This is a genomic window from Burkholderia sp. Ed8, from assembly GCF_040761425.1.
In the GTDB taxonomy this organism is placed as follows: Bacteria; Pseudomonadota; Gammaproteobacteria; order Burkholderiales; family Burkholderiaceae; genus Burkholderia; species Burkholderia seminalis.
In genome coordinates, this window is sequence record NZ_CP142885.1 from 169,178 (window position 1) to 284,520 (window position 115,343).

The following is a 115,343-nucleotide window of genomic DNA, read 5'->3' on the forward strand; positions in this document are numbered from 1 at the left end:
AGCTGCCTCGGCCGGCTCGCGCAGGCGACCGGGCAGATGTTCGAGCCCGTCGGCGGCCATGCGATTCGGGTCAATGCCTCGGTGTCGTTCGCGCATGGATGGTTGCTGACGCAACTGGCCGCGTTCCAGGCCGCGCATCCCGATATCGACGTACAACTCGTCACGAACGCCGATGCCGAGCGCGACCAGATCGACGAAACGTGCGACATCGTGATCCGCCGGTACACGCCGGAGCTCCGCCGCAAGGGCTTCGTGTCGCGCCCGCTGCTCGCGAACGTCGCGCTCCCCGTGTGCGCGCCCGGCCATCCGGTGCTCGAACGGGCGCGCGTGCCGGCGGACCTGCGCAACGCGCCGCTGCTCCACTACGCCGGGCTGCCGCAAGCGTGGCAATACTGGTTCCACCAGGCCGGCACGGACGTCACCGAAACGCTGCGCGGGCCGTTCTATCGCGAGTTCTTCCTGTTGATCCAGGCGGCCGCGAGCGGGCTCGGCGTGTGCCTCGCGCCACGCGCCGTGGTGCGCGACGCGCTCGCGAGCGGCCGGCTGGTTGCCCTGTTTCCGGAAGTGCACCTGGAAGGGCCGCCGTTTCATTGCCTGTATCGCAACGACGGCGATCCGGCGCTGCGCACGTTCGTCGACTGGCTGTTCGCCCGAGCCGAGGAACTGGACGGCCCGCCGCCGCGGTAACGGACGGCGATGCCCGCGTCACCGCCGCTCGCGCAACGCCGCGTCGATCTTGCGGTCGGTCTTGTACTGGCTCAACGCATACACCGACCAGATCGCGGCCGGCAGCCAGCCGATGATCGTGATTTGCAGGACCAGGCAGATGATCCCGGCGATCGGGCGGCCGATCGTGAAAAACTGGAACCACGGCAGCAGCAGGGCAAGCAGAAGGCGCATGAACGATCCTCTCGGTGCGTCGTTGAACGGGTGATGCGCAGCCAATATGACGGGTGGCGCCCGTCATTTCAAGCCCGTGCCCGGCGCCCCATCGGCGCTACGCCGAATCCGCCAGCCACTGCGCGACGCGCGCGACGAGCGCGTCCGCTTCGTCGAAGCACTCGACGCCCGCTACCTGCGGCGCACCGCAGATCGTGAATACCGGCTTGCCCCACTGCAACCCGAGCGCGATTTCGGACAGCGTGCCGAGCCCGCCGCCGACTGCGATCAGGCACAGCGACGCACGCGCGACCAGCGCATTGCGCGTGATGCCGAGCCCGGTCGGCAGCGCGACGCTCAGGTAGGGATTCGCCAGCGTCGCATCGTCCTCGGGCAACAGCCCGATCGCGCAGCCGCCCGCCGCATGCGCGCCGCGCGCGGCGGCCTCCATCACGCCCTGCTTGCCGCCGCCGACGAGCGCCACGCCCGTCGACGCCACGGCGTGCGCGATCCGTTCCGCGACGCGCATCTGCTCGTCGGTCGCGTCGCGCGGGCCGATCAGGCCCGCCGGCATCCGGTGCCGGCTGGCGCCGCGTTGCCGCTGCGCCAGCCGCGCGAGCGCGTCGCGCGCCGGTTCGGACCACGCGCATTCAATGACGTCGTTGGCGAACAAGGCCTTCTCCCAGTGCCAGAACGCAGGTACAGATGGCCGTCAGCACGATCGACAGCACGGCTGCCTGCGAAAAATCGGTTTGCCCGTCCGACAGCTTCAGATACATCAGCAGCGGCAGGATGTTGATCTGCGTGCCGGCCAGCGCGATCGCCGTGCCGTAGGTGCCGAGCGCGATCGCGGTGACGAGGCACCAGGCGGACGCGACGGACGGCCACAGCTCGCGCCACGCGACGTCGAGCCACGCGCGCCACGGCCGCGCGCCGAGCGTCAGCGCGGCGTCGAGCGGCCGCCGGTCGAGATTCGCGAGCGCCGGGTAGATCATCAGCGCGACGCGCGGAATCAGGTAGTACGCGTAGGCGAACGCGAGCCCCGGCATCGTGTAGATCGCGCCGCCGACCACGGTCGGATCGGCGCCCAGCGCGGCCAGCAGCGTGGTCACGAAGCCCGCGCGGCCGAACGCGAGGATGAAGCCGTACGCGATCACCAGCCCGGAGAACGCGAGCGGCACGCCGAGCAGCGCGAGCGACCAATGGCGGCGGGCCGGCGACTGCCCGGCCAGCGCGAACGCGACCGGCACGCCGACGCCGACCGACAGCGTGCCGGCGCTCATCGCCAGCGCGAGCGAGCGAGCGATCGCGTCGGCGACGAGCGGATCGCGCCACACCGCCGCGAACGCACGGCCGCCGCCGTCGAACGCGGCGCCGACCAGCGCGGCCAGCGGCAGCACGAAGCACACCGCGAGCAAGGCCGCGGCGGGCAGCGCGCCGAAGCGGCGCAGCACGCCGCGCGCCGGTAAGGAGGCCTGCATTCCGTGCCCCTTACTGGCCGAGCGTGGCCTGCGACCAGAGCTGGTCGACCTCGGCCTTGCGCGCCGCCGCCTTCGCGACATCGAGCGGGCGCACCTGCGGCGCGTTCGGCAGCTTCGCCGCGACCTCCGGTGCGACCGGCGTGCCGGGCACCGCCGGGCGCACGTAGCCTTGCGCGAACAGCGCCTGCCCGACGTCGCTCATCACCAGGTTGAGCCAGAGCTGCGCGGCCGACGGATTCGGGCCGTTCTTCACGAGACTCATCGCATAGGGCGCCGACACGCTGCCGTCCTGCGGAATCACGATGTCGGCCGCGTCGCCCATGCCGTCCGCGTACTTCGCCTTGAGTCCGTCGTTCTCGTAGCCGATCAGGATCGGGATCTCGCCCTTCACGAACTTCGCGTACGGCGTCGTGCCCTCGACGCGCAGCACGTTGCCGGCCTGCTTCAGCTTGCCGAAGAAATCCGCACCCGGCTTCGGGTTCTCGACGCTGCCGCCGTTCGCATACGCGGCCGCGAACACCGCGACCTGGCCCTGCCCCGTGGAGCGCGGATCGAGATAGACCACCGCGTTGCGGTACTCGGGCTTCAGCAGGTCGGACCAGCGCTGCGGCACGTTCTTGACGAGCTTCCGGTTGACGAGGAACGCGATGTTCAGCGAATGCACGGCGAACCAGCGGCCGTCGGTCGCGCGGAACACGCCCGGCAGCTTGTCGAAATTGACCGGCCGGAACGGCGCGACGACATCCTTGCCGGCCGCATCGAGCGCCGACGCCGCGAAGTAGTACGCGGTGTCGGCCTGCGGGCGGCGGCGCGACTTGTCGAGCGCGACGACGGTCGCGGCCGAGCCGATGTCGTTGTACGTGATCTCGACCTTCGGATAGCGCTTGCGGAATTCGGCGAACAGCGCCTTCCAGTTCGCCCATTCGGGGCCGGTGTCGAACGACACGACGAGCCCTTCGTCGGCCGCCTTCGCGTACAGCGCGTCTTCGCCCGGGTACAGCGGCGCGGCCTGCGCCGCCGCGCAAGAGAGCGCCGCGAGCGCACACAGCGCCAGCACGCGGGCGCGCATGGCTTTCACAAGAGGGGAGCCTGCAAGCATCGTGAATCTCCGTTAAACGAAAGGAATCAGTGCGCGTCCGGCGCAGCCGGCAGCACGAGCAGATGGCGCGGGTCGAGCGCGATGCTGCGCACGGCCGGCTCGCGCCCTTCGCACAACAGCACGTCGGCCGAGCCGTCCGGAATGAAGTCGTAGCGCTGCGTCGCGCCGAAGTACCGCACGTCGCCGCGGCGGCCTTCGATGCGATTGGTGCTGTGCGCCGGCGGATCGGCCTGCACGTGCTCGGGCCGCACGAGCACCGCGATCGCGTCGCCCGGCCGATGCGCACCCGTTTCCGCACGCAGGGTCGCGAAACGCACGTCGATCTCGCCGTGCGCGCGCACCTGCCCGCGCAGCAGCGTCGAATGCCCGACGAAGCGCGCGACCTGCGCGGTGGCCGGGCGTTCGTACAGGTCGCGCGGCGTGCCGGCCTGGAGCACGCGGCCGCCGTCGACGATCGCGACGCGGTCGGCCATGCTCAGCGCTTCGTCCTGGTCGTGCGTGACGAAGAGCGTCGTCGCGCCGCATGCGCGCTGCAGCGCGCGGATCTCGTCGCGCAGTTGGTGGCGGATGCCGGCATCGAGCGCCGCCAGCGGCTCGTCGAGCAGCAACAGCTTCGGCTCGATCACGAGCGCCCGCGCGAGCGCGACGCGCTGCTGCTGGCCACCGGACAGCATCGCGACGCCGCGCGTCGCATGGGCCGCCAGCCCGACCCGCTCGAGCATGTCGAGCGCGCGCCGGCGCCGCAGGTCGGCCGCCACGCCGCGCATGCGCAGCCCGTACGCGACGTTGTCGACGACCGACAGGTTCGGGAACAGCGCGTAATGCTGGAACACCATCCCCACTTCGCGACGCCACACGGGCACGCCGGCCACGTCGGCGCGGCCGATCGCGATGCGGCCGCGCCAGCCGTCGAGCAGCCCGGCCGCGAGCCTCAGCAGCGTGGATTTGCCGGAGCCGCTGCGCCCCATCACCGCGAGCAGTTCGCCCTGCGCGGCGGACAACGTGACGTCGTCGACGCCATGGCGGGCGCCCGGATACTGGAAACTGACGTGTTCGAATTCGAGACTCATGGATGACTCACTTCAGACGTTGCACGGTGCCGACGGACACGAGCGTCGCGAGCACCGCGAGCACGAGCAGCACGACGGTGGCCGCGCATGCCATCCCGGTCGCGCCGTAGAACGCCTGCAGCAGCACGATCGGATAATTCCGGTAGCGAAAGCCGGCGATCAGGTTCGAGATCTGGAATTCGCCGATCGACAGCGCCGCCACCATCACGAGGCCGGAAAACAGGCTGTGCCGCAGGTTCGGCAGCACGATCGTGACGAACTGGCGCAACGGCGGCGCGCCGAGCGTCGCCGCGCAAGCCTCGAGCCGCGCGAGGCCGAGGTGGCGCAGGTCGCCGAGCAGCGTCTGCAGCAGATACGGCAACGTCAGCACCGCGTGCGCCGCGATCATCAGCGGCAGCGTGCCGAGCCACGGCAGCGTGTCGCCGCTGAAGATCGCGATGTAGCCGAAACCGAGCGTCAGCGCCGGCACGGCGACCGGCATCAGCATCACGACGCGCGTCGCGAACCCGCCGCCGGCCTGCGCGCGATGATGCAGCGCGTACGCGAGCGGCAGGCCGATCACCGCGTTGAGCGCGCAGCACGCCAGCGCCACCATGAAGCTCACGCCGAACGCGCGGGTGAAGCTCCGGTTCGCGGCCAGGTCGGCAAACCAGTGCCCGGTGACACCCGAGGGCAGCAACGTGTTCGTCCACGATGCGCCCACCGAGCCGATCAGCAGCAACGCGATCGGCAGCAGCAGGTAGAGCGCGAACACCGCGAGCAGCGCCTGCAGCAGCAGGCGGCCGACACGCGGATGCGCTGTTCTGTTACGACGAATCGGAACACCGTCGGCCAATGCCGGGGCGGTTGACGGATGCATGAGCACACTCGCTGACGATCGGGGAAAACTTCGTGCGACGCCCGCCGGGCGAGGCCCGCTTGCGTTGTCGAAGCCGGCGCAGTGTGCGGTTTCGACATGGCATCGTCATGAAAAAAACGTAAAAAGCGCGCATCGACTTGTGCAAGGACGGAACAGCCCGCCATGAAGCACCTGTATCCGAACGTGGCGGAGCTGCATGCATTCGCCGCGTCCGCGAAGTACCTGAACTTCTCCTACGCGGCCCGCGAACTGGGCCTGACGCCGAGCGCGGTCAGCCGGCAGATCGCGAACCTCGAAGCGCTGTTCGGCGTGAAGCTGTTCGTGCGCGAGGGGCGCGGCCTCGCGCTCACACGGGCGGGCCAGGTGTATCACGCACGCGTCGTCGGCCCGTTGCGCGAAATCGGCAACGCGTCGATCGAGCTGCTGAGCGCGCGCGAGAACAGCGACCTGTTGACGATCGCGAGCGTGCCGACGTTCACGACCAAGTGGCTGCTGCCGCGCCTCACGCGCTTTCTCGCCGCCGCGCCGGGCGTCACGCTGAGCTTTCGCCGCCATCTCGCGCCCGGCGACGTGTTCCCGTTCGGACTCGACGCGGCGATCCGCTATGGCGACGGCGGATGGGAAGGGGTGCGCAGCGACTATCTGGGTGGACGCACCTTCGTGCCCGTCTGCTCGCGCGAATTCGCCGCCCGGCATGCGCTGCATACGCCCGCCGATGCGGTCGCCGCACCGCGCCTCGTGCACGAACAGGCCGAAATCGCGTGGTCCGCGTGGGCGGAGCGTCATCGCGCGTCGCAGATGAACGCACTGGCCGGCCCGCGCTTCGAGCAGTATTCGGTGCTGATCCAGGCCGCGCAGGCCGGGCTCGGGATGGCCCTCGTGCCGCGTTTCCTGATTCTCGACAATCTCGCGGCGGGCACGCTGGTCGAGCCGTTCGACGCACCGGTCGACGTCGACGCACAGGGGCATTACCTCTGTTACGCGCCGGAGCGCCTCGACACGAGCGAGGCGTTGAGACGGTTCAGGGACTGGATGCTGGACGAAGCCGGGCGCGCGTAGGCGCCCCACGTCGCCCCGACAACGAGCGGCGCGCGCCGCCGCCCGGCCACGCGCGCTGCACCGGACGCCGCCCGGCGGCGGCATCCGGCCTGCCGCGTCAACGCCCGATACCGAGCCCCGGCAGCACGCGCGTGTTCTCGGCCACGACCGCATGCAGCAGGCGCGGGTCGGCGCCGAGCAGCGCGAGGATCGTCGGCGCGACCTGCTTCGTGCCCACGAGATCGTTCACGGTGCGCGCGCGATGGACGCCCGGATACGACACGAGCAGGCCGAGGTGGCTGTCGTCCGGCGCGTTGCCGCCGTGCTCCTCGTCCTTCTTCGTGCTCGACGTGTAGATCACGCCCGGATTCGGCTGGACGATGATGTCCGGCGTGCGGCCGTTGGCCGGATCGCCGAAGCGCTCGGCCAGGGCCGCGCCGTACAGGATGGACGCCTGCGCACCGTCCGCGCAGATCCCCGGCGCGTTGCAACCCAGGTTCGCCTTCAGCGTCTCGACCACGGCCGTGCGCTGGCTGCGGTCGCGCAGCCAGATCAGGCCGACGTCGTCGGTCTGCACGAAGCCCGTGCCGACCAGGCCGGAACCGTCGTTCAGGTTGCCCGTCGCCGTGCTGTTCTGGCCGAAGTTGCCGTTCGGGTCGAGGTAGTTGTTGGTTTCGAGCAGCTTCGTCAGCGTGTCGCCGTTCTTCACGAGCTTCGTGTGATCGGAAGGCGACTGGCCGTGCTTCGACGTGACGATCACGGCCGTCGACGCGTACAGGTTGGCCTGCTTCAGCGCCGCGACGATACGGCCGATCGCGTTGTCGACGTACGTGATCGCGTTCGCGACCTGCCCGTTCGGCGTGAAGTCGGCATCGAGATAGCCGCCGCCCTTCGCGACCGGCGACTTCTGCGCGACGCTGAGCGTCTGGAAGTTCGCGCCGAACAGCGTCGGCACCGGCGCGCTCTTCGTGCCGGTCGAGTCGCGGCCTTCGATCTGGTTGACCAGCGCCTGCACGTGCAGGTTGTCGAAGCGCGCGGTGTGCGAGTAGACATCCGTGTAGTCGGTGTTCGTCGCCGGGTCGATCGAGTTGATCTCGGTGCGCATCAGGTCGTCGACGCCGGTGCCCGACGGGCCGTTCAGCCAGTCGTAGCCCCACGCGTGCTTGTCGGCCCACGCGGTGCGCGCGTTCGGCACGCCGGCCTTCACGGCTTCGAACACGGTGTTGGTCTTCACGTAGTTGTGCGGATAAACGGGCACGCACCGGCCGTTCACGCGCGCGTGCGGAATCGCCTGCGGGTTGAACGCGCCGCCGCCGTCGAGGTGCACGAGCTTGCCGCCGTCGATCGCGTCGATGCCGGTCGTTTCGTCGAACACGACGTTCCAGCCCTGTTTACCCGAGCATGTCGTATCGCTCGGCGCATACAGGTTGCGGTCATACGACACGTCGTAGAACAGGCCGGCCGTCTTCGGCGAGCCGCCCGTCACGAGCGCCGCGAGGCCCGGGAACGAATCCGACAGGCCCGGCGTATAGGCGTTCGCGTACGTCACGCCGCTCTTCGCGAGCACCGCGATGTTCGGGCACGTATTCGCGCCGATGCAGCGCGCGAGATCCTGCTCGTGCAGACCGTCGACGCTCAGCAGCAGCACGTGCTTCACGACGCGGCCCGCATGGCCGTTGCCCTCGCCCTGGCTGTCGCCGTCCTGCTGCGCCGCATGCGCGCCCGCGCTTGCGAGCGTCAGCGCGCCCGCCACCATCACCGCCATGTTTCGTTGCTTGACGAACCTGGAAATCATCACCCCACCTCATCGATTGACGTTTGAACTGCACGACTTGCCATCCGGCGCGCAAAATATCGCCGGATCGTGCGGCGGTCGCATGAAGCGAGGCTTTCTGTTCTCTGTCAAACGTAACCAATCGCAAATGACGAGAATCGGTCGCAATACGCGGCCCTTGCGTGCGCCGACCCGTGCGGCCGGATTTTTTTTCGGCTTGGCCCGCGACTATTGGTGTGTGATAAAGGGTTTTCCCTGACCCGGAGCACGAGTATGTCGACCCTGGAAGCTCTCCGGTTCGTGCTGGACGATGCACGCACCCCCGAAATCATTCGCCACCACGTCGTCGACGCGCTGCAGTACGCGTTGCGCAACTACGGACAGGTGTTCACCGCGAAGGAAGTCGAATGGCTGACGCAGTGGGACGACGCGCGTCTGCCGCTGGCCGCGAGGAAGGAACTGGACAAGCGCGAACCGGCGATCGCCGCGCGCTGACAAAAAAAGCCGCCGCGCCCGACCGGTGCGGGCGCGGCGGCTGATCGCGGCAAGGCTTACTGCAGCCCGAAGTCGACGCGGGTCGTCGCGCCCTTGTCCGAGATGCCCTTCGCGTCGAGCTTCGGCGCGACGACGAACACGCGGCTCGAGTCGATCTTCCCGTCGAGGTACTGGCGCACGGCCTGCGCGCGCTGCTGCGCGAGCGCACGCAGCGCGTTGTCGTCGGCCGGCGCGTGATCGGCCAGCGCCTGCTTCATGTCCGCATCGGGCAGCGTCTTCTGCAGCCCGACCAGGTTGCGCGGCTTCTTGAAGTCGGCGGCCTTGTACGCGCGCGTCAGGTACTTCGAGTATTCGGCCTTGTCGACCTTCACCGACATCGGATCGATGCTCTCGCCCTGGCCGACCACGTCCTTCAGCTTCTGCTGGCGCACCAGACGCTCGACGTACGCGTCGCGCAGCCCCGGCGTGTCCTGCGCGGGATCGACGCGGCCGATCAGGTCGAGCCGGATCGACGCCTTCTCGGTCAGCATCTTCACGACGGTGTCGAGCTTCTTCTGCTGCGCGTCGGTCAGCTCGTACGAACCCGGCGCGAACTCGACGTAACCGAGATCCTCGCCGCCGCCGCCGAACGCGTTCGCGAGCAGCGTGAACGGCGACGTGACGGCCTTCGCGATCAGGTTCAGCACCGCGTGCCAGATCAGCCCGCCGACGCTGAATTCCGGATTCGACAGCGACCCCGACACCGGCAGGTTCACGTCGATCTGGCCGCGCGTGTTCTTCAGCAGCGAAATCGCGAGCTTCACCGGCAGCTTCGTCGCGGTGTCGTTCTCGACGCGGTCGCCGAACGTCAGCTGGTCGATGAAGATGTGGTTGTTCGCCGACAGCTGGTCGTTCGCGAGCTGGTAATGCAGGTCGACGTTGAGCTTGCCCTTCGTGATCGGATAACCGGCGTATTTCGCCGAGTACGGCGTCAGGTTGGTCAGCTCGATGTCGTGCGCGGTGGCCGTCAGGTCGAGCGCCGGCTTCTCGATCAGCGGGTTCACCGACCCCTTGATCGAGATCGGCCCGTTGCCCGCGAGGTTCGCGGCCACGTCGACCGGCGCGGACGTCGTCGAATCCGTGCCGAACGCGCCGACCGTGCCCTTGATCGCGACGAGGTTCGCCGTGTAGTTCGGCTTGATGAAGTTGTCCGTGTAGGTCACGCGGCCGTCCTGCAGCACGAGCTGGCCGAAGTGCATCCGCACCGGGTTCTGCGGCTGCGGTGCGGCCTTCACGACCACCGTCGCCGACGCGGCGGCCGGCGCGGACGCCTGCCGGGCGGCGGCAGCCGATGCGGCCTGCGCGGCGGCGGGCGGCGTCACGCCCGGCGACAGCGGCACCGGTTCGCCCTTGCTCGCGTCGCGCGTGAGCGACTGCGCCGGGCCCGTCTCCTTCGCGACCACGTCCTTCAGGTTCAGCCGCCCCTGCGCATCGAGCAGCACGCGGCCGTAGAAGTTCGAGAACGTCACGCGCGCGGCGTCGACATCGGTGCCCTTCTCGTCGTAGTTCGCCTTCAGGTTCGACAGCGCGAGCGAGCGCCAGCCCGCGAACGGGTCGGACGTCGCCTTGTCGAGCATCCGCACGTCGACCAGCGCGACGTCGCCGCGATAGGTCGCGCGCGGCGTGTCCTTCACCTGCGCGAACGTCAGGTTGCCCTGCGCGTTGAGCAGCGCGCTCGCGATCGTCGCGTTCAGCGCGCTGCCGAAGTACGGCTCGAACGCGGCCGCATCCAGCCGGTTGCCGTTGATCTTCAGGCCGAGCTTGAGCGGCTGCGCGGTCACGTCGCCCGTCACGTTCAGCGAACCCTTGCGGTTCAGCGTCGCCTTCAGCTGCACGGGCAGCGGTTTCGTCATGTCGTCGCTCAGCTTCTGCACCGACAGCTCCAGCGGCTTGATCGCCAGCTTCACCGGGCGCGGCGTCGACAGGTCGGTGAAGTTCGCGGACGCATCCTTCACGTTCAGCGCGTCGATCCGGTAGTGCCACGTCGGCGCGGCGGCCGCGGCCTTGCGCGCGACCGTGCGCTTCGGCACGGCCGCCTGCGCGGGTTCGGCCAGCGCCGCGAGGTCGATCTTGCCGTCCTTCAGGCGCTTCACGTCGAGTGCCAGCCCGCTCGCGTCGACGCTCGCGATCTCCACGGTGCGCGCGGCAACGTCGACCTTCGCGATCTTCGCGCTCGCGTCGGGCAGCACGATCGCGGCCGCCTTGTTGTCGGGTGCGGCAATCTTCAGCGTTTTCAGGCTGACCGAGCTGTCGGCGACTTCCGCCGCGAGCGGCGTCTTGCCCCAGTCGGTCTTCGCGTTGACGGTCGCGCCGAGCGTGCCGTCGAGCACGCGCGCGCGCGTCGCCTCGCCGAGGTACGGCTGCAGCGCCGGCAGCGCGAGCGCGGCGACCGTCAGCTTCGTGTCGGCCTGCTTCGCCGCGAGACTGAACGCGCCTTCGGCCGTCAGGTCGCCGCCGCGCGACAGCGACGTCGACACCGTGTATTTCGCGGGCGTCTTGCCCAGCAGCGAGAAGCCGTCGAGCGTCGCGGCGAGCTTCGTCAGCGAGATCGCGGTCGGCGTCGCCGGCACGCGGTCGTCGACGTTGACCGTGCCGCCGTCGATCGCGAAATGACGGATCGTCAGGTCGAGCGGCGGCGCTTCCTTCGCGGCGGCGGCGGTGTCGGCCTTCGCGCCGCTGGCCGCGGCGACCGCGGCACCGGAAGCGGCGGCAGCGCCCGACGCGGCCGGCTTGCCGGCTTCGGCCTTCGGCGCGGCGGCCGGCTGCGCGGCGAGCTTCTCGACGTTCAGCACACCCTGCTTGTCGCGCGACAGGTCGACCACCGGCTGGTCGATCCTGATCTCGTCGAAGTGCATCCCGTTGCGCAGCGGCTCGAGGCTGGCCGCCGCGACGTGGACGCCGCGCGCGGCGAACAGCGGCGCGGACGCGAGGTCCGTCACCTTCGCGTCGTTCAGGTCGACGGTGCCCGACACGCGCAGCGCGGGCGTCTCGCCGCTCATCACGAAATTGACCGTAAGGTTGCTGCTCAGCAGGCCGCTCGTCACGGCCACCGGCAGCTTCGCCGGCACGTACGAGATCAGCTTCGGCACGTCGAGGCGGTCGAACTTCAGCGCGACCTCCGATTCGCGCGACTGCGCGAACGGCTTGGTCTTGCCGTCGATCGAGATCGGGCTGCCGTCGAAGCGCGCGCGCAGCTTCGGCTCGACGAAGATGTCGGTCTTCGAGGCCAGCGTCGCGATGTACGGGATTCCGAGCGTCCAGTTGTCGACCACATGCTTCTCATTCAGCAGGCGGTCGTCGAAGTCGATCCGGCCGTCGTTGACCTGGATGTTCGACACCGAAAACTGCGTCGGCTTGCTGTCGGGCTTCGGCGACGGCCCGGAGGAGAACTTCTCGATCAGGTCGGTGAAGTTGAAGCGCTGCGCGTCGTAGCGGACGACGTGAAAGCGCGGCGAATCGAGCCGGATTTCGTTGACGATCGGCGCGCCGCGGAACAGCGACGACCACGACGGCCTCACGACGAGCTTGCCGATGTCGATGAAGTCGCCCTGGCCGCCGCGCTCGCCGAGGTGGATGCCGTCGGCCTCGAGGTTCAGCGTGTATGGGTTCAGTGCGATGCGCTGGATCGTGGCCGGCCGGTCGAGCTGCTTGCTCAGTTGCTGTTCGGCGACGTGGCGGATCAGCGGCGGCGCCGCGAAGAACCCGAGCAGTCCGAACAATACGAGGAAGATCAGCACGCCGATGCCGATACGCCGGGTCCGGCGCGAGCGTGCAATGCCACCGAGGGCATGGAGGGTCGAGGGTACGGTTTCTTTGTCTGCGCTTGCCATGCTTGAATGCCTCGGGAATGGATGCCGGGCCGCGCCGGACAACCGGGCGGCCGCGCACGCTATCCCGAAAGTATAGGCTCAGGTGGTGACGGTACGAGGGTCGGATGCGGCCGCCGCGCCCGCGGGTCGGACAACCGCGGCGGTCAACCGTTCATTTCCGGACGACGACGGGCGGCATCCACGTGCCGTCGCTTGCCTGCGGCTTCGGTGCGTACAGGCGCAACGCGAGCGCGAAATCGGTGCGCGGCGCCGGCAGCCAGTTGCCCGCATGCGCGGCGCCCGGCGACGCCGATACGACGATGTCGATCGAGCCGTCGTGGTTGCGGCGCAGCCGGTCGCGATCGCCGAGCGAGCGGCGCGCCGACCCGACGTCGGGCAGCGCGCCGCTCGTCGTATAGGGCGTGAGCGTCCAGAATGCGCGCACCGGCGGCAGCGCACCCGGCGCGAAATGCAGCACGTAGCGGTTCGCGCCGTTCAGCGCATGGCCGTCGCTGTCGACGCGGACGACCGCGAGCGTCTCGTCGTCGCGCGTCGCGGTGCCGAACTGCGTGTAGGCCGCATAGGCGCGCAGCGCGTAGTCCTGGCCGTACTTGCCGGCCGTATCGCCGATCCAGCTCCAGCCGTTCGCGTTCAGCAGGTTCGACGGCGGCGTCACGAGCCGCGCGCGCGCCTCGGCCACGCCGGCCGTCGCGGCCGTGAGGCGGTCGCCCGTCCACAGCACCGGATAGCCGGCCGTCACGCCGATGTCCCCGAGGAGTTCTTGCGCATGCGCGTCGTCGGCCGGCGCCGGGTTGTCCTGCAGCGCCTGCGCGAAGCGCGTGAAGAACGCCTTCGGGTCGAGCGCGGCCACTTGCTCGGCCGGCGTGCCGCCGCTCACCGCTTCGGCCGGCGCGCTGCCCGCATGGACCGCGACCGACGCGCCGCGCGCGGCGCCCGTGTAAACAGACAGCGGCACCACGCGGATCGCGCGCTGCAGCTTCTTCACGTTCGTCAGGTCGCGCCCGCCGCTCGTCTGCAGCCGCACTTCGAGCCACGCGTTGGCGGACGGCACGTCAATCCGCAGCGCGCCCTTCGGCAGCGTGCCCTGCCAGTCCTTCGCGGCGAAGGCAATCGTTTGCGCCCGCGCGCCGCCGCGGGCACCCCGCGCCGCGACGCTCGACGACGACCACAACACGTTCGTCCACATGTCCAGTGCGCGCGCGTCCCAGTAGCGGCCGCGGGTATCGGGCAGCGTGACGATCACGGGTTCGGCGGCGACGTCGAGCCAGCCGGTCGAATCGAGCGTGTCGACGCCCGGCAGCGGCGGATTGACCGCGCCGACGGGCGGCAGCGCCTGTGCGTGGCGCAGCGTGTTGAGCGGCGCCTGCCCCGGTTGCGCGCCGTCACCGCCCGTCGCCGCTTCCTTCGCGACGTCCATCAGCACGAGCGGATACGCATAGACATAGGAGTCGGCGACTTCGGCGCGCATCCAGCCGGTTTTCCGCTGGATCGCGTCCGGTTGCGACGCGCACCCCGCGAGCACCACCGCCATGGCCAGCGACGCGCACGCGCGCCGCAGCGAAACTGATTCCTGCAGGTTTTCAATCATCGATTACTGGCCGAATATCGTTCTTTTGAGTCAACGCCTTGTTCGTCTCGCGAACGGCGAATGCAAGGCACCCCAGCCTGCCCGGATGCCGTTTTGCAACGTTTCGCAACGGTGGGCGCTGATGTCAGGCCGGTATCATAGCGCCTAAGGGCATCCCCCAATATGCCGAATAACGGGTCGGGCGGTAGTTCGAGCGCGATCGGCACGGGCGGCGCTGGCTCGGAGTGATCCAACCCCCATTCAAATGATGGATGAGACCGTCGCAGACGCTTGACCTTGCCATCATGGGAATGTTGATACTGGAATCATTCGCGGCACGAACCGCGTTTCTGGGGAATCCGACATGACTGAACCACTTGCCTCCGCGGCACTGCAAACGATCGAACTGAGCGTCGACGGCATGCATTGCGGCGGCTGCACGGGCCGCGTGCAGCGCGCGCTGGCCGCCGTGCCGGGCGTCGTCGATGCGGTAGTCGATCTCGACACGCACACGGCGACGGTGACCGCGCAGGACACGGTCGAGCCCGGCCGGCTCGTCGACGCAATCGGCGAGGCCGGCTACCGTGCGGCGGTGCGCGACGCGGCGCTCGAAGCCGGCGCGACGACGCACGCGGCTCACGGGTTGCATGACGACACGCCGTCCGCGGCCGCGACGGCGCGTGCCTCGGCGGCCACGATCGAACTCGATATCGATGGGATGACCTGCGCGTCGTGCGTGTCGCGCGTCGAAAAGGCACTGGCCAACGTGCCGGGCGTCACGCGCGCGTCGGTCAACCTCGCGACCGAACGTGCCACCGTCGACGCAGCGGCGGGCGTCTCCGCGTCGCAACTGGCGGATGCCGTGAAGCAGGCCGGTTATGGCGCGACGCCGACGGCGCCCGATATCGCCATTCCGAGCGCCGCCCCCGCCACGCCTGTCAGCATCGAACTCGATATCGACGGGATGACCTGCGCGTCGTGCGTGTCGCGCGTCGAAAAGGCGCTGGCCAACGTGCCCAGCGTCACGCGCGCGTCGGTCAACCTCGCGACCGAACGTGCCACCGTCGACGCGGCGGCGGGCGTTTCGGCATCGCAACTGGCGGATGCCGTGAAGCAGGCCGGCTATGGCGCGACGCCGGTCGCCGTCGCCGCGCCGGCCGCAGCCCCGCCCGCCTCCGCCGACCTCGAACTCGAGATCGGCGGCATGACCTGCGCGTCCTGCGCCGGCCGCGTCGAAAAGGCGCTGGCCGCCGTCCCGGGCGTCGCGCGCGCGTCCGTCAATCTCGCGACCGAGCGCGCATCGGTGCACGGCGCCGGCGCTCTCGATGCCGCCACGCTGATCGCGGCGGTCACCACGGCCGGCTACCAGGCATCGCTCGTCGCCGCGCCGTCGGCCGGCGCACCGACCGGCGCAGACGCGCAACCGGCCCGCCCCGCGCAGGATGCCGATGCACGCAAGCGCCGCGAAGCCATCCGCGAACGCAACCTCGTGATCGGGTCCGCCGTGCTGAGCGCGCCGCTCATCGCGCCGATGCTCGTCGCGCCGTTCGGCATCGATCTGATGTTGCCGGGCTGGCTCCAGCTCGTGCTCGCATCGATCGTCCAGTTCGGCTTCGGCGCGCGCTTCTACCGCGCGGCCTGGCACGCGGTGAAGGCGCGCACCGGCAACATGGACCTGCTCGTCGCGCTCGGCACGTCGGCCGCCTATGGCTTGAGCCTGTGGATGCTGCTGCGCGATCCCGCGCATCCCGGCCATCTGTATTTCGAGGCATCGGCCGTGATCGTCACGCTCGTGCGCTTCGGCAAATGGCTCGAATCGCGCGCGAAGCGCCAGACCACCGAGGCGATCCGCGCGCTGAACGCGCTGCGGCCCGACCGTGCGCGCGTCGTCGAGCACGGCGTCGAACGCGACGTGCCGCTGGCGCAGGTGCGCGTCGGCACGCAGGTCAGCATCCGGCCGGGCGAGCGCGTGCCCGTCGACGGCCGGATCGTGTCGGGCCGCTCGCACATCGACGAATCGCTGATCACCGGCGAAAGCCTGCCCGTGCCGAAGGACGACGGCGACCCCGTCACGGCCGGCTCGATCAATGGCGAAGGCGCGCTCGTCGTCGCAACCACCGCGATCGGCGCGGAAACGACGCTTGCCCGCATCATCCGCCTCGTCGAATCCGCGCAGGCCGAGAAGGCGCCGATCCAGCGGCTCGTCGATCGCGTCAGCGAAGTGTTCGTGCCGGCGATCCTCGGCATCGCCGTGCTGACGCTGGTCGGCTGGCTGATCGCCGGCGCCGGGACGGAAACCGCGATCCTCAACGCGGTCGCGGTGCTCGTGATCGCCTGCCCGTGCGCGCTCGGCCTCGCGACGCCCGCCGCGATCATGGCCGGCACGGGCGTCGCGGCCCGGCACGGCGTGCTGATCAAGGACGCGCAGGCGCTCGAACTTGCGCAGCGCACGACCGTGATCGCCTTCGACAAGACCGGCACGCTGACCGAAGGCAAGCCGTCCGTGACGGCGTTCGACGCCGTCGGCGTGCCGCGCGACGAAGCGCTCGCGCTCGCGGCGGCGGTGCAGCGCCAGAGCGATCACCCGCTCGCGCGTGCCGTGGTCGCCGCACACGATGCGGGCGTTGCCGCGCGCGGCGACACGACGCCGCCGGCCGTCGCGACCGATGCCCGCGCGGTGGCCGGACGCGGCGTGGAAGCGCGCGTCGGCGGGCAGCGGCTCGCGCTCGGCAGCACGCGCTGGCGCGACGAACTCGGCATCGCGGTGCCGCCCGAGCTCGGCGCGCGCGCGGCCGAACTCGAACGCGCAGGCAACACGATCTCGTGGCTGATGCGTGCCGATGCGCCGCGCGCACTGCTCGCGCTGATCGCATTCGGCGACACCGTGAAGCCAGGCGCCCGCGACGCGATCGCGGCGCTGTCGGCGCGCGGCGTCGCGAGCGTGCTCGTGACCGGCGACAACCGCGGCAGCGCGGCGGCCGTCGCGGCGGCGCTCGGCATCGGCGAAGTGCATGCGCAGGTGCTGCCCGACGACAAGGCACGCGTCGTCGCCGAACTGAAGCGCACGCACGACGGCATCGTCGCGATGGTCGGCGACGGGATCAACGATGCGCCCGCGCTCGCCGCGGCCGATGTCGGCATTGCGATGGCGACCGGCACGGACGTCGCGATGCACACGGCCGGCATCACGCTGATGCGCGGCGATCCGGCGCTCGTCGCCGACGCGATCGACATCTCGAAACGCACGTACCGGAAGATCCAGCAGAACCTGTTCTGGGCGTTCGTCTACAACCTGGTCGGCGTGCCGCTCGCGGCGCTCGGCTGGCTGAATCCGGTGATCGCGGGCGCGGCGATGGCGTTTTCCAGCGTCAGCGTCGTGACCAACGCATTGCTGCTGCGGAGATGGAAAGGCCGCGCACGCTGATGCGTGCGGGGGGCGATGGCCGGACGGCAGAATGGCCGTTCGGCGATCGTCCAGCCGGAAGGGTCGGGAGGGTAGCCGGCATATGCCGGTTGCGGCGCCCCGGATCGGCAGGACGGGCCGGTCGGCGGATTCAGTCCGACACGACCGGCTTGATCAACGTCGTGGTGATCGGCGCGAAGCCGCACGCACGATACAGCGCGCGCGCCGCCGTGTTGTGATTGAACACCGACAACCCGATCTCGGTGACACCATACCGGCGCGCCTCGGCATCGAGCGCATCGAGCGCGCGCGTGGCCCAGCCCTGGCGGCGCCGGGACGGGACAATGTCGAGGTCGTAGATGAACAGCGTGCGGTTCGACCCTTCGGGGACGATCGCGTACCAGAGGTCGCCCACCGCGTCGCCGCTGGCGCCGTCGATGAGCATGACGAGGGTCTGGCCGGCGGTCAGCAGGCCGTCCGGCAGCAGCGTATCGAAGCAGGCGCGCGCACGCTCGGCCGCATCTTCGACAGCATTTTGTCCGGAGGACACGAGATCGCGCGCGTAGCCGTCGATGGCGCGCGTGCGGTACGCGTGGAATTCGCCGGCCGTCATCGGCCGCATCTGCAGCATGGCCCGGTCGCCGTGAACGGAATCGGACTTCCAGTGTAGCGGGACAGTCGCACCGGCGCGCGATGCGGCGGTGGAAAACGGGCGGACAGGTGCGGCGGACGCCGCGCCGAATCAGCGAATCAGCGAATCAGCGAATCAGCGAATCAGCGAATCAGCGAATCAGCGAATCAGCGAATCAGCGACGATACAGGACGATCGGTACGAGGTGCGCACGACGCACGCGCTCGGCTTCGGCGCGACGCGCGGCATACGAATATTCGGCGTCGAGCGGCAGGTGCGGGGACACGAACAGGTCGTCGATCTTTTGCAGCAGGGCGAAGATGAAGCTCATTTGAGACTCCTGACAGATGGCTAGGGTTTTCCCTTAGATTGACTCCATTCTAAGGGTTTTCCCTGAACTCTGCCAGCGGGCCGCATCAGTTTGCCGCACGCGCGCGACAGCGGATCGTCGGCGCGAAACGGTAATCCTTGCCCCGTAAGGGCCGCAGGATAGGGTCGGAGTAATTAACGCGTTCGACGGGTTCGCTTGGCAACCGCCGCCTCGCGGTTCGCCGTGCGCTGCAGCCGGTCGACTTGCGACAGGAGCGCTTCGTGGTGTTCCTCGAGCGTCATCAGCGTCGCCTGCTGCGTCGACAGGTCGGCCGCGAGTCGATCGATCCGCTGCTGCTTCGCGGCCGCGTCCTGCTTCAGGTGCGCGATCTGCCGCGTCTGCATCACCAGCGCGACGAGTCCCGCCAACACGACGACGGCCAGTGCCAGCAGCAGACGGTTGACGCGACGCATCTCGCGATCGGCCGCGCGGGTCACGCCGTCCACGTCGGACTGCAGCACGGCGAGCCGGTCGGTCAGCGGGCGCAGGTGCGTATCCGGATCGAAGGCCGGCGCGGCCGGGTGCGCGCGCTCCGACGACGGCTTCATGACAAAGGAGGCAACGGAGGCCACCGGCTGCGTGACGGGCGGCTGCGGAACGTCGGGCTGCGCGGCAGCCTCCTTGGCCGTCGCCGAATTCGTGATGCTTGCCGGCTCGGCAGCCTCTACCGGCATCGGTGACGCGACAGGCGCGGTGGCGATGTCCGGCGAGCGGTTCGCTTCAGCCGCTTCCGGCGCCGCGTCGACGCGCGTCGCAGCCGGCGCGGATTGTTTCGCCGCCGCTTCGCTCGCACCGGCAGCCGCCCGGCGCTTGCCGCCCGACGATGGGCGGCGCTCCTTCACGGCCTCGCCGGAAAATTTCCCCTCGCGGGATTTGACGGCCACAACCTCGGCCGCCGGCTTCGCAACTTCAGCCTCTGCCGCTGGCGATTCGGCTGCCTTCGCCGCGGCGCCATCGGCCGCTTGCAGCGTGGCCGCCGCCTTCCCGGCGCCGTCGGCCGCAAAGACCTCGGCCGTCGTCGTAACACCGTCGGCGGCAGGCAAATCGGCTGACTTCATGGCGCCGCCATCGGCGGATGGACCGTCGACGTTCGCAGCCAAACCGCCTTCAGGTGTCGACATACTCTCGGCCGCGCCCCCGCCTTCCGGCTGCGCCGCGCCTTCGGCTGCCGCGTGTCCGGCCGCAATCTCGGGCTCCGGCGCGATGAACCCGTCCAGCGTGGCCTGTCGCCCGTCGTCGGCACCGGCCGCATCGGCTTCCCCGATCGCGTCATCGCGCGCCGCAACCGGCATGCGCTCGCCCGGCTCGAGCACCGGATCGCCGAACAGGTCGAGCGTCCGTTCGTCCCGCGGCACGTCGCCGGCCGGCGCACTGCCGGATCGTGCCGTCGCCCGGGCGGACGTGCTGCCTGCGGCAGCGGCCGAGCGCTGGCGGGAACGGGCCGACGAACGGGTGGAACGGGAACGGGGGCGAGGCGTGGAAACGGATTCGGTCATGTCTGCCAAATTATTGTCCAGGAACATCCAATGAAATCCAAGTATCTTCCAACAAATCAATAGCTTGCATCATCAACTCGTCCAATTTACTCTAACACCATTCAGCTCCATCCAGCGACTCTCGATGGGCTATATGATGGGCCAAAAACAGATGCTAACCGACAAACAAGCCAAAGCGCTCAAGCCAACCGACAAACCAGTCTTCGACGGAAAGGTGACAGGACTGCTGCTGACCCCGACCAAGTCCGGCTGCAAATGGACCCTGCGCTTCACCAGTCCCATGACAGGTAAGCGACGTGACGCTGGTCTGGGCACCTATCCCGAAATCTCTATCGCTGAGGCACGTGCGAAAGCGCTCGCAATGCGCAAACTCATCGATAACGGCGAAGACCCGATCGACCAACGCCATCGGGATCGAGAAGCGGCCAGCATTGCCGCCGCCGCCCTGACGTTCGAGAAAGCCGCACGCCTGGTACACGAAGAACTGAAGCCAAGCTGGAAAAGCGAGAAGCATGCAACTCAATGGATCAGCAGCCTAGAAGCCTATGTCTTTCCCAAACTCGGCAGCCGCAAGCTCGATGCGATTAGCCCCGGCGACTGCGCTGACATCCTGCGCCCGATCTGGCTGACGAAGACTCCTACAGCCAGCCGCACTCGTCAACGCATGCATGCTGTTATGCAGTGGGCTTGGGCACACGGCCATATCGCAGCGAATCCCGTCGTGGCTGTCGACTATATCCTTCCCAAACAGTCGACCAAGACGACACATCAACCGGCAATGCCGTGGCGCGAGGTACCGCAATTCGTAGCCGCTCACCTCGCAAAGCACGCACCTACCGATAGTACGCGTGTCGCGTTGCTTTTCCTGATACTTACGGCAGCCCGCAGTGGCGAAGTACGAGGCGCGACGTGGGACGAACTCGATCTGGTTGGACGCGTTTGGAATATCCCGGCTGGTCGCATGAAAGCGAAGGAGCCGCATCGCATCCCGTTGTCCGAGAGGGCACTAGCACTTGTCAAAGTGCTAAAACAGCACCAACTGCACGAAACCCTAGTCTTTCCTTCGGCTCGCGAGAAAGTGCTGAACGACATGACCCTGACAGGATTTCTCCGTCGCACCAGAGCCGAGAGCGATACCCCCGGCCGCGTCGCAACCGCTCACGGTTTCCGTTCCAGTTTCCGGGATTGGGCTAGCGAACACGGATACGCGCGCGACTTGGCCGAACGCGCATTGGCTCACACCGTCAAGAATCAGGTCGAGGCGGCATACCACCGTACCGATCTACTGGAACAGCGACGGCCACTAATGGAAGCATGGGCGCAGCACGTCTGCCCCGACTAAAACGACTATGTGAACAACCAAGTATACGTAGAGAGCGACGGGCTGTTGGGTCCGTCGCTCTCTATGTCCGTCCTCACAACAGGCGTCACGAACGCATCACCCTAGCTTAGATATCGGTGTACGAACAGAAACCACTTTACGTCAACTAACTAGTTTCGATCCATTTCCAACGCGGCCTCTGCAGAAAGAACTTCAAGGAGCTCGAACATAGGTAAAATCGTTACTGATTCGTCGTTCGCCACCAAGTCTCGAGCACCCACGACTCCGGTCGATAATAGCGAGGCAATACGTCAGGGAACGCGAGCCCACTGCGATACACAACCCATTCGGAATCCTTGTAGCCAAACGGCACAATCAGCGTCTGATCCATCAAGAAGCGATCGAGCGAACGTGCCGATGAAACGAGCTCGCTACGCGTATCTGCTGTTACAACGCTGTCAATCAGCTTGTCAGCTGTTGACGAAGCTACACCACTGAGATTGTTCGATCCTCGCGTCTCAGCCGCACGACTGCCAAATCGATCGCGTAATTCCCGTCCTGGGTCATCTCCGGTTCGCATGGCCGTATTGATCATATCGAAATCAAACCGATCCAATTTGCTGTGATACACCTTACTATCAACGTCGTTCAACTGAACCGAGATACCGAGCTGAGCAAGATTGTGCGCGTACCATTTTATTCCCGGATTTCTTGTTGCAAATTCATCGATAAATTCAAAAGTAAAAGGCACGCCCGCAACGTTACGCAATAGACCATCTTGCATCGTCCAGCCAGCATCAGCCAGCAACTGGCGCGCCTCTTTCAAATGATCATCCCCACTGAAGCGAAGTCGCGTCGAACCCGCTCCATTGCTCTTACGAGCGGCAGGATCAGCCGCCAAATCGCTGTTTGCAAACCAGCTAGTTAATCTTCGAAACTTTCCCGCATACTCCCTCTGATTAAGAGACTCAAAATCGAATGCAACCGCGAGCGCTCGTCTAACCCGAACGTCCCGAAAAATTGGACGCCGAGTATTGAACATATACCCCTGCATGTAACCGTGGCTTCCATAAGGGAATTCACGCATGAACAATTTTTCGCTTTGCTGCGCATCCCCCTTGTAGGCGTTGAGCCAATTACCAACACTATACTCAACGTTGTAGTCCACCACTCCGACCTTTACTGCCTCAGCTAGCTGGTGGCGATCGGGATACAGGTGGTATTCGACCTGGTCAAAATTATACAGCCCGCGCAAAAATGGAATACCTCGCCCCCAGTAGTTTTTGTTTTTCTTGTAGGTGATATTCCTGCCGCCATCGCTTTGCTCAATCACATAAGGTCCACTTGCAATCGGTACCTTTAGCGTCCGCCTTCCATCGGGAGTGGCGCCCAACCATTTTGGCGAAAAGACTGGCATAGTGCCGACCCAAAGTGGCAGCTCTGAGTCCGATTTTCTGAATACAAATCGCACAGTTCGCGCGTCAATCGCCTCAACAGCCATGACATCTGCATAAACTTCTTGATAGGCTGGCGCAAACGCTCCACTCGCCAGCACTCGAAACGAATATTGAACATCGCTAGCCAGCACGGGATCCCCGTTCGAAAAGCGCGCATTGCGACGAATTCGAAACGTCGCAGATCGATGGTCCGGCGCAACTGACACATCATCGGCCAGTAGACCATATGCACTACTCTCCTCATCCAGGCTATACATCAGCAACGACTCAAACATCAACGCCAAAACTCCTGGAGCGGCGGCACCGTCCGTAGTGAACGGGTTGAATGTATCAAAGGTCGTCAATCTGTTTGGATTACCCAACCGAATCGTCCCGCCCTGCGGGGCGGCTGGATTGACATAGTCGAAATGCGAGAAATTTGGCGGATACTTTAAGAGGCCAGTTCAAAAACCCCTGCTCAGCTCGTCGGAAGATGTTCCAACAGATGAGCGAGCAGCCAAGTTTCAGGAATGCTTCGTGAATGTAGGCACGTCGCTCAAAGCGAGTGCGTAGGCGACGGAAATTGTGGAGCCAGGAATGCGTACGTTCGACCACCCAACGATACTTGCCCAGACCACTGCCATGCTCGGTCCGGCGCTTGGCGATCACCGGCTTGATACCGCGTTCGCGCAACGCGCGACGATGTCGGGTGCAATCGTAGCCGCGATCGGCGTAGACGACGCCGGGCTTCTGAAGCGGTCGGCCACGAACGCCGCGGATGGGTGGGATCGCATCAACAAGCGGCAGCAACTGCGTGACGTCGTTGGTGTTCGCGCCAGTCAGGATCGCAACGAGAGGAACGCCGTTGGCGTCTACGAGGATGTGGTGCTTGGAACCGGGTCGCGCGCGATCCGTGGGGTTCGGGCCAGTTTTTCGCCCGCCCCAACGGCGCGCACGGACGACGAATCGACCGCAGCGTATGACAGATCGATTTGGCCGGTCGCACGCAACTTGTCGAGCAGCAACTCGTGCAGTTGGTCCCATACACCAGCCTTTTGCCAGCCGCTCAATCGCCGCCAGCAAGTGGCGCCCGAGCCAAAGCCCAGACGAGTCGGCAAGTGGTTCCAACGAATTCCCGTTTTGAACACGAACAGGATACCGTTGAGCGCCGCACGATCGGACACGCGTGGACGACCAGGATCGCTCTTCGCGCGAAGCTTCGCAGGTGGCAGCAATGGTTCGATCAGTATCCACAGTTCGTCGTCAATGATTGGCGCTTCCATCCTTGGACTTCCCTTGTTCTGATGCCCAAGGTTAACAGCTTGCCGAGGAAGTAAACAACCCCTCTCCGGAGTTTTTGAACTGGCCTCTAAATCACCAAACCGCACGTAACCGTGAGCCGCATAGGCACATTGATGCGACACAGCACCGAGTCCGAATATCATCAGAAGAACCCGCGCTGCGCCCACAATTTTTGCTGCCCACCAAATGTTCTTCGCGCTAGAGCCACCCAATTCCATAGCGAAACCCGGTTACATTTCAGTTTTTGATTGAGAAATTGGCGAGCGGCCGCCACCCATCACAAAACGTTGCAGTTGATCCCAAGCCGCCAGATAGCGATGCTTGGGGATCGCTGCCAGTTGCTCGTCATGCACGACCAACACGCGCTCCACGTCAGCCAACTCATTCTCGTAAAGCGCCCACGCCTCACCGCATTCGGCACGCGCGATACAAGCGTCCAATACAGTCTCTGCTCGTCGATACAAGTCTGGCTCTGAGCCGGCAGTCGTCTCGCTCCGCAAGAAAAACGAAAGATAGACGACGCGCAGCAGGCAGATGACCTGGTCACAATCGCCACTTCCCGAGCGAGCCACGGCCAGCGCCATGTGATGCTCAAGCGACAACGATCGCACCTTCTCGGTCGACAACGGCAGCAACATCCCTTTGGTCAACGCCAGTCGACCACCACGTCGTGTCGCACTTCTTGCCATTCACGCTCCATCGCTTACCGAAATAACTCACCGTCAATCGCCAGGAGCAAACGGCGCATTGAGATTGAACTGCTTCGTTGCCATACTGCCGGGTTGTTCCGGCGAAACTACAACATCCTGATCAACTTGCCACCGGGCCGCAGCCGCGGCGCCACGTTCAATTTGATCGTGTGACAGCATGAACTTGATTCCGTCCAGATTCGATTTCGCACTCCCGTTTCCTTGCCTCGCCGCAACGCTCATCCAAGCATAACCGCGCACCGGATCTGCGGTCACTTTCCTGCCATTTACGTACGCGTCAGCCAGCCAGAACTGACCATCGGAATTTCCTGCACACGCGGCCATCGTGAGCCATCGCAGCCCCTGACTTTCATTTCGCTCAAAAGGTGGAGTACCCCACAAGTAAAAGCGCCCCAGCCAAGTCTGAGCGTCGGTATCGCCAGCCTCCGCGGCACGCAGCATCCAACCTTTCCCTGTCGCTCCATCCTTCGCAACACCACGCCCAGCGAGATAAAGGCGCCCCACCATGACCTGAGCCGGTGTGAAGCCAGCACGTGCCGCCTTTAGATACCATCCAAAAGCAGTCATCGCGTCCTTAGCGACGCCATTACCGTTGAGATACATCCAGCCAAGAGCATTCCAGCCTGAAGGAAGTCCAGCATCTGCAGCTTGTCGGTAAAAAGATGCGGCGCGTTCGCCATCTACTTTATGACCGCCTGTTCCGAGTGCATAGAGTGTTCCAAGATCTATCAATGCGCTCGAATCGCCAGTCTCCGCACCCTTGTGCAGCCAATCTTCGGCGAGCGCCGCATCAACAGGCACACCGAGGCCCTTAGAGGCCAGTTCAAAAACCCTGCTCAGCTCGTCGGAAGATGTTCCAACAGATGAGCGAGCAGCCAAGTTTCAGGAATGCTTCGTGAATGTAGGCACGTCGCTCAAAGCGAGTGCGTAGGCGACGGAAATTGTGGAGCCAGGAATGCGTACGTTCGACCACCCAACGATACTTGCCCAGACCACTGCCATGCTCGGTCCGGCGCTTGGCGATCACCGGCTTGATACCGCGTTCGCGCAACGCGCGACGATGTCGGGTGCAATCGTAGCCGCGATCGGCGTAGACGACGCCGGGCTTCTGAAGCGGTCGGCCACGAACGCCGCGGATGGGTGGGATCGCATCAACGAGCGGCAGCAACTGCGTGACGTCGTTGGTGTTCGCGCCAGTCAGGATCGCAACGAGAGGAACGCCGTTGGCGTCTACGAGGATGTGGTGCTTGGAACCGGGTCGCGCGCGATCCGGGGGGTTCGGGCCAGTTTTTCGCCCGCCCCAACGGCGCGTACGGACGACGAATCGACCGCAGCGTATGACAGATCGATTTGGCCGGTCGCACGCAACTTGTCGAGCAGCAACTCGTGCAGTTGGTCCCATACACCAGCCTTTTGCCAGCCGCTCAATCGCCGCCAGCAAGTGGCGCCCGAGCCAAAGCCCAGACGAGTCGGCAAGTGGTTCCAACGAATTCCCGTTTTGAACACGAACAGGATACCGTTGAGCGCCGCACGATCGGACACGCGCGGACGACCAGGATCGCTCTTCGCGCGAAGCTTCGCAGGTGGCAGCAATGGTTCGATCAGTATCCACAGTTCGTCGTCAATGATTGGCGCTTCCATCCTTGGACTTCCCTTGTTCTGATGCCCAAGGTTAACAGCTTGCCTAGGAAGTAAACAACCCCTCTCCGGAGTTTTTGAACTGGCCTCTTAGCATACAAACGACCTATCGCCGACAACGCCAACGCAAACTTCGAGTCCGCGGCCCGCTTGTACCATGCCATCGATCCGACGTAATCGATCGATACGCCGCGCCCCTTCTCGTAAGCGTTACCAATCGCAAACTCGGCAGCGGACAACTTCGTCTTCGCAGCTTCGCGATACAACGCCAGCGCACGCGATCCGTCCCGCGGAACGCCAATCCCGTTGTCATATAACGTACCTAACAAATAGACACCGAACTCGTTGTGCTGACCGGCAGACAATCTGATCCAGTGCACGGCCTGCTCAAGATCGCGGGGTACTCCAATTCCGGTAGTCAAAATCTGGCCAAGCTGCGCTTGCGCCTGGGCGTTACCCTGTTCAGCGTACTTGCGCAAAATTTGCGCTGCTTTGACATAGCTCTCGGGACGAGGATCGGTTGACAGTAACGTAGCAGCCAAGATCACCTGCGCGTCGCTATTTCCCGTCGCAGCGGCTTGCGCAACCAATTGCCGTCCTTTCGTCAAGTCGCGTGGCACACCAAGTCCGGCGATATACATCCATCCCAAGTCGGCCTTTGCGTGCGCATCTCCAGTCGCCGTGAGCCGTTGCAACTCAATGATGGCATCTTGATAACGGCCGGCTTTCACCGCCGATTCAGCATCCTTGACAAAAGCATGAACCGACATAGAACAACCGACGGTGCTGGCAAGCACCATCAGTTGCAAGGTTCGTAAGCGCCCGAGCAGTACCGTAGTGCAGGTTGTTGACTGCGGAGCTCTGCGACGCTATCGGATGGGGTCGACGCGAGCAGTAGGCGGCAGCGACGGCGCCACGTTCCACGGCAGCAGCTCGTCGACGCGGTTAGCCGGATAGTCGGCGATGCGCTCGAGCACGTAGGCGAGATACGCCTCGGGATCGAGGCCGTTTAAGCGCGCCGTGCCAATCAGGCTATACATCGCGGCGGCACGTTCGCCACCGGAGTCGGCGCCGGCGAACAGATAGTTCCGCCGTCCGAGAGCGACGGCTCGCAATGCTCGCTCGGCAATCAGGTTGTCGATCTCCGCACACCCATCGCTGCAGTAGTAGACGAGCGCTGGCCAGCGATTCAGCGCGTACCGAATCGCCTTGGTCGTGTCAGATTTTGCAGAGAGGTTGGCGAGCGTCGCTTCGAACCAACGCTTCATGTCGTCGAGCAGCGGCACCGCCCGCGCTTGGCGCACACTGCGCCGTTCGTCGGGCGGCTTGCCGCGGATCTGCTCTTCGATCTTGTAGAGCGCGCCGATCCGGCGCAGCGCCTCCTCCGTCACGGCGTTGGGGCGCACCGCATGCAGGTCGTGGATCTTCCGGCGCGCGTGAGCCATACATGCGGCTTCCTGGACGCGCCCGTCGAGATATAGCTCGGCATAGCCCGCGAACGCATCGGCCTGCAGCACACCAGTGAAGTCAGCGAGATGTCGCTGCGGATGCTCACCGCGGCGATCTGACGTGTAGGCGAACCAGGCCGCCGGCGGTTCGTCGGAGCCGCTCGGCCGATCATCGCGCACGTAGACCCAGAGACGTCCTGTCTTCGTTCGACCGTTGCCCGGCGCCAGCACCGGCAGCGGAGTGTCGTCCGCATGCACCTTACCGCAGGCCAGCGTGTAGCGGCGCACGGCGTCGACCAACGGTGCGAGCAGCGCCGTGATGCTGCCCATCCAGTAGCCCATCGCGCCGGGATCGATCTCGACGCCGTCACGCGCGTACATCACCGCCTGGCGGTGCAGCGGAAGGTGGTACGCGAACTTCGACACGGCGATGTGGGCGAGCAGCGCCGGACCCGGGATGCCCCGATCGATCGGGCGGCTCGGCGCCGCAGCCTGCACGATGCGATCGCAGCGCGCGCAGGCCAGCTTCGGGCGGCGATGACGGATCACACGGAAGTGCGCACGCACGTATTCGAGTTGCTCCGCGACGTCTTCGCCCAACGGCTTGAGCTGTCCACCGCAATCGGGGCAGTCATCATCGGCGGGCAGATGGACGCGCTCTTCGCGTTCAAGATGTTCGGGTAGCGGCTTGCGGCTCGGACCTTCGCGGCGCGGCCGCTTTGCCTCGGGAGCGGCTGCTACATCGGCGGCGCCTTCGTCGGCCTGCAGATCCTCCAGCCGCAATTCGAGCTGCTCGATCTGACGATCCAGCTTCTCCGATTTACGGCCGAACTGCATGCGGCGCAGTTTCGCGATCGTGAGCTTTAGGTGCTCGATCTCAAGTGAGCGCGACGAGAGTTGCTGCCGCAGCTCGGCGACCTGGGCGTCGCGCTCACGCAGCAACGCTTTCAAAGCGTCGATGTCGTCGGGCAGCGCGGTCGAGGTCGATTCCATGAGGACAGTTTACGACTGCCCATGATCACGCGAGCACCAGTTAACAATGGTTTACAGCGCGCTGCGTGGGCGCGCGGCTTCGACCGGCTGCCGCCAATCGAAACCCTCGAGCAAGAGCGACAGTTGGGCGGTTGTGAGCGCGACCACGCCGGCGTCAGCACGCGGCCACGCAAAACGCCCCTTCTCGAGCCGCTTCGCCAATAAACATAGCCCGCCGTCGCTCCAATACAAGCACTTCAGCAGGTCACCGCGCTTGCCCCGGAACACGAACACGTGTCCAGAGAACGGATCTTTCTCCAGCACCGTCTGTACCTTCGCGGCCAACGAATTGAAGCCGCATCGCATATCGGTGACGCCCGCCGCGATCCAGATCCGCGTGTTTTGAGGCAGACCGATCATCGTAAAATGCGATCGAGAACAGAACGCAGCACGTCCGGGTCTGGCGCGCCTTCGATGCGAATCGACGTCTTGCCATGCTGGATCTGGATCGAGCCGGACGGTATGTTGTCGGTCGCAGTCGGCACCTCGAGCGCCATCGACGGCTGAGACGGTTCGTTGACGACAACCGGCAGCATTGCGTCTGGAATCGCATCGTCCGTTAGCAGGCCTTGCGCATGGAGGCGACGCCATGCCCACACCTGATTGGCATTGATGCCGTTCTCGCGAGCAACACGGGCGACCGATGCGCCGGGCTCGAATGTCAGCGCGACGATGGTCCGCTTCCATTCCGTGGGATGTCGGCGAGTTTGCCGTTTCGGCGGGATCTCGACTGTCTGAGTCACTCTGTCCACAACTCCTATCGTGGACACGACTGGTCATTCGTGTCCTTCACAGGACATCATGGCACTCGTCACCGAGCGTTCACAGACGGTACTGGTCTCGTGCTTACCAAGGTTCTAATAATTGATCTATTCCGAATCATGATGTCAATCAATTGCCCAGCGATCTGAACGCGCGTTTCGTTTAACTGGTCGAAATATCGAAATCAATGTGTTACCCAAGAGCAGCAAGCACCCTACCCACATCGTTGCCCCGGCCCATGGCAACGAATACTCCGCGTAGCCGGGACCGAGTGTACCCACTAGTGCTCGACTATATGGAACGTAGCCTAGCAGCGCAAAAAATGCAGACAGTCCTGACACGACCATGAATAACCCGACACACCATTGCCGCGTGCCCTTGCGAGTCGCCAGAACGGCAATGAACAGAACAAGTGGCATCGCAAGAACGACCAACAAGCGTTGCGGGCCGTTCGTAATATCAGCCAACCACCCTTTGTTGGTAAGCTGCACAAAGAACACCGCGTAGAAATAAGCTGCCGCAAAGGCCCATAGTGCCGCAGCAATGGTGCCACGCTTCGTCGCGTCTCTATCGCGCGCCAGCGCCGCACCATCGTTTAGATACCTCTGGGTACTGCGACCGTATAGCAGCAACAACACTAACAACGGCAGAATGGCACCGCTAAACGCAAGCGGCAACGGCGCCAATACGAATATCGTGAGCTCCCAGACGATCGCTCCGCACATATACAAGCTGCGCCCTGCCCGATGCCCCATCGAGAGCAGAACAACTGAAATCAGGGATACCGTCGACCACACAATCGTTATCGACCACAGAGCGATACATGACGACGAATAAAACGTCGAGCCCCAATCACTGTAGCTATGCAATAACCACGTGATAAAGTGGATCATCGCAAAGCCTGACTGCAGCGAGACGAAGCAGACTACGATCCAGACTGCCGTATACTGCGCTCTTGCTTGCTGATGATCCTGAGGAAACTCAGCTTCCGTTCGTTGGTCCTTCATTCTTTTTCCTCGCGTAGTCGTAGCCCTGCCAAAAGCTACGTCGCACGCCACTCACAATCGAAGACTATTTTTTGCACCACGCGCGTCGGATCAATCACGCCGCTACTTGTCTTCTTCGCCAGAGTAAGCAAACTCATGCCAGCGTCGGGCCTTCTTTGACGTCGGTCCCAAGCGCCCTGGCGGGAATCGCATGTTCATGAATTTCGCTCGGCCTCGTTGATCGATCTCCGGGCTGCCGCTGCTTTGCTTCAGCACAACATCCTGAACTCGCCCCTCGTCATCAAGTAGCACCCGAAAAACCGCTTTCCGCGGTTCGCCGCTTGATACGTGTGCCTTATCGAGCAATCTGTCTAGAAGCCCCATTACGTCCCTCGGCTAATCCAATTTTCCCGGAAAACCACGGCGTCGAAATATCTCGCACACATCCTACCGGTCGGCCTACGACACGCCCCCACGATCGACTGGCGACAACCACGTTCGACTATGACGTGCACAACTGCCACATTTGAATTTGTACTGGTGCTCTCCATTCGCCGTCGGCGGTCGATTCGTCGGCCCCAGCAGTCGGATCGGCCCAGTATGCCCGCATTTTTCGCACGTCCGTGCAATCTGCTCCCGGCCAACGCCCAGCCTCACCCGCGCTTCCATGCCCCCACTCGGATCGAGCACCAGCAACCATTGACGCAAGCCATGCACCCACCGATTGACGACCGCTGAATCAACGCCGAGCTCAATGGCAGCAGCCTTACCGGTCTCCCGCCATCCCAGCATCCGCGCCAGTTGCAAAGAATGCTTGCGCATATGAGGACCATTCAACGGGGTGTTCGATATTCGCGTGAAATAAGACAAACATGCGCGACACCGGAAGCCGGGCAGTCCATTCGGCCGTCGCTGCGGATGATATTCCGTGTGTTCGCTGCCACACCACGGACATTGCGGTGACTCCGTACTCTGACTCAATACCGTCTCGATCCGCTCCAGCAAAAACGCTGACAGCACCGCATCCTCGACTCGCTCGACGGGTCCGGGAGCCAGCCAGCGTTCCGGCAATTCGCGTTCGCTCCACAGTATGCGATCCCGCACCTTCGCTTCGAGCGCCGCATCACTGACGCTCGCCACACGTGCCACGACCGGCACGAGCATCTTTGGATGCACCTTGCGACGCACTCGAATTGCCGTGTCGATCGCATCGTGCATCACTTCGCCTTCGACGCCTTCCCCCATCCTGCAACACATCCAGGAGCCGGCTACGCCCGCACTTCGGGCAGCGGATACGCCGCCGCCGCTGAGGATCGAATCCGCCCGACAGGAACCCGCCCTCGAATCCGCACTTCGTACAACGTGCGCGCGGTGCAACTCGCACGCCAAGTCGAACACGAGCCTCCCATCGCCCCGACGGATCGAGTTCCAATAGAAAGCGCCGAAACGCCAACAACCACGACAGTACAGCCTTTTGTGTGCGACCCAGCCGTTCACCCGCCTGCATCATCGACATCTGCCGCGACAGCAGCGGAATCATTTCTGTGCCCTTTCCCAGATTCTGGAGACCTGCAAACGGCGTACCGGTCAAACGATTGAAGCTCTTCTTGCACGTATGACAAAAATAGGTCGGCAGCTTGCTCTTGCCAGAAGGGCGCTCGGCCCGAATGCGTAGCCCGTCACAATGCGGGCATCGTGGTACGGGCGTCGGCGACCGATGAATCAGGTCGTACCACGCCCGCATCAGGTAATCCGTCAGATCTACGTCTTCGGTTTCGGCGTCATCGACGGGCTCTTTTGCCGTGATCGCGCCAACCGTGGCATCGAAGCGTCGGACCGCCGGGGTCTCACGATTTTCCCGGCCGACGCTAAGCCGAGCAGGTTCATCAATTCTGGGCATAGTTACGCTGCCTTCAATCTGCTACAACGACTCCATGTGCTGTTGCGCCGGCACGGATCAAAACAAGCTCAATCAGTTCCGAACTTCGACGATCTCGGACCATACAGCAATCCCTTCGGAGGCCCGGCCGACAGCAAGCGGTTGCTCGTCAGCGCAGCAACGTCATGGCCTTCGTCCGACAGCGAATGCGCAACCTGCTTGACCGCTGCCTGCACAAGCACGCCGACAATCCCGAATGCGCCCACGCTGACGTTATTGCCGATCTCCTTGCCAGTCGCCCGACCTTCGCCCTGCCAGAGCACATCGCCTGTCTTCAAATCGACGAGCTTCGCCGACGCCGCAACTATTGTTGTGCTGTCGATGATCTGATAAACCGATCCATAATGCGTCACTTTGGAATACAGGACAGCATCCGCACCAAAGATCTCGCGCAATTTCGTCGGCGACGTGCCTTGGATCTCGGCCGCATTCGTCAGGCCGTTCTGTTTGAAGGTCTCGTCCATCACTGCAACCGGCACGACGTAGTATCCGGCCTCGGCGAGCGGCTGCGTCATCTGCGACAACATTCCGTAGGTCGCAGTGACATCGTTGGTCTCGTTCACTGGCGGCAGCACGAGAATCGAGCGCGGCTGGCTCTTCTTGAAAGCCGTATAGTCGGGACGCGTGACCGACTGTGCACACGCACTCAACAGCACGGCGATCGACAGCACGGACAGCAGCTTGAATGAAAGTGTTTTGAACATGGCGGGTACGTTACTGTTTGGCAGTTTTTTGTTGCGCGGGCTTCTTCATCAGGAAGTCCATGTAGCCTGCTGATTCCGGGAACAAATCCTTTTCAGCCTGGAACTCCTGCACGGCCTGCTGCCCGTTACCAACGCTGGCGTATAGCATCCCGAGATGTGCGTGAAAACCCGGCGGCGGCTTGTTGCCCTTCGCGCGAATCTCCTGGAGTGCCTTCTCAAGTGCGTCGATCTGCTCTTGCGGCGACGTCTTGCCCTTGAAGTATTCATACACCTGCGGCTGATAACCGTTCCACTGATAAAGCGGCGGCGTGGTCGGCGCCGCGCAACCAGCAAGCAGCAAGGCGGTCGCAATCACCGACAGCCCAATACCGCGTTTCATAGTTCTTCCTTATTTTGACGTTTGAATCAATGAACTCCGCGGCGCTTACTGCGCCGTCTTGAGCGAGCCTGCGTCGACCTGTTCAACAAGGTGATTGACTGCTTCCTGAATCGCGAGGTCAAGCACCTTGCCGTTCAGTGTCGAGTCATAGCTCGCGGTGCCGCCGAAGCCAATGATCTCGCGGTTCGACAGACTGTATTCGCCCGCACCCTGGCTCGATGCGATAACCTCCGACGTCGTCGTATCGACGATGTTGAGGTTGACCTTCGCATAGGCGACCTGCGTCTTGCCGTGGCCGAGGATGCCGAACAACTGCTGATCGCCCACGTCCTTGCGGCCGAACTCCGTCACGTCGCCCGTCACCACATAGTTCGCGCCCTTCACAGCCTGCGCCTTCTTCATAAACCCGGCCTCCTGCTTGATCTCGTCGAGGTTCTCGCGATCAAGCACGTTGAAGCGCCGGCTCTGCTGAAGTCGCGTGACGAGAATCGTCTTCGCCTGGCCGCCGAGTCGGTCGATACCGTCGGAGAAGATGCCGCGCATATAGCTCGAACGGTTATCGAACTTGCCGACTGCAATCGCGACCGGCTTGCCGGCATATGGCTTCTGCGCGCTGCTGACGGGTGGCACGTCGAGCGTACGCGACGACTCGGTCGCGCAACCGCTCAACCCAAGAACAGCGGCAGCCGCCACTACCGAAGCAAAACATTTGGATCTTTGCATTTGAATCTCTCCCTTTTCAAGAACCTGCGAATGTGTTTTCAGTCGCGTGCGCATATGCCAAAACGAGTACCGTTACACCATTGACCGAGTAACTGCCTTCATTCGGCGGCCAGTGCCACTGTCCGCTTTCACTTTCCGACGAGCGACCTTAGCCTTATAAGGCGGGGGCGAAGTTGCTTGTGATTTCCTCGGCACGCTGGCTCCTCCGCCGTCGCGCGCAAAAGCAGCGATCGGATCTGACGAGAGTTGACCCGGTATGCGACCTTGTTTATCGCGACGAGGCGACGAAGCTACATTCGCCTTCTTTGGTGTTTTAGCGGGCGTCTTGCTGCTCGTGCTCTTCTGCGCTGCCGCCAGACTCTTCAGCTCGCCGGGACTCACCCACGCCTCGCGATACTCAGCAAACGCCGTCGTAGCCGACAGCACCAACAGACTTCCGATTACCGCCATTCGCGTACGCGTCATTTGGCAACGACCATGGTGTCTTGTTGGGTCAAGCGGCACCTTGGACACAGCATGCTCGCGGATTCGCCGTACAGCACATATGTTCCTTGTCGTTCGAAATAATGTCCACGAGCACAGACAAATTCACAATGGGCTGCATAGCCCGACCAAATACTCGCCGTGGTGGGCCAACCGAATGACTCCGCTGCGGCCTTCAACCGCGCCAATTGACGCGGTATTTGCACCTTGTCATTCTTCTCGGGATTTTCTACATCCTCTTCCACTGCCGCATTCCTCACTGCTGAATCTTCGCGTCTTTCATCAAACCGCCGACAAAGTCGGCCGTGGCCTTCTCCAGCGCGAGCACCTGCAATTGCTGCTGGATCGTTGCCTTCGCCGTGTCGAACGACGGCACCTGGGTGGGCCGCTTCGCATCAACCTTGACGATCGCACGCGGTCCGTTAACGTCATTACCCAACGGAATCGACTCCGGCGTCACACCGCCAACCGGCAATTGCGTGATCGCCTGCGCGACAGCGAGCGGCAAGCCCTGTGTCTTCCCTTCTGTCACGGGTGTCTTGAAACTTACCCACGGTAGTTCGCCACCGGCCGCGGCCGTCGGCGCCTGACTGTATTGACGTGCCAGCGCTTCGAATGACTGGCCGGACTTCAGTTGCGCCAGCACGGTCGCGGCCGTCGCCGCATCCTTCGTTACGATGATGCGCGGCTTGGTTTCATCCTTGCCGAGCGATGCGACGATTTCTTCATAACGCGCCTTGACCTGCGCATCGGTCACCGGCGCAGGCTTGATGTTGTCCTTAAGATACAGTTGGACTTCGGCGTTGGACTTTGCCACTTGCGCAGCAGCCTGCACCTCCGGCTTGCTTCCGTAGTTCGCCCTCTCGGCGGCCTGCTGGATCAGCACCCGTGCAATGAGCTGATTCTTGATCGCCTGCCGGAGTTGAGGCGTATCAGGCTGCTTCGAAGCCTGGAGCACTGCGTTGACTTCAGCATCGGTGATCGGCGTACCGTTGACGGTGGTGTCCGCGTGAGCCGGCACCGACAGTTGCCACGCGAGCGCCGTGGCGATCAGGATTCGAGTTGAGATACGTTGCATGTTCATCTTCGACAAAGAATAAAAAGTGCGCGGCAGTGGTATTCGCCGCGCAAAGCGCCCAGGCTATAACGGGACCTGGGCACGGCCAAATAAAAAGCGCGTGGCACCCACGAGCACCACGCTAATGCATCTCGACCGGGGGGACAGTCAAGACACGAGGAAACATATCGCGCGCTAATACCACCAATTGGCAGTTCCAAGAACCAGCGTCGCTTTAGAGCCAAGCGCCGCGGGCTGAGCCAATGCGCGGCCGACCAGCAACTCGCCGGACAACAGTTGTTTGCCCCACTGCCACTGGACCCGAACTCCCGCGCCTGCACCCGCTAGTGTCGGGAATCCTGGCACCGCGATCAGGTTTGCCTTGCCGGCATCGATGAACACGTACGGTTCGATACGGCCGTTCTTCCATGCCGGCGCATTCACCCACGCGAGCTCGTTGCGCGAGTACAAGCCCCGGTCACCGGCGATCTCGCCCGACCGAAAACCACGAATCGTGTCCATCCCGCCCAAATACAGTTGCTCAGAACCGTAAAGCGCCGCATTCGTGAATTGGCCGCTCAGCACACCTCGGTACGCGAGCATTGCACGACCGAGCTTCGGCAGAGGCAGAGTGAAGGCGGCAGTCGCATCGACTTTGGTGAACTGACTGTGAGCGTCTTCGCGGGTAATGCCATGCTGGTCATGGCTCGCACCCAGCCAAGGCAGGCCCTGCGATAACCCAGCATTGAGCGTGAAGTTTCCTTGCGAGTCGTTCATCACGAACTTGTGCAGCCAGTTTCCGCCGAGACGGAATACCGCAAGGCGCTGCGGATCGAGATCGATCCCGTTGACTTCCCGATCGGTGCGCCGCCATGACAACGTCGCATCAACACTCGTGATGTCGCTGACGCTTCGGCTCACGAGGTAATTCCAACCAAAGATGTGGGACAGCGTTCGGCCATATTCCAGCGCTGTCGTGCCGATCACCTGCTGGTACTCCGAATCGGAGATCGTGTAGCTGAACGTATTGCGACCAAACGGCACCGCGAACGATCCTACCAGTGCGTTACTGTCCTCACTGTCAAGGAAGTTCAGGCTCAGCGATTCCTGCAGGCCGAGCAGGTTGTCAGCTTCAACGCCGGCGCGATAGCGCGTCACGCCCGTAGCCGAACTGCCGTAGTTGTCCACGCCGAGGTTGTAGTACAGACGATCGCCCGACTTGTTGGTGACGTCGACAACCGACTCACCTGCATTCTGACCCGGCAGGATCTGTACGGTCGCCTGATTGCGGCGCATGCGGTTGATTTGCGCGACGCCTTGGTCGATGTCGGACAAGCGCAGCGGGTCACCTGACGAGGCTGGAAATACGTTCTCATAGCCTGCATCGGTGAACCAGCCTCCACCAGACGACGCCTCGTTCGTTTTGAGCCGGTGAATTGGCTTTCCGTTGATGGTGTACGCCTCGATCAAGCCCACCTGAATCGTGACTTTAAGCGTGCCCGTACTCAGGTTCTGCGGACCAAGCAATGCGCGCGTCGTGACGAATCCTCGTTCAACGAACACATCCGTCAATCGCTTCAACAGCACGTTGATGCGGTGCGAGCCCAGATCTTGCCCGGCGAACGGCGCTACGACAGCATCGAGCCGCTCGCTCGAGATTCCAGCGGGTACATCGAACGGCTGACCACCCGGCGTCAGCAGGACGACCTGCTTCACCGCGAAGGTCGGACCTGATTCGTTGATTGTACTGATCGGCGTATCGGACGGATAGTCGAGCGTCACATCCGACGCAGGTGGCGCAACCGTGATTGAGGCCGGCGGCTGTTCGAGCTGGCGTTGCCGAGCCTGCTCGCGCTGCTGCTCGATAATCAGCTGCGCCGGGTCTTGAACCGGCCGACCAGCCGGCGCAGGCGACGTCTGAGCGAAAACAGGCGTATGCATCACCGCGACAGCCGGGAGCGCACCCAGCCACCGCTTGAACGAAACTCGCATGGTCACTCCTGGCTGACGTGGTGATGCGCGCCAGCCGGCGCGACGGTTTGAATGGATGGTGGCGGTGCTGTCACCAGGACGATCACAAGCGTCGCCAGCAGCGCAGCAGACATCGAGAACAGCACGATCAGTGCAGCACGGTTCTTCATCGCCACCACCACGTCGTCAGGCCCAGGTGCTGGTCGATCTGCACCGGAGTACGCGAAGGCGCGCGCACAGTCGTGATACCACCAGCCGCCGTGACGCCCGTCCCGCCACTGAACGAACCGCCGTCGATCACGCCATCGCCCGTCAGCGTCACGCTGCCGTTTGCCGTAAAGCCGCCACCGACGTCCATTGCGATGATCTGGGCCCACGTACTCCCGAAGAACGCCTTGAAGCCACGGTGCTGGTTGATTGCCGAGTAGCCGGTAACGCCCTGCGCGTAGGTAATCGGCGAGTCGACCTTGATGTCACCCGTCGCGAATACGTTGCCGCCGATGTTGCGGGCAACACTGCCCGCCTTGATATTGATGTTGCCGCCCGCCTGGATCGTTCCGCCGTACGGCGTCACATTGCTCGACGCATCCGCGTGGCAGAAAATCCAGCAACTACGCGTGTAGCTCGCCTGCCCCGAGAACACGGCTGCGTTCGTGAACGCGTTCTGCGCCGTGATCTTTACGTCGGAATCATTCGACTGGACGATGCCGCCCGAGTTGCTGAAATTGCGTGCGTTGATCGTGACCGGGCCGTGTGTGGCCGCGATGAAGGCGAGTTGACCAGGTCGGCTGACAGTGCCGTAATCGACATTGAAGCCGCTCGTGGTGTGCGTGAAGAACAGAAAGCTGCCCCCACGATCCGAATAGGCGGTAGGCTGGCCGACATTGGTCCCGCCCGTGTGGTCGATCAGGTTTTGCACATCTCCGGCCGCATTCAGCTCGATCGCCCCGTTCGACAGAAAACGGGCGTTGTCGTTGATGATGTTGCCGCCGGCGGTCAGCTTGGTATTGCCCTTCGCAGCGAAGACAATGCCAAGGTTACTTGCGGTGGAACGGTTCGTGATGTCGCCAGCAGCGTTAAGCGTGATGTCGCCACCAGTCGCTGAACCATCGCTCGCGACCGTACCCGCCTGGATCATGCTGCCCGTATTGGCGATGGCACCCTTGCTGGTAACCGTAACCGCGTTACCCGCGCTCAGCGTTACCGGGCCTGATACGTCCTCGGACAAGGCTACGCTGCCCGCCTGAACGGTAGCATCGTGCCCAGCGCCCAACTGCGCACCTTGAATCGACAGCGCGCCAGGTGTCGTGATCGACATGTCGCCGCCGGACTTTATCGAGCCATCCGTGATCGCTACGTCGCTACCCGCAATCAGGGAAGTGGTACCGTTCGCTTGAACACGCGCATTGCCGTTCGTGATGCCGCCACCAGCATCCAGCGTGACATTGCCGTTATCTGCAACGACGACTGCGGTGTTGCTTGCGGTTGAGCGATTCTTGATGTCGCCACCTGCCTTCAGAACAACATTCCCGCCGCTCGTCGTACCATCGCTGTCCGTACCAGCCTGAATCTGGCTACCGGTGTTGGAAATCGCCCCGCTACTCGTCAGGCTGACCGTGTTGCCTGCACTCACGAACGAACGACCCAAGGCGTCGTCCGACAGCGTGATGCTGCCGGCTTGAACGGTCGTGTTGTTTGCGGCGCTCACTTGCGCCCCTTGCAGTGTGACCGCGCCCGGCGTCGTTATCGACACATCACGCTCAGCTTTGACCGAGCCATCTGCAACCGTCACATCGCCAGTCGACGTCAATACGACGTCGCCTGCGCTCGCATAAATCTTGCCGAGGCTACGCACGCCCGCACCCTGGTCCGTGACGATCAGTTGCACACGACCGGCCGTCAGGCCGCCTGCCGCCGTAATATCGACTGCGACCGCGTTGCTCTTCGTGCCCGGCGTCGTGGTATTGATCAGCCAGTCGTGTCCGTTATCAGACGGCGAAAAGCTCGTGTCGTAGGTGGTCGTGCTGTCGCCGACAATCGCACGGATACCGCTCGTCGAGCTTGTGAAACCGTTCGTGACTGAACCGTTGATGCTCAACTGCTTGGCGATCAGGTCGAGGTTGACCAGTGTGCCGGACAAGCCACCGGGGCCGATCGTGATTGCGCCCCGGTCGGTCGTCAACACCACGTTGCGTTGCACGACACCAGGCGCGATCGTAATGTCGTTGAAACTCACCTGCCCGGTCGACAGCACGACGTGGCCCGTGTTCGTGAAGCTACCGCCGTCGACCGTGACACCGTTTGGGTTCGCCAGGATCACGTTCGCGCGCGGGCCAAGGACGTTGACATTGCCCTGGATCAATGATGGATTCGTGCTCGTGACCTGGTTGACGATCGTGCGAGCATTGATGCCGACGTTGTTCAAATCGGCACCAGCTTTCGAGACGTTGAACGACGAGTAGGTGTTGTTCGAGACGCCGCCGACTGAAGGAGCAATATTGACGGTTTGGCGGCCACCCACGCCCACCGAAACAGACGTCGCTGTACCGCCATCAGGAACGATGGTCCCGGCAAATACGGCATTCTGCCAAGCCGGAGATGACATCATTAGGAGTATTGATAGATGCTTAGCGCGCACGAATCGCCCAATTTCGTTGACTTTCTTCATGTCATTGCAGCCTTTTCTTACTTCTTGCTTTCACTGGCCGATTGAGATATTCCTCGGCCGGTCAGTAGCGCAGTGCGGAACTGTGGCACGAAGCTCATGAGCGCCTCATCAATCCCCTTGATGGCACTGGGCAGGTCTTTCACCAGATCGGCATAGAAGGGATAGACATATGGACCATTCTCCTTGGCATCTGATGCGAAGTTAGAGCCCGTATTTTTATTAACGCCCCCACTTCCGGAGGTCGGACTTAGATGACTAGGAGTCGGAAAAAATATATTTTGCGAAAAAATTGGCTCAAACGTCTTTGTCGAAAAAATTCGAATTTGGCTATTAACGGATCGAACATATGGCCACCCCAATCCATTTGCGCCATAGCCCGTGTTAGCCGGCGCAATTAGAATTGCGTCCGCCCCCGTATAGGCCTCACCTTTCAACGTCGGATGGAGCCAATCCCCTGAAATTTTTGGCATGTCGGGCTGGCCAAGATCGATTTCCTTCACTTGGTAGCCTTGCGCTCGTAGCTCGACCTCCAGTGCCTCGATGTACTTACGGTTGAGTCCGGTATCGCCGAGCTCACTCTTGACGAGATCGTTGAAGTCCTTGTTGGTGCGAGTCGATACGGCCGCCGTCCCTCCGGCGATTGCCCCGCCGACAGCCGCAGCCAACAGATCCACGCCTGGAATCGGAACGATTATTGGACCGCCCGCCATAACAGCAAAATACACTGTTGGTCTAGACACATCGACCGCAATCGTCTTGATCGACGTCATTTTCTGCGCATCGAATTCGTATTGAGGTTTCGATGCGCATGCGCCCACCAAAGTCACAACACAAACAACCGCAATTCTATCAATTGCCCTCATATCCACCGCCGCGCAAAAAAGACTCCCAATTACGATAGATACCACTCCACATCAGACGGCAACGCTGCCGCTATTTCGTGACTCTCCCACACAGCGACCGGAAGGATGATCCTCATTTCTTAATCACTCCCCCGCATTCACCCAATCTGCTATGTCATCTACGATATGTTTAAGCCACGCCCAGAAATCAGGAAATTCTTGACATAGTTCGTAGCCGCTCCCCGTCCATCCGTGGATCAGCGCAATGCTCTGAACAGAGTCGTCTGCCGCAACTACGAAGCAAGCGAGATCATCGCAGTCCTGTCGCTTTGCAAATGCGAGCAATCGTTTATCTGTAACGCCGGGCCAACGATCCGACGCCCAAAAACATTGCTCCAACGGCAAGTAGTGCCACGGCTGCAACTGCGTAAACGGCTCATACCCGACCAGTGCCTTTTCAAGCAACCATTTGTAGCCAGAGGGCACTGCCAGTCCTGACAAAATATTCACAATTAACCTCCAATTTTGGGGGCTGGTAACTTTGGTGGCGTAGTTGTGCCGGTTGGAGGCAACGGAGGCCGTTGATTGGCTGCCCGATAAGCCGCAGCTTCTCCCCATGTCGTCGCACTACCGAATCGTCCAGCCATATCTGTCGGCAGTGGATCACTTGGGAGATGCACCGTGGCAGGAATACTAGAAATCCCCTGCTCCAGTGCGACGGCTGCCCGAGTGTGATCAACGGTCACAATGCCATCGGTCGTCTGAACAACGTCAATTGGCGCTCCAGAATACCCATTCTGAGCCATGCTTTGCCGAAGCGTGTCTGCGCGGCCATTGCCACCAGCACTCGTCTGCGTCCACCGGAGATCGGCTGGGTTTATGTTGATGATTGTGCCACCGTCCGCCAATTCCGCAGACGTAAGGGCAGATGGGTTGTTTGTGGTGCGAGAAGTAGATGCAACCGAACCACTAATCGGCGCCCCCGGCATCTTGAACCCTGTAGCACCAGCCGCAATTCCCTCTGTTGCCTGACCAATCACTGATGCGTAGTACGCATCGGTCGGCGAAGCGCCAGTCACATACATCAATCCACCGTAGATGCCTGCAAGCGGACTACCGAGCATATTGTCCAGGGTAGCTGCCGCCTGACTCGGTGCAGTCGTCACAGGTGACGGTGTTTCGACAGCGACGGTCGTACCACCCCAATTTTGGATGGTGTTGCCCGCCATATACGCCTGAAACTTCTGGGACAGGCAAGCTATCGAGCTTGGAGACTGGCACGCCTTTGCGAGAGCCTGATCACGAGCAGTCGATTTCTGCATCAACGCAGCCGCCGTAGCACAGTCAGCCGCATTCTTGCTGTCGCATCCGGCTTGCGCCTCTGCTGCCTGCTGTGCCTCCGACTTCTGTCCTGGCAAAATCGTGACGTGATTCAACCAATTGTTCTGGGTCTCATTCTGGGCAGCGGTCATCGCCGCCTGAATATTGAGGCCGGTTGCACCCGCCACACTGCCGCTTACGACTGTTTCAATTGCGGTGAGAATCGGTGCCGGAATACTTCCATTCGCGTCGATGATCGGATTCAAACCGGCAGATACTGCCCCGCCGATCGCACCACCAGCACACCCGGTTCCTTCGGCAGCCGATGCTGCGCAGCCCAACGCCGCATGCGCAGCAATATTTTCGAATGTGAGCGGATCGGTCCCATTACCGATCGCGTATGCACCGGCTGCGGCCGCATTGCTGACGGCGCTATTGCGCAGATTCGTCAGGAAGCTGCCACCCTGAATTGCAGTCTGAACGGTTGCCTGAAGCGTAGACTCCGCCGCGAGTGCAGTGAGTGCCGTCGGCAGGGAACCGCTTGCTGCACCAGCCTGCGGCACAAGCGTATTGCCCACAGATTGCACACCCGCAAGTGCCGCAAGGCTGTTTTGGGAGGCATTCCACGACCAGCCCAAGCTACCGTTATCGAACGTAATGCCATTCGTCAGGCCAGCCGTTAGCGCCGCCACACCGCCCGTCTCGAACACCTTCCCTACGCTGAACGAGCCTCCACTGTTCAACTGGCTCATCGTGCTGTTCATCATGCCGGCAAACGCGGCCGACAGCGCCACGTTCGCCGTGCCTGCGCCAACCGCCGCCGCCGTCGTCACAGTCACCTCGGTCGTGCCAACCGCTATCGTCGTCGTAGTCGCTGGCACGGCTGCTGCAAATGTCGTCCCAGTACCAACGGTTGCCGTCGCCGAAGCCCCAATCGCCCCCGACGCCGCCATGCCCCCCATAATCGAGAGCCCGACGATCACTCCAGTCATGAAGATCTGGTCGAACCACGAGTCGCTGTCGAGCGCTTGGGTATCGAGATGGTCGGTGACGGTCTGTTGCGTGAAGTTACCGCCGAGTTGACTCTTCAGATTCGCCAGCATCGCCTGCGTGCCAGCCGTGTCGACCGCGCCATCCGCGCCGACTTTCTGAAGTGCTCCGCCGATCTGGTTCAGGCTTTGCACCTGCAAATCGTAGTTGGCGGCCGACATGAAACCGCCTTGTTGCGCCACGGTGCCCCTGGTCTGCAACGCCACGCCTTCCGGCCCCTTCTGATAAATCGTGCCGATATCCGTCGAACGCTGTTGGTTAGTCAGCGAACCGGTATTGACCGTCAGGTTCTGCGCCGTGACCGTGCCGGTATTCAGAATGCTGTTCGCGAAATTGAGCGTGACATTCGTGCCCGTGATTTCGCCGTCAGCGTTCACTTCCGCGAAGTTCTTCGGCAGCAGCACCTCCGGCATCAGCGCCTGCACTGTCGGACAGGCCGCGCCACCGGTCGTGCTGCATCCCGGCTCCGGCACGGATTGCTCGACATACCAAAGCATCGGCGAGTTGATCTGGGCGAGCTGGGCTTCACTCAGCTTCGTGCCGAGCGCGACGTTGTTTTTCTCCGCATACTCGAGCGCCGCGCCGTACAACGCTGCCTTGTCCTGATTGTTGATCGACGCCTGGCTCGTACTGTCCGTCGCACTCGTCGTGCTGTAGAAGCTGCTCTTGCCAATCGCCTGCAACGCTGCCTGCTGGATCAGCTGGTTTTCGGTGTACGGGTCATAGTAGAAAGGCACGCTCCCCGGTTGCAGGTTCGCGGGCAAATTCGCGATCAGCGCGGCCGACGAGAGCGAATCGACCACCTGAGCGGCGGGATTGCTGGTCAGGTAGCTGACCGTGGTCGTCGCACCCGCGATCGTCTTGACGGTGACGCTTTGCGGCGTACCCGCGATAGGCGCAGACGCCGAGCCCGGCGACGCGCCTACCGGACGGGTCGTCACGGTAACCACCGGCGCGACCGGCTGGCCGACCGTCTGCGAGCCGATCGGCGTATTGGCGGGCAGACCGGTCATCCCGGTGACCGACGTCGGCCGGCCGTTCTGATCCGTGACCAACCCGGCCTTGTTCACCGAATCCGCGATCGAACTGGGCAGCGTTGGCGGAGCCAGCGAAATTACCTGTCCCGAGACGACCGGCGGCGGCGTAAAGACGTTCGGGTTCGTAATCCCGTTGACGAGCGTCGAGCCCGTCAGGGTGACCGTTTGGCCGATCACGTTGCCGGTATTGTTCAGCGTCGGCGAATGGACGCTCAGATTACCCGCCTGAATCGTGCCCGGCACGAAATCGGGCAATCCGACGTTCGACGGCAGGCCCGATACGGCTTGCGCATCGCCAGCATTGAACGCCCCGCCATACAGATTCTGGCAAGTCGACGCCATGCCCAGGCAGCCCCACGTTCGGGTACCAACCGGATTACCGGTCCAGTACGCGTGCAGGTACTGATTGTCGCTCGATGCGCTTTGAGTTGCGTTGATCGTCGCGGTATTCAGTGCCGTGACGAGACTGCCGGTGTTGCTGAACATCCCCGCTGCGATCGACAGGTCGTTGTTCGCCGTAATCGTGGACGGCGTAGCCGACTGCACCTCGACATACGCTTCGCAGTTCTGGCCACACCCGCTATAGGGCGACGCCGAACCATAGTTCTGATGGACCGCCACCGGCGCGGCAATCGTGTTCGTCACACTTGCCGCGTTGATTTGCACGTTATGACCTGCCTCGATTGCGGCCGACGTGTTCGTCACACTGGCTGCCTGCGTCGTGTTCGCCGCAGTCGTGCCAGCACCGCCGATGACGACATCGTTCTTCGCAACCAGATTGCCGTAGGTGTTGCTGACCTGGTTGGCGGCAATGACGATGTCATGACCGGCCGTCACGTTGCTGTTGGTCTGCTGGTAGCTGTACGCCTCCGAGTTCGGGTTGGTCGTTCTCAGATTCGAGCAGCCGGCATTCGACACCCCCGACGCACACCCGGCCGTCACGGCCTTCGACCCGACATTCGATCCTTGATTCGTGAAGCTTGCCGCCTGAATCGTGACGTCATTGCCAGCCGCAAGCGTGCCGGTATTGGTCAGATTGCCGCCCGACAGATTCAGATTGTTCCCTGCAAGAATCTGCCCGACGGCACCTTGTGTCGTGGCGGTCCTGCTCGTTGTCTCCAGCGGCACCGTCCCCGGCGCGCTGATCGTATAGGTTGCCGGCGGCGTTGGCGTACCGACCAGGCAATATCCTCCCTCGCACTGATAGGTGCCACTCGGGTTCGCCGTGCCGGCCACGCCGATCGATCCGGATTTCTGCAACGCCTGCAGCGACGTCAGGAACGCATTCAGCGATGCGCCATCGACCGTGTCGGTGACCGACGACGTGAAGCTTGAGCCTCCGTTCTGGAGCTGCTGCACGTTCACGTTGGCGTCGTGCCCTGCGCTTACAACACCGCTCTGGTTATTGAGCGTGTTGGCCGTCAGGTTAAGGTCGTGCCCGGCCGCGATGACAGACGACGTCACGGACGCGCCGGTCGTGGTGGTGGTCTCGGTAACGGTCGGCAGGGTGAGGGATTGAACCGTCGTTGCACCAGAAACCGGCGTAGAAGGCGGCACGACAACCCACATAGCACCTTTGGGTGCATTACTCGTGGGCACAAGTGCAAACTGGACTGTTCCCGAGGACGCAACCGGTGGCGAGGCGTCGCCCCAGCCTTGATAGATCAGCCGCGCGCTGGAAATCGACCAGACGGTTGAATTTGTCGGCTGCTCACCGCCGACCGACAGGAGCCCGCCGAGCGTCGCCGGCAAGTTTGCCTGCCCAAGGGTCAGCGTCCCACCGTCCTTGCCGACGTTATAGATCGCATAGACCAATTCCGAGCCGATCGGCGTGGCCATCAGCAACCCAGGATTGTCGACGGTCTTCGTGGTCGTGGTGGTTGTGACCGTTGCCGCCGCGGAATTGTTGACGTTGTTTGCCGTGATCTTCAGATCGTTCGTCGCCGTCAGCGTGCCGCCAGCGTTCCCGAGGTCGCCACTCAGGTTGATCGTTGCGTTGCCACTACCGGTCGGGCTCTTGCTATTGCCTGCACTGGTCACCCCGTTCGAATTGTCGTAGCTCGTCCCCGCAATCGTCAGCGTATTGTCTGCGTGAACGGTACCGCTATTCGTACCCGCACCGTTGAGCGTCAGCGCATCGAGCGCCGCAACCGTGCCACCGGTCTGATTGGCGAGCGAGCCATTGATCGTCAGGTCGTTGCCATTGATCGTGCCAGTATTTCCGACAGCACCATTCACCGTCAGTGCACCGATGCCTTGATTGATCGTGCCGGTGTTGTTGAAGCCCTGTGCGGTGGACACCGTGACGTTCGAACTCGGTAGCGTCCATGTTCCCGAATTATTGACCGATTGCGCCGACAGGTTGACGCCATTACGGCTGTCGACCGTACCGAAGGTCGCTGCGGACGGATCCAACGTCTGGTTCGGCAAATTCAACGTCGCGTTGTTCTGCCCATAAATCGTGCCGCCTGAGTTGTTGAACGAGCCGTTGCCCCCTGTCACCGTCACGGTCGTCTTGCCCGTTGCAGCGGTCGGATTCGCAACATCACCGGCGTACAACACACCCTTTTGGTTGCTGAGATTCGCCGTCGTGACGTTCAGCGCGTTCGTCGCCAGAAGGCTACCCGAGTTGGTGACGCTGCCGCTCGCCGTGACGTTCGTGGTGGGCCCATAGACGGAGCCACTGTTCACGAGGTCCGCGGCATTGATTGTCGCGGTCTGCAGTGAGGACAGTGCACCCGAATTCGTGACGGTCGTACCCGACACATTCAGGTTGCCGGCCGCCATTTGCGTACCGACGTTATTGACCGTACCGCCCGCCAGCGTCGCATCACCCTTGAATGCGGCCGTCCCGCCCGTCGTCAGGCTTTGCGTGCCGGTGATCTGCGTCGTGCCGCCGACCACCGAGTTCGCGGTCGTCACGTTCGCGCCAGTAAGCGTCGCGTTGCCGCCCACCGACAGCGCCGGCGCGGTTGCGTCGAACTGCGCGTTGAGCTGCCCTGCGGACGTATCGAGATTGTTCGTCGCGGTAGCCGACAGGTTGCCGCCGACCGACACACCCTGCGTAGTGATGTTCGTCGCTGTCAGCGCCGCATCCTTCGATGCAGTCGTCTGGCCGTTGAGCGTCAGGTTCTGGCCTGCATTCAGCGCCGCGTTACCTGCGGTCGAGACTGCGCCGGTCGCCGTCAGGTTGCCCGACTTCGCGTTGACGGACAGATCGCCCAGGCTCTTGACACTGCCTTGGGTATTGACGTCCGTGCCGGCCGTGATCGTCGTCGCCCCACCCGACAGCGCATCACCGGTCAGCGTCGCGCTGCCGTTCGTTGCCGTCAGCATGCTGGTGCCGACTGCCGTTGTCGCACCAACCGACAGGTTGTTGCCCGCTGTCGCGCTCAGGTTGTTGCCGGTCTGGATCGCACCGCTGATGCCGACGTTGTTCCCGGCGTTCAGCGTTGTGCCATTTGCGACGGTGAGCGCACCCGTGCCATTGATGTCACGCCCTGCCGTCACGCTGGCGTTGCCGGTGCCATTCACCGACAGGCCACCGTTCAGATTCACATCCCGCGCGGCCGTGACCGTCGTGCTTTGGCCACTCTGCACGGTGCCTGCTACGGTCGCGTCCTGCCCCGCATTGACGTTCAAAGTGCCTGGCGTCGATACCGCTCCGGCCACCGCCACGCTACCCGCCGTCGAGCCGATCTGCGCGTTGCCGCCGCTGTAGACGGTACCGCCCAAACTCACGCCTTGCTGGCCGGTCGCGTTCAGCGCGCCCATCGACACCACATTGCCCGTCGTCGACAGCGCGCCGCCATTCGCCGCGAGTGTCATGTCGCCAATCGACGCCGCCGTCCCCTGCACGCTGGTGTTACCACCCGACGTCACGCTCAGATTCGCGCCACTCGTCACGTTCCCAGCCAGCGTCGTGTCCTGCCCCGTCTGAATCGTTACCGCGCCCGGTGCCGCGACCGTGCCGCCGAAGCTCGCGTTGGTCCCCGCCGTCGCGTCGATCGTGCTGCCGCTCTGCACTGCACCGCCCAGCGCAATCGCCTGGCCCGCTTTCAGATTGACTGCGCCTTGTGACGACGTGACATTACCTTGGCCCGTCAACGAACCGGCCTGCGCGGTGATCGATACCGGTCCTTGCGCCTGCGCCGTGCCGCCAATCGAGGCGTTCTGGCTGGCATTGATGGTCAGCGCGCCGTTCGACTGTGCGTTGCCGTTCACGGCCGCCGAACCGGTCTGCACCATAATCGTTGTGTCACCGACCGACGCAACCGAACCATTGACGGTCGCATTACGCCCAGCCGTCGTCGAAACCGTACTGCCGCCGACCAGATTGCCGGTTTCGGTCGCGTCTCGCCCAGCCTGAATCGTGATCACACCCGGTGCCGACACGTTCGCGAGCGTTGCATCCTGCCCGGCGGTCGCGGAAACCGAGCCACCGCTCTGCACCCCGCCGCTATACGCGATGTTCTGGCTCGCTGACAGGTTGACATTGCCCTGCGTCGTGCCGATCGCACCCGTACCGGTCAGGTTGCCGTTCTTCGCAGCGAGCGTGGTATCGCCCGTTGTGGTCAGTGCGCCGTTGACGGCTACATTGCTACCCGACACATTCGCCGTCGCAGCCTGCGTCTGACCACCGAGGGTCGTCGTGCCACCCGAGCTGACCGTCAGCGCACCCGGCGTCACGGCCGTACCCGACAACGTTGCGTCTCCGCTCGTTGCCGTCACCGTCAGCGGCCCTTGGGCCGACACGTTGCCGCCAATGAGTGCGCTCTGCCCTGCCGTGACCGACAACACCGCATTGCTAATTGCACTGCCTGCTATCTGCGCGGTACCGGTCGTCGCCGCGATCGTGGTCGTATCAACAGCCGACACGGAACCGTTGACCGTCGCGTTACGCGCCCCGGTGAGCGCGACGGTGCTCCCACCCTGCACCGCACCGTTGACCGTCAAATCTCGTCCGGCCTGTGCCGAGATCGTCCCCGGCGCACTCAGGCCGCCGACTGTCAGATCGCCATTCGTGGTCTTCAACGCAACATCGTGTGCCGACAGCGAGTCGATGCTCATCGACTGCCCGGCCGTCAGGTTGGCTGAGCCATTGGCCGCGACCGACGCTCCGTTCAGGTTGCCGCCCGCGGTCATCGAGACGTTCTGGCCGGCCGACACGGAGCCCGTCGCGTTGATGTCGCCGTTCGCGTTGACCGTGTAGTTCTGGTTGGCGAGTCCCGTGCCGCTGATCGTCGTGTTACCGGCACTCGTCAGCGTGACATCCTGATGGGCAAACGTTTGTCCGACCGCGATGTCGCCGTTCGAATTGACGACTACATTACCCGCCGTAGCGGACAACTGTCCCAGGGTGTTGACCCCCATGCCAGCCGCTGTGGAGACGATGAACACGGTCCCCGATGTGACCGAACCGTATTGATTGGCATCTACCGCAACCGTCTTGCCGATCGCAGCCGCCGTGTTCGTCGCGCTGTTGGCAGCGGTCGCATACGCGTTACCGCTCGAGCTCATCGAGGTCGGCGTGACGGCCTGGTTACCCGTCACGATATTCACGCGCTGATCCGCGCGCAGCGGGGCCGACAAACTAACGCTTTGTCCGATCAGGTCAATATTGCCGACCGTGCCTTCGATACCGGCCCCGGGCGTACCGTCGTTGCCTGCCGGTCCGCTAATCGAGATGTTGCCCGACTGAACGTTGTAGGCCACCGCGCCAGCGTGCGCAAAATCCGTCGCGGTGCCGCCAACACCCGTCAGGAACTGCGGCGTTCCGGTCGTCAGCGTGAGACCAGGGATGTTGGTCAGCGCCATTCCGTTAACGGAAATACCACCTGGTGCCGCCACGATGACAGCCGCCGGCGAGCCGAATACCTCCAACGGCCCGTTCAGCGTCGCAATATTGTTGGACGTGACCTGGTTGATGATGGTCGATGCCGCGCGGCCATTCAGATTCGGGTTCGCGCCCAGCGAGCCGCCGAGCAAAGGCGATCCCGCTACTGTGCTGTTATTCAGCACTAAACCTTCAGGACCTACTCCGAACGTTTGATATTGCCCAACGCTTATCCCGTTCGCGTTCGGAGCCGGGATGTTGATGGCCGGAATCCCCGTGCTGGTCTGCGTGACCGACGGCTGGAACGTGATCGGCGCACGCGGATCGACAATCGGCGCAGCGTGTGCGGTCTGATCGGCAAGCAAAACCGCCGGTGCGAAATACATCACAACCGACATGACCCACGCCGTCGCCTTAACCCATAGCGCAGGCGCCTCGCTTTGCAGCGAAGCATGGTCGAAGATAATCGCTTGCTTGGCCGTTCCCCGTTGAACGTGCCGACTCTCAATATCGCGCGTGGTGCGGCGCATGATCAGGTCCACTCGAATTTTTTCGTATCGTTACATGAATGCGCCCCAAAAAAACATAAAGGATTGTCAGATGCAGAACTCCGTCACACAACTCCTTTCAAATAACCAACAATCAATTATTTCGACAACGCTTCGCCTCCCCTCCTCACAACCACTTAAGCTGGCCTGCGATACATAAAAATCATAAAAATATCTACTTAACAATTACCCCGATCCGTAATTGCATCACCTTCACGGGTGCGTTGCGCCGACACTCGTGTCAATTGCATTTTTATCAAGCTTCACACCCAGCGCTAACCACTCACGTCATCTTTTGACGTTTATTCAATTAACAATTAGCGACATCACTTTGACCAATTTCCGCATTTAAAAAACCAAGCACCAAGCAGCAGTCGCAGTCACCTATTAATTCTAAATATATCTATATTCGACGCGACGGACGGGGATTGATCCCCGTGAGGAACGAATACATAAGGGACGCCTTACGGGAACATTCTCGGTTTAGTGTTGCAATACATACACGGCCACTTGACCTCTCGTCGAGCGCGCTGATCACACTCCCAGACTCGGTGCTTGGCATGGATCTCGGACCAGCTCGATGCGTGCTCGGTCTTCACAAGCCCTGCACCACTCGTTGCACGTTGTCGAGATGACACACGATCTATGCAGGCCCATATCGGCACACTCGCCCCTTACTGGCACTCTTGCGCATTCGCCGTCAAGCTGCCTTGTCGACACTTTTTGGCGACATCAGCGACTTCACTTCCGCGATGGATTGCAGCTGTTGCAAATAGTCAGCCTTATGCTGGGCCAACCACCGTACGACACGTGCGTTGTCGAGTAGGTTTGTCACGTAGCTCTTGATGACCACCAGCTTGAGACTGTCTGGGCCGTAGTTTTCCTCAAGTAACTTGGTATCTGCTTGCAAGACCGCCAACTCTCGCTCCAGGCGCTGTATCGCCTCAAGCGTTCCGCTCTTTGCTGCACGCTCCTTCAGGCCCTCGACAAGTTGGTCATCCGGCGTGGTCTCAAGCATTGCCAGCGCGAATTTTCCAGAGTAGTTCTCCAGCGTGTTCATCGTGTGCGCCACATCGATCTGGCGCAAGGCCTTCATTTGACGCAGGATCGAAAAAACGCGACGAGGCACCACCTTGTCCGACAACAAACGGATCGCTTCATCGCACACTCCGTCCAGCATCTTGAAATGCCCTCTGATTGTCGAGGCAGTGAGGCCGAGTGCCGCCGCCAGTTGCTCCGCCGGCACCCCACTTTCATACACTTTCACGATCATCCTGTGTTGCTGGATTGCTGCCACGCGACTGACTTTCTTGTTGTACGTGAGTGCCTCGTCATCCTTCGCTATCAAGCAGCGAGCATGGGTTCTGCCGAGATCCGTCAAAGCTTCGATACGAAGGTGCCCGTCAAGAATCGAGAACTGACCCGGAATTGAAGAATGCTGAATAACGACAACCGGTTCGACAAGACCGATCGCTGCCACAGATGACCGAATCTGCGCGTATTTGGAACTCTCCTTCACCTTGCTTGGCAGCACCTTCGACGGATGAAGCGCGGCCAGGGGCACATCAAACCACTCATGATTGAATGCGCTCTCGACGCCTCTGTTACGAGACTTTTCCATCACACGAGTCCTCCACGGTTAGCGGCCTCAACCAGTGGTTGCGGAACCGTCCCGAGCCCTTCTGCTTTCACGACGTTCACGAACTCGGGATCGGAGAAGAGTTGCTTGAAAATCTCGTTGACAACCAGTAGCGAGGTACTGACACGTTCGGCCTTGAGCTGGATCACCTTGTGCCGATCAGCGTCCCGCTGATACATTCGCATCAGGTCTTCCGGACTCAGCTTCTTCCGCTTGACGTTTCTCCCGGGCTGCTCGCTGGTTCCCTTTCCGATTCGTGCGCGTTGATCGAGAATCCGGCGAATTACCACAACCTTCTTTCCTCGAATCTCTCCGCTGTTCACCGCTTCGAGCAGGAGATGCTGAGCTTCGGCATCTGATGCGCGAGAAATCTCGATCGCGAGGTGCAACGAAATATGTCCGGCTTCAGCCGCCGCAAGCAGACGCTTCTCTCCCCTCTCCAACAACGTGCCGACCATGTTGACCCACGAGGCCGTGTAACCGATCTTCTTTCCGACCTCTGCGTCAGAGTATCCTTTCTTGCGTAGCGCGTCGACTTGCGCGAGCATTTCGCTCGCGAGCGGGTTCCGTCGCGCGACGTTCTCTACCACCCCCATCATCAATCCGGTCTTTTCATCGATGTCTAAAATGATGGCTGGAATCTCGGTCTGTCCGAGTATCTTGAAAGACTCCAAACGTCCCTGTCCGCACACGAGCGCGTACCGATCTGGATCATTGGGCCAACGCCGTACTTCGATCGGTCGTTTTAGTCCAACACGCTGTATGCTCTCCGTCACCTCGCGATGCGTCTTCTTGCTGCGAATTCGCGGATTGATGACTGTGATTGCATTGACGGGAATCATGACGACCTGTCCGGATTCGTTGTTCATGTTGCCTCCGCGAGCGGCACTCGTGCCGCGAGTAGATAGAACACATCGAGCGTCTCGAACTGGTATGCATCGAGCGCGAAGCCGTTGTGCTCCGCATAGGGCAATAATGCTGATGTGAAGTCGATCGCCGGGAGCAGGTAAAAGTCGTACGGCGCTGTGTTGTCATGATTCATGCGGACAACAACCGTGATGTCGGGCGCCAGACTCGTATCGAGGCGAATACGCCAGCGATAGCTTCCGGCCGGAGTCGGCTTGCATCGCGCGATGACCAGCGACGCAGTGAATTCCCTGTTGACATCGAGCAGATCTGTTTCGCTGTCTCGGCAGGAAGCACCTCCGGCCTGCTCGATCCCCGCCTGAATCTCTTCCATCACTTCAGGGTATCGCTGACGGAGTGCACGGTTGATTTCCAGATAGGAATAGTCGCGTCGAGGCAGAAAGCCGACAAGGCTGTACGCACGCAACAGGCTACCGAAACGAGACCGATACGCGGCACTCGAAGGCACCCCATCCTCCTCGTCGATGATTAAGCCTGACAGAGCGCCATACTTGTCCAGAACGCTCGCAAGTGCTTTGAGCATCTCATCGTCGTCCAGATGACGCGAGCGATTTGCGATGATCGCCTGGACCGTCACGTACCAATCGGCGGGGACAATGGCCTCGAACGCACCGTCCTTTCGAATCCATTTTTCTGGCGGATTTCGGACATGCTGCATCTTCAACTTAAACGAGGTTCGGTTGTACACGTTGTTTCCGATGTACTTCTCATTCGTCAGAATCTGATGAATCGTTCCTCGCGTCCATGGCCGGCCGCAGTGATTCAGGATGCCTTCGCGGTTAAGGAGCGATGCGATCACGCGTTCGGGCATGCCTTGCTCGAGGAATAGCCGATAGATTCGGCGTACCGTGGCAACCTCTTCTTCCGCACCCGGGACCAGTACGACGCGATCCGTCTGAATGCTCTTCTTCTCGCCGTGATGGAGGGGGCCCTTAACGACATGGTTCTCATCGATCAGTTGCCGTTGCAGTCCGAAACCCGGCACGCCCCCCTGTCGATAGCCGAGTCGAACAAGATTGGTATGACCGGCTTTGACTTTGTCGGAGAGTTCGCGGCTGTACTCCGCAGCCATACTGCGCTTCAGGCCTTTGAGCAAAGTGGAACTGAGCGACGTGTCGCTTCCGAACTGTTCAGCGCAATAGATTACTTGGACGCCGTTGCGCTTGCATATCTGCTCGTAGACGGCGGCTTCGTCGGGGTCAGGGAAGCGGCCCCATCGACTTACGTCGTAGACGAGTACGGCGACGAAGTCGATTTTTCCGCTCTGTACGTCCTGAAGCAAACGCTGGAGTCCCTGACGTCCCTCGATGTTCAGTCCGCTTTTTCCGGCATCCTGGTACGACCGCACAATCTCCATGCCATGTTTGCTTGCGAACTCAGCAATGAACTGGGTTTGATTCTCAGTCGAGTAACGTTGATGCTCGGTCGACATGCGCGTGTACTGGGCAACCGGAAGCTTCCCGTCACTTCGCTTTTCATCAACGGTTTTTGAGTGCCGCATGATCGCGCTCCAACGATCGACGTTGAAGCCCAATCGTTCGCCGAATTGATGACAGTTTGATGGCCGTTTTAGTCGCTTTTTTTAGGAACCGATCAATCAGTTAAACGAACATAATCGAAGGGTCGAATCTAAAATTTTTCGATCACATATCACTCTCCTGAGCACGGCTAACCTCGGCCGCTCCGCCGCTGCACTTCCACATCGGCGCACTTCGCTCAGGAGCATTCGTGAATCCCACTCTTTACAACGCACTGCTGGTCGGCCTGGCACTCGCACTGGTCGCGATGTATGCGTTCGGTTTCTACTGGCTCGCTACCAAAGACAAGCTCGCCCATAGCGGTGCACCCCCGTCTCCGATACTTTCCAGTACTTCAGGTCGTCGGTCGCGGCCCGATCGCTCCTGCTTCACCAATCCGGTTCCCGCGTATTCCAGTCCGCCCTTCGATTCCACACGTCGCTAAGGTACGCCGTCGCTCAAGCGTAATCCCAAGCAATCTCAGCAGCCAATTCGCGCCCTCATCCCAATCCACCCCTGCGCCGCATCGACATCATCCGCGGCGGATTTATCCCCCCTGGAGTTCAGCCATGTCTTACCCCTCTCCCCTCGACAACCTCGCAGCATTCGCTCTCGCGTTCGTCTGCGGCATGCTGGTTGCCGTCTGTCACTGCAAATACATCAGCAGACTTCGCAAGGAGGTATCGGCCCATGCATGATCAGCCGCCGTTCGACGACGAAGAGGAATCGTGGTTTGCCCATTCGTCGTCGTCGGATACCGGTGAATCGCCGCACTATTACCCGGGCATGGCGCCGGTTTATCCGTGTCCGGCATGTCAGTCGCCTCGCACTGAGCCGCGCCACGTCGCGCGTCGCGCAGGGGGTGCGGTCGGCGCGGCGGCCGGCGCCACCAGCGCCGTCGCCATCGCGTTGTCCGGTGCCGAATTCGGTGCAATGGTCGGTGTAGTCGGAGGTCCGATCGGCTCGGCCTGCGGCGGCATCGCCGGTGCGGTTCTCGCGGGACTTATTGCCGGTGCGGCGGGCTGTGCGACTGGCGCCGCATTTGGCGAAGCCGTCGATCAGAACATCCTCAATAACTGGCGCTGCCTCGCCTGCGGACGCACCTTCAGCGTCCAAACAAGCTAGTCCTCGCCTCATTCCCATTGTTGATTTCATTCCGCTCGGCCTTGGCCAGGTTTTATGCATTGTGTTTTTTGAATAGGAGATTCCTGCATGCATCTCGTCCAAACGATGGCTTACGTCGGTGCCGAACCCTGGCACGGTCTCGGCAACAAACTCGCCCCCAAACAACCGCTCGAAGTCTGGGCGCAAGCCGCCGGCATGGACTGGCGCATCGAAGAAGCCGAAGTTCGCTTCGTCGCCGGTGGCGGCAAGCTCGGCTCGATCCACGCGTTTCCTGAACAGAAGGTGCTGTACCGCAGCGATACGAAGATGCCCCTGTCCGTCGTGTCGGCGCGCTATCAGGTCGTGCAACCTGAAGCGATTCTGGAGTTCTATCGCGATCTGACGGAGGTCGGTGGGTTCCAGCTCGAGACGGCCGGCGTGCTCAAGGAAGGTCGCAAGCTCTGGGCCCTCGCCCGTACCGGTCAGTCCGGGATGCTCAAGGGCAAAGACGAAGTGAACGGTTATCTGTTGCTGGCTACCGCTTGCGACGGCACGCTCGCCACCACCGCGCAGTTCACGTCGGTGCGTGTCGTGTGCAACAACACCCTGCAAATCGCGCTGGATCACAACGTCGGCGCGGTCAAGGTGCCCCATCGCTCGCAGTTCGATGCGCAAGCCGTCAAACGCCAGCTCGGTATCGCTGTGTCGTCTTGGGATGCGTTTATGGTACGGACCAAAGCGCTCGCCGAACGCAAGATCACCGACTCCACGGCTGACGCGTTCCTGCGGCGCGTGCTGACGTACTCGACGGCCAACCTGCCCGATCGCGAAACTGTTGCCGTCAACGAACGCGCGATCAAAGCTGTCGGCCAACTGTACGGCGGCCGCGGCAAGGGAGCGAATCTGCCGTCAGCATCCGGAACGGCATGGGGTTTGCTGAACGCAGTGACCGAGTGGTGCGATCACCATCGCCGCGCACGGACCGACGATCACCGCCTCGATGCGGCATGGTTCGGCGCGGGGGCGACGCTCAAGCAGCGTGCCTGGGATGAGGCGATGAAGCTTGTCGCATGACCAAGCCCATACCGCCTCTGGCCGTCGACATGAGGATTCAAATCCCGCGCGGCACTGGGTTACGGTTCGGCGGCCGATACGCCACGATCCTGCAAATCAAACCCCAAGGTACGACTGTCCACCTCGGAGACGGCAAGCTCGTGACCTTCGCCCACGACGCGTTGCAAGACGCATTCCGGCGCACCCACTCAGCGTAGCACCGCTCTCCCGTATTTACTCACCTTTAGCCCGGTCAGATTCGTCTGCCGGGTTTCTTTGCTTCTGGAGGTCTCTTGAACACCCCTCACCCTGAACCGCCGCGCACACGAAAGCCGGCGCTGAAGCTCGTCAAGACTGCCGAGCTTTCGCGTGACGACTGGCTGGCTGTTCGCCGTACCGGCATTGGCGGCTCCGATGCAGCCGCTGCAGTCGGGCTGAATCCGTACATGAGCGCGCTGGAATTGTGGCTCGACAAGACTGGACGCGCAGAAGGCATGCCCCGGCCCGATCCAGCCGACACGACTTCCCCGACGTATTGGGGAACATTGCTGGAGCCGATCGTCGCAGCCGTCTACACCCAGCAGACCGGCAACAAGGTCCGCAAGGTCAACGCCGTGCTGCGGCATCCGACGATCCCATTCATGTTGGCGAATATCGATCGCGAGATCGTCGGTACGCACGACGTTCAGATTCTGGAATGCAAGACAGCCGGCGAGTAGGGTGCCCGACTCTGGCGTGACGGCGTTCCCGAGTACGTGCAGTTACAGGTCCAGCATCAGCTCGCAGTCACCGGCAAGACAGCGGCGCATGTTGCCGTATTGATCTGCGGGCAGGCGCTGAAAGTGCATCGGATCGAGCGGGACGACGCATTGATCGGTCGACTCATCGAACTGGAAGCCCGTTTCTGGCGGTTCGTGGAAACCGATACGCCACCGCCTGCGGACGGATCGGAATCGGCGGATCGGGCGCTTCGGCATCTCTATCCCGGCAACGGCGAAACGATCGACTTCAGCGACGACCGGATGCTGTCCTCCGTGTTTGCCGATCTGGTCGCCGTGCGCGCCGAGATCGAAACACGGCAAACGCTCGAAGCGCAGTTCAAGCAGACGATCCAGCAGGCGATGGGTGACGCAACTCGGGCCGTATTCGACATCGGCTCCGTGTCATTCAAGCGCAGCAAAGATTCGTTGTCGGTCGATCTGGAACGGCTGTTGGCCGATCACCCATCGCTCGAACAGCAGTACGCCCTCTCGAAGCCGGGTTCCCGGCGTTTCCTTGTTTCCACCTGATTCCCCCATGACAAACCTCGAATGCCTCACGGAGATCATGACGTTCTCCCGATACGGCGCGCTCGCGCAAGCGTTCGTGATGGACACCCTCAGCAAGCACGCCGAGCGCGTTGCGACCGTACCCCTCGACAAGTTGCAAGAACAGTTCGGCATTCACCCGTTGATCAGCGTCGAAGCTTGGCACGGCGTCGCTCAGGAAATCCACACGAAGCTCGAAGCGCACTTTGCACGGTAGTCGGTGCAGTTCGGTGCTCGCCGTCCCCTCCCCCTTTCTATATTGAGGACCCCATGCTCAAAGGTCTGGCTATCACTCCGCCTGTCGTCGGCCGCATCGCGATTGGAAAAATTGTCGAGAAGAACGGTAAACGCCTTCCCGAGAAAGACGACCAATTTACGCTGACCACCCAGGTCCAGCAGCGCGGCGAATGGATGCTGCACCCGCTGAACGAAACGCTGCGCAAGGCGACGGCCGGCAAGCCGCGCGCGATTCCGGTTCGCGTGCTGTTCAACGATCCGGATCTGAACCTGCGGGCTGAATACTCGTTGTTCGACCGCGATACCGGGCGGCCCGTCTGTGTCGGCAATGGCGAGACGTGCCGACGTGCCACCGATGCAGGTATCGAAACCCTTCCTTGCCCGTCGCCGGATGGCTGCGTCTTCGGTCGTCAGGGTGGTTGCAAGCCTTACGGGCGGCTGAACGTGATCATCGGTGATGACGACGAGATGGGTTCGTTCATCTTCCGCACCACGTCCTATAACAGCATCCGGACGCTCGCCGCACGCCTGCATTACTTCCGCGCGGTGTCCGGCAACCTGCTGGCCTGTCTGCCGCTGGAACTGAAGCTGCGCGGCAAGTCGACCACGCAGAGTTATCGGTCGGCCATCTACTACGTCGACCTGGGCGTGCGTGCGGGAAGCAAACTCGAACAAGCGTTGATCGAGGCGAAGGAACTGGACACGCGCCGACGCGAAGCCGGATTCGATCAAGCAGCACTCGATGCTGCCGCCAGGCTCGGTTTCGCCAACGGTGCTTTCGAGGATAGTCCGGATGAGCGTGCCGCTGTAGTCGAAGAGTTCTATCCGCAGGATGCGCCGCCATCGGACACTGGCGAGGGTGATCCGGCCGAAACACCAGCCACGCTTCGCCAGAAGCTCGAACGCAAAGCCGTCCTGCTCGGCGGCAAAGCGGCATGAGCGTTCGACGCTGGGTGTTCGCTCTGGCGACGCTGGCAACGGTGACCGCGCTCAGTCTGTCGATTCTGGCGGGTTGGCAGCGCGGCGGTACGTTACCGGAACGGCTCATCTGGATCGCGATCGGAACGGTGCTCGTCACGAGCGCACACCTGTTACCGGCGTTGATCCGTGATGCGCCGATCGCCATTCGAGGCGTAGGTAGCCTGTTATGGGGGGCGTGCCTGGTCACGGCCTGCTATGGGCACGCGATCTTCTTCGCTTTCGCCCAACAGCACGCCGGTGAGCAACGGGCGACGACGGTGAAGGTGACTGCTGTTTCGTCACCGGCTCGTAGTCTCACCGCAGTCATGGCGGAACGCGCCGCCGTGACCGCGCAACTCGCAGCCGCGAACGCCCGTTACTGCGTCGGTAACTGCGTGACGCTGGAAGGTCGTCGCGTCACGCTCGCCGCCAGGATCGATGCGCTGAACGCCGAAGCCGACGACGTCCGTCGTCAGCAAGTCGCGATCGATCGAGTCACGGAGCAGCGTGACGCGTTACTCGCTGATCCAGTCACGTCGCGACTCGCCGCGTTACTCGGCACGACGACGGCGCGCGTCGATCTGCTGACGGGCCTTGGGTTCGCCGCCGTACTGGAAGGCGTGGTCTGCCTGCTGTGGACCGTCGCGCTACGGTTGCCGGTATCGAAGCCGTTACCCGTCGTGACTGGCGTTACCCGGGCGACAGTCACGGTGACGCCCTCCATGACTCAGCCAGTAGTCGCGCCAGTCACGGGCACGCTGAACGTGACTGAACCCGTAGTCACGACAGTCACGGATGCGGTCGGCATGACTCAGCCGGTAGTCATACCCGTCACGGCGGGTCACGACGACAAGACTGTTAGTCGCAAAGACGGGACGCCGAGTCACAACAGCACGACCGACAGTCACGCTCCGCGCGACGACCCGATTTCGCCGTTACCGGCCGTCGATCCCGTCAACGACCACCTGTCGCGACTCGTTCAGGATGTCGCGGCCGGTCTCGTTCGGCCCACCGTTGCCGACATACGCCGTCATCTGGGCTGCTCTCAGGCCCGCGCTGCCGAACTACGTCGTCAGCTCGCCGAATACAACGTGACGGCATAAACAGCCGGGGCTCTCGCCCGGCTGTTTTCTTTTCGTCTTCCCCCACTCATTCTCGTCATGCCACATGGATACCACCGAACTCGTCCCCAGCATCAGTATCGTGAACCTCGCCAATCAACGCGTCGCCGTCGTCGAACGCGTGCACGCCGCACTCGATCTGCTTGGCGAAGCCCAGACGCTCGCCAAGGCTGCACATCTCGGGTTCCCCCGTCTCGTGCTCGATGAGAGCTATGGCTGTCGCGGCCGGCCCTCTGTCACCGGAGAACATGCCAATCGAGACGAAGCGGAAGCCGCCATAGTACGGAGCATCGACGTGCGCGGCTGGGATTACCTGCTGTCCGAATCGGGTCTGCGCACCTTCATGGACGCGAAGGCCCGTGAAGAGTGGAGCAGCCAGATTGCTGAAGGTGACGTACCCGAACTGACGGCCGCCAACATCGAAGCGACCTTCGCGCAGCTTTACGGTGCGCGCGGCGATATGTTCGAGCGCGGTGTGCTTCAGTGCTTCAAGCGACTGTCGTGGGATTACAAGACCAATCAGCCCTTCAAGTTCGGAAAGCGGATCATCGTGCGACGCCTGCTCACCTCCGGTTCGCCGAATTTCCACGTCACCAACGAACTCGACGATCTGATCCGCGTGTTCTGCATCCTCGACGGCAAGCCGGAACCGGATCATCGTAACGGTGCGTATTGCCTCGTTTCCGACACTCGGCAAGCCAGGTGCAGTGAGGCCGAACACGACTATTTCCATTTACGGTGGTTCAAGAATGGCAATGGTCACCTAAGCTTCAAGCGTCCGGATCTGGTCGACCAAATGAACAAGATCCTCGCGAAGCACTACCCGAACGCGCTCGCCTCCGAAGTCCGGTAGCTCCGGGGCGCGTCCTCGTCCTGCGTCCAACTTCCCCCCGATCTACGACCTTGTATCTGGCTCTGCCGGAGGCTCACGCTCGCCCTTCTTCTGGAAACCACGTCATGCCATCCGTTATCGCAACGCTCAAGCGGCGAAGGACCTCACTCGTTCTCGCCGCGAAAAACCCCTTACCCGCAATCCGCTACGCCACCCGACTGATCCGCAATGCCCTTGGTCAGTTTGATGCTGTCGAAATTCACGGTGTCCGGCAATTCGCGAACCCAAGCAATCCGCCAGAGACTTGCTGTGAGGTCGATGACGACAATCCGTCGTTCTTCAGCGTCTACCTGCATTGCGTCTCCGGTGGCGTCGCGTGCTGTGCCGACCTGCCGACGCATCGAAAGGCACTGCGTTACGCGAAAGCGATTGCCCGTCGTTGCCGCTGGCCCGTCTACGACTGCTACCCGCAGCGCGATAACGACACACGCCCCGCACCTTGAACCTAGGTCCTGTTCACATTCTCACCAGCGGTCCAAAGGCGCAAGCAAGCACCGCGAAGGCGAGATAGTTACCGGCGAGCTTGTTGTAACGAGTGGAGACACCACGAAAATGTTTGATGCGATTGAAGAAGCGTTCGACGATGTTCCGAGTTCGATACAGCACGCGGCTGTACCGACGTTTGGTCTTTCGATTCGAACGCGGCGGGATAACGGCCTTCGCGCGCGTAGCGCGGATGGTGTTCACGAAGGCGTCCGAGTCGTAACCTTTGTCAGCAATCACGGCGCCCGTGCGCAGATGCTCGACCAATTCGTGCGCACACGAAATGTCCGAGACCTGTCCTTGCGTGACAATCATTCGCAGCGACCGCCCGGCTTCATCAACGGCCAGATGCAACTTGGTCGTCAATCCTCCGCGTGAGCGGCCGAGCGCTTGCGGGCCGCTTTTTTCGGGCGCCTGCCGAATGCTGGTGTGCTCGCACGATGGTCGAGTCGATCAGCACGCGTTTGATTTCCGTCTCGTCGGATACCGCATGTGCCACGCGTTCCCACACGCCTTTGCGACGCCACCGGGAGAAGCGCATGTACACCGTATGCCATCGGCCGAATTCCTTCGGCAAGTCGCGCCACGGACAACCCGTGCGGCCGATCCAGAGAACGGCCTCGACAAACCACCGATTGTCGGCTGCCGTTCGCCCCGGGTCGCCTTCCTTGCCTGGCAGGACATACTCGATTCGTGCCCATACCTCGTCGCTCAGTAATGTTCGGACCATCTTGCCTTGATCGTATGCGATCCGTTAACGACGTCCTTGTCTAGAAATCGCTTCACTCTGATGCTACGTGTCCACGTGGACAGCTGGTATCAGAGTGTATGAGTGAAAAACGAGACCTGCGTAGCCGACTGGTCATCGGCCTAAAGCGAGATGGGCGCCGAGAATATGACGATGCCGCTCGAGACGAACTGGTACAGATCTGCCTGCAACCTGGCGTTTCAATAGCACGGACCGCCATGGAGCATGGTCTCAATCCGAACCTCCTGCGCAGTTGGATCGCCCGCTACCAGAAGATTCAGGCGCAACTCGAACACGAGCGAGTCGCTCGTACGCCCGCGATTTCTGACGGCGTCACGATCGACCTCCCCAGTACGCCATCGGCGTTCGTGCCGATCGTAGCGGCTACCGCATCGCCGTGCGCACAACCACCAGAGCTATTGCCTGCAACTCGACCGATGGCGCTCTCGCTGCACGTGAGTCTATCGAATGGCGTTGAGTTCGATCTTGGCGAAGCAAGCATCGACGAATTGGCCACCGTCATTCAAATGCTCGGGAGGTTGCCGTGTTCCGGTTCGACGAAGGCTTGAAGGTCTACCTGCACCGCGATCCTGTCGACTTTCGGTACGGCATGAACAGCCTCTCGATTCTCGTCGAACAGTCGATGCGCCTGAACCCGATGGATGCGTCGCTCTACGTGTTCGGCAATCGACGTCGCGATCGGATCAAAATCCTCGGCTGGGATGGGAACGGCTTCTGGTTGCTAATGAAGCGCCTCGAGGCTGATCACTTCATCTGGCCTGACAAGAAAACCGAAGTCGTGACCATGACGACGGAGCTGCTGCACGCGTTGCTCGACGGCGACGACATTACCACGGTCCAGCGGCATCCGACGCGGAAATATTTACGCGTGAGCTGAACATCGAATTGGCATGCCTGTCCAATCAGCATGCCGATTCAAGTCACCGTCACCGCCGATGAACTGGCCGCGCTGCTCGCGATACGTGAGCAGCACGCAGCGCTTCAGCAAGAGCGAGACGAATTGCGTAGCATGGTGCGTCTCGTGACTGCGGAACGCGATCTGGCCGAAGAGCGACTGCGCTCCTACCGTCGCGAATTGTTCGGCGCGAAGAGTGAAGCACGGGACTCCGATCAGCTCGGCCTGTTCAACGAGGCCGAAGCGCTGGGCGCAAACGCGACGCCCGCGCAGGAAGATGCACCCGATACGACGGTCGTCGCCCATACGCGCAAAAAGCGCGGCCATCGCAAACCGCTCGATCCCAACCTGCCGCGCGACATCGTACGGCACGAACTACCCGAAGCCGAACGCTTCTGCGTGATCGACGGTCACGCACTCGTCGAGTTCGGCGTGGAGATCAGCGAACAGCTCACGGTGATCCCTGAGCAGCTTCGGGTGATCCAGCACCAGCGCGTCAAATATGCGTGCCCGTGCTGTGAGCTCGGCATCAAGGTGACGCCGGCGCCGCCACGTATCATTCCCCGCGGACTGTTGAGCGAATCGGCGCTCGCGTGGATTGCCACCGGCAAGTATCAGTTCGGCATGCCACTGTATCGGCAAGCCGGTTTGCTGCGCCGCTTCGGCGGCGACATCTCATCGAACACGATCGCCGCGAGCATGGTTCGCGTCGGCCTTGCTGCGCAGCCCGTCATCAACCTGATGCGCGACGCGCTGCTTGATGCCGAGCTGATCTACTGCGACGAGACGACGCTCCAGGTGCTGAAAGAAGAAGGCCGCCGCGCGCAAACGAAGAGTTACCTGTGGGCGCAGATGACGGGTTCGGGTATGCCCATCCGCTGCTTTACCTATACACCGGGACGTGGCGCCTGGCTTGGCGACAAGCTGTTCACCGGCATCCGTGCGGGCGCGGTCATGATGACCGATGGCTACGAACCCTACAACGACATCGCTGAGCGTCACCAACTCGTACATCTGGGATGCTGGGTTCACGTGAGACGGAACTTCGTTAAAGCGGAAGACAGCGTGCCGAAGGCAGCGCGCACACCGGATCTGCTCGCGACGCGCTTCATCAAGCTGGTCGGCAAGCTGTTCGCGGCCGAAGCGCGTAGTGAAACATGGTCGGCATCGCGACGACAGCGATTGCGACGACGTTACAGCACACATGTGCTCGCAGCGATCCACACGCTGATGGTCGAGCAGTCACCCGGTGTCGCGCCGAAGAGCCTGCTCGGCAAGGGGTTAACCTATCTGCGTTCGCAGTGGCCGAAGCTCATCCGCTACGTCGAAAACGGCGACTGGCCGATCAGCAACAACCCCTGTGAAAACGCGATTCGGCCGTTCTGCGTCGGCCGCCGCGGATGGTTGTTCAGCGATACCGCCGACGGCGCGCACGCGAGTGCCAATCTGTACTCTCTCGTCGAGACCTGCAAGGCGAATGGCATCGACCCCTATCGCTATCTCACCTGGCTGTTCCAACACCTACCGCTAGCAAAGAGCGTCGACGACTACGACGCGTTGCTGCCCTGGAAAATGCCGGCCGACCTGCGCTGATCCGCTTCCTTACCGCACCTCAAGCGCTCCACCGATTTGCTCTGAGGGACGTCATTCGTGGATCGCATACCCTTGATCGTGCAAAAAACAAGATGTAAACACATTTCATCGAATGTAAACAGACCCTAGGGACCATCACCATGAGCCAGTCTTCCACTCACTGCGTCGGTCCGCGATTCAGGCTCGGCCGGATCTTCGCTACACCTGCCGCAGTAGACGTCATGAACGCCGCACGCGTCTCGATCGTCGACCTGCTGATCCTTCATGTTCGTGGCGACTGGGGTGCCTTGTCCGAATTCGATCGGCAGCAAAACGAGTTGTCGACCGAAGCCCGATTGCGTTTGCTGTCCAGCTACGCTCTCCCCAACGGACAAACCGTCTGGGTCATCACGGAAGGGGATCGATCGGCAACAACGTTCCTGTTGCCGGGAGACTACTAGCCGTCAGCGCGGCAAGGAAGAAAGGGGCTGGTTCAGCAGTGCGTCGACAAACGCATGGGGATCGGCATCCAGTGCCCGCAGGAAATCCAGCAGTTCGACCATATCGACGCGGCGAGCGCCGCTCTCAACCTTCGATACGAAGGCTTGCGGCCGTCCAAGTCGGTCCGCAACGTCTTGCTGGAGCAGGCCGCGTTGTTTGCGGATCTCACCGAGCAGCGTTGCGATCCGCTGGTAGCGGGGGTCGTGGATCGGATGGGTCATAGTGAAATTCTAGATACACATACAGGATATTCTGTATCCGTATACGATATATTCAAGGAGGCTTACATGTTTCAACTCATTTGGCTTGGTAGCGCCGCCACCACGGCCGCGGCCATTGCATTCGATATGTACCGACTTCGGACAAACCGCGTTGGCATGTCGCTCGGGGGATGGATCGTTGCGGCTGCCTGCACAGGGCCAGTTGCTGGAGCGATTTACCTGAGCCGGCGTGCCGCTGCCAAGCGTGCCCTGATCGAAGCCGCGTGGACGTTCATCGGAAATGAGACTTGCCCTATTCATGTCCGACGAGAGCGATTGATCGTACTCGAACGTGCCGGCTTGCTGGGACCGTCGATTTACCGCGCGTGTTCAGCGGTCCTGGATGCGCAAACGTCGATCACGGGACGGCCCGTGAATGGTGAAGCATGTGCGCCCAATGCATCAGACACCAATCCCGATCGTTCGCTTTGAAGCGTAGCGGTACTCCGGGCTAACCAGCCAGATCCGTGCCGGTGTCATCTCATCTCGGCGCAATCAGCACGCTTCTGGTGCGCAACACACATTTATGGCAACCATCATGAGCAAATATGTCATCACCATCGAGGACCAGCCGGATGGCTCGCTCCAGATTACAAGCGCACCGCCACTCGAACATCTTGCCGTCCTCATCGAACAGCCCGAAACAATGACAGCGGCCGATATATACGCAGCACGCGTTCACGCCGCCATCCTTGCCGAGCACGGACGAGCGCGGTCGGACCGCATCTGACAACACCCTCGTAGTTCCGCTTAGGTTCTGGCACACATCACCCTCGGATCGCCAGAACCTTTTGCCGACCGGTTCGCCGGTCGGTCTTTTTACATCTGCTCACCAGGTTCTTCATGTTGGTTACCGCAGGCGCCGACGCTTGAGCTCGGGCGGGGTCGTAGCGTTCGCGCGGCGTTCACCGGTCGATCGCAGCGACACAACGTCCATCGGCGAGAACCGTCCCGTCAACGTTACGTTCAGCGAATCGCAGATGTTCGCCAGTGTCGCGACCGGCGAATTGCTAAGTGTTATGAACGTAATCCCCGATCTCGCCTGCATCGCCCATCTTTCCGACCGGCATGGCACATTCATTACGTGCGCAGGGGGCGCTTAGGCAACAACCTACCGACGCGTCAGTCGCGCCGACAAACGCTCAAAAACCTCCAGCATCATGGCCCGATCCGCTGCACCGAGCCGAGATAGTAGCCGGTCCAGGTGATTTGCTTGGTCGCTCGATCGGCTGCTCGCCTCAGTCAGCAGATCCGCAGCATCGCATTGGAAGATTTCCGCCAGCTCAAACAGCCGGACCACGGTCGGAATCACCACACCGCGCTCCATCCGGGACACGGCCTCCAGGCCAACCCCCAATTCCTCCGCCACCTTCTCTTGCGTCAATCCACTCGCAATGCGCTGCTTTGCGATGGTTCGCCCCACCGCGGCCGCGAGATCGTCGGTTTGCGCTTTCGGCATGCTCCCTCCCTGTCATCCAGAATGGTTGAGCACCATCCGTTTGACATGAAGGGCTTTATTAGTTGATATTCATCGTATTTGGATGATTTTCATCCCTTCGGGTAGAGCCATGAGGCACGTGGCCGGGAATCTGTCACGCCGACTCATCCCGGCTGGTACGCAAGTCCTTCACAACGAATTCATTACTGACTGGAAATGAAAGCATGAAAACCACCCACAAACTGATCGCTACACGCATTGCGCTGTTTACCTGCGTTGCAGCGAGCCTCACCGCCTGCGGGCACAGCAGCCCGTCAGAAAGCGATGCGAAAACTGCTGTACAAGCTCGCATCGGCGACTGTGATTACCTGCGTGTGAGTGACTTCACCAAAATCAACGGGACGCAGGTCAGTGACAACCTGTACCAAGTTGAGGTGAAATATTCGCTCACCCTGACGCCGACCAGCGACATGAAGCAGCGCGCCGAAACCTTGAATTCTGATCGTGCGAAGCTCGCAGAAGCCAAACAGGCCTACGATGCAGCGAGGGCAAGTTCCAAGGCCGACGAAGACGCTTGGGTCCAAGCTCATCAGCATGACCCGGACACCAGCATCGCCACGCATGATCCGGCAGACCCGACCAAAGTCACCTACACAGTGGAACTTGGCGAATCAGGCGCCCGAAACAAATATCTCCGCGAACATAGCGGCCAGCTCAATGGCGGCGCGACTGCTGAAGCCTATGCAGTCCAACAAGAGCACGTCCGTCAGGATGCGAATATTCCGAGCTTCGCGAACAACCTGCGCAAAGAGTGTCCGAGTATCCAACTGAAAGCCTTGGGACAAGCTTTCCACGGAGTCAATGCGTCGACTGATCTTACTCAAAAGGTACAAAACGAGTGGAACGAAACAATTTCGATGATCAAGACCGATAACGGCTGGCAAGAGGTACACTGATTAGTGTCAGCACACATTAAAGCGGCTCATCTGCGCCAGACCTTTCAGAACACATAAAGCTTGCCTTTCAACTGAAATCGCAAAATGCCCACACCTCCAATTGAATTCGAAGAATTTCTGAGGAAAATGGAACGGATCGAAGTTTCAGAATCCGAACCCGAGCCCAATTTCTTTTCTATTGGAGGAAGTGGTTATCTCGAGAATCCAACTTCAGATTTGCTCGCACTCTTCATGGGTGCAGAGCCCTCCACGCCGCGCTGGCTTGCAAAAGCCCTTGTGTCATGTCTTGCGCGACAAGGTCACGTCGACGCGCAATTGTTCGAGGGCGTCGACTGGACCAAGGTGCGCGCGAAACGTGAGGTCGCAGCGTGGGACAAGCATGCCGATTCGACCAAACGCCTCGACCTCGTTGTTTCGGACGGCAATTTCGCCCTGGGTATCGAAAACAAGGTCTACGCCTCGGCCGCATACAACCCTTTCAGGGTGTATGACGAGCTGCTCAAGCAAACGGCCCGCGGCGGCCCGATACTCAGGTGCATACTTCGCGCAACGACGAACCGTCAGGACCTGCCCCTAGGTTCCGATTGGCCAGTGGTCAGCTACAGCGACCTGGTAGATGCCGCGCTGTCGCAATACGGCACGGAGGTAGCGTTTGGCCCGGTAACCAAGTGGCCCTTCTTCTATCGAGAATTCCTGTTTCATCTGCGGTCCCTTTCCGAGCCTCTGCAAACTCTCCCCATGAACGAAGAAAATATCAACTTCGCGATCGAGAATCTCCCGAACCTTCTGAAAGCCGCTGATCTGTTGAATCAGTTGGAGGATGGCCTTCGCAATGAAGGCGAAGCTGCAATCAAACGTGCCTTATTGGAGCTGAGCGTCGAAACCACGATCCGAACCGGCGTGAGCAACTGGGGGAATGGTGAAAAGGCACTTCGCTTTTATCCTCATGTCTGGGGTGGACAATCACAAGTTGTACTCGTTTATTTACCAGACACCGAACACAAAGGTAACCGTTCAATCCGTTTTTACGTGAACGCGTATATCGAGCGCGATACCACACGGATTGCCCTCGATGAGCTCCAAGAGAGATTCGAACGTGAAACGATGCGCGATCAGTGCTCGTGGAAACGCGATGCTGGCGACACCTTGACGTGGTTCGAAAGCAATCGGCGGCTCCTTGCGTTCAGCGCTTGGGCACGGGACGAGTCGAAAACTGGCGCACTTTCCGCGCTCGCGGATCTTGCGACATGGATACATCGAAACGCTTTTGCGTAAACTCGAAATTGATATCCCAAGAGAGTCACGCCGAAAGGCGTGACTCTCTTTTGTCTGGCGTTCTTTTTTATGCCACACCAAGTACCGACAGCACTTCCACGCTGAGTTTTCCGGACTCAAAGATCCGCTTAATTTTGACCAACACTCGTCGCCCGACTTCCGGCAAATTCGCGTACGCGTCGTTATTATTGGCATCTGCATATGCGTGAATGCGCGCTCCCACGCCTTTTGACCTCCCAACATCCACCTGCACCCCATTCTTCACCTTGCGCGAAACCTTACCGGCCATGATATCGCCAGGAGCCAGGCTCTCTAAATCGTGCAGTTTCTCCGAGCGTTCCTGATAACCGAATTCGATATACCGGAGGTTGCGCAATGCTAGCTCAATCTTCGCACCGCCCGCCATCTTGCTCGGTATGTGGATTCGCACTGGCTGCGTGAGCCTCACCGGAAAATCGGTATATTCTTTGCGAGAATCACCGATGCGATACGCCCGCACCTGTGCATATTCGCTCGGGTCGAACAGCAGCGCTTTGAGCCTGTCTCTTTCAACCTTGATCTCGCAATATGCGAACTGCCGACGGTCCAGCGGATCAAGCCGATTCGCCGATCGGTCCGCAAGACTATCCAGAATGTCACCTCGAAGGGTCTTGCCACCGTGTAGCTTGATAGTATCCCATGTGTTCAACTCCTCGAGCGTTGCCCGAAGACCAAGCATCTCTGGCGTAGGCGCTTCATATCGATCTATCGCTCCACCGGGACGCTTCCCCGTCAGGAAACCAATGATTGCCCACAGCAACCTGGCTGCCCACGACATGCGTTTCGCTTCCGGCGGAAGATGTGCTAGAAGCTGCTTGCGCGTAAGTACGTTAGGGTGCTGAGCCAACTCATCCGAGATCGTCAGTTGCAGATCGTCAAAAACCAGATAGGGAATGATTCTCGCAATGCCACGGCCGCGGACGGCGTTATGTTGAATCAACACGTCAGCCGATTCTTGGAGATTTGGCATAAACCTCTCTATCCGCTGCTTTTCATCCCCGTATCGGTTCACCTGAACGAGCGTACCGTCAGGTCCAAGGCTGGCGCTGCCCGACCAATGCTTCAGGTCCAGAACAAACGCTTTTTCGGGACCAACAAGAACGAAATCCAGTTCACGCCCACGCCCCTGGACCATATCTGGCACACGAACATTTGTAGCGAGATACCAACCAGTCCCGTGAATACGCTCGTTGAGTTCAGCGGCTAAATCTTCTTCGGCCTCGCGACCTGCAGCAGCACCGAGGTCGTCCTCCCCAAAGACACGCGCATTCTCTCCAATCGTTCTGAGCCTGCTCGGGAAATCGTACCAAGGTGTCGGCATCTTCTGCTCCAATCTGCAACTTGACGGCGAGCGACGATCTCAGCGCTCAAGAGCTACATGATGACATCGAATTGGGCAGCGACCGATCATCCCGACGACGGCATCGGGTACGAACGTCCCACCAAAGCCAGTTCACTTCGATACAATCGCATGCTTAGCACAGCGTCTGTGAAACAGTCGCCCCCCCTTTCACAGGGCCTGTAGCTCAGTTGGTGAGAGCAGTCGACTCATAATCGATTGGTCGCCGGTTCAAGTCCGGCCGGGCCCACCAAACGAACAACAATGCGAACTCGACTGCCCGGCGCCACTCCAAGCGGCAGTTGTTCGCTCAAGACATCATCACATGAATACACCTACCATTCGCGACCTCCAGAAACAGCTTGGTCAGTTGAACCTGCTTGTTGAAGAAACCAAACAGCAGGAGAAGCAAGCCAAGCTCAAGCAGATCGCCGAATACGTCAAGGAATACGGCATCACCGAAATCGAACTACTTCGCGCTGCTGGCTTCGTCCAAGCCAAACGAAAGAAGGCTCCAGCGAAGTACTACGACCCAAACAGCGGGCAGTCCTGGTCTGGCAAAGGCCCACGTCCACAATGGCTTGCCGACAAGAATCTCGACGACTATCTTATCCGTGAGGCGCCCCAGCCATGGTGGCCGGAACGAACCTGATCGATCAATCGATCGTGAGGATCGTAACCTGCGGCGTATGTGCATAGCCGCAAGTCGAAAAGGATGACCGAATGTCGGTATTGAATTTTCTCACGGACCTGGCGGGCAATGCCGTTCTTTCGTCCGCCGAGCAGTCGTCGATTGTTACCTCGATCGCCACCCTGCAGGTCCGGATGGGACAGCATTTCGGTAGTGGCGCGATCAAACGACACTTCCGCTTTGGATCGTCTACACGAGGGACCATCCTGCCACGCTCGATGGACGAGCGGTCCGACGTCGACTACATGATTGTCTTCAGCGACAACAATGCAACGCCACAAACATATTTGAATCGCCTGAAGACCTTCGTCGAAAAATGTTATGGTTCGTCAGAAATTTACCAAAGCCATCCAACCATCGTTCTTGAACTGAATCACATCAAGTTCGATCTTGTGCCGGCAACGACGACACTATTTGGCGACCTCATGATTCCGAATGGTCCTCGTGGCTGGAGAGGAACCGATCCCAACGACTTCAATTCCACTCTTGAAGCCAAAAATAAGTCGAACAACTCGTTGATCAAACCCACCATCCGCTTATTCAAATATTGGAACGCGACCAGCGGCTTTCCATTTGAGTCCTATGAAATAGAAAAGTGGGTGTGCGGGCTTAGTTTTTGGTGGTCGGCGAATCAGAAGGATTATTTATTTTCCGTCGTCGAGAATTTAGGTACAACCTGGTCATATGCGAAATGGGTAAACAACGAGATCACCCGTGCGAAAACTACAATCGCCAACGTCAGGAGATACGAGAAAGATGGCAAGCCTTCGACAGCAGAAGGTGAAATCAGGAAGCTCTTTCGGCTATGAGCAATCAGCGTAGCGCTCGGCACGATGTCGGAACCGGATCTAGCCGCCCGGCAGGACCAAGAGCGTAAGATTCGGAGACACACGAATGCGCTGTTGAGATCTAAGGCCGGACCAGCAAGCCTTATGTGAGATGAGCCCTCTGGCCGAGACTCTAGTCGTGTAGTCGCACCGTGGGCACTGCGGAGGCGGCAACAGGCGACTGTCCCTCCAACTGGGATGCGGCATTCGCATCGTCGTTATCGGTGACGGAAGCCGGTGCTGGTGCATGATGACGACGTTAAACGACGATTCGTGCTGCACGCCTTGTGAGCACCGATGGCGCATGCGCGATCTTTGGCTGTTCCACCGGCGAAACCGCAGCAGGCTGCGCCGATAAGTCCTGCGCAACTGAGGGTGCCTTATGAAGTTGCCAATAGCCAGGCACGCTGCACAAGCCCAGAATGTTCCAGCGGCACCTTCAAAGCTTCAGGAGCACTTTGATGGAGTTCCATTCCTGCGAAATCGCCGGGTTCAATTTTTCGAACGTCCCTGACGAGAGAGTGATTCCGGCCGTGGATTTTGCCGCTTCATACGACGTCAACGAGTCGAGAGTCATCGCAGCAAACGTCGAGGCGGGGGGACGAGACTGAAACAATCGATACACGTCGTCGTGTGTCTTCTCGAATCGCATCCTCAACCATTCGAGTCGCAGCCATCGGGATACCAGTTGCTCGCTGAAAACCACCTGTGACGCTGCCAGAATCACGCCGAGATCGGACTGACGATTAAATACACAGACAAGCCAGAACACTGCATATACGAGAAGCTTGATGCGCTCGAAGCGCACCATCGACAGAGCGATGGCTTTGCTAAAGAGACTATTTTCGAGCAACTGCGCAGCGAGCTTCCTGTTCGGATCACGTGAATCATTGTTGTAGTAGCCGTCGGTCATTTCATGGCTAAGACGGACATCAAACGCGCGCCCGAAAAAGTCCTGACGACGCTTATCCTCAGCCCGGGGCGTCAGATACAACCGGGAAACCTGACCGAGAACAAACAGGACGATGGCATCAATCAGGAACCCGACCTGAACCCAATCGTAGATCCTCGGGTACACGCTCTTGTCGAGCAGCAGCGACAGAACCGACAAGACCGCACCGACGTAAAACAGCCAGTCCGTTGCGGTATCGGCAAGCTCGACATCATCGAAGTAGCGTTTTCGTATCGGATCTGCGTTGGACATTTTTATTTCACAGAAAGCGTTCAGTAACCCCGGGAAATCATGCCGGGCTATGCCTGCCGGGAAGATCCTCAAGCGTCCCGTCGTCCGACCCCATACCGACGACGGGGAGCCGACGGTGGATGCTCACCGCCTCCCAGCCATTTTCCCGTCGCCAGCCATTCCTCGAAGTAGCCCAGCCACTCGACGGCCCACGGAATGTACGTCTCAGACAACCTCATGCCCGTAGACCACTCACGCGCCTTCGGCCACCACAGGCAGAGTTTTGTGCCCGGCCCGTCGTGCAAGTAGGTATGCGGCGGACGTCTGCCGTTTGAGAGAACCCTTAAGTCGGGGTCTAGTACCAAAAGCTCGGGCACCTTGCGTCCGGCCTCCAGCCGAAGAAGGCATCGGTATCTGCGCGCATACGGTCCGGGGGAGACAACGAACACGAAACGCAACTCCTTGCCGGAACACAAGGTAAATGAACTGTCCGCCAGTTGCAACGACGCGAGATCCATTGTCCGTGCGGCAAGACTCGGGGGTGGCGGGACGCGGCGCATTCAATCGCCGTAGAAGGTATGCGGCTTCGATCTTGCGATAACGGAAGACGGGGCCGCGCTGCCGCCCATGATCGCCACGCGCCCTGCTTTCCGGCCTGCTTCCCGTCGCGCCCGATCATCCTTGAGAATTTCCGCTCGCGCGCGCTCGCCGAAAACCGCGGCCACGATGCGAACGACAGTGTCCAGACCAGCGTTTGTTTCGATCGCGTCGACAAGCCTGCGCAGATCCCGACAGATTCGAGCATGCCATTCGTCAAATGCGCCCTGGCGCTCACGCATGTTCATGCTGCTCGCGAGGTTGTCGTAAGGCGACGATGGGTTCTGAAGGTACCAGACTTCACTTCGGCCGAAATCGCGCTCCCGCGTGAAGTATCGCGGCATCGCCTCGACGATATCAAGCAGAAGATCCAGCGGCGTGGAATGGGGTTTCGGAGCCAAGTCGACGTACGCTGCAGCCGCAAGCGCAGTGATGAACACGGACGAGGGCGCGAAGTCCTCGTGACCGGTAGCCTTCCCGAACGCTACGTTTCGATGCAGTTTGAGCAGCTGTACGAGACGGCTCAGCAATCGCTCGAAAACCTCATCGGCCTTCGGAAGGGGGGAAATCGACTTGCGAACGGAGTCGGCCGCGAATGTCAGATGCTCGACGGCAGTGAAGACCGGTGCAATCGCAGCTGCACGCGCAAAGCCGCGGGTCAATCCGCGCGGATTCGTGGGTTCGTACGTCCGCAACAGGCGATCCGGGACACGGCCGTGCGTGTCGCCATACGGAGCCCAGGATAGCGGATCGTCGACGACTGGCGTGATGTCCGCAAACATGCCGCTTGCATATTCAAGCGTGACGCACCGTTCCCAACGCGTGACCTTCAAACCGTGTGCGGTCGCATATCGTGACAGGACCGCATGCAGGTGGTTGATCAGCAACCCGGGACCGCCGTCTCCGCCGTATCGCGACATGGCACGCTGATCGAGTCGCGCGACGAGATCAATGTCGAAGCCTTCACGCGATTCATCCGACGGCCTCAGCAACGTCCCAAGAACCCTCGAGCCATGGCCATGAATGTTCGTCGTCAGACCCGCGAACTCGTCACTCTCAGCAAGATACCCCGCGGTACTGATGTAGGAGGACTCAAGCGCCAGAAGTTGTGTTGCCGTGGGTTCGTGCGAGCGAGCGATCGCATCGGCAAGATGAAAAAACTGCGCTGCGGCACGATGCGAAAAGGTAGGCCGCTGTTGCTGCACCTGCGACGTTGCTCTGCTGCCTTCTTCCCTGCCGCCGTCCAAGGGGCTAATAGTCAGTGCTGATGTACTCATTCCGCCGTCCTCCCGCTCTCGAATTAGCGCTTATGTTTCGCAGGGTCGACCAGGGTGTAGGTCTGATGACGCCCGGGCGTAGGCGGCAGCGGAAGGCCCTTCACCCCCGTCACTTCGGTGCGAGTCACGTTATTGCGGTACAGCCCGGAGGACGGGGCCGGCGTCCCCGGTTTCAGTGCTTTCGGCATGATGCTCTCCTTCAACTCAAGAGCTTCGCGCCGAATCCGACTGCCGGACACGTACGCGAAAAGGCGTTCGGTCTTCTTGCCTTTTCGGTTCGGAAGTCCGACAATGAAAATACTGGACTTCAGAATGATCGAAGTCAAGCACTTTTTTTATCGAAATTCAGAACATCATGCCAACTCTAGGCGAAAAGATCCGCACGCTGCGGAAACAGCGAGGACTCACGCTCGATCAGCTAGCCCTTCAGGTTAGCGCATCCAAGTCATCGATCTGGGAACTGGAGAACAAAGAAAAGGCCCGCCCGTCGGCCGACAGGATCGACGCGATTGCCCAAGCGCTTGGCGTCACCTCCGCGTATCTGCTGGACGACACGCAAACCGAGCCTTCCAGGAAGGTCGCCGACGAGGCATTCTTTCGAAAGTATGAGCAGCTGGACGAGCCCGTTAAACGGCAACTCCAGGACATCCTCGACGTTCTTGACCGAAAACGTGACTGATCAGCCTTTGTCGCCGCAGCGCGAAGCAATGAAGTTGGTGCAGCTCTGGCGGGCAGTACATGGCTCGGCGTTTCCAATTCGAGCCGGCGAACTTGCCGTCGAATGGTCGCGACAGGTATCAGCGGATCGACCTATCGGCGAAGTTCTAGCCCAGGATCTCGACGGCTTCGAGGGCGGACTGTTCTGGTTGCCCAAGAGGAAAGAATGGGTGATCCTGCACGCTCCCAACGAAGACGTCCCCGGGCGGACGAACTTCACGATCGGCCACGAGTTCGGCCACTACGTGCTGCACCGCACGCGGGAAGAGGCGTTTCGCTGCTCACAAAGCGCGACGCTCGGGCTGGCGGCAAAGGCTATCGAGCGCGAAGCCGATTTGTTCGCCTCGTATCTGCTCATGCCGATTGATGATTTCCGGAACCAAGTGAAGGGCAAACACATTACCCTTGACGTTCTCGGCGAATGCGCCGGCCGATACGGGGTTTCTTTGACGGCGGCCATTCTGAAGTGGATCGACTTCACCGAGCAGTCCGCGATTACCGTTTTCGCCCGCGAAGGTATGCTTCACTGGTGGAAAGGCAGCACGAGCGCGAAGAAGTTCGGCTTCAACCATCTTCATGAAGGCATGGAACTGCCGATGCAATCGCTGGTGATGCAACCTCGCTCAGCGACTTTCGACATCGACTCCCGCGACGGAATTGAGCATGAACGCGGAATCTGGTTTCCAGACACGAGAACTCGCGAGATGGTAGTGGTATCAGATCGTTACGACATGAGCATTTCCCTGCTGATGCTCGATAGCCCGACATGGAACACAGGTGACGACGAATTGTTGGCTCCGCTCACGGGAATGCCTAGCTTCTAAGCGATACCTATCGTTGCGAGAAATGCGACGTCATACTTATGATCTCGGGCTACTTGTGCCTCAAAATTCGCAGTCTCATCTTCGCAGGAGACGATGAATGAAAGACCTCGAGGTAGTAATTTCACTGCGCGATGAAGATGAAACGTGGGCGACTACGATTCTGATGGCCGAGCTGGATGCGCTACGAATCCGAAACCTTCGCCCATTCACGCCGTCAGGGCCGCGAATCGATCTCCCGAGCGTTGCAGGTTTCGCACAAGTTATAGATAAGACACTCAAGCTTTCCTATAAGGACGGGCAAGCCCAACGAATGATCTCAACGCCGTTTCTCTCTGCTCGCGACGTCATTGATGACGCGATAGAAAAAGAAAGGAATAGAGCAGCTGCGGAACGGCGGTCTGCGGCCGGCTGGAAACGCATATGGGACTGGATGGACAAACGCAGCACGGACGCGCATTGGTTCAAACCGGCCGAAGGCGAGCAAGTCCGTGCGACCCTCCTGATGAGCGCCGAAGAACACATTGCCGTCCAACTTCACGACAGCACACTTGCGGTTACCTCCGTCGCCAACCAAGAGGATATACCTTCAATCGGATCGAGCATCAATCTTGAACGAGACGGCTCTGGCGATACGACTCTATCAACGCGCAGTTAGCCCGCTGCTGGCCAAGGTAGGCAGCCTCTATCGCACTTCATGCAAAGCCGTTCCGGCTCGATTTTGCCGCTCTGTCCTGTATCCCGCTCGGTTGGGTTTCAGCGTCGGACAGATATCCTGCCTTCGGGACCGTGCTAGCGCGGCTCAACATTACCGGCAGCGCGCCCTGGCACAGGGCCTTGCTGTAGTGGGGCAGGTCAAACCTATCCGCGCGTCGGCCGAAGGCAGCTTCACCGCTATTGCCACGAGTATGCTTGTGCAACCCACTACACCACAATGCACTGAGTCCGAACCGAAATTCTGATCGGCTACTGCGGGTTGCACGGGGCCTGCATGCATCGCAGACGTCCCTAGAACGTCCCTTGTAGATACTCATCAGGCCAGGTATTTCCGGAAAGCAGCTAAAGTATCGACTATCGAGACGGATATTACGCCATGGCCACAACAACGAAACTCACCGAACTCCACGATTATCCTGCCGTCAAGAAGCTCGCCTCAGCATTGCATCGTCTTGACGCACATCACCACGGGGCCGCGATCATGATCGGCGCAGGCTTTAGCCGAAGTGCGGCGGTTCACGTGAGCGGTGAAAAACGGGTTCCGCTCTGGGCCGAGTTCACGACAAGCCTTACTCGCGACCTTTACGCCGGCGAGACTAATCTGAGTTTTGCGGATCCCCTACGCGTGGCGGAGGAATACCGCGCATACTTCGGGCAGGGAGCGCTGAATGACAAAATTCGTTTCGAAATCGACAACGATGCCTGGCGCACCGGCCCTCTATACGACGCCCTCCTAACTCTCCCATGGTCCGAAGTACTTACGACCAATTGGGATACGTTGCTTGAGCAAGCAGCGGAAAAAGTCCACAGCCCGTACTACACCACAGTGACGAAGACGTCAGATCTGGCGTGGGCCCAGTCCCCTCGTATCGTGAAACTTCATGGCACAATCGGCATCACGGACAGTTTCATCGCGGCGCAGGAAGACTATCGTACCTACCCCGCGCGTTTTGCACCTTTCGTGAATCTCGCACGGCAAGTATTCATCGAAAACGAGCTCTGTCTGCTTGGTTTCTCCGGTGATGATCCAAACTTCCTTCAATGGGCAGGCTGGGTTCGGGACCATCTAGCAGGCCATGCACGTAAGATTTATCTCGTTGGCGCACTGAATCTCTCCGCTGCGCGCCGCAAACAACTTGAGTCGACGAACATTGCACCAGTCGATTTATATCCAGCGGTCGCTCACATTACCGATAGAGAGCTTCGTCACCAAGAGGCGATCGCAATGTTTCTCCGAGAGATGAAGAGCGCGGACGAATCCAGAATTAAGCCGCATGACTGGCAGCCGACGAGCTTTCCGGCCCACACTGCCAATCCGGGGGAACAAAATCGCGCCTACAGCGATCCGGAATATGCCGCAACGTTGCTCACCAGCCAGCTTGAAACCCTGCGCAAAGATCGCGAGGCATATCCGGGTTGGCTATTGTGCCCCGAATCACTGCGCTGGCGAGTAGCCAACCAGTTGAGCATGCCGTTTCCGAATGCGGAAAATCTCGCGGCTCTCACACCCGACAACCGCGCAAAATTGCTCTACGAAATCGCCTGGCGGCACCGTACCGCATTGGAGTACATGCGGCCCTGGCTTGTTGAAGCGCTCTTCGAGGTTGCTCGACAGAACCAGCCATGCGCTATCAGCGAGCGCCAGCAGGCAGAAATCGCGCTTGCGTTACTGCACAACGCTCGTTGGCTTTGTCCAGACAATGATGAAGAGCAAAAGGCTGTCGACGAGCACATTCAAGAACTTATCGCCATACTAAAGACACAGGTATTCTATTTTCCAGACGGTGCCGCCGAAATAGCGTACCACCACGCACTCGCAGCGCGCGACCGGCTGGACTATGATGAACTGGCGGCGGCGATTGATCAGATTTCAGGGGAAGACCCTGTCTGGAAGCTGAGGAAGGCAGCCCTACTCATGGATCTCGGTCGTGAAGGCGACGCAGCCGACTTGGTCGCAGTGGCTTACGGGCAACTGCGCGAGAATCATCGTAGGGGCCGTCAATCGATTCCAGTCATGTCACGGCTGCTTTGGGCTCACTGGCTGATGGAAGCTCTACAGCGAGGTAGTTCTGGAAACGACTCTGAGAAATTACCGCCGTTTGTAGAAGCCAACTATCGAAAGTGGAAGTGTGATCCATGGTCGTGGCTAGACTCGCTTCGTTCCAGTATCGAAAAGCGTCGGGACAGATACCTTAAGAATCGCAGTCCGATAGAGCCGCAATTCAAGCAGGGGCATTATCGCGTACATTCCCGCAACACCTCAAACGGAATCGACAACTCTGACTTCCTGCTCCTTGATGGTTTGAGCCGGATTTGTGGAGTGCCGTTTCGCATTACTACTCGTGGCTTCAATGTCAGCCTGCTTTCGGACAAGGCAAAAGCTATTGTGCTGTACGGTGGCACGGGCGCTGAACTATTTGATCTTCCGATCGCGATCCGCTCCGCAAGCAGTGAGGATTCGTCAGCGGTTAGGGATGTATTTGGCCGAATCAATGTTGCCTGCTTCACCCAGCGTTCTGTGGATATCTTGATTCCCCGAGTTATGTCTGCCGTTAAACACTGGCAGCAAGTGCGAAGTACAGCACAGCAAGACGTTGACAGTTTGACGAGGCTTCGCGTGCTTGTAGAGGTCCTTGCGCGGCTCGTGGTTCGGGTTCCCCCCTCCCAAGCGAAGGAAATTTTTGCGCTCGCTGCCTCCTTGGCAGACCGACCAGAAATGCGACATATCTGGCTTCGTAGTGCTCTAGATTCTCTTGTGAATAACTCGCTCTCGAGCATTCCAGAGTCCGAATTACCCGACGTGCTGAACCTTGCTCTAAAATTCCCACTCGCCCACGAAATCGAAGAGCGCAACGGCCCGGAATGGCCCAACCCGGTGATCAAGTACTCCGGGGAGCGCTTAGCCTCCCCTATCATCGATGAGCGCATCGCACAATTGATAGACGCTGTGCGGGCAGACAGGGACTCATCAAGACGTGATTCTTTGCTCCGATTGCTTCCGCTCTCCCGTAAAAAAAATTTCCTCACCGAGGCAGAGCGCAATAACTTGTCGGATGCAGTCTGGGGAGATGCACCTGCGTATACCGCTCTACCCGAGACAGGCTTGCTCCCTCACGCACTATTGATTCTACCGACAAGGGACCCAAGTCGAGTGGAGGCGCTCCTTCGCTCGCAGCTGTACGACCACAATCCCGATGTTCTCGCCGACACGCAGAAGGAGCTGCGAAAATATCCATCTCCAGAGGTAAACCTCGCTATATCGGCCTATGAAGGTATGACAAGTGCTGCAGAGGATCAAGCGACTCAGCTATTCCCGACCGCAGAGCAGGCCGTCACACTGTTCGAACGACTGACGGCTTGGAGGCCAGTCAGCGAGCAAGGCGGGATGGCTGACATCGCCGCTCGCGCTCGACGAGAACTTGCAAAAAGTATCGGTCATGCACTCTCTTTTTCGATCGTACCTGCGCTGACGTACGAGGATAAGACAACCTCTCGATGGGAACGATTGCGGTCCTTTTATTCGGAAGTAGACGGAGCTCGGACAGCCCTACCTGCCCTAGTCCACTTTGCCGTGACAGACGCTCTGTCGGCCAGCACCGTCGAGAAGATGATTGCGTCTGCTCTACGAGGACGGGATGCGACGCAGGTCACCTACGCTGCAATCGCGCTGCGGAAATGGATGGACTTGACGAATTCAGAGACATCACCGGAGTTCATGAAGCTCACGTCCATAGCGATTGGCATGATCGAGTCCGGCCGCACAATCGCGCTTCACCAGCTGCTCTGGCTTGCAAAGGAACTGTTTGTAGAAAGACGATTAACGGAAGATCAATGCCGCACACTTGCCGAAGTGATCCCTGACGTTTTCCGCTCTGTTGATTACCGCAACGTCGATCCGCACAGTGAGGAAGCTGTCACCGCATCGATCATCAGGTCAGCGTGCATCAAGCTTGCCCTAGTCCTCACGCAACGGTTTCCGGACTATCGCGAGCTGGCGGACCTTCTTGATTCGTCAGCAGCAGATCCTCTACCAGAAGTGCGATTCGCCTCGAACTCGCCATGATTACCGTGTGGAATAGCCGATCCGCTCATCTGTAAGTGGTCACTTTCCATGAGGGCTCGCGGCCTGGCATATCGATTGCTCACACGCGGCAATGGATCACGACGTCAATCCAAACCAGTTACGTAAATAGATCACGAGCGCATAGCGAATGTTAATTCTCCGGTTGCAGTGGTCTGGACTGCGTCGGCAACAGCCACTCGAAGGCATCAGCCACGGTCGCTCGAATCGAGCCGCGGGAGGCAGTGTGAGTCCAACTTTCCGATCACACTGGCCGCCTAGGCCACCTCGTCACCTCCGCTTTGTTATCGTCCCTTCGTCAACGTATGCGACTTCGCCGTAGGCTTGACCCACGGTATCGGCCTATTATCCTTCGCGAAGTATCGCACTACGTAGTCGGCAAACCTCTTGACATGCCTCCCATTGGAGCAATCTAGCCGATCAATCGCCCACTCGACGTTCGGCTCAAGGCCCTGCCGGTACGCATCATCGTGGCAATCAAACCATAGCCCCTTGCCTCGCGTGACACGACTCCAGCGTCCACTGAATTCAAACCGCAAACCCATGATATCGCTTGTCGATAATCTCTCAGGGTTCATCAGCAAGATGCAATGAAAGTGGTTAGCCCTGTTTCGACCACACTGTTCAAATTTGCAAATGTGTCCCACCATGTGATCAAAGAGAAGCTTGTCGGCTCCACGGCGGTTATCGAAAAAGCTATCTCGATCAGCAAACGCCGGCGCAGGATCAATACGTGCCCGAGTCTCCAGCCTTTCATCCCTTACAGGCACACTAGAGGGAACTGACAACCACCCGCCCTCATTCGTTGCCCGCCAGCCCATACGTGGCATTGCTTCATTACCATCGAACGCATTCTCTTGATAGGTCAGATCAAAGCGTATCGGTACCAGAACCTCGTTCTTGCTCGCAAGCTCCTCGATATACCCTCTAAGTGAACCTGCTTGCTCACAAACCGTAGCACGAGCATCTGTTAATGTCTTTTTCACACCTCGACTCACCGCCTCTGTACGCAGATAGCTTACAAAGTCATTATAAAGCCTCCCAGCAGTCACGCTATCAACATGACCCATCATGACTCCATGACTGAACAAGCGAGCGTACTGATGCTGTCTGAAGCAGTCAAAGAAGAGCTGTAGGTCAGCTCTATACGCATACCCAGACCAATAGAGCTCCATCCATTGCGCACATTGATGCATAAAGCCAACCAAGCTCTTATACCCAACCTCACCAACTGGATTACGTACTGCCTTCAAGTTACCTGACTGATACCGGATCTCAAACGGGATCTGATCAGTCCATAGGACAGTAGCCATGAATCTTTCTAGCTCTTCCATCAGCTCACGATGCTCACCTACCTCCCAGTACTTCATGAAGCCTACAAGAGGCTGATTGCCTCCATTACCTGCCATACCTGATCCGGACTGACCAACCCCATTCATCTCTTGACTCATCTGAAATCTCCTCGTTAGGACATTCCATAGATGAGCACTGTTATTTTTACAATAGAAAGAATGAGAATGACATAACCATCACCCTCCATCCTCCTTAGTATACACAAACCCAACACCCCTCAATCAATCTCACTACAACGTTCAATCTAAACATTCCATCAATATATCAAATATCGATACACTTAATTTATCATTAATCAAATTATCCATGACACAAAACATCATCACTAATACTCATATAACAACATAAAAACACCAAAGACTATCTTAATATAGGAGAACGTCAAACATCACCAACACGAACAAGATCAAACACAAGGGATTCATGCAGCACCATCCATCACACTCACCGGATATACCGTGAGGAACATCAGACAATCTTAGTTATTTGATATTACAGAATTATCCCGAATAGAGTAGATCATCGATCTGCAATTTATTCGGCCAAAACAGGTCAATCAATGACTCGCGATTTCTAAAACCACAACCGATCCAAGACGCCTCAAGAGCAGCATCCGAATCAATCGGTGATCACTCCAGCCAGCACCGTATTGGTGCATTTTTTGTGCTTAACACCGATGATTCCGTCACGGATGACCATTGCTACGCTGCTACAACTGCTACGTAGCAATGTAGCAAGGGGGACGGTGACCAAGAGACGCACATTTTCGTCGCGTGCACGCAACAAAGCTCGTACCCCAGAATGCTCCATCGATTGGCCCCATCTCACTATGCACACGTCGCGATGGCAAAAAAAACGCCCGTAAAAACGGGCGCATAAGAAACCTCCTACTCAATATCAGATGTCAGAGGGCGGTTCGCAATGAGAAAGAAATTGAGCGGCGGTTGGCGAAATTGATTTCAAAACTGCGCTCATCATGTTGCTGCGCTTTCCACCGGAAACTGCCCTCTCAAGCTCACGCCCCCTCTCCTGCGCTCGATTGTTGAAACCGTGGTGCTGAATGCCCCCGGCGGCAGTTGTGGCGACTCCCCCAGGCTGCTCATTGACCTGCGCAAGTGACGAACGATCGTTCGAGCTGGTCGAGTGCGGATAATTCGCAACCGGCGCCTGCACCGACAGATTGTTGGCTGGATAGATAATTACCAATCCTCCATTCTTCCCTGGCTCAGTTGATATATACCCCCATTGGTGGAGAAGCCCAATTGCGCGCCCCAATTGCTCCCGATCGCCCCTAATATTCGAATAATTCCGTAAATCACGCTCCGTATACCGACCCGACGTAAGCCTAGAGTATCGCATCGGATGCGTAACCGCTTCTTTAAACCACTCAAGGAGCTTCCACGCTGCGGCTACATCTTTCTGCTGCGGTGTTTGAGCGTATGGAGAAAATATGCGGATGTACTCGAATATGTACCATTCGCATAACTCAATTGCCGCCTTCATAGCACTCCCTGGGATATCGCCTTCATCGGCACTCACGTAATGAAATAACGCCGCGAAGCGACTCGCCATCTGCCCCAGCTTTCTGAAAAACGACTTGATGTTGTCAGCATAGTTCCCAGCGAGCCAGAATTTATTAATCCCTTCCTTGAACAATTTCCAATAGAGCTTTGCCTCGTCTGATAGTTGCAGCGTCTTGCGCTCGCGCGGTGGGGGTACTGGCTGATTCAACATGGACCATATCCTTTCATTGAAGAGGTCAAGTTTGTGCTCTGGCGTATCATCTACTTCTATGCTAATTCCTTGCATGTCGAAGATCGGCGAAGCTGCGAGCAAAAAGCGAGCAAGCAAGCCCGTGTCAAAAGCACTGGAGCCCCGGCGCTTCATGTAATCGGCAACCTGATCCTCCTGTGCCATGATCAAAATAGTTACCCGAGGCTCCTCGGAACGACGCGTGCCACTGACGCGGCCCGTGGCTCGCTCTTCGCCACTCCAGTAATCACACAAGACCGCCGGCTGACTAAATGTCTCGCCGTTCAGAGTCGGCCCGCCGTCCGCAGAAACAATACCGATCGCATGGTTGGCAATCAGTACCTCACGCAACCCTTGAATATTCGATTCGGTGATTCGAATATTTCGAATCACCGGCTTGACAGGACGCTCATCTTCATGGAGCAATCGCTCTTTGCGAAGTTGTGCTTTCTCATCAGATCCCGGTTTAGCATCAAGATATTTCTTCGCCAACCAGCGCTGGTCATCAAGCCAAATTTTCGTCTCAGCCTGAAAAGCTCGCATCTTGGCGGGAAATTCCTCATTCTGTTGCTGCTCATACTTTGAAACTGAACGAAAAAAGCGTCGCACCATCAAGGATTTGCCAGCACTAGAATTGCATATATCAATCAGAAACAGTGTAACCGGAGCCGGCTCATAACCTGGACATTGAACGTTGATGTAGTTCTGGCTAACTAGGGAGGCTGCACCAATTGCTGCATGAGCGGCCATCGGTATCGGCACGTTGAATTTCCAACAGACCTCTCGTACAGCTTCAGCGATAATGGTCGGAAATACGTGGATTGGATAATAGCCTTGCAGATATAAAGGCTGATATAGCACTTGGCCGAAGAGATTCTCAACTATTGGCATGGGCCCCTCCGTCTTGTACTACCGCCCTCCCAGCACACTTGTTTCCGGAACGGCGCTACAAGCACATCTCTACTCTTCCTCGCGTCCACTCTCCTCATGCCACCTCCTCAGTACAAGCACTGCGGAAGTGAGCGGCATATTGACGGTTCAGGTGGCCAGCTCTTGGCTGGCCACAACGAAGGAACTTGCGAATCCCGTCCTGCGTCGGTCTGAGCAGCCCAGCGACGACAGCTTCATGAATCTGCTTGAGCGTGTCGAGATCGTCGTCGGGGCATGCAGGTCTTGTCCCATTGTCAGAGTCAACTGTAGTGACTACTGGCCCGACAACCCCGGGGTCTGGGGGTGAGATCGCGTGGTCGCTGCGCACGACCTCCGGTGCGAACACGACTGAGTTCTGGTCGGACAACTCCGGCCCGCGACCGACCACGACCACGTCACGACTACTCACACGACTCGGTACGACCAACACCAGCATCCAGCCAATGATGGCCGAGCCTTCAAGCACGACCGAGCACGCGACCGCCAACAGCACCTCCAGTCGTCCTTCGGTCGTACCGAGCCACGGCGCGACTTCTGCCGCGACCGGATCGGCCCGCGCGGTCGCACGAAGTACTGCTTCGCGATCGGCCAGTCGATTGCGTCGGTCCTGTTCGCTTTCGCGCCGTCGCACTTCTCCGGCCTCTGCTTCCAGTGTCGTGATCTGCGTTGCGAGAATCGTTCGACGCACCTTGAGCCACCGGCAATCGCCGACACAGAGGCGCTCATCTATTCGGGCTAGATCGATCTTGGCCTTCGAGACGTCTTTGGCAATCTCAGTCAACGTGCGACCGGGCAATACCGCCGGGAGCGACAGCGGCACGGTCGTCGGAACCCTTGCGGCTCGTTGATCCCCCGCATGTTGCCGAGACAACAAAACAAACGTGACCTGGCCGTACAGCACCACTACCAGACCGATACACCATAAGACGAACGCAAACAGCCGAGCGGTGCCGACCAAGGCTTGCCGCCCCGCAGGCAACATGTGGACATACAACACAGCCACGCATCCAAGCGCAATGCTTATCGCCCTCTCAACTGATGAACCTCCGCCATGCCAGCCGGCATATACGGCGATGCCGACCGACACCGCCGTAGCGACCATCGCGAAAAACACCGTCGGAGACTGCTTGCCGAAAGAGAGCCAGAACGCGTCGACGTTCAAACAGGGCCGTACTTGTGTAAGTAAGTTCATATCGCCCCCGCGTTACGCCACATTCCGCGATTCGGCACGGGCTGCGATCCAAGCATCGACCTCAGACTCCAAAAAGCCGATCGAGCGCACCGTAAGCTTGATTCTTTTGGGAAATGTAGGATCGTTGGACATCAACACGTACAGCGTCGCTCGTGAAAGATTCGTCCGATCGACCAATTGCTTCATGCGCAGAATGCGCATCATCGCCTTGTCAGGTTGCCCTGGCGCCAAGCTATGTACGCTCGACAAGACACTTTGAGTTTTGGGAAATGGTCCAGGCCCGCGGGCACGAACTGATGGAAGGAGATCTTCTGTCGTCGGAACCGAATCCCCGTTCCCGGCAGACTTTACGTCCACCGGAACACTGAAATAGCGGGTACCGGATTGGCGCTGAGCAGCGCCCTGCAGTTTCTGGGTCATGAGTTTCTCCATCACACGTTATGGCGGACGAGGCTATCTGTCCTCGTCTACCGCGATCCGGCTAGGTGCCGTATGTGATGGAGAATCAAGGCGGAAACGTATTTCCGCGCAAATGATTTTTGCTACTTTTTGTCTAACCCGGTCCAGTGAGGCTTGCGGGCATACAAGGCGAAATTACTGACGTCTGGTCTGCTTTGGAAACGGGCTCGGTTCCCCTCGCGCTTCGTCGATTTCGCGAATGATGTTCCGGACCTGCCTCCCCGAGATGCCGAACTCGTCAGCCGTTAGCATATTGTAATTTTTTTGCTTCGCTCGATACATCTTCAAACAGAACTTGTACACGGCTTCTGGGTCCGTAACCTTTTTTTCACCGACGGTGTCTTGCGTTTCCCGAGGAGCGAGCAAAAATCCACATCGCGTCAAGTACGCGATAGCGTCATCTCGGGAAATGAAGTCACTCGCGTCGGGCCTCTTCGCCTCGACGTGGTTAGCGTCGACTAGCATAAACTGACCTTCCCTGAACGCCTCCCAGAGCGCCAACTGGTGATCACACATCACCGCGTCCTGTTTAGCTTTGAGAAAACCTATGTTCCGCGCATGCACCAGCTCAGGCTCCCATTTGGGCCGCCCCGGCAATTTGCGATAGCTCTCGAAGAACTCCTCCGCGACCTTGTCGGATATTGGGCACCTCAGTTTGCGCAGCTTCGGCAGCAATTTCTGCAAGGTTCGGCGCTCACTCGACGTCAAATCACTTGGCATCGTCCCGTCAACGCCACTCAACTTCATCCGCTTTCCAACGATGCAATCGATACCCTTGAGGCCTTCTTCGCCTGCTGGAGAAACGGCACGGGCGATTGCCCGACTAAGCGCCAACACATTGATCAGCGGATCGGATGACAACTTGACTCGAACTTGCATCTTTATCCTGCTTGGTTGAGTTATATCGGATCGAGTATAAAGGACATCATGCGTTCCAACCCGCTGCTCGGCATCGCTTCGGTGGCGCAGAATTTCGAAATCAACGACATCGGCTGACTATCCGACCACGTCCAACTTGATCTCAATCTAGCCAATACTCAATGATGGTCTGGCGGATGGGCCAAAAAACAGATTCGCACGCAAGCTATTGAATATTAGTCACTTTTATCGCATACTTGGCGGAGGTCATGGAAATCGGATAGCGGGGCCCACAGGCGCGGACCCGGATGTCGAACGGAATCGGTGATCGGCCATTGTCGCACGCCCCGCAGCCGATTCACGGTATTCATCGCCCGACCGGCCGTGTCCGCCGTCGAGGCGCGCGACACCCGGCCACGCGGGCAACTCGTCGCAGATCGCCGCGTATGCGAGTGCCGACACCCGCGCCAGCGCGATGCGCACCGGGTCATGCTCCCCCGTGCCGTCGGCACGCTCCACGATGAACGGCTCGCACTCGATCTGACCGGTCGGACAGTCGCTCACGAAGCCGTCGCGGTACTTGGGGTGGCCAGCCATTCGATCGACTTGATCCCATCCGTACGCGATCGGGATCGCCGTCAAGATCGCGAGAGCCCACGTCATCGCCACCCGCGCACGCTCGCGTTTGTCACCTGCCTTCGCAAAATCCGACAAGACAGATCAACAACCCACCGCCTCTCGTACTCGTTCAATTTTCACCGGCACGAACGTTTCATAACATCCGTCGACGCTCGAACCAACCGATTCGCCAGCCGAGCCGAGTCCCAAACCCAATCGCCCGAGGTCGGAAATTTTCCCTGTCAGCAGCCCGTACGATCCGGCCACCGCCGTCACTCACGCCAGAGAACGCCAGGCGGCCGGCAACGCGCGCCCGCCGGACGGCCACGCGCATTCGCCGCCTCGCGGCACCCGCTGCGCCGCCGCATCGACAACCAGCGCGCTCGCGCAGGTGCTCGCCGTTGCCCTCGCGCTCCCGGGCCTCGCCCACGCGCAGGTCCCGCAAGCCGGACAATCACTGCGCGACGTCGAAACGACACGCCCTGCGCTGCCGGCCCCCGTCACACCCGACATCGTGCTTCCACCGTCGGCTGACGGTGACAGCCGCGCGCCCGACTCGGCCGACGGCCCGCGCGTGCCGGTGCGCGCGTTCGCGTTCGACGGCAACCGGCTCGCCGACGATGCGCAGCTTCAGGCGCTGCTCGCCGATCTCGTCGGCCGCGACCTCGGCTTTGACGAACTGCGCGCCGCCGCGGACCGCGTCACCGCCTGGTATCGCGCCCGCGGCTACGTGCTGGCGCGCGCCTATCTGCCGCGTCAGGACATCGATGATGGTGTCGTCCGCATCGCGATGGTCGAAGGCCGCTACGGGAAGATCGAACTGGATAACGATTCGCGCGTGCTCGACGGCGTGCTGCGCCAGCCGCTCGGCGCGCTGCGGCCCGGCGACGCGGTACGCGGCGCGGATCTCGAGCGTACCCTGACCCTGCTCGACGAGTTGCCGGGGGTCGATGCGAAAGGCACGCTGCGCGCGGGCGCCGAACCCGGCACGACCGATCTCGCCGTCACGGCGCAGCGCGCCCGCTTCGCCACCGGCTCGCTCGAACTCGACAACTTCGGCGATCCGCTCACCGGCCGCTATCGGGCCACCGGCATCCTCGACGTCAACGCGCCGCTACGGCTCGGCGATCAACTGTCGTTGCGCGGCCTCACCAGTCAGACCCGGCAGCGCTACTACCGTGCCGCCTATCAGGTGCCGGTAGGCCCCGCGTCGACCCGGATCGGCGTCGCCTATTCCGACATGACCTATCGGCTCGGCGGGGATTTCCGCGCGCTCGACTATCGCGGCAGCGCGAACGTGCGAAGCGCATTCGTGATCCAGCCGCTGCTGCGCGGCCGGCGCGCGCGCCTCGACGCCCAGGTGTCCTACGAGAACAAGAACCTCCATGAGTACTACGGCAGTTTCGACACCCTCAGCGACAAGAACGTCGGCCTGTGGTCGTTCGGTTTGAGCGGCAACAGCGACGACGATCGCTTCGGCGGCGGCCGCAATGCGTTCTCGATGACGCTCGGCATCGGGCGGCTGCGCGGCAACGATCCCTTCGAGGCGAATGCGTTCGCGAAGACGCACGGCCCGTTCGCGAAACTGAACCTCAACGCACTGCGTCTGCAGTCTCTCGGGGCGCCATTCCAGCTCTACACGCAGTTCAGCGCGCAACTCGCGTCGCGCAACCTCGACGCGTCGGAAAAATTCAGCCTCGGCGGCCCGTACGGCGTGCGCGCGTATGGGCTCGGCGCCGGCAGCGGCGACCAAGGCTGGCAGGCGAGCGTCGAGCTGCGTTATCTCGCTGCCCCGGGCTGGCAACTCGGCGCGTTCATGGATACCGGGCGCGTCCAGTTCAACAAGCAGCGTTGGCGCAACGAACTCAACACGCTGCAGTTGTCGGGCACGGGGCTCAGCCTGAACTGGTATGGCGCGGGCCGCCAACTCGGCGTCACGGCCGCGTGGCCGCTCGGCGCCGCCGACTCGATCCAGACGGTCACGCGCGCGCCGAGCGTGTGGCTGCAGGCCGCGCAGTATTTCTGAGCGGCCGCCGACTGCCCGTCCGGCCCTGGCCGGACGGCAACCGCAGACAGCTTCGCTGTCCGCGACACGACGGGGCGCTCATTCCCGCCCTGCCCGTATCGATTCGTCACGCATGCCCGTCGATGTCGGCGAATCGACCCAACCTTGAGGAAACAATAACGATGAACAAGACCTATGTCCTGGTATGGAACCCGGTCCGGCGCAGCTGGGCCGCGGTCGGGGAAACCGCGCGCCGCCGCGGCAAGACCGGCAGCGGCAAGCGCGCGGCCGTCGCCGCCGTATCGCTGCTCGGCTTTGCCGCGCTGCCCGCGTTCGCGTTGCCCAGCGGCGAATCCGTCGCCAACGGGAAGGCCGACATCAGCCGCTCGAACGATGGCCGCTCGATGTCGATCAATCAGCATACCGACAAGCTCGTCACCAACTGGCAAGACTTCAGCGTCGATCACGGCGAGCGCGTGTCGTTCCGTCAGCCCGGCAGCCAGTCGATCGCGCTGAACCGCGTGCTCGGCAACCAGGGCAGCCAGATCCACGGCGCCATCGACGCCAACGGCAAGGTGTTCCTGGTCAACCCGAACGGCGTGATGTTCGGCAGCGGCGCGCAGGTCAACGTCGGCGGCCTGGTCGCGTCGACCCAGAACCTGTCCGATGCCGACTTCCTCGCAGGCCGCTATCGCTTCGCCGGCACCTCGGGCGCCTCCGTCGTCAACGAAGGCACCCTCACCGCCGCGGAGGGCGGCAGCGTCGCGCTGCTCGGCGCGCGCGTGTCGAACCGGGGCGTGATCCAGGCCAAGCTCGGCAGCGTCGCACTCGGCGCCGGCGAAGCCTTCAACGTCAACTTCGACGGCAACGGGCTGTTGAACCTGCAGGTCGAACGCGGCGCCGTCGACGCGCAGGTCAACAACGGCGGCCTGCTGAAGGCCGACGGCGGCGCAGTGCTGATGAACGCACGCGCGGCCGGCGATCTGCTCGGCGCGGTGGTCAACAATACCGGCGTGATCGAGGCGCGCGGCCTGTCCGGTCGCGGCGGCCGGATCACGCTCGACGGCGGCACGGTCAAGGTCGGCGGCAAGCTCGACGCGAGCGCGGCGGATAACGGCGCGCCGGTGGGGGCGGTCGTGACGCGCGGCGAGCGTGTGGATGTCGCTGCCGCTACGCGCGTCGACACGCGTTCGGGCAGCACGGCCGGCACGTGGACGATCGAAGCGGCGAACGCCGGCGTGAACGGTCCGAACATCAGCGGGCGCTCGATCGACACGGATACGCTGTCGCGCAATCTCGACACCACCAGCATCGAGCTGGCGAACACGCAAGGCGATTTGACGGTCGGCGCCCCGGTGTCGTGGACGAGCGACAACGCGCTGACGCTGACGTCGCGCAAGGCCAACGTCGACCTGCGCGACACGCTGTCGGCGACCGGCGCGAACGCGCGCCTGACGCTCAATGCGGGCGACCGGATCCGCCTGAACAATGCCGTCAAGCTCACCGGCCGCAACGCGCATCTCGAACTGAATTCGCGCAACGGCCACGTGCTCGCGAATGCCCGGGCCGTGGTCACGCTGTCGGGCCCGTATTCGTCGTATCGCGCGAACGGCCAGGACTACAAGGTGGTGCACACCCTCGCCGATCTGCGCAACATCGCGTCGAACATGGCCGGCAACTATGTGCTCGGCAATGCGATCGACGGCGCCGGAGCGAACTTCATCACCATCGACAACGGCAGCGCCTTCGTCGGCGTATTCGACGGCCTCGGCAACTCGATCAGCCGACTCGCCATTAGCAATCCCAACGGCCCCAACGTCGGCCTGTTCGGCTCCAACATGGGCTGGATCGGCAACCTCGCGCTGCACGACATCCGCGCGACGTCGTCGGCGCGCAATGAATCGATCGGGTCGCTGGTCGGCTATAACTTCGGCACGATCTCGAACGTGAAGGCCACGGACATCACGGTCACGGCTCGGGGCGTGACGGAAGCCGGCGGCCTGGTCGGCGCCAACATCAACGGCCGGATCGACGGCGCGACCGTGGCCGGCCGTCTCGACGCCGATCAATCGACCTATTATGCCGGCGGCCTCGTCGGTGCCAACCGCAAGTTCTCGGAGGGCGGCGAGATCACCGACAGCCATGCGAACATGCGCGTGACAGTCGCACGGGACGGGGCGACCGGCGGCCTCGCCGGCTATAACAACGGCCTCATCCTGAATTCGTCGAGCGCCGGCAGCGTGACCGGCAACGGTCCTTTGGCGATGCTGGGCGGCCTCGTCGGCGTCAACGACTTCGGCGGCGTCATCCGCCACTCGTCGTCGTCGTCCAGCGTGACGGCCGGTTCCAACGCGGTGGCCGGCGGCCTCGTCGGCGGCAACGCGGGCCGCATCGACGAAACGCAGGCAACCGGCACGGTGACGGTCGGCGATATCAGCATCGCCGGCGGCCTGGTCGGCGTCAACGAAGGCGAGATTTCGTCGTCGACGGCCAGCGGCAACGTATCGGCAGGCGCACTGAGCAAGGCGGCCGGCCTGATCGGCTCGAACGCCGGCCAGGTCGCCAATGCCGAGGCCAAGGGCAACGTGACAGCGGGCGCGTCGAGCATGGCGGGCGGCCTCATCGGCCTGAACACCGGTCTGCTGCAGAACGTCAAGGCAAGCGGCAATGTCAAGGCCGGCAATGAAAGCCTGGTCGGCGGCCTCGTCGCGCACAACAAGAACGGCCTCATCCGCCACGCGTCGGCACGCGGCAGCGTTACGGCCGGCTACGCATCGACGGCAGGCGGGCTCGTCGGGCTGAACGACGGTTCCATCGAGGCATCCGAAGCCGAAGGCGCGGTGCTGGTCGGTAACGACAGCACGGCAGGCGGTCTCGTCGGCATCAACAACGGCCGAATCGCCACCTCGAAGGCGTCGGGCAATGTCTCGGCCGGCAACGCGAGCACGGCCGGCGGCCTGGCCGGCCTCAGCATCGGCGTGATCAACGCGTCGGCGGCGTCCGGCAACGTCACGGCCCTGGCCGCCAGCAACGTGGGCGGTCTCGTCGGCCTCAACCGGGGCAACATCGAGGGCACGAAAGCCAGCGGTAACGTCAAAGCCGGCGCCGGCAGCACGGTGGGAGGTCTCGTCGGCGCGAACGAAAAGGGCAACATCCGCTCGTCCTCGGCATCGGGTGACGTCGAGGGGGGGCCGATGAGCGACATCGGCGGTCTCGTCGGCTCGCTCATGGGTTCAGTCGACAACTCGCATGCGTCGGGCACCGTCAAGGGTTCGGGCGGACACTTCGTCGGCGGCCTCGTCGGCAACAACGCCGGGTTCATCACGGCCTCGTCCTCGAGCGGTGCGGTCCATGGCGGGCGCGGCGCATGGGTGGGCGGCCTCGTCGGCGGCAACTTCGGCGTGGTGAAGGGATCGACGACCAGCAGCCGCGTCGTCTCCACCGAAGCCGGCAGATACGGTGCGTTTGCCGGCTTCAACGCTTCCTTGCTGTCGGGCAACACGGCGACGGGCGACGCCGCCGGTTCGCCGAAGGTCGCGGTCAACATCGGCGGCGGTCGCGTGGAAGACTAAGCGGGAACGCGCGCGGGCGTCGGGCCTCGCCAGCCAGACAGGCAGGTCCGACGCCCGCCATGCATCCAGGCCGCCCGGGCAAGGGCGGTCGCACATCGCCGGCCATCCGTTCGCGTGTCTCGCCATCGACCACATTACCGTGTCGACGTTGTGCGAGTCCGATCCCGGCAGCGACACGCGGCATTGATCGAGCGTCGCGTTGTTCCGCGCGCCGCAGTTCATCGGAACCGCGTGGCCCGTTACGAAGCGTCGGTCATGGAAAGGAGTTGGGGGCCACGGACGCGCAACCGGTCGTCGAACGGAATCCGTGATCGGCCATCGTCGCCAGCCCCGCAACCGCTTCGGCCTATTCGTCGCCCGACAATCCGTTGCCTTCTTCGAAACGCGTCACCCCCTTCAGCCCGCGCAGCTTGTCGCAGATCGCCCGGTACTCGAGTTCCGACACCCGCGCCAGCGCGATGCGCACCTCGTCGTGCTCGCCCGTGTCGTCGGCACGCTGCACGATGAACTGCTTCACGCGCGCACTGTCCGGGCCGAGCGCCGCATGCAGCGAGTCGAACGTCAGCGTGCCGCTCACGACCGTCAGCGCGAGCTGGCGCCGCTGGCGCACCGTGAAGTAGCGCCGCTCCAGCGGCTTGATGCCGGCCAGGATGATCAGGATGATGATCGTCGCCGAAATCGACGCGACGTAGAGCCCGCCGCCCACCGCGAGACCGATCGCGGCGACCGACCACAGGCTCGCGGCCGTCGTCAGCCCGCGCACGATCTCGCCGCGCAGCAGGATCGAGCCCGCGCCGAGGAAGCCGATGCCCGACACGACCTGCGCGGCGATCCGCGACGGGTCGAGCATGATGTGGTCGCTGCTGCCGAGCACATCGGCAAAACCGAACGCCGACACGATCATGATCAGCGTCGAGCCGACGCACACCAGCATGTGCGTACGCAGGCCCGCCGCCCACGACAGGCGCTCGCGCTCGAAGCCGATGACGCTGCCGAGCGCCGCCGCGAGAACGAGCCGCATCACGAGTTCCAGGTTGCTGAGCATCCGATTTCTCTCCTTTTTTGGTGCCGGCCGCGCGGAATGTTTTATCCTTGGCCCCGGCCGCGCCGATCCTCCGGGCCGTGCCGACACGTTTCGATCCAAGCGCTCAACCCCGCCATGCCCGTTTCCGACTCCGCATCCGCCCAGGCCGCCCAGCTGCGCCACCATTTCGCGCACGTCGTCTTGCCGATCTGGCGAGGTTCAGGGTTCGACCCGTCATTGCAGCTGCCGTTCGAGGCCGTCGATCCGGCCACCCACGCGCCGCTGCCCGTCACCCGTTATCGCGCAATGGCGTGCGCTCGGCAACTGTTCGTGTTCGCGCAGGCCGGCGACACCGCGCACGCGGCCACGCTGTTCGACGCGCTGTGCCGCCGCTTTCGCGACGCGCGCCACGGCGGCTGGATCTACAGCGTCGATGCGCGCGGCGCGCCGCTCGATACGACCAAGGATCTCTATACGCACGCGTTCGTCGTGTTTGCGTGCGCCGCATGGCATGCGGCTTCGGGCGACACCGACGCGCGCACGGTGGCCGCGGAGACGGCCGCGCTGATCCAGGATCGCTTCGCCCCGCGCCCCGGCGACGCACTGCTCGATGCGGCGCGCCACGCCGATTTCTCGTCATCCGGCAGCGGTGCGCTGCAGAATCCGCTGATGCACCTGACCGAAGCATGGCTCGCGGCCGCCGATGCATTCGGCGACGCGGCGTTCGACGATGCGTTGTTGCGCACCGCGCAGGCCGTCGAGCGCACGTTCGTCGACGCGGCGACCGGCTGCGTGGCCGAGCTGCCGCTGGGCGCGGCCGACAACCGCTTCGAGCCCGGCCATCAATTCGAGTGGTTCTATCTGGTCGATGCGGCCGGCGCGCGGCTCGCGCAGACCGGGCTCCCCGCCGCGCTGTCGCGCGCGTTCGCGTTCGCGGAGCAATACGGCGTCGATCCGCAAACGGGCGGCGTCCGCGCGGCGCTCGACGCGCAAGGCGCGTGCGTCGACGGCACGCAGCGGATCTGGGCGCAGACCGAATACCTGCGCGCGCTCGCGACGCACGGCGGCACGCCGGCCTCCGCGCCGCTGGCGCGGCAGATCGAGCGGTTCGCCGCGCGGTTCCTGCATCCGCGCGGCTGGTTCGAGTGCAAGACGGCGGACGGGCAGGTGTCGCGCGCCGACATGCCGTCGACGACGCCCTACCACCTCGCCACCGCCTACGCGGCGCTGCCGGCCGGCTCGTAACCCGTCCCGGCGAACGACGGCGCCGCGCGTTCGCCGCGGGCGGCGCGTCCGTCACCCAGTTCGAACACCGACACGGCCTGCATCAGGTGCGCGGTCTGGTCGTTCAGCGACGCCGCCGCCGCCGCGACTTCCTCGACCAGCGCCGCGTTCTGCTGCGTAAGCTGATCCATCTGCGTGACGGCCTGGTTCACCTGCTCGATCCCGACGCTCTGCTCGACCGACGCGGCCGTGATCTCCGACATCGTCTGCACGACGCGCGTGATCGACGCCGACACCGTCCGCATCGCGTCGCCGGCGCGCTCGACGAGTTCCGCGCCGCCGTTGATCTGCGCAACCGAATCCTCGATCAGCGCCTTGATCTCCTTCGCCGATTGCGCGCTGCGCTGCGCGAGCGAGCGCACCTCGCCCGCGACCACCGCGAAACCGCGCCCCTGTTCGCCGGCCCGCGCGGCCTCGACCGCCGCGTTCAGCGCGAGGATGTTGGTCTGGAATGCGATGCCGTCGATCACCGAAATGATCTCCGCGATCCGCCCGGAGCTTTGCGCGATGCCGCGCATCCGGTCGATCACGCTGTCGACCACGCCGCCGCCGTGGCTCGTCGCCTCGAGCGCCGCGTCGGCCAGCGCGCTCGCCGCGCGGGCGCTGTCGGTGTTCTGCCGGACGGTCGCGGTCAGCTCCTCCATGCTCGCGGCGGTTTCCTCGAGCGACGCAGCCTGCGTGCCCGTGCGCGCCGACAGGTCGGCGTTGCCGCCCGCGATCTCGCCCGCGCCGAGGTGGATCGCGTCGGACGCGTGGCGCACCGTGCGCACGGTGCTTGCGATGCTCGTCTGCATCGCGGCAAGGCCGCGCAGCATCCGGTCGATCTCGAACACGCCGCCCGCGCGCACGGTTTCGTCGAGCCGGCCCTGCGCGATCCGTTCGAAATGGCGGCCGGCGTCCTCCAGCGGCGCGACGACCGCGCGCCGCGCGGCCGCGTAGATCGCGGCGCTCGCCGCGAGCATCGCCACCAGCAGCACGATGCCGACCGACTTGAACCACAGCATGCCGCCGTCGATCGTGTCGAGCGCCGCGCGGCTCGATGCGCCGCCATAGTCGGTGAAGCGGTGCAGCTCGGCGATATAGGCGTCCTGGATGCCTTGCGTCGGCTGGTCGAGGAACGCCTGGATGTTGTCCGCGTCGAGGAACTGCACGAGTTCGCCCAGCGCGCCGCGCAGCGCGCGATAGCGCTCCGCGAGCGCCGCGACGCGCGCGCGGTTCGTGTCGTCGACCGGCTGCGCGGCCGTCAGCACGGCGAACGCCTTGTCCGCTTCCGCGAGCGACGCGCCGGCATGGCGAATGATGTCTTCCGGCTTCGGGCCGCCGCGCACCATCCGCGTACCGGCGCGCGACAGGTTGATGCGCGCGTCGAGCAGCTGCTCGGTCGCCCGGCTGGCCGCGTCGACCTGCGCGATCGCGACGTTCGACAGATCGTCGACGCCGCTGCGCGTCGACGTGAGCGCCCAGAAGCCGAGCGCTTCGATCGCGAGCAGGAAGAGGCAGAACACGGTCAACACGCCGAGCAGACCCGACGCGAGCTTGATTTTTCCGAACATGGGGAGATTCCTGGAAAGCGGACGATGAGGCAATGCCCCGGCATTAGCGGCATTTCTTCGTCGGACTTTAGGAGCGGAAGGCGGCAATGTTCGCGTTGCCCGCGCATTCCCTCGGAATCGCCCGCAAACAGGGGAGATCTTCGGTATTCGACGCAATAATCGCGCCGCGTCACGCCGTAATTTGCACGAAACGTGAACGAATTTCCTTGCTTATCCGCAGCCCCCTTCCTAGAGTTCAGCGCAAGCGGGCACGCATTTCGAGGGAAGTTCGATGACCGACATCACGGACCACGCGCGCGGCGCATTGCGCGCGCAACCGTTCAGCATGCTGCTGGGCACGGAGCTGATGCATATCGGCGACAACGAAGTGTCGCTGTGTCTGCCCGTGCGCGACGAACTGCGGCAGCAGCACGGTTTCGTGCACGGCGGCGTCATCAGCTATCTCGCGGACAATGCGCTGACGTTCGCCGGCGCGCTCGTGCTCGGCCCGCGCGTGATCACCGCCGAATACAAGATCAACTACCTGCGGCCGGCCGTGAACGGCACGCTCGTCGCGCGCGCGAAGCTGGTCTACGCAGGGCGGCATCAGGCGACCTGCCAGTGTCATGTGTTCGTCATCGACGGCGATCACGAACGCCTCGTCGCGATCGCGCAAGGCACGATCAACCGCGTCGGCGACGGCAAGATGCCGGATGGCCCGGCGGAAACGGCCTGACCGACCTGAACGGGCGAAAGCGATTGTCGGCACGCCGAACGACGTGGGTGGATTCGAACCCGATGGCCGGGCGCCGCAGCAAGACCGCTCACGCCGCTCACATGTACAGCGCGTCCCGACCTAACGTTTCATCGCGGCAAGATAGACTGCATCGCCTTCACGCCGGCCGACTGCAACGACCAGAACGACAACTTCCGAATCGCGTACTTCGTAGAAGAGTCGGTAGCCGACGCCGCGCAGCTTGATCCTGTCACGATCCGGGTGGCCATGCAGTTCGGCCGAGGGAACGCGAGGATGCTCGATCCGCTCGGCAAGCCTGGCCTTGTATTGATCGCGACCAGTGCGATCGAGCTTCTTCCACTCCCTCAATGCAGATTCGAGAAAGGCACGTTCAAAGGTCATTCAGCGTGACCTTGACGACCCTCTCCTTGGCGCGCGAATCGGCCAACGCGTTGTCTTCAATGTCTTCCAGACGTTCGACCATGGCTTCCCACGTCTTCGCCGGAATGCAATAGAACGCAGGCTCGTTGTGATTCAGAATCGCGACCGGGAAGCCCTCTCCTGCCGCGACCGTCCCCATCGGGTTCCGTTTCAGCGCCGAAACGCTCGCGGTCACGCTGGCCAGCATGGTGTGAGGCATGTCGATTCCTTCTCCAGCCAGGCAACGATTATGCTTTATTTGGCCCCAAATTCAGCACCTAAACGAGCACCAATTAAATCCACCGCTGCCGTGCCGAACCGCGGTTTTTCACGCACCAGGCCAGATCGACGTGCACGCTACGCCGGATCCGCCGCCTCCCCCGCCAGCGGCAAAAAGCGCGGCGCCACACGCGCCCTCAGGTTCCCGCTCTCGTCGGTACGATAAATCCCGCGCGCCACGTTATGCGGATGCGCGGCCGCGTCGGCCACGCTCAGCAGCGGCGCGAAACACGCGTCGGTGCCTTCGAGCAGCGCGCGCCAGTGTGCGGACGGCTGGCGAGCGAACACGTCGGCGAAACGCGCCTTCAGCGCCGGCCAGCGCGCGCGGTCGTACTGTGATGCCGGATCGACGTCGGCCAGCCCGAGCCGTTCGACCAGCAGCGCATAGAACGGCGGCTCCAGCGCGCCGATCGTCACGCACTCTCCGTCCGCGCAGCGGTACACGTCGTAAAACGGCGCATCGTGAAAGAGGCTCGGCTGCACGCCGTCGAGCTGCCCGTTCGCGCGCGCCCACAGCGCGAGCGAACCGAGCATCGACACGATATCGACGATCGCGCCGTCGACCACGCGCCCCGCGCCGCCGCCGCGCACGTCGAGCAGCGCACAGACGATCCCGAACGCGAGCCCGAGCGCGCCGCCGGCATCGCCGACGACGGTCGGCGGCAGCCCCGGCCGGCCGTCGCGCGGCGCGGACAGCGACAGCAGCCCCGTCAGCGCGACGTAGTTCAGGTCGTGCCCGGCCGCGGCCGCGAGCGGGCCGTGCTGGCCCCAGCCGGTCATCCGTCCGTACACGAGCTTCGGGTTGCGGCGCGCGCAAGCGTCGGGCCCGAGGCCGAGCCGCTCCATCACGCCGGGCCGCAGCCCCTCGATCAGCGCGTCGGCCCGCGCGATCAGGTCGAGCGCGGCGTCGCGGCCGGCCGGCGCCTTCAGGTCGAGTTCGACGATCGTCTTGCCTTCGCGCAGCAGATCGCCGTCGCGGGCCCGCAACGCGTCCGGCGCGCTCGTGCGGCCGGACGGCCGCGCGATCAGCGTGATCCGCGCGCCCATCCCGGCGAGCATCCAGCCCGCGAGCGGGCCGGGGCCGAGACCTTCGAATTCGACGATGTGGATGCCCGAAAGCGGCGTATCGAGTGGCATGCGATTCTCCTGTCCCGGTCGGCGCGTCGGCACTTGCGCCGGCGCGGTGCTTCGTGCGGCGGCTTGCATCCGGCACGCGCGCCTCAAACGAAAAATCCCTGCGCAGCGGGTTCCGCTTCGCAGGGATCGCGGCGCGTCATGCGCGTGCCGGTAGGCGCGTCAGAACGCGTCGCCCGGCACCCGCACCCAGCCTTCCATCAGCACGCGCGCGCTGCGGCTCATGATCGCCTTCGTGACGGTCCACTCGCCGTTCTCGAGCCGCGCCTCCGCGCCGACGCGCAGCGTGCCCGACGGATGGCCGAAGCGCACCGCGTTGCGTTCGCCGCCGCCCGCCGCCAGATTGACGAGCGTGCCGGGGATCGCCGCGGCCGTGCCGATCGCGACCGCCGCCGTGCCCATCATCGCGTGGTGCAGCTTGCCCATCGACATCGCGCGCACCAGCAGGTCGACATCCCCCGCGTTCACGCGCTTGCCGCTCGACGCGACGTAGTCGGCCGGCTTCGCGACGAACGCGATCTTCGGCGTGTGCTGCCGCGTCGCGATTTCGTCGAGCGTATCGATCAGGCCCATGCGCAGCGCGCCGTGCGCGCGGATCGTCTCGAACTTCTCGAGCGCCTTCGCATCGCCGTTGATCGCGTCCTGCAGCTCGGTGCCCGTATAGCCGATCGCTTCCGCCTCGACGAAGATCGTCGGGATGCCCGCGTTGATCATCGTCGCCTTCAGCGTGCCGACGCCCGGCACCGCGAGATCGTCGACGAGATTGCCGGTCGGAAACATCGAACCGCCCGCGCCCTCTTCCTCGGCGGCCGGGTCCATGAATTCGAGCTGCACCTCGGCGGCCGGGAACGTGACGCCGTCCAGCTCGAAATCGCCCGTCTCCTGCACCGCGCCGTTCGTGACCGGCACGTGCGCGACGATCGTCTTGCCGATGTTCGCCTGCCAGATCCGCACGGTCGCGACGCCGTCGCGCGGCACGCGCGCCGGATCGACGAGCCCGCCGCTGATCGCGAACGGGCCGACGGCCGCCGACAGGTTGCCGCAGTTGCCGGTCCAGTCGACGAACGCCTTGTCGATCGCGACCTGGCCGAACAGGTAGTCGACATCGTGGCCGGGCCGCGTGCTCTTCGACACGATCACCGTCTTGCTGGTGGACGACGTCGCGCCGCCCATCCCGTCGATCTGCTTGCCGTACGGATCGGGGCTGCCGATCACGCGCAGGAGCAGTGCGTCGCGCGCGGCGCCCGGCGCCTGCGCGGCGTCCGGCAGGTCCTGCAGCCGGAAGAACACGCCCTTGCTGGTACCGCCGCGGATATAGGTCGCGGGAATCCTGATTTGAGGAATATGAGCCATGTCTGTGTTCTCTCCGTGCGCCCGTCAGGCCGCCTGCGACGATTCGAGGAAGTCCTGCGCGAAACGCTGCAGCACGCCGCCCGCCTCGTAGATCGACACTTCCTCGGCCGTGTCGAGCCGGCACGTCATCGGCACCGCGACGCGCTCGCCGTTCTTGCGGTGAATCACGAGCGTCAGGTCGGCGCGCGGCGTACGCTCGCCGATCACGTCGAAGGTCTCGGTGCCGTCGATGCCGAGCGTCGTGCGGTTCGTGCCCGGCTTGAACTCGAGCGGCAGCACGCCCATCCCGATCAGGTTCGTGCGGTGGATCCGCTCGAAGCCTTCGGCGGCGATCGCCTCGACGCCCGCGAGCCGCACGCCCTTCGCGGCCCAGTCGCGCGACGAGCCCTGGCCGTAGTCGGCGCCGGCCACGACGATCAGCGGCTGCTTGCGGTTCATGTACGTCTCGATCGCCTCCCACATCCGCATGACCTTGCCGTCCGGCTCGACGCGCGCGAGCGAGCCCTTCTTCACCGCGCCGTCGACGACCGCCATCTCGTTGATCAGCGTCGGATTCGCGAAGGTCGCGCGCTGCGCGGTCAGGTGGTCTCCCCGGTGCGTCGCGTACGAGTTGAAGTCTTCTTCCGGCAGGCCCATCTTCGCGAGATATTCGCCGGCCGCGCTGTCCGGCAGGATCGCGTTCGACGGCGACAGGTGGTCGGTCGTGATGTTGTCGCCGAGCACCGCGAGCGGACGCATGCCCTTCAACGTGCGCTCGCCGGCCAGCGCGCCTTCCCAGTACGGCGGGCGGCGGATGTACGTGCTCTGCGCGCGCCAGTCGTACAGCGGCGCCGCACGCTCGCCGGCGTCGGCGCTGCGCGCGAACATCGGCTCGTAGACCTTGCGGAACTGCTCGGGCTTCACGCTCGACGCGACGATCGCATCGATCTCCTCGTCGGTCGGCCAGATGTCCTTCAGCGTGACGGGCTTGCCGTCCCGGTCGTGGCCGAGCACGTCCTTCTCGATGTCGAAGCGGATCGTGCCGGCGATCGCGTAGGCGACGACGAGCGGCGGCGACGCGAGGAACGCCTGCTTCGCATACGGGTGGATGCGGCCGTCGAAGTTGCGGTTGCCGGACAGCACGGCCGTCGCGTACAGGTCGCGATCGACGATTTCCTGCTGGATCTTCGGGTCGAGCGCGCCCGACATCCCGTTGCAGGTCGTGCACGCGAACGCGACGATGCCGAAGCCGAGCTTCTCGAGTTCGGGCAGCAGGTTCGCTTCTTCCAGGTACAGCTCGACCGCCTTCGAGCCCGGCGCGAGCGAGCTCTTCACCCACGGCTTGCGCGTGAGGCCCTTCGCGTTCGCGTTGCGCGCGAGCAAGGCCGCGGCGATCACGTTGCGCGGGTTGCTGGTGTTCGTGCAGCTCGTGATCGCGGCGATGATCACCGCGCCGTCGGGCATCTCGCCCGGCTTCTCTTCCCACTGGCCGGCGATCCCGCGCGCGGCCAGATCGGACGTCGGCAGCCGCTTGTGCGGGTTCGACGGACCGGCCATGTTGCGCACGACGCTCGACAGGTCGAACGTCAGCGTGCGTTCGTACTGCGCGTTGGCCAGCGTGTCGGCCCACAGGCCGGCCGCCTTCGCGTAGGTCTCGACGAGCCTGACCTGCTCGTCGCTGCGGCCGGTGAGGCGCAGGTAGTCGGTCGTCTGGCCGTCGATGAAGAACATCGCGGCCGTCGCGCCGTATTCGGGCGCCATGTTCGAGATCGTCGCGCGGTCGCCGAGCGTGAGGCTCGCCGCCCCTTCGCCGCGGAATTCCAGGTACGCGCCGACCACCTTCTCCTTGCGCAGGAACTCGGTCAACGCGAGCACGATGTCGGTCGCGGTGATGCCGGGCTGGCGCTTGCCGGTCAGCTCGACGCCGACGATGTCCGGCAGGCGCATCCACGACGCGCGGCCGAGCATCACGTTCTCGGCCTCGAGGCCGCCCACGCCGATCGCGATCACGCCGAGCGCGTCGACGTGCGGCGTGTGGCTGTCGGTGCCGACGCAGGTGTCCGGGTACGCGACGCCGTCGTGCGCCTGGATCACCGGCGACATTTTCTCGAGGTTGATCTGGTGCATGATGCCGTTGCCCGGCGGGATCACGTCGACGTTCTCGAACGCCTTCTTCGTCCACTCGATGAAGTGGAAGCGATCCTCGTTGCGGCGATCCTCGATCGCGCGGTTCTTCGCGAACGCGTCCGGATCGAAACCGCCGCATTCGACGGCGAGCGAGTGGTCGACGATCAGTTGCACGGGCACGACCGGGTTCACCTTCGCCGGGTCGCCGCCGCCGTCGGCGATCGCGTCGCGCAGGCCGGCGAGATCGACGAGCGCCGTCTGCCCGAGGATGTCGTGGCACACCACGCGCGCCGGGAACCACGGGAAGTCGCGTTCGCGCTTGCGCTCGATGATCTGCTTCAGCGAATCGGCGAGGATCGCCGGGTCGCAGCGGCGCACGAGGTTTTCGGCAAGGACGCGCGACGTGTACGGCAGCGTGTCGTAGGCGCCGGGCGCGATCGCGTCGACCGCGGCACGCGCGTCGAAATAGTCCAGCGACGTGCCGGGCAGGGGTTTGCGGTTGGCGGTATTCATGATGTGGGGCGGGAATCGGGGTATGACGTTCCGCGCGCGCCGGCCGCCCGCATCACGGGCATCGGCGCGCGCGGCAGGTGTTTCAGCGCTTCTCGATCGGCACGAACTGCAGGTCTTCCGGGCCCGTGTAGTTCGCGCTCGGGCGGATGATCTTGTTGTCGATGCGTTGCTCGATGATGTGCGCGCTCCAGCCCGACGTACGCGAGATCACGAACAGCGGCGTGAACATCGCGGTCGGCACGCCCATCATGTGATACGACACCGCGCTGAACCAGTCGAGGTTCGGGAACATCTTCTTCGCCTCCCACATCACCGACTCGAGGCGCTCGGCGATGTTGTACAGCTTCAGGTCGCCCGCTTCCTTCGACAGCTTGTGCGCGACGCCCTTGATCACCTTGTTGCGCGGATCGGAGATCGTGTAGACCGGGTGGCCGAAGCCGATCACGACTTCCTTGTTCTCGACGCGGCGGCGGATGTCCGCTTCGGCGTCGTCCGGCGAGCTGTAGCGGCTCTGGATGTCATACGCGACCTCGTTCGCGCCGCCGTGCTTCGGCCCGCGCAGTGCGCCGATCGCACCGGTGATCGCCGAGTAGATGTCCGAGCCCGTGCCCGCGATCACGCGGCCCGTGAACGTCGACGCGTTGAATTCGTGCTCCGCGTACAGGATCAGCGACGTGTGCATCGCCTCGACCCACGACTTCGACGGCGTCTTGCCGTGCAGCAGATGCAGGAAATGGCCGCCGATCGAGTCGTCGTCGGTTTCCGTCTCGATGCGCTTGCCGTTGTGCGAGAAGTGATACCAGTACAGCAGCATCGAGCCGAGCGACGCCATCAGGCGGTCGGCGATGTCGCGCGCGCCCGGCAGGTTGTGGTCGTCCTTCTCCGGCAGCACGGTGCCCAGCACCGACACGCCCGTGCGCATCACGTCCATCGGGTGCGCGGACGCCGGGATCTGCTCGAGCGCCGCCTTCAGCGCGCTCGGCAGGCCGCGCAGCGCGCGCAGCTTGGTCTTGTACGCAGCCAGTTCGGTCAGGTTCGGCAGCGTGCCGTGCACGAGCAGGTGCGCGATTTCCTCGAATTCGCACGATTCGGCGACGTCGAGAATGTCGTAGCCGCGGTAATGCAGGTCGTTGCCGGTCTTGCCGACCGTGCACAGCGCCGTGTTGCCGGCCGTCACGCCCGACAGCGCCACCGATTTCTTCGGCTTGAATGCGCCTGCGGCGGCCGGTGCTGCTGCGTCTTTCGTCTCGCTCATGTTTCCGTTCTCCAATGTTCCAGATGCCTGTATCGGGGGGCGGGCCGCGTTACTTCTTGCCCTGCGCGAACAGCTCGTCGAGCTTGCGTTCGTATTCGTGATAGCCGAGGAAGTCGTACAGCTCGGCGCGCGTCTGCATCGTCGGCACGGCCGCCTTCTGCGTGCCGTCGCGGCGCAGCGTTTCGTAGAAATTCAGCGCGGCCTTGTTCATCGCGCGATACGCGCCGCAGCAGTACAGCGCGATGTCGACGTTCGCCTCGCGCAGTTCGTCGAGCGTGAACAGCGGCGTCGAACCGAACTCGGTCAGGTTCGCGAGGATCGGCACCTTCACGGCTGCCTTGAAGCGGCGGTAGTCGTCGAGCGACTTCATCGCTTCCGGGAAGATCATGTCCGCGCCGGCTTCGACGTACGCGACCGCGCGCTCGATCGCCGAGTCGATCCCTTCCGCGGCGGCCGCATCCGTGCGCGCCATGATCACGAACTGGTCGTCGGTCCGCGCATCGACCGCGGCCTTGACGCGATCGACCATTTCCTCGGTCGGCACGACTTCCTTGCCCGGGCGGTGGCCGCAGCGCTTCTGGCCGACCTGGTCCTCGAGGTGCACGGCCGCGACGCCGGCCTTGATGAACGAGCGGACCGTGCGCGCGATGTTGAACGCGCCGCCCCAGCCCGTGTCGATGTCGACCAGCAGCGGCAGGTCGGTCGCGTTGGTGATCCGGTTCGCGTCGATCAGCACGTCTTCCATCGTGCTGATGCCGAGGTCGGGGATCCCGAGCGAGTTCGCGGCGACGCCGCCGCCCGACAGGTAGACGGCCTTGAAACCGACGGCCTGCGCCATCTTGGCCGCGTACGCGGTGATCGCGCCGACCACCTGCAGCGGCTGTTCCGCCGCGACTGCCGCGCGGAATTTCGCGCCGGCGCTCTGAAGATGCGTATTGCTCATGAACGGCCTCCTGATGGAATGCCTGATAACAGCAAGGACCGGGCCAGCGCGCGAAACGTCGCTAACCCCCTGATTCTTAAGCAACCGGTCCGGGCGGCACGATGTCCACCGATTTCAATTCGGCAATTTCATGTTTCAAAAATGAAATCTCACGCGCATAATCGATCGTCATGGACCTCTCCTCGACCAAGCCCGTCGGCCCGGCCGATCGTACGGTGCGCCCGCGCATCTGGGCGATGGGCATCAGCCGCCTGCGCGACCTGTTTCGCGAGATCGCCGGCGAATTCGACGAACGCGCCGACGTGCGCATCGTGACGCGCGCGTATGAGGATGCGCTCGGCGCGATCGCCGAGGCCGGTGCCGCGCGGCCCGACGTGATCGTCGCGGCCGGCTCGAACGGCGGCTTCCTGAAGACGCGTGCGCCGGTGCCGGTGGTGGTGGTATCGCCGACCGGCTTCGACGTGATGCAGGCACTCGCGCGCGCCCGGCGCGACGCGTCGCGGATCGCGCTCGTCAGCGCCGGGGACACCCCGCCTGAAGTGCGCCGCTTCGTCGCCGCGTACGGCCTCGACGTGCAGTTTGCGTCATATCAGTCCGCGCAGGAAGCGGAAGCCTGCGTGCACGACCTGCACGATCGCGGCATCGAGACGATCGTCGGCCCCGGCCTCGTCACCGATCTCGCGGCGAGTGCCGGCATGGGCGCGGTGTTCCTGTATTCGCACGCCTCCGTGCGCAAGGCTGTCGAAACGGCGCTCGAGGTCGCGTATGCGACGCACGCCGAGGCGTTCCGCCGCCAGCGGCTCGACACGCTGCTGCAGCATCTGCGCGACGGCGTGGTCGCGCTCGACGCACACGGCCGCGTCGAGGCGATCAACGAGCGGCTCGCGTCGGCGCTCGGGGTCGAACCCGCGGCGGCGGTCGGCCGCGCGCTCGTCGACCTGCGGCCCGAGCTGCGCACGCTGCGCGGCGAGGACGGCGACGCGCTCGCCACCGTACGCGGCGTGCGCTACGTCGTGCATCGCGGGCCGCTCGTCGATCGCGGCGTGACGTCGGGCAGCGTGCTGACGTTCCAGGAATCGCGGGCGGTCGAACGGCTCGACCGCGCGTTGCGTTCGCAGCCGACCACGCAGCAGTTCGCCGCGCGCTACGCGCTCGACGACGTGGTCGGCGCCTCGGCGCCGATGACGCGCGTACGCGACCTCGTGCGCCGCTACGCGAAATCCGATGCGACCGTGCTCGTGCTCGGCGAAAGCGGCACCGGCAAGGAAATGATCGCGCAGAGCCTGCACGGGCTGTCCGCGCGGCGCAGCTACCCGTTCGTCGCGGTCAACTGCGGCGCGTTTCCGGAAGCGCTGCTCGAGAGCGAGCTGTTCGGTTACGAGGAAGGCGCGTTCACCGGCGCGCGGCGCGGCGGCAAGACCGGCCTGTTCGAGGCCGCGCATCGCGGCACGCTGTTTCTCGACGAGATCGGCGAGATGCCGCCGTCGCTGCAGAGCCGGCTGCTGCGCGTGCTGCAGGAGCGCGAAGTGATCCGGCTCGGCTCGACCGAGCCGATCCGCATCGACGTGCGCGTGATCGCCGCGACGCACCGGCCGCTGCTCGCGGCCGTCGAGGCCGGCACGTTCCGCGCCGATCTCTATTACCGGCTCAACATCCTGAACGTCGGCCTGCCGCCGCTGCGCGAGCGCGCGGCCGACATCCCCGCGCTCGCCGCGGCGCTGCTCGTGCAGGCTGCACGGCGCGAATCGCGTCTCGCCGAACGCCTGCGCGATGCCGGCGACGCCGCGCGCGTGCTCGACGCGACCGGGGCGACGCTCGCGCGCTACCGGTGGCCCGGCAATGTGCGCGAGCTGCAGAACGTGATCGAGCGGATCGCGGTGGAACTCGCCGAGGAAGCCGATGAAAACGATCCCGCGGCCGCGTGCGGCACGCTCGATCCCGACGCGCTGCGGACGATCGCCCCCGAACTGTTCGCGGCGCCGCCCGACGCGGCCGGCACCGACGACGCGCAGACCTTGCACGCGCGCCGCCGTCGCGCGGAAGCCGACGAGATCCGCGCGGTGCTCGACGCGTGCGGCGGCGACCGCGACCGCGCGTGCGCGATGCTCGGCATCAGCAAGACGACGCTGTGGCGGAAGCTGTCGGCGAAATAAGCCCGGCGGACGGCCGGTCTGTCAGTCGGCCTTGTGATAGTGGCGGTACGCCTTGGCGCGATTGCCGCACGACGACATCGAGCACCAGCGGCGGCTGCCGTTCTTGCTGTCGTCGATGAACAACCACTGGCACGCGTCGTTCGCGCAGCGCTTGACCTTCGCGAACCGCGCGCCGCCGAGCAGGTCGATCGCCGACCACAGCACCGGGCTCAGCAACCCGGCGAGCGTCGCGCCCGCGCTCCTGACCCGCCACGCATAACCGCCGTCGATGCGCGCCAGCGCGACGCGCGGCGACGCTTCCGCCAGAAAGCCGCCGAGCAGCGCGAGATCGTCCGCGTGCGGCTCGCGCTGCTCGGCCTGCGCATGAAAGAGCCGATACAACGCCTCGCGCAACGCGAGCGCACGCGCCAGCATCGCCGGCTCGCCTTCCTCCACCCCACGTGCACGACAGGCTTCCGCCACGCCGGCCGGCACGCCGGCGTGTTCGCGGCACCACGCCAGCAGGTCGTCCAGCGTGCCGAAGGTTTCCGTCGGCGGATCGCTGCCGCGCCAGTACAGCGTGTTCATGAAATCGATGCCCAGCGTTTCGGGCGGCGATGGAATCAGGCAGTCCGTCGCGACGGAAGGTTGCGTTTTGCTCATGACGCGATCGTATCTAACCACCATGCCGGTTGACAAGCCTCCGGGCACTTTCTAACATAACCGGCATGGTAGTTATAAATAGGTCTGCTGCACGGACAACCGCCTCGGTCCAGGGAGTCACAGTCGATCGATCGTCTTTCGTATGGCGTTATCCACAACGGCCGCACGTTCCACGACAGCACGCTCGGCACACTCCGCTACAAGCGGCTTGCATGGCGGTTATGAGCAGGTTTGCCGCACCGACGTCCCCTTTCAGTCCACAAGGAGCCACAGATGATCGATCACCTTTCGTTCGGCGTTGCACACATCGGCCGCAGCCGCACCTTCTACGACCACGCGCTCGGCGCACTCGGCTACAAGCGGCTGTATAGCGACGACGGTTCCATCGGGTACGGCACGACCGAGCCGAAGCTGTGGTTGCAGCACGCGGCACGCCCCGTCGTCGCCGATCCCGACTCGGGGTTGCACCTGTCGTTCAAGGCCGCGTCGCCGGTCGAGGTCGACGCGTTCTACCGCGCCGCGCTCGCGCACGGCGGCCAGGACAACGGCGGGCCGGGCAAGCGCGAACACTACGGTCCCGGCTATTACGCGGCGTTCGTCGTCGATCCCGACGGATATCGGCTGGAAGCGCATTGCGAACTCGACAACATCGTGTGACGCCGCGTGGATTCACCGTAGACAAATGCGAAGGGCCCGATTCCGCATCCTGCGGAATCGGGCCCTTTCGGGTGTTGGCACGCCGGCGCCGGTTACCGCGCGTCGCGCGCAGGCTGCAACTGCTCGCCGAGCCCGTCGATCCCGAGGCGCACCGTCTGGCCGGCCTTCAGGAACACCGGTGACGGCTTGATGCCCATGCCGACGCCCGGCGGCGTGCCGGTCGTGATCACGTCGCCCGGCTGCAGCGTCATGCAGGTCGACAGATACGCGATCAACTGTGCGACCGTGAACACCATCGTGCGCGTGTTGCCGTTCTGATATCGGTGGCCGTCGACTTCGAGCCAGAGGTCGAGACGCTGCGGATCGGGCACTTCGTCGCGCGTGACGAGCCACGGGCCGATCGGGCCGAACGTGTCGAAACCCTTGCCCTTGTCCCACTGGCCACCGCGCTCGATCTGCCATTCGCGCTCGGACACGTCGTTGACGACGCAATAGCCCGCGACGTAATCGAGCGCGTTCGCTTCGGCGACGTCCTTGCAGGTCGTGCCGATCACGACGCCGAGTTCGACTTCCCAGTCGGTCTTGACCGAACCCTTCGGAATGTCGATGCCGTCGTTTGGACCGCAGATCGAACTCGTCCATTTGCCGAACACGACCGGCTCCTTCGGGACCGGCATGCCGGCTTCCGCCGCGTGATCGGCATAGTTCAGACCAATGCCGATGAACTTGCGGACGTGCCCGACGCACGCGCCGATGCGCGGCTCGTCGGCTACGAGCGGCAGCGTGGCCGGATCGATCGCGCGCAGCCGCGCGAGACCCGCGTCGGACAGCACGTCGCCGGCAAGATCCGGCACGTGTGCGGACAGGTCGCGAATCCGGCCGGCCGCGTCGAGGATACCGGGCTTTTCCTGGCCGGACGGGCCATAGCGAAGCAGTTTCATCGTGCTACCTCTGTTGTCGAATGGGACAGGATACCGGCGACGCGGCCCTTCGTGGCCGCGCACCGGACGGATTGTCGATCGTCGATTGCGCGCGTCGACACCGCACCCGGCGGGCCGTCGACGCGCGAAGGTCGCGCGGGCGCAGCGATCGCGGCGTCGTACGAACAGTACGGCGCGCATCGAGCGGGCGGCCGCCGGTCTGCGCATCGGCGACGACGGCCCGGCACCCGCGACGCGTGCCGGACCATGCCGGCCGGCTTCACGCGCGGCCGCGCCGTCGCTGGCCCGCCCGACTTTGTACCATCGGCCGCGCACCGTGAAATGGCGCGCAACGGATACCGACTATTGGCGTGCCTGCGGACATTGCGGCGCAGCATTGGATACGCATCCCTCGACCGACCGGTCGGGCTGGCCGGCATCGCCTGCCATCAGACCATGAATACTGGATATTCGGGGTGCCCCTGTCATCGAGAACGTTTGCCAATCCGTTCTTGTTCGGTAATGATCGGTAAAAAGACGCTGCATTGCACACTGCATGTTTATTGCTAAGCTCGAACAGATGGCTTTCATCGCCATTCGCGGGCCCACCCTATGCGCGTGCAGAACCGGCCAGCGTGCGTCGCCAACCGACTGACGGTAATCCCCCAACCTCACATCGACAATGCAGACAACCAACGACCCGCTTCCCGGCTGCGACGCACGGGAATCGATGGCCGCTATCGACCGCTATCGCGCCCCCGCGCTCGACAAGGGGCTCGACATTCTCGAACTCCTGTCCGAGCAGAAAGAAGGACTCACCCGCACCGAAATCACGAAGGAACTCGGCCGCAACGCGAGCGAGATCTACCGGATGCTCGAACGCCTCGTCGCTCGCCGCTACGTGATGCGCTCGACCGGCGGCGATCGCTACACGCTCAGCCTCAAGCTGTTCGCGCTCGCGCACCGGCATCCGCCGATGAGCCGGCTGATCGCCGAAGCCCTGCCGCCGATGCAGCGCTTCGCCGACGCGGCCGAACAGTCGTGCCACCTGTCGGTCTACGATCGCGGCAACCTGCTCGTGATCGCACAGGTCGACGGGCCCGGCCCGTGGGGCGTGTCGGTCCGGCTCGGCTCGCGCATCGGGCTCGCCGATACGGCGTCGGGACGCGTGATGCTGTCGTTCCAGGGCCCCGAGCAACGCGCGCACATGCTGGCCGAGCATCGCCAGGTCAAGGGCGAGACGCCGCTGAACGAGCAGGAACTCGCGTACGCGTGCCAGTCCATTCGGCAGGATGGCTACCTGCGCCAGGACAGCCGCCAGGCCTATGGCGTGACCGACCTGAGCGCGCCGATCCTCGGGCCGTCCGGCCATGCGATCGCGGTGCTGACCTGCCCGTACATGCGCCGGATCGATGCGCATGCGGCCCCGTCCGTCGACCTCGTCGTCGAAGGGTTGCGCGACACGGCCTCCCATCTGTCGATGGGACGCATCGAGATCTGCTGACACGCGGATGCTTCCCGATGCACACCGGGGGACGCCGGTGCGGTGCGCGATATGCGATGCACGATTTGCGGTGCCATATCGTGCGCTCGCGGCGCTACGCTAAAATAGCGGCCCTCTCAAAAACTACGATGGCCGGTTGTCGCGGCCGTCGTGTCCGATGGATGTCATGGCCAAACTTCTGAACGATCAAGAATTCCAGCGTTTCTCCGAACTTCAGCAGAAGCAGGCAAGCTTCACGATCACGCCCGACGAAGCGGACGAGCTGCGCGATATCGTCGCGCGCGCGCAGCAGAAGCGCGACGATCGCGCCGCCGCAATGCAGGCGATCGAAAACTACATCGAGCAGTTCGACATCACACCCGACGAACTCTTCTCGCCCGAGCAGATCGGCGACGCGGCCCGCACCTACGGGCTCATCACGGCGACCAAGAAGGAACGCACGCTGCCGCCGTCGATCACGTTCAACGGCAAGCCGTACCAGTGGACCAAGACGCTTCCGGACGACGTGCGCGGCGCGCTGTTCGACGCATTCACGTCCGGCGAATCGGTCAAGCGCTTCATCGCGATGCCGAAAGACACCGCGCGCTGTGCATTGACGATCGCCCGCCTCGAGCGCGAAACCGGCGCCGTCTATGCCGATCCGCACCTCGAGGAACTCGCGATTTCGCGCGACCAGGTGAACGACGCGGCGTCGAAACTCGCCGCGTAAATGCGGCCTCGGGCACGGTTCATGCGTGCCCGAACCCCGGCGCGGCGCCCGCATTGACCGGCGCCGCGCTCACGGGAGCGGTGCATCCACCCGCTCCCGAAAAGTCTCACCTCAGCCTCCCGCAGGCGCTCACCGACACCTCCCGAACACGCTCACCGAAGGCTCCCGAAGACGCTCACCAAGGTCTCCCGAATATCCTCACCGGATGCTCCCGCAAGCCCTCACCGAGACGTCCTGGAAAGGCTCACCGGCGGCTCCCGCAAGGGCTCACCGGTCGCCCCCGGGAAGGCTCACCGAACGCTCCCGTATCGGCTCACCACACATTCACGGAAACGCTCACTGGCCGCTCCCGAAAAATCTCACCTTTACGGTCGATCCGAATTGGCGACGCCGGCATACGGTGCGCAAAACGCTTGAATACCTCGCGTAAAGGCCATGCGGAGCAGGCAACGCGATGCTCGGCAAGCGCCTCCAGACGCCGCCGGCATCGACCTGGCAACGGCTCGGTACATTCAGGCGCTTCTTCCGAAAGCGCATGCCAATACTTTGCATTCCTGAGTGAATGAATGCGCAACATGGTGAATGCCGGAGCCGTCCACTTGCATACGGTGCCTCCTCGCTTCACGCAGCCGGCCACCGCTACGGCTGCAGCTTCATCCTGAAGCCCACGACGCCAGGCTCCTCCGTGGTCGACACCGTGAAGCCGCACGACTTCGCGAGCGAGATCATCGCCGAATTCTCGCGCAGTGCCTCGCCAACCATCCAGGCGGTTCCGCGCGAACGCGCGTAGTCGATGATGCGGGCCATCATCAGCCTGCCGAGCCCTTTGCCCTTCTGATCGGGACGTACCGCGATCGCGAACTCCGCCGTCTCGTTGTCGGGGTCGGCGACCGCGCGCACCACCGCGAGCGTGTGGTCGCGCCCCGACGCGTCGGTGAACGACACGATGAAAGCCATCTCGCGGTCGTAATCGATCTGCGTCATGCGCGCCACCTGCGAATGATCGAAGCTGCGCACCGCGC

92 protein-coding genes, 1 tRNA gene and 6 pseudogenes (2 of these 99 running past the window's edge) are annotated in these 115,343 nt (G+C 62.2%); 36 read left to right on the forward strand and 63 right to left on the reverse strand.

The features are described 5' to 3' along the window. On the forward strand, window positions 1-687 hold the 3' portion of the coding sequence (locus VXM69_RS00805; protein ID WP_034187690.1) for a LysR substrate-binding domain-containing protein. It extends 219 nt beyond the left edge of the window; 687 of the gene's 906 nt are visible here — the last part of the coding sequence; its start codon lies beyond the left edge, outside the window; it ends in the stop codon at window positions 685-687. A gap of 18 nt (window positions 688-705) precedes the next feature. Here the strand turns inward: VXM69_RS00805 and VXM69_RS00810 are convergent, their stop codons facing one another. The 6 genes from VXM69_RS00810 to VXM69_RS00835 form a co-directional block, all read right to left on the reverse strand. After that, window positions 706-900 carry a YqaE/Pmp3 family membrane protein gene (locus tag VXM69_RS00810; protein ID WP_034187689.1) on the reverse strand — a complete coding sequence of 65 codons (195 nt, stop codon included), beginning with the start codon at window positions 898-900 and terminating at the stop codon, window positions 706-708. Between the two features lie 97 nt (window positions 901-997). Further along, window positions 998-1,453 carry a TIGR00725 family protein gene (locus tag VXM69_RS00815; RefSeq protein WP_124608557.1) on the reverse strand — a complete coding sequence of 152 codons (456 nt, stop codon included), beginning with the start codon at window positions 1,451-1,453 and terminating at the stop codon, window positions 998-1,000. Window positions 1,454-1,529: 76 nt separating this feature from the next. Beyond that, window positions 1,530-2,360 carry an ABC transporter permease gene (locus tag VXM69_RS00820; RefSeq protein ID WP_059559086.1) on the reverse strand — a complete coding sequence of 277 codons (831 nt, stop codon included), beginning with the start codon at window positions 2,358-2,360 and terminating at the stop codon, window positions 1,530-1,532. 10 nt (window positions 2,361-2,370) lie between these two features. Beyond that, a complete protein-coding gene (locus VXM69_RS00825; protein WP_034187686.1) occupies window positions 2,371-3,459 on the reverse strand; it encodes an extracellular solute-binding protein in 1,089 nt (362 codons plus the stop codon). A 26-nt stretch (window positions 3,460-3,485) separates the two neighbouring features. Continuing rightward, window positions 3,486-4,529, reverse strand: coding sequence for an ABC transporter ATP-binding protein (locus VXM69_RS00830; protein WP_367188802.1), 1,044 nt, complete (start codon window positions 4,527-4,529; stop codon window positions 3,486-3,488). A 7-nt stretch (window positions 4,530-4,536) separates the two neighbouring features. Beyond that, a complete protein-coding gene (locus tag VXM69_RS00835; RefSeq protein WP_059559093.1) occupies window positions 4,537-5,388 on the reverse strand; it encodes an ABC transporter permease in 852 nt (283 codons plus the stop codon). Between the two features lie 162 nt (window positions 5,389-5,550). Here VXM69_RS00835 and VXM69_RS00840 point away from each other — a divergent pair, with 162 nt between their 5' ends. After that, on the forward strand, window positions 5,551-6,447 hold the full coding sequence (locus VXM69_RS00840; RefSeq protein ID WP_124670392.1) for a LysR substrate-binding domain-containing protein: 897 nt from the start codon (window positions 5,551-5,553) through the stop codon (window positions 6,445-6,447). A 97-nt stretch (window positions 6,448-6,544) separates the two neighbouring features. Here the strand turns inward: VXM69_RS00840 and VXM69_RS00845 are convergent, their stop codons facing one another. Then, the gene (locus VXM69_RS00845; protein ID WP_200086060.1) at window positions 6,545-8,221 is read right to left on the reverse strand and encodes an alkaline phosphatase family protein; all 1,677 of its coding nucleotides are present in this window, start codon (window positions 8,219-8,221) and stop codon (window positions 6,545-6,547) included. 252 nt (window positions 8,222-8,473) lie between these two features. Between VXM69_RS00845 and VXM69_RS00850 the strand changes: the two genes are divergently transcribed. Next, on the forward strand, window positions 8,474-8,695 hold the full coding sequence (locus VXM69_RS00850) for a hypothetical protein (RefSeq protein WP_034187681.1): 222 nt from the start codon (window positions 8,474-8,476) through the stop codon (window positions 8,693-8,695). A gap of 56 nt (window positions 8,696-8,751) precedes the next feature. On the opposite strand, the gene VXM69_RS00855 is transcribed toward VXM69_RS00850, so the two are convergent. After that, window positions 8,752-12,564, reverse strand: a complete 3,813-nt coding sequence (locus tag VXM69_RS00855; protein WP_367188803.1) for a DUF748 domain-containing protein — start codon at window positions 12,562-12,564, stop codon at window positions 8,752-8,754. 151 nt (window positions 12,565-12,715) lie between these two features. Next, window positions 12,716-14,152: a DUF1254 domain-containing protein gene (locus VXM69_RS00860; RefSeq protein WP_175029188.1), complete on the reverse strand. Its 1,437-nt coding sequence runs from the start codon at window positions 14,150-14,152 to the stop codon at window positions 12,716-12,718. Window positions 14,153-14,495: 343 nt separating this feature from the next. Here VXM69_RS00860 and VXM69_RS00865 point away from each other — a divergent pair, with 343 nt between their 5' ends. Further along, window positions 14,496-17,555: a heavy metal translocating P-type ATPase gene (locus VXM69_RS00865; RefSeq protein WP_367188804.1), complete on the forward strand. Its 3,060-nt coding sequence runs from the start codon at window positions 14,496-14,498 to the stop codon at window positions 17,553-17,555. Between the two features lie 130 nt (window positions 17,556-17,685). On the opposite strand, the gene VXM69_RS00870 is transcribed toward VXM69_RS00865, so the two are convergent. From VXM69_RS00870 to VXM69_RS00880, 3 genes are all read right to left on the reverse strand, one after another. Beyond that, window positions 17,686-18,165, reverse strand: coding sequence for a GNAT family N-acetyltransferase (locus VXM69_RS00870; RefSeq protein ID WP_367188805.1), 480 nt, complete (start codon window positions 18,163-18,165; stop codon window positions 17,686-17,688). A gap of 175 nt (window positions 18,166-18,340) precedes the next feature. After that, window positions 18,341-18,496 carry a hypothetical protein gene (locus tag VXM69_RS00875; protein WP_167361908.1) on the reverse strand — a complete coding sequence of 52 codons (156 nt, stop codon included), beginning with the start codon at window positions 18,494-18,496 and terminating at the stop codon, window positions 18,341-18,343. A 173-nt stretch (window positions 18,497-18,669) separates the two neighbouring features. Further along, a complete protein-coding gene (locus VXM69_RS00880; RefSeq protein WP_367189209.1) occupies window positions 18,670-20,031 on the reverse strand; it encodes a flagellar hook-length control protein FliK in 1,362 nt (453 codons plus the stop codon). A gap of 124 nt (window positions 20,032-20,155) precedes the next feature. Here VXM69_RS00880 and VXM69_RS00885 point away from each other — a divergent pair, with 124 nt between their 5' ends. Then, a complete protein-coding gene (locus VXM69_RS00885; RefSeq protein WP_367188806.1) occupies window positions 20,156-21,373 on the forward strand; it encodes a tyrosine-type recombinase/integrase in 1,218 nt (405 codons plus the stop codon). Between the two features lie 220 nt (window positions 21,374-21,593). On the opposite strand, the gene VXM69_RS00890 is transcribed toward VXM69_RS00885, so the two are convergent. The 25 genes and pseudogenes from VXM69_RS00890 to VXM69_RS01010 form a co-directional block, all read right to left on the reverse strand. Beyond that, window positions 21,594-23,153: an extracellular solute-binding protein gene (locus VXM69_RS00890; RefSeq protein WP_367188807.1), complete on the reverse strand. Its 1,560-nt coding sequence runs from the start codon at window positions 23,151-23,153 to the stop codon at window positions 21,594-21,596. Between the two features lie 103 nt (window positions 23,154-23,256). Beyond that, window positions 23,257-24,071, reverse strand: a pseudogene (locus VXM69_RS00895) (IS5 family transposase); the annotation flags it as partial. Window positions 24,072-24,320: 249 nt separating this feature from the next. Further along, window positions 24,321-24,779, reverse strand: coding sequence for a hypothetical protein (locus VXM69_RS00900; RefSeq protein WP_367188808.1), 459 nt, complete (start codon window positions 24,777-24,779; stop codon window positions 24,321-24,323). A gap of 33 nt (window positions 24,780-24,812) precedes the next feature. Continuing rightward, on the reverse strand, window positions 24,813-25,679 hold the full coding sequence (locus tag VXM69_RS00905) for a tetratricopeptide repeat protein (RefSeq protein ID WP_367188809.1): 867 nt from the start codon (window positions 25,677-25,679) through the stop codon (window positions 24,813-24,815). Continuing rightward, window positions 25,624-26,441 (reverse strand): IS5 family transposase gene (locus VXM69_RS00910; protein ID WP_367188810.1). Its coding sequence is split into 2 segments (ribosomal slippage): window positions 25,624-26,093 and window positions 26,093-26,441, totalling 819 coding nucleotides; the frame shifts between segments, so codons are not numbered across the junction. The genes VXM69_RS00905 and VXM69_RS00910 overlap by 56 nt, the downstream gene beginning before the upstream one ends. Further along, window positions 26,402-27,238 (reverse strand): tetratricopeptide repeat protein, encoded by an 837-nt coding sequence (locus VXM69_RS00915; protein ID WP_367188811.1) that lies wholly within the window; start codon window positions 27,236-27,238, stop codon window positions 26,402-26,404. The genes VXM69_RS00910 and VXM69_RS00915 overlap by 40 nt, the downstream gene beginning before the upstream one ends. 69 nt (window positions 27,239-27,307) lie before the next feature. Further along, window positions 27,308-28,879, reverse strand: coding sequence for an IS66 family transposase (locus VXM69_RS00920; protein WP_367188812.1), 1,572 nt, complete (start codon window positions 28,877-28,879; stop codon window positions 27,308-27,310). Between the two features lie 51 nt (window positions 28,880-28,930). Further along, window positions 28,931-29,278: an IS66 family insertion sequence element accessory protein TnpB gene (tnpB, locus tag VXM69_RS00925; protein WP_038785480.1), complete on the reverse strand. Its 348-nt coding sequence runs from the start codon at window positions 29,276-29,278 to the stop codon at window positions 28,931-28,933. Then, the gene (locus VXM69_RS00930; protein WP_080298168.1) at window positions 29,275-29,688 is read right to left on the reverse strand and encodes a transposase; all 414 of its coding nucleotides are present in this window, start codon (window positions 29,686-29,688) and stop codon (window positions 29,275-29,277) included. Before VXM69_RS00930 ends, tnpB (VXM69_RS00925) begins: the two co-directional genes overlap by 4 nt. 117 nt (window positions 29,689-29,805) lie before the next feature. Continuing rightward, on the reverse strand, window positions 29,806-30,687 hold the full coding sequence (locus VXM69_RS00935; RefSeq protein WP_367188813.1) for a hypothetical protein: 882 nt from the start codon (window positions 30,685-30,687) through the stop codon (window positions 29,806-29,808). A gap of 438 nt (window positions 30,688-31,125) precedes the next feature. Beyond that, entirely contained in the window at window positions 31,126-31,911 is a 786-nt protein-coding gene (locus tag VXM69_RS00940) for a DUF746 domain-containing protein (protein ID WP_367188814.1), read from the reverse strand. Window positions 31,912-32,098: 187 nt separating this feature from the next. Further along, window positions 32,099-32,566 (reverse strand): annotated as a pseudogene (locus VXM69_RS00945) (DUF746 domain-containing protein); the annotation flags it as partial. Window positions 32,567-32,634: 68 nt separating this feature from the next. After that, the gene (locus VXM69_RS00950) at window positions 32,635-33,309 is read right to left on the reverse strand and encodes a DUF799 domain-containing protein (RefSeq protein ID WP_367188815.1); all 675 of its coding nucleotides are present in this window, start codon (window positions 33,307-33,309) and stop codon (window positions 32,635-32,637) included. A gap of 10 nt (window positions 33,310-33,319) precedes the next feature. Beyond that, window positions 33,320-33,688, reverse strand: coding sequence for a DUF4810 domain-containing protein (locus tag VXM69_RS00955; RefSeq protein WP_175905703.1), 369 nt, complete (start codon window positions 33,686-33,688; stop codon window positions 33,320-33,322). 45 nt (window positions 33,689-33,733) lie between these two features. Then, on the reverse strand, window positions 33,734-34,411 hold the full coding sequence (locus tag VXM69_RS00960; RefSeq protein WP_124522299.1) for a CsgG/HfaB family protein: 678 nt from the start codon (window positions 34,409-34,411) through the stop codon (window positions 33,734-33,736). A 739-nt stretch (window positions 34,412-35,150) separates the two neighbouring features. Then, complete coding sequence (locus VXM69_RS00965) at window positions 35,151-35,978, reverse strand: peptidyl-prolyl cis-trans isomerase (RefSeq protein ID WP_367189210.1); 828 nt, start codon at window positions 35,976-35,978, stop codon at window positions 35,151-35,153. Between the two features lie 168 nt (window positions 35,979-36,146). Further along, window positions 36,147-37,943, reverse strand: a complete 1,797-nt coding sequence (locus VXM69_RS00970) for a ShlB/FhaC/HecB family hemolysin secretion/activation protein (RefSeq protein WP_367188816.1) — start codon at window positions 37,941-37,943, stop codon at window positions 36,147-36,149. A gap of 2 nt (window positions 37,944-37,945) precedes the next feature. After that, the gene (locus VXM69_RS00975) at window positions 37,946-38,092 is read right to left on the reverse strand and encodes a hypothetical protein (protein WP_175905701.1); all 147 of its coding nucleotides are present in this window, start codon (window positions 38,090-38,092) and stop codon (window positions 37,946-37,948) included. Beyond that, window positions 38,089-40,590, reverse strand: coding sequence for a filamentous hemagglutinin N-terminal domain-containing protein (locus VXM69_RS00980; RefSeq protein WP_367188817.1), 2,502 nt, complete (start codon window positions 40,588-40,590; stop codon window positions 38,089-38,091). The genes VXM69_RS00975 and VXM69_RS00980 overlap by 4 nt, the downstream gene beginning before the upstream one ends. Before the next feature lie 17 nt (window positions 40,591-40,607). Further along, the gene (locus VXM69_RS00985; RefSeq protein WP_367188818.1) at window positions 40,608-41,360 is read right to left on the reverse strand and encodes a hypothetical protein; all 753 of its coding nucleotides are present in this window, start codon (window positions 41,358-41,360) and stop codon (window positions 40,608-40,610) included. Window positions 41,361-41,576: 216 nt separating this feature from the next. Next, complete coding sequence (locus tag VXM69_RS00990; protein ID WP_367188819.1) at window positions 41,577-41,942, reverse strand: hypothetical protein; 366 nt, start codon at window positions 41,940-41,942, stop codon at window positions 41,577-41,579. Between the two features lie 2 nt (window positions 41,943-41,944). Then, complete coding sequence (locus VXM69_RS00995) at window positions 41,945-51,217, reverse strand: filamentous hemagglutinin N-terminal domain-containing protein (protein WP_367188820.1); 9,273 nt, start codon at window positions 51,215-51,217, stop codon at window positions 41,945-41,947. A gap of 706 nt (window positions 51,218-51,923) precedes the next feature. Then, window positions 51,924-52,844 carry a plasmid partitioning protein RepB C-terminal domain-containing protein gene (locus tag VXM69_RS01000; protein ID WP_367188821.1) on the reverse strand — a complete coding sequence of 307 codons (921 nt, stop codon included), beginning with the start codon at window positions 52,842-52,844 and terminating at the stop codon, window positions 51,924-51,926. Further along, window positions 52,844-53,731 (reverse strand): plasmid partitioning protein RepB C-terminal domain-containing protein, encoded by an 888-nt coding sequence (locus VXM69_RS01005; RefSeq protein WP_175905698.1) that lies wholly within the window; start codon window positions 53,729-53,731, stop codon window positions 52,844-52,846. The genes VXM69_RS01000 and VXM69_RS01005 overlap by 1 nt, the downstream gene beginning before the upstream one ends. Further along, window positions 53,728-55,290, reverse strand: coding sequence for a recombinase family protein (locus VXM69_RS01010; protein ID WP_367189211.1), 1,563 nt, complete (start codon window positions 55,288-55,290; stop codon window positions 53,728-53,730). Before VXM69_RS01010 ends, VXM69_RS01005 begins: the two co-directional genes overlap by 4 nt. Window positions 55,291-55,996: 706 nt before the next feature. Here VXM69_RS01010 and VXM69_RS01015 point away from each other — a divergent pair. From VXM69_RS01015 to VXM69_RS01050, 8 genes and pseudogenes are all read left to right on the forward strand, one after another. After that, a complete protein-coding gene (locus VXM69_RS01015) occupies window positions 55,997-56,431 on the forward strand; it encodes a hypothetical protein (RefSeq protein WP_367188822.1) in 435 nt (144 codons plus the stop codon). A gap of 87 nt (window positions 56,432-56,518) precedes the next feature. Next, on the forward strand, window positions 56,519-57,484 hold the full coding sequence (locus tag VXM69_RS01020; RefSeq protein ID WP_367188823.1) for a DUF932 domain-containing protein: 966 nt from the start codon (window positions 56,519-56,521) through the stop codon (window positions 57,482-57,484). Between the two features lie 272 nt (window positions 57,485-57,756). Further along, window positions 57,757-58,752, forward strand: a pseudogene (locus tag VXM69_RS01025) (YqaJ viral recombinase family protein). Window positions 58,753-58,759: 7 nt separating this feature from the next. Beyond that, a complete protein-coding gene (locus VXM69_RS01030; RefSeq protein WP_367188824.1) occupies window positions 58,760-58,987 on the forward strand; it encodes a hypothetical protein in 228 nt (75 codons plus the stop codon). Window positions 58,988-59,040: 53 nt separating this feature from the next. Next, the gene (locus tag VXM69_RS01035) at window positions 59,041-59,946 is read left to right on the forward strand and encodes a phage capsid protein (protein ID WP_367188825.1); all 906 of its coding nucleotides are present in this window, start codon (window positions 59,041-59,043) and stop codon (window positions 59,944-59,946) included. Further along, window positions 59,943-61,070: a hypothetical protein gene (locus VXM69_RS01040; RefSeq protein ID WP_367188826.1), complete on the forward strand. Its 1,128-nt coding sequence runs from the start codon at window positions 59,943-59,945 to the stop codon at window positions 61,068-61,070. Before VXM69_RS01035 ends, VXM69_RS01040 begins: the two co-directional genes overlap by 4 nt. Window positions 61,071-61,134: 64 nt before the next feature. Further along, window positions 61,135-61,941, forward strand: a complete 807-nt coding sequence (locus tag VXM69_RS01045) for a DUF4942 domain-containing protein (protein ID WP_367188827.1) — start codon at window positions 61,135-61,137, stop codon at window positions 61,939-61,941. 104 nt (window positions 61,942-62,045) lie between these two features. Further along, on the forward strand, window positions 62,046-62,423 hold the full coding sequence (locus VXM69_RS01050) for a hypothetical protein (protein ID WP_367188828.1): 378 nt from the start codon (window positions 62,046-62,048) through the stop codon (window positions 62,421-62,423). 13 nt (window positions 62,424-62,436) lie between these two features. On the opposite strand, the pseudogene VXM69_RS01055 reads toward VXM69_RS01050, so the two are convergent. Next, window positions 62,437-63,193 (reverse strand): annotated as a pseudogene (locus VXM69_RS01055) (IS5 family transposase). 98 nt (window positions 63,194-63,291) lie between these two features. Here VXM69_RS01055 and VXM69_RS01060 point away from each other — a divergent pair. From VXM69_RS01060 to VXM69_RS01075, 4 genes are all read left to right on the forward strand, one after another. Then, complete coding sequence (locus VXM69_RS01060; RefSeq protein ID WP_367188829.1) at window positions 63,292-63,780, forward strand: transposase; 489 nt, start codon at window positions 63,292-63,294, stop codon at window positions 63,778-63,780. After that, a complete protein-coding gene (gene tnpB / locus VXM69_RS01065; RefSeq protein ID WP_060090864.1) occupies window positions 63,756-64,109 on the forward strand; it encodes an IS66 family insertion sequence element accessory protein TnpB in 354 nt (117 codons plus the stop codon). The genes VXM69_RS01060 and tnpB (VXM69_RS01065) overlap by 25 nt, the downstream gene beginning before the upstream one ends. 30 nt (window positions 64,110-64,139) lie before the next feature. Beyond that, window positions 64,140-65,720, forward strand: a complete 1,581-nt coding sequence (locus VXM69_RS01070; protein WP_367188830.1) for an IS66 family transposase — start codon at window positions 64,140-64,142, stop codon at window positions 65,718-65,720. Between the two features lie 140 nt (window positions 65,721-65,860). Further along, a complete protein-coding gene (locus VXM69_RS01075) occupies window positions 65,861-66,160 on the forward strand; it encodes a hypothetical protein (protein WP_367188831.1) in 300 nt (99 codons plus the stop codon). A gap of 3 nt (window positions 66,161-66,163) precedes the next feature. On the opposite strand, the gene VXM69_RS01080 is transcribed toward VXM69_RS01075, so the two are convergent. Next, on the reverse strand, window positions 66,164-66,421 hold the full coding sequence (locus VXM69_RS01080) for a helix-turn-helix domain-containing protein (protein ID WP_367188832.1): 258 nt from the start codon (window positions 66,419-66,421) through the stop codon (window positions 66,164-66,166). A 66-nt stretch (window positions 66,422-66,487) separates the two neighbouring features. Here VXM69_RS01080 and VXM69_RS01085 point away from each other — a divergent pair, with 66 nt between their 5' ends. Then, window positions 66,488-66,892 (forward strand): hypothetical protein, encoded by a 405-nt coding sequence (locus VXM69_RS01085; protein ID WP_367188833.1) that lies wholly within the window; start codon window positions 66,488-66,490, stop codon window positions 66,890-66,892. A 106-nt stretch (window positions 66,893-66,998) separates the two neighbouring features. Beyond that, a complete protein-coding gene (locus tag VXM69_RS01090; protein ID WP_367188834.1) occupies window positions 66,999-67,190 on the forward strand; it encodes a hypothetical protein in 192 nt (63 codons plus the stop codon). A gap of 120 nt (window positions 67,191-67,310) precedes the next feature. Here the strand turns inward: VXM69_RS01090 and VXM69_RS01095 are convergent. Both VXM69_RS01095 and VXM69_RS01100 read right to left on the reverse strand, forming a co-directional pair. After that, window positions 67,311-67,475 (reverse strand): annotated as a pseudogene (locus tag VXM69_RS01095) (transcriptional regulator); the annotation flags it as partial. Window positions 67,476-67,571: 96 nt separating this feature from the next. After that, window positions 67,572-67,919: a helix-turn-helix domain-containing protein gene (locus tag VXM69_RS01100; RefSeq protein WP_367188835.1), complete on the reverse strand. Its 348-nt coding sequence runs from the start codon at window positions 67,917-67,919 to the stop codon at window positions 67,572-67,574. Window positions 67,920-68,122: 203 nt separating this feature from the next. On the opposite strand from VXM69_RS01100, the gene VXM69_RS01105 reads away from it, so the two are divergent. Together VXM69_RS01105 and VXM69_RS01110 are read left to right on the forward strand one after the other, a co-directional pair. Then, window positions 68,123-68,854 carry a hypothetical protein gene (locus VXM69_RS01105; protein WP_367188836.1) on the forward strand — a complete coding sequence of 244 codons (732 nt, stop codon included), beginning with the start codon at window positions 68,123-68,125 and terminating at the stop codon, window positions 68,852-68,854. 126 nt (window positions 68,855-68,980) lie between these two features. After that, entirely contained in the window at window positions 68,981-70,129 is a 1,149-nt protein-coding gene (locus tag VXM69_RS01110) for a PD-(D/E)XK nuclease family protein (protein WP_367188837.1), read from the forward strand. Window positions 70,130-70,196: 67 nt separating this feature from the next. Here the strand turns inward: VXM69_RS01110 and VXM69_RS01115 are convergent, their stop codons facing one another. Next, window positions 70,197-71,501, reverse strand: coding sequence for a nuclease-related domain-containing protein (locus VXM69_RS01115; protein WP_367188838.1), 1,305 nt, complete (start codon window positions 71,499-71,501; stop codon window positions 70,197-70,199). A 182-nt stretch (window positions 71,502-71,683) separates the two neighbouring features. Between VXM69_RS01115 and VXM69_RS01120 the strand changes: the two genes are divergently transcribed. From VXM69_RS01120 to VXM69_RS01130, 3 genes are all read left to right on the forward strand, one after another. Then, window positions 71,684-71,760, forward strand: a tRNA-Ile gene (locus tag VXM69_RS01120). 72 nt (window positions 71,761-71,832) lie between these two features. Continuing rightward, window positions 71,833-72,159, forward strand: coding sequence for an H-NS family nucleoid-associated regulatory protein (locus tag VXM69_RS01125; protein WP_367188839.1), 327 nt, complete (start codon window positions 71,833-71,835; stop codon window positions 72,157-72,159). Between the two features lie 71 nt (window positions 72,160-72,230). Beyond that, window positions 72,231-73,007 carry a nucleotidyltransferase gene (locus tag VXM69_RS01130; RefSeq protein WP_367188840.1) on the forward strand — a complete coding sequence of 259 codons (777 nt, stop codon included), beginning with the start codon at window positions 72,231-72,233 and terminating at the stop codon, window positions 73,005-73,007. 457 nt (window positions 73,008-73,464) lie between these two features. Here the strand turns inward: VXM69_RS01130 and VXM69_RS01135 are convergent, their stop codons facing one another. The 3 genes from VXM69_RS01135 to VXM69_RS01145 form a co-directional block, all read right to left on the reverse strand. Continuing rightward, the gene (locus VXM69_RS01135) at window positions 73,465-74,229 is read right to left on the reverse strand and encodes a hypothetical protein (protein WP_367188841.1); all 765 of its coding nucleotides are present in this window, start codon (window positions 74,227-74,229) and stop codon (window positions 73,465-73,467) included. A 539-nt stretch (window positions 74,230-74,768) separates the two neighbouring features. Next, window positions 74,769-76,082 (reverse strand): nucleotidyltransferase, encoded by a 1,314-nt coding sequence (locus tag VXM69_RS01140; protein ID WP_367188842.1) that lies wholly within the window; start codon window positions 76,080-76,082, stop codon window positions 74,769-74,771. Window positions 76,083-76,105: 23 nt separating this feature from the next. Continuing rightward, window positions 76,106-76,408, reverse strand: coding sequence for a hypothetical protein (locus VXM69_RS01145; protein ID WP_367188843.1), 303 nt, complete (start codon window positions 76,406-76,408; stop codon window positions 76,106-76,108). A 29-nt stretch (window positions 76,409-76,437) separates the two neighbouring features. Here VXM69_RS01145 and VXM69_RS01150 point away from each other — a divergent pair, with 29 nt between their 5' ends. The 4 genes from VXM69_RS01150 (at window position 76,438) to VXM69_RS01165 (ending at window position 82,400) form a co-directional block, all read left to right on the forward strand. After that, window positions 76,438-76,761 (forward strand): helix-turn-helix domain-containing protein, encoded by a 324-nt coding sequence (locus VXM69_RS01150; RefSeq protein ID WP_367188844.1) that lies wholly within the window; start codon window positions 76,438-76,440, stop codon window positions 76,759-76,761. After that, on the forward strand, window positions 76,742-77,623 hold the full coding sequence (locus VXM69_RS01155) for an ImmA/IrrE family metallo-endopeptidase (RefSeq protein ID WP_367188845.1): 882 nt from the start codon (window positions 76,742-76,744) through the stop codon (window positions 77,621-77,623). The genes VXM69_RS01150 and VXM69_RS01155 overlap by 20 nt, the downstream gene beginning before the upstream one ends. 97 nt (window positions 77,624-77,720) lie before the next feature. Beyond that, window positions 77,721-78,278 carry a hypothetical protein gene (locus tag VXM69_RS01160; RefSeq protein ID WP_367188846.1) on the forward strand — a complete coding sequence of 186 codons (558 nt, stop codon included), beginning with the start codon at window positions 77,721-77,723 and terminating at the stop codon, window positions 78,276-78,278. A gap of 435 nt (window positions 78,279-78,713) precedes the next feature. Beyond that, window positions 78,714-82,400, forward strand: a complete 3,687-nt coding sequence (locus VXM69_RS01165; RefSeq protein WP_367188847.1) for an SIR2 family protein — start codon at window positions 78,714-78,716, stop codon at window positions 82,398-82,400. A gap of 302 nt (window positions 82,401-82,702) precedes the next feature. Here VXM69_RS01165 and VXM69_RS01170 read toward each other — a convergent pair whose 3' ends face one another. From VXM69_RS01170 to VXM69_RS01195, 6 genes and pseudogenes are all read right to left on the reverse strand, one after another. After that, entirely contained in the window at window positions 82,703-83,869 is a 1,167-nt protein-coding gene (locus VXM69_RS01170; protein ID WP_367188848.1) for a hypothetical protein, read from the reverse strand. Between the two features lie 799 nt (window positions 83,870-84,668). Further along, the gene (locus VXM69_RS01175) at window positions 84,669-86,414 is read right to left on the reverse strand and encodes a DUF3987 domain-containing protein (RefSeq protein ID WP_367188849.1); all 1,746 of its coding nucleotides are present in this window, start codon (window positions 86,412-86,414) and stop codon (window positions 84,669-84,671) included. A gap of 94 nt (window positions 86,415-86,508) precedes the next feature. Then, a complete protein-coding gene (locus VXM69_RS01180; RefSeq protein WP_367188850.1) occupies window positions 86,509-87,615 on the reverse strand; it encodes a hypothetical protein in 1,107 nt (368 codons plus the stop codon). 42 nt (window positions 87,616-87,657) lie between these two features. Further along, window positions 87,658-88,065, reverse strand: coding sequence for a helix-turn-helix transcriptional regulator (locus VXM69_RS01185; protein ID WP_367188851.1), 408 nt, complete (start codon window positions 88,063-88,065; stop codon window positions 87,658-87,660). Window positions 88,066-88,239: 174 nt separating this feature from the next. After that, window positions 88,240-88,983, reverse strand: coding sequence for a hypothetical protein (locus tag VXM69_RS01190; protein ID WP_367188852.1), 744 nt, complete (start codon window positions 88,981-88,983; stop codon window positions 88,240-88,242). Window positions 88,984-89,328: 345 nt separating this feature from the next. Further along, a pseudogene (locus tag VXM69_RS01195) lies at window positions 89,329-89,493 on the reverse strand (MgtC/SapB family protein); the annotation flags it as partial. A gap of 478 nt (window positions 89,494-89,971) precedes the next feature. Here VXM69_RS01195 and VXM69_RS01200 point away from each other — a divergent pair. Further along, a complete protein-coding gene (locus VXM69_RS01200) occupies window positions 89,972-91,606 on the forward strand; it encodes a ShlB/FhaC/HecB family hemolysin secretion/activation protein (protein ID WP_367188853.1) in 1,635 nt (544 codons plus the stop codon). Window positions 91,607-91,728: 122 nt separating this feature from the next. Continuing rightward, window positions 91,729-95,157: a GLUG motif-containing protein gene (locus VXM69_RS01205; RefSeq protein ID WP_367188854.1), complete on the forward strand. Its 3,429-nt coding sequence runs from the start codon at window positions 91,729-91,731 to the stop codon at window positions 95,155-95,157. Between the two features lie 346 nt (window positions 95,158-95,503). On the opposite strand, the gene VXM69_RS01210 is transcribed toward VXM69_RS01205, so the two are convergent. Then, the gene (locus tag VXM69_RS01210; protein ID WP_034187673.1) at window positions 95,504-96,202 is read right to left on the reverse strand and encodes an MgtC/SapB family protein; all 699 of its coding nucleotides are present in this window, start codon (window positions 96,200-96,202) and stop codon (window positions 95,504-95,506) included. Between the two features lie 114 nt (window positions 96,203-96,316). Between VXM69_RS01210 and VXM69_RS01215 the strand changes: the two genes are divergently transcribed. Then, on the forward strand, window positions 96,317-97,426 hold the full coding sequence (locus VXM69_RS01215) for an AGE family epimerase/isomerase (RefSeq protein WP_367188855.1): 1,110 nt from the start codon (window positions 96,317-96,319) through the stop codon (window positions 97,424-97,426). On the opposite strand, the gene VXM69_RS01220 is transcribed toward VXM69_RS01215, so the two are convergent. Then, the gene (locus VXM69_RS01220) at window positions 97,399-99,018 is read right to left on the reverse strand and encodes a methyl-accepting chemotaxis protein (RefSeq protein ID WP_034187671.1); all 1,620 of its coding nucleotides are present in this window, start codon (window positions 99,016-99,018) and stop codon (window positions 97,399-97,401) included. The genes VXM69_RS01215 and VXM69_RS01220 overlap by 28 nt on opposite strands. A 271-nt stretch (window positions 99,019-99,289) precedes the next feature. On the opposite strand from VXM69_RS01220, the gene VXM69_RS01225 reads away from it, so the two are divergent. After that, on the forward strand, window positions 99,290-99,733 hold the full coding sequence (locus VXM69_RS01225; protein ID WP_034187670.1) for a PaaI family thioesterase: 444 nt from the start codon (window positions 99,290-99,292) through the stop codon (window positions 99,731-99,733). Between the two features lie 120 nt (window positions 99,734-99,853). On the opposite strand, the gene VXM69_RS01230 is transcribed toward VXM69_RS01225, so the two are convergent. From VXM69_RS01230 to prpB, 7 genes are all read right to left on the reverse strand, one after another. After that, window positions 99,854-100,135: a type II toxin-antitoxin system RelE/ParE family toxin gene (locus tag VXM69_RS01230; protein ID WP_367188856.1), complete on the reverse strand. Its 282-nt coding sequence runs from the start codon at window positions 100,133-100,135 to the stop codon at window positions 99,854-99,856. Continuing rightward, the gene (locus tag VXM69_RS01235; protein ID WP_069705682.1) at window positions 100,125-100,373 is read right to left on the reverse strand and encodes a type II toxin-antitoxin system Phd/YefM family antitoxin; all 249 of its coding nucleotides are present in this window, start codon (window positions 100,371-100,373) and stop codon (window positions 100,125-100,127) included. Before VXM69_RS01235 ends, VXM69_RS01230 begins: the two co-directional genes overlap by 11 nt. A gap of 137 nt (window positions 100,374-100,510) precedes the next feature. Continuing rightward, complete coding sequence (locus VXM69_RS01240) at window positions 100,511-101,569, reverse strand: CaiB/BaiF CoA transferase family protein (RefSeq protein WP_367188857.1); 1,059 nt, start codon at window positions 101,567-101,569, stop codon at window positions 100,511-100,513. Between the two features lie 159 nt (window positions 101,570-101,728). Further along, a complete protein-coding gene (gene prpF, locus VXM69_RS01245; RefSeq protein WP_034187668.1) occupies window positions 101,729-102,919 on the reverse strand; it encodes a 2-methylaconitate cis-trans isomerase PrpF in 1,191 nt (396 codons plus the stop codon). Between the two features lie 24 nt (window positions 102,920-102,943). Then, window positions 102,944-105,538, reverse strand: coding sequence for a Fe/S-dependent 2-methylisocitrate dehydratase AcnD (gene acnD, locus VXM69_RS01250; RefSeq protein WP_124608508.1), 2,595 nt, complete (start codon window positions 105,536-105,538; stop codon window positions 102,944-102,946). An 82-nt stretch (window positions 105,539-105,620) separates the two neighbouring features. Next, complete coding sequence (gene prpC, locus VXM69_RS01255; protein WP_034187666.1) at window positions 105,621-106,793, reverse strand: 2-methylcitrate synthase; 1,173 nt, start codon at window positions 106,791-106,793, stop codon at window positions 105,621-105,623. A gap of 49 nt (window positions 106,794-106,842) precedes the next feature. Next, a complete protein-coding gene (prpB, locus tag VXM69_RS01260; RefSeq protein ID WP_059559132.1) occupies window positions 106,843-107,736 on the reverse strand; it encodes a methylisocitrate lyase in 894 nt (297 codons plus the stop codon). Window positions 107,737-107,906: 170 nt separating this feature from the next. Here prpB and prpR point away from each other — a divergent pair, with 170 nt between their 5' ends. Next, window positions 107,907-109,889: a propionate catabolism operon regulatory protein PrpR gene (gene prpR, locus VXM69_RS01265; protein WP_124608507.1), complete on the forward strand. Its 1,983-nt coding sequence runs from the start codon at window positions 107,907-107,909 to the stop codon at window positions 109,887-109,889. A gap of 21 nt (window positions 109,890-109,910) precedes the next feature. On the opposite strand, the gene VXM69_RS01270 is transcribed toward prpR, so the two are convergent. Then, window positions 109,911-110,555 carry an ABATE domain-containing protein gene (locus VXM69_RS01270; protein ID WP_367189212.1) on the reverse strand — a complete coding sequence of 215 codons (645 nt, stop codon included), beginning with the start codon at window positions 110,553-110,555 and terminating at the stop codon, window positions 109,911-109,913. Window positions 110,556-110,804: 249 nt separating this feature from the next. Here VXM69_RS01270 and VXM69_RS01275 point away from each other — a divergent pair, with 249 nt between their 5' ends. Beyond that, window positions 110,805-111,188: a VOC family protein gene (locus VXM69_RS01275; RefSeq protein WP_367188858.1), complete on the forward strand. Its 384-nt coding sequence runs from the start codon at window positions 110,805-110,807 to the stop codon at window positions 111,186-111,188. 92 nt (window positions 111,189-111,280) lie between these two features. On the opposite strand, the gene VXM69_RS01280 is transcribed toward VXM69_RS01275, so the two are convergent. Beyond that, entirely contained in the window at window positions 111,281-112,129 is an 849-nt protein-coding gene (locus tag VXM69_RS01280; protein ID WP_367188859.1) for an ureidoglycolate lyase, read from the reverse strand. Between the two features lie 661 nt (window positions 112,130-112,790). On the opposite strand from VXM69_RS01280, the gene VXM69_RS01285 reads away from it, so the two are divergent. Both VXM69_RS01285 and VXM69_RS01290 read left to right on the forward strand, forming a co-directional pair. Further along, complete coding sequence (locus VXM69_RS01285; RefSeq protein WP_367188860.1) at window positions 112,791-113,612, forward strand: IclR family transcriptional regulator; 822 nt, start codon at window positions 112,791-112,793, stop codon at window positions 113,610-113,612. A gap of 157 nt (window positions 113,613-113,769) precedes the next feature. Then, window positions 113,770-114,321, forward strand: coding sequence for a hypothetical protein (locus VXM69_RS01290; RefSeq protein ID WP_034187659.1), 552 nt, complete (start codon window positions 113,770-113,772; stop codon window positions 114,319-114,321). A 639-nt stretch (window positions 114,322-114,960) separates the two neighbouring features. On the opposite strand, the gene VXM69_RS01295 is transcribed toward VXM69_RS01290, so the two are convergent. After that, window positions 114,961-115,343: the end of a GNAT family N-acetyltransferase gene (locus VXM69_RS01295; protein ID WP_124670405.1), read on the reverse strand. 1,975 nt of this gene lie beyond the right edge of the window; 383 of the gene's 2,358 nt are visible here — the last part of the coding sequence; its start codon lies off the right edge, out of view; its stop codon occupies window positions 114,961-114,963.

What these genes read in the sequence shown, in the direction of transcription:
- VXM69_RS00810 (WP_034187689.1), bottom strand. Translation starts at nt 900, where the DNA reads ATGCGCCTTCTGCTTGCCCTGCTGCTGCCGTGGTTCCAGTTTTTCACG.
- VXM69_RS00815 (WP_124608557.1), bottom strand. Translation starts at nt 1,453, where the DNA reads ATGCCGGCGGGCCTGATCGGCCCGCGCGACGCGACCGACGAGCAGATG.
- VXM69_RS00820 (WP_059559086.1), bottom strand. Translation starts at nt 2,360, where the DNA reads ATGCAGGCCTCCTTACCGGCGCGCGGCGTGCTGCGCCGCTTCGGCGCG.
- VXM69_RS00825 (WP_034187686.1), bottom strand. Translation starts at nt 3,459, where the DNA reads ATGCTTGCAGGCTCCCCTCTTGTGAAAGCCATGCGCGCCCGCGTGCTG.
- VXM69_RS00830 (WP_367188802.1), bottom strand. Translation starts at nt 4,529, where the DNA reads ATGAGTCTCGAATTCGAACACGTCAGTTTCCAGTATCCGGGCGCCCGC.
- VXM69_RS00835 (WP_059559093.1), bottom strand. Translation starts at nt 5,388, where the DNA reads ATGCATCCGTCAACCGCCCCGGCATTGGCCGACGGTGTTCCGATTCGT.
- VXM69_RS00840 (WP_124670392.1), top strand. Translation starts at nt 5,551, where the DNA reads ATGAAGCACCTGTATCCGAACGTGGCGGAGCTGCATGCATTCGCCGCG.
- VXM69_RS00845 (WP_200086060.1), bottom strand. Translation starts at nt 8,221, where the DNA reads ATGATTTCCAGGTTCGTCAAGCAACGAAACATGGCGGTGATGGTGGCG.
- VXM69_RS00850 (WP_034187681.1), top strand. Translation starts at nt 8,474, where the DNA reads ATGTCGACCCTGGAAGCTCTCCGGTTCGTGCTGGACGATGCACGCACC.
- VXM69_RS00855 (WP_367188803.1), bottom strand. Translation starts at nt 12,564, where the DNA reads ATGGCAAGCGCAGACAAAGAAACCGTACCCTCGACCCTCCATGCCCTC.
- VXM69_RS00860 (WP_175029188.1), bottom strand. Translation starts at nt 14,152, where the DNA reads ATGATTGAAAACCTGCAGGAATCAGTTTCGCTGCGGCGCGCGTGCGCG.
- VXM69_RS00865 (WP_367188804.1), top strand. Translation starts at nt 14,496, where the DNA reads ATGACTGAACCACTTGCCTCCGCGGCACTGCAAACGATCGAACTGAGC.
- VXM69_RS00870 (WP_367188805.1), bottom strand. Translation starts at nt 18,165, where the DNA reads ATGCTGCAGATGCGGCCGATGACGGCCGGCGAATTCCACGCGTACCGC.
- VXM69_RS00875 (WP_167361908.1), bottom strand. Translation starts at nt 18,496, where the DNA reads ATGAGCTTCATCTTCGCCCTGCTGCAAAAGATCGACGACCTGTTCGTG.
- VXM69_RS00880 (WP_367189209.1), bottom strand. Translation starts at nt 20,031, where the DNA reads ATGACCGAATCCGTTTCCACGCCTCGCCCCCGTTCCCGTTCCACCCGT.
- VXM69_RS00885 (WP_367188806.1), top strand. Translation starts at nt 20,156, where the DNA reads ATGGGCTATATGATGGGCCAAAAACAGATGCTAACCGACAAACAAGCC.
- VXM69_RS00900 (WP_367188808.1), bottom strand. Translation starts at nt 24,779, where the DNA reads ATGGCAAGAAGTGCGACACGACGTGGTGGTCGACTGGCGTTGACCAAA.
- VXM69_RS00915 (WP_367188811.1), bottom strand. Translation starts at nt 27,238, where the DNA reads ATGGTGCTTGCCAGCACCGTCGGTTGTTCTATGTCGGTTCATGCTTTT.
- VXM69_RS00920 (WP_367188812.1), bottom strand. Translation starts at nt 28,879, where the DNA reads ATGGAATCGACCTCGACCGCGCTGCCCGACGACATCGACGCTTTGAAA.
- tnpB (WP_038785480.1), bottom strand. Translation starts at nt 29,278, where the DNA reads ATGATCGGTCTGCCTCAAAACACGCGGATCTGGATCGCGGCGGGCGTC.
- VXM69_RS00935 (WP_367188813.1), bottom strand. Translation starts at nt 30,687, where the DNA reads ATGAAGGACCAACGAACGGAAGCTGAGTTTCCTCAGGATCATCAGCAA.
- VXM69_RS00940 (WP_367188814.1), bottom strand. Translation starts at nt 31,911, where the DNA reads ATGGGGGAAGGCGTCGAAGGCGAAGTGATGCACGATGCGATCGACACG.
- VXM69_RS00950 (WP_367188815.1), bottom strand. Translation starts at nt 33,309, where the DNA reads ATGTTCAAAACACTTTCATTCAAGCTGCTGTCCGTGCTGTCGATCGCC.
- VXM69_RS00955 (WP_175905703.1), bottom strand. Translation starts at nt 33,688, where the DNA reads ATGAAACGCGGTATTGGGCTGTCGGTGATTGCGACCGCCTTGCTGCTT.
- VXM69_RS00960 (WP_124522299.1), bottom strand. Translation starts at nt 34,411, where the DNA reads ATGCAAAGATCCAAATGTTTTGCTTCGGTAGTGGCGGCTGCCGCTGTT.
- VXM69_RS00965 (WP_367189210.1), bottom strand. Translation starts at nt 35,978, where the DNA reads ATGAACATGCAACGTATCTCAACTCGAATCCTGATCGCCACGGCGCTC.
- VXM69_RS00970 (WP_367188816.1), bottom strand. Translation starts at nt 37,943, where the DNA reads ATGCGAGTTTCGTTCAAGCGGTGGCTGGGTGCGCTCCCGGCTGTCGCG.
- VXM69_RS00975 (WP_175905701.1), bottom strand. Translation starts at nt 38,092, where the DNA reads ATGAAGAACCGTGCTGCACTGATCGTGCTGTTCTCGATGTCTGCTGCG.
- VXM69_RS00980 (WP_367188817.1), bottom strand. Translation starts at nt 40,590, where the DNA reads ATGAAGAAAGTCAACGAAATTGGGCGATTCGTGCGCGCTAAGCATCTA.
- VXM69_RS00985 (WP_367188818.1), bottom strand. Translation starts at nt 41,360, where the DNA reads ATGACGTCGATCAAGACGATTGCGGTCGATGTGTCTAGACCAACAGTG.
- VXM69_RS01000 (WP_367188821.1), bottom strand. Translation starts at nt 52,844, where the DNA reads ATGGAAAAGTCTCGTAACAGAGGCGTCGAGAGCGCATTCAATCATGAG.
- VXM69_RS01005 (WP_175905698.1), bottom strand. Translation starts at nt 53,731, where the DNA reads ATGAACAACGAATCCGGACAGGTCGTCATGATTCCCGTCAATGCAATC.
- VXM69_RS01010 (WP_367189211.1), bottom strand. Translation starts at nt 55,290, where the DNA reads ATGCGGCACTCAAAAACCGTTGATGAAAAGCGAAGTGACGGGAAGCTT.
- VXM69_RS01015 (WP_367188822.1), top strand. Translation starts at nt 55,997, where the DNA reads ATGCATGATCAGCCGCCGTTCGACGACGAAGAGGAATCGTGGTTTGCC.
- VXM69_RS01020 (WP_367188823.1), top strand. Translation starts at nt 56,519, where the DNA reads ATGCATCTCGTCCAAACGATGGCTTACGTCGGTGCCGAACCCTGGCAC.
- VXM69_RS01030 (WP_367188824.1), top strand. Translation starts at nt 58,760, where the DNA reads ATGACAAACCTCGAATGCCTCACGGAGATCATGACGTTCTCCCGATAC.
- VXM69_RS01035 (WP_367188825.1), top strand. Translation starts at nt 59,041, where the DNA reads ATGCTCAAAGGTCTGGCTATCACTCCGCCTGTCGTCGGCCGCATCGCG.
- VXM69_RS01040 (WP_367188826.1), top strand. Translation starts at nt 59,943, where the DNA reads ATGAGCGTTCGACGCTGGGTGTTCGCTCTGGCGACGCTGGCAACGGTG.
- VXM69_RS01045 (WP_367188827.1), top strand. Translation starts at nt 61,135, where the DNA reads ATGGATACCACCGAACTCGTCCCCAGCATCAGTATCGTGAACCTCGCC.
- VXM69_RS01050 (WP_367188828.1), top strand. Translation starts at nt 62,046, where the DNA reads ATGCCATCCGTTATCGCAACGCTCAAGCGGCGAAGGACCTCACTCGTT.
- VXM69_RS01060 (WP_367188829.1), top strand. Translation starts at nt 63,292, where the DNA reads ATGAGTGAAAAACGAGACCTGCGTAGCCGACTGGTCATCGGCCTAAAG.
- VXM69_RS01070 (WP_367188830.1), top strand. Translation starts at nt 64,140, where the DNA reads ATGCCGATTCAAGTCACCGTCACCGCCGATGAACTGGCCGCGCTGCTC.
- VXM69_RS01075 (WP_367188831.1), top strand. Translation starts at nt 65,861, where the DNA reads ATGAGCCAGTCTTCCACTCACTGCGTCGGTCCGCGATTCAGGCTCGGC.
- VXM69_RS01080 (WP_367188832.1), bottom strand. Translation starts at nt 66,421, where the DNA reads ATGACCCATCCGATCCACGACCCCCGCTACCAGCGGATCGCAACGCTG.
- VXM69_RS01085 (WP_367188833.1), top strand. Translation starts at nt 66,488, where the DNA reads ATGTTTCAACTCATTTGGCTTGGTAGCGCCGCCACCACGGCCGCGGCC.
- VXM69_RS01090 (WP_367188834.1), top strand. Translation starts at nt 66,999, where the DNA reads ATGAGCAAATATGTCATCACCATCGAGGACCAGCCGGATGGCTCGCTC.
- VXM69_RS01100 (WP_367188835.1), bottom strand. Translation starts at nt 67,919, where the DNA reads ATGCCGAAAGCGCAAACCGACGATCTCGCGGCCGCGGTGGGGCGAACC.
- VXM69_RS01105 (WP_367188836.1), top strand. Translation starts at nt 68,123, where the DNA reads ATGAAAACCACCCACAAACTGATCGCTACACGCATTGCGCTGTTTACC.
- VXM69_RS01110 (WP_367188837.1), top strand. Translation starts at nt 68,981, where the DNA reads ATGGAACGGATCGAAGTTTCAGAATCCGAACCCGAGCCCAATTTCTTT.
- VXM69_RS01125 (WP_367188839.1), top strand. Translation starts at nt 71,833, where the DNA reads ATGAATACACCTACCATTCGCGACCTCCAGAAACAGCTTGGTCAGTTG.
- VXM69_RS01130 (WP_367188840.1), top strand. Translation starts at nt 72,231, where the DNA reads ATGTCGGTATTGAATTTTCTCACGGACCTGGCGGGCAATGCCGTTCTT.
- VXM69_RS01135 (WP_367188841.1), bottom strand. Translation starts at nt 74,229, where the DNA reads ATGTCCAACGCAGATCCGATACGAAAACGCTACTTCGATGATGTCGAG.
- VXM69_RS01140 (WP_367188842.1), bottom strand. Translation starts at nt 76,082, where the DNA reads ATGAGTACATCAGCACTGACTATTAGCCCCTTGGACGGCGGCAGGGAA.
- VXM69_RS01150 (WP_367188844.1), top strand. Translation starts at nt 76,438, where the DNA reads ATGCCAACTCTAGGCGAAAAGATCCGCACGCTGCGGAAACAGCGAGGA.
- VXM69_RS01160 (WP_367188846.1), top strand. Translation starts at nt 77,721, where the DNA reads ATGAAAGACCTCGAGGTAGTAATTTCACTGCGCGATGAAGATGAAACG.
- VXM69_RS01165 (WP_367188847.1), top strand. Translation starts at nt 78,714, where the DNA reads ATGGCCACAACAACGAAACTCACCGAACTCCACGATTATCCTGCCGTC.
- VXM69_RS01170 (WP_367188848.1), bottom strand. Translation starts at nt 83,869, where the DNA reads ATGAGTCAAGAGATGAATGGGGTTGGTCAGTCCGGATCAGGTATGGCA.
- VXM69_RS01175 (WP_367188849.1), bottom strand. Translation starts at nt 86,414, where the DNA reads ATGCCAATAGTTGAGAATCTCTTCGGCCAAGTGCTATATCAGCCTTTA.
- VXM69_RS01185 (WP_367188851.1), bottom strand. Translation starts at nt 88,065, where the DNA reads ATGACCCAGAAACTGCAGGGCGCTGCTCAGCGCCAATCCGGTACCCGC.
- VXM69_RS01190 (WP_367188852.1), bottom strand. Translation starts at nt 88,983, where the DNA reads ATGCAAGTTCGAGTCAAGTTGTCATCCGATCCGCTGATCAATGTGTTG.
- VXM69_RS01205 (WP_367188854.1), top strand. Translation starts at nt 91,729, where the DNA reads ATGTCGGCGAATCGACCCAACCTTGAGGAAACAATAACGATGAACAAG.
- VXM69_RS01210 (WP_034187673.1), bottom strand. Translation starts at nt 96,202, where the DNA reads ATGCTCAGCAACCTGGAACTCGTGATGCGGCTCGTTCTCGCGGCGGCG.
- VXM69_RS01215 (WP_367188855.1), top strand. Translation starts at nt 96,317, where the DNA reads ATGCCCGTTTCCGACTCCGCATCCGCCCAGGCCGCCCAGCTGCGCCAC.
- VXM69_RS01220 (WP_034187671.1), bottom strand. Translation starts at nt 99,018, where the DNA reads ATGTTCGGAAAAATCAAGCTCGCGTCGGGTCTGCTCGGCGTGTTGACC.
- VXM69_RS01225 (WP_034187670.1), top strand. Translation starts at nt 99,290, where the DNA reads ATGACCGACATCACGGACCACGCGCGCGGCGCATTGCGCGCGCAACCG.
- VXM69_RS01230 (WP_367188856.1), bottom strand. Translation starts at nt 100,135, where the DNA reads ATGACCTTTGAACGTGCCTTTCTCGAATCTGCATTGAGGGAGTGGAAG.
- VXM69_RS01235 (WP_069705682.1), bottom strand. Translation starts at nt 100,373, where the DNA reads ATGCCTCACACCATGCTGGCCAGCGTGACCGCGAGCGTTTCGGCGCTG.
- VXM69_RS01240 (WP_367188857.1), bottom strand. Translation starts at nt 101,569, where the DNA reads ATGCCACTCGATACGCCGCTTTCGGGCATCCACATCGTCGAATTCGAA.
- prpF (WP_034187668.1), bottom strand. Translation starts at nt 102,919, where the DNA reads ATGGCTCATATTCCTCAAATCAGGATTCCCGCGACCTATATCCGCGGC.
- acnD (WP_124608508.1), bottom strand. Translation starts at nt 105,538, where the DNA reads ATGAATACCGCCAACCGCAAACCCCTGCCCGGCACGTCGCTGGACTAT.
- prpC (WP_034187666.1), bottom strand. Translation starts at nt 106,793, where the DNA reads ATGAGCGAGACGAAAGACGCAGCAGCACCGGCCGCCGCAGGCGCATTC.
- prpB (WP_059559132.1), bottom strand. Translation starts at nt 107,736, where the DNA reads ATGAGCAATACGCATCTTCAGAGCGCCGGCGCGAAATTCCGCGCGGCA.
- prpR (WP_124608507.1), top strand. Translation starts at nt 107,907, where the DNA reads ATGGACCTCTCCTCGACCAAGCCCGTCGGCCCGGCCGATCGTACGGTG.
- VXM69_RS01270 (WP_367189212.1), bottom strand. Translation starts at nt 110,555, where the DNA reads ATGGTGGTTAGATACGATCGCGTCATGAGCAAAACGCAACCTTCCGTC.
- VXM69_RS01275 (WP_367188858.1), top strand. Translation starts at nt 110,805, where the DNA reads ATGATCGATCACCTTTCGTTCGGCGTTGCACACATCGGCCGCAGCCGC.
- VXM69_RS01280 (WP_367188859.1), bottom strand. Translation starts at nt 112,129, where the DNA reads ATGAAACTGCTTCGCTATGGCCCGTCCGGCCAGGAAAAGCCCGGTATC.
- VXM69_RS01285 (WP_367188860.1), top strand. Translation starts at nt 112,791, where the DNA reads ATGCAGACAACCAACGACCCGCTTCCCGGCTGCGACGCACGGGAATCG.
- VXM69_RS01290 (WP_034187659.1), top strand. Translation starts at nt 113,770, where the DNA reads ATGGATGTCATGGCCAAACTTCTGAACGATCAAGAATTCCAGCGTTTC.